General features: G+C 46.1%; 90 protein-coding genes and 1 tRNA gene. 39 read left to right on the top strand and 52 right to left on the bottom strand.

Features of this window, described 5'->3' with window-relative positions:
• Positions 1 to 72: 72 nt before the first annotated feature.
• Positions 73 to 1,071, bottom strand: coding sequence for an acyl-CoA reductase (locus tag J7623_RS25600; protein ID WP_291926060.1), 999 nt, complete (start codon positions 1,069 to 1,071; stop codon positions 73 to 75).
• 95 nt (positions 1,072 to 1,166) lie between these two features.
• Between J7623_RS25600 and J7623_RS25595 the strand changes: the two genes are divergently transcribed.
• The 5 genes from J7623_RS25595 to J7623_RS25575 all read left to right on the top strand — a co-directional run bounded on the left by J7623_RS25595 (position 1,167) and on the right by J7623_RS25575 (position 4,299).
• A complete protein-coding gene (locus tag J7623_RS25595; protein ID WP_291926057.1) occupies positions 1,167 to 1,514 on the top strand; it encodes a 4Fe-4S dicluster domain-containing protein in 348 nt (115 codons plus the stop codon).
• Positions 1,515 to 1,622: 108 nt separating this feature from the next.
• Positions 1,623 to 1,970 carry a 4Fe-4S dicluster domain-containing protein gene (locus tag J7623_RS25590; RefSeq protein WP_291926054.1) on the top strand — a complete coding sequence of 116 codons (348 nt, stop codon included), beginning with the start codon at positions 1,623 to 1,625 and terminating at the stop codon, positions 1,968 to 1,970.
• 147 nt (positions 1,971 to 2,117) lie between these two features.
• Positions 2,118 to 3,104 (top strand): D-alanine--D-alanine ligase, encoded by a 987-nt coding sequence (locus J7623_RS25585; protein ID WP_291926051.1) that lies wholly within the window; start codon positions 2,118 to 2,120, stop codon positions 3,102 to 3,104.
• Positions 3,105 to 3,130: 26 nt separating this feature from the next.
• A complete protein-coding gene (locus J7623_RS25580; RefSeq protein ID WP_291926048.1) occupies positions 3,131 to 3,946 on the top strand; it encodes a PASTA domain-containing protein in 816 nt (271 codons plus the stop codon).
• Between the two features lie 47 nt (positions 3,947 to 3,993).
• Positions 3,994 to 4,299 (top strand): rhodanese-like domain-containing protein, encoded by a 306-nt coding sequence (locus tag J7623_RS25575; protein ID WP_291926045.1) that lies wholly within the window; start codon positions 3,994 to 3,996, stop codon positions 4,297 to 4,299.
• Positions 4,300 to 4,397: 98 nt separating this feature from the next.
• On the opposite strand, the gene J7623_RS25570 is transcribed toward J7623_RS25575, so the two are convergent.
• Positions 4,398 to 4,796 (bottom strand): RidA family protein, encoded by a 399-nt coding sequence (locus J7623_RS25570; RefSeq protein ID WP_291926042.1) that lies wholly within the window; start codon positions 4,794 to 4,796, stop codon positions 4,398 to 4,400.
• Positions 4,797 to 4,866: 70 nt separating this feature from the next.
• Positions 4,867 to 6,027 (bottom strand): hypothetical protein, encoded by a 1,161-nt coding sequence (locus tag J7623_RS25565; protein ID WP_291926039.1) that lies wholly within the window; start codon positions 6,025 to 6,027, stop codon positions 4,867 to 4,869.
• 174 nt (positions 6,028 to 6,201) lie between these two features.
• On the opposite strand from J7623_RS25565, the gene J7623_RS25560 reads away from it, so the two are divergent.
• Positions 6,202 to 6,957, top strand: a complete 756-nt coding sequence (locus tag J7623_RS25560) for a hypothetical protein (protein WP_291926036.1) — start codon at positions 6,202 to 6,204, stop codon at positions 6,955 to 6,957.
• 114 nt (positions 6,958 to 7,071) lie between these two features.
• Here the strand turns inward: J7623_RS25560 and J7623_RS25555 are convergent, their stop codons facing one another.
• The 5 genes from J7623_RS25555 to J7623_RS25535 form a co-directional block, all read right to left on the bottom strand.
• On the bottom strand, positions 7,072 to 8,274 hold the full coding sequence (locus tag J7623_RS25555; RefSeq protein ID WP_291926032.1) for a hypothetical protein: 1,203 nt from the start codon (positions 8,272 to 8,274) through the stop codon (positions 7,072 to 7,074).
• 12 nt (positions 8,275 to 8,286) lie between these two features.
• Positions 8,287 to 9,174, bottom strand: a complete 888-nt coding sequence (locus tag J7623_RS25550) for a GMP synthase (RefSeq protein WP_291926029.1) — start codon at positions 9,172 to 9,174, stop codon at positions 8,287 to 8,289.
• 126 nt (positions 9,175 to 9,300) lie between these two features.
• Positions 9,301 to 10,401 (bottom strand): carboxylate-amine ligase, encoded by a 1,101-nt coding sequence (locus tag J7623_RS25545; protein WP_291926026.1) that lies wholly within the window; start codon positions 10,399 to 10,401, stop codon positions 9,301 to 9,303.
• Positions 10,402 to 10,547: 146 nt separating this feature from the next.
• Positions 10,548 to 11,633, bottom strand: coding sequence for a hypothetical protein (locus J7623_RS25540; protein WP_291926024.1), 1,086 nt, complete (start codon positions 11,631 to 11,633; stop codon positions 10,548 to 10,550).
• Between the two features lie 7 nt (positions 11,634 to 11,640).
• The gene (locus J7623_RS25535) at positions 11,641 to 12,357 is read right to left on the bottom strand and encodes an alpha/beta hydrolase-fold protein (protein ID WP_291926019.1); all 717 of its coding nucleotides are present in this window, start codon (positions 12,355 to 12,357) and stop codon (positions 11,641 to 11,643) included.
• Positions 12,358 to 12,404: 47 nt separating this feature from the next.
• Between J7623_RS25535 and J7623_RS25530 the strand changes: the two genes are divergently transcribed.
• Complete coding sequence (locus J7623_RS25530) at positions 12,405 to 13,148, top strand: alpha/beta hydrolase-fold protein (protein WP_291926016.1); 744 nt, start codon at positions 12,405 to 12,407, stop codon at positions 13,146 to 13,148.
• Here the strand turns inward: J7623_RS25530 and J7623_RS25525 are convergent.
• From J7623_RS25525 to J7623_RS25510, 4 genes are all read right to left on the bottom strand, one after another.
• Entirely contained in the window at positions 13,145 to 15,328 is a 2,184-nt protein-coding gene (locus J7623_RS25525) for a TonB-dependent receptor (protein WP_291926013.1), read from the bottom strand. The genes J7623_RS25530 and J7623_RS25525 overlap by 4 nt on opposite strands.
• Positions 15,329 to 15,515: 187 nt before the next feature.
• The gene (locus J7623_RS25520; RefSeq protein WP_291926010.1) at positions 15,516 to 16,955 is read right to left on the bottom strand and encodes an OmpA family protein; all 1,440 of its coding nucleotides are present in this window, start codon (positions 16,953 to 16,955) and stop codon (positions 15,516 to 15,518) included.
• 138 nt (positions 16,956 to 17,093) lie between these two features.
• Positions 17,094 to 18,455, bottom strand: coding sequence for a M12 family metallopeptidase (locus tag J7623_RS25515; protein WP_291926007.1), 1,362 nt, complete (start codon positions 18,453 to 18,455; stop codon positions 17,094 to 17,096).
• A gap of 284 nt (positions 18,456 to 18,739) precedes the next feature.
• On the bottom strand, positions 18,740 to 21,982 hold the full coding sequence (locus J7623_RS25510) for a carboxypeptidase regulatory-like domain-containing protein (RefSeq protein ID WP_291926004.1): 3,243 nt from the start codon (positions 21,980 to 21,982) through the stop codon (positions 18,740 to 18,742).
• Positions 21,983 to 22,409: 427 nt separating this feature from the next.
• On the opposite strand from J7623_RS25510, the gene J7623_RS25505 reads away from it, so the two are divergent.
• Positions 22,410 to 23,612: a bifunctional 3,4-dihydroxy-2-butanone-4-phosphate synthase/GTP cyclohydrolase II gene (locus J7623_RS25505; RefSeq protein WP_291926002.1), complete on the top strand. Its 1,203-nt coding sequence runs from the start codon at positions 22,410 to 22,412 to the stop codon at positions 23,610 to 23,612.
• A gap of 129 nt (positions 23,613 to 23,741) precedes the next feature.
• On the opposite strand, the gene J7623_RS25500 is transcribed toward J7623_RS25505, so the two are convergent.
• Positions 23,742 to 28,526 carry a translocation/assembly module TamB domain-containing protein gene (locus tag J7623_RS25500; RefSeq protein ID WP_291925998.1) on the bottom strand — a complete coding sequence of 1,595 codons (4,785 nt, stop codon included), beginning with the start codon at positions 28,524 to 28,526 and terminating at the stop codon, positions 23,742 to 23,744.
• A 739-nt stretch (positions 28,527 to 29,265) separates the two neighbouring features.
• Here J7623_RS25500 and J7623_RS25495 point away from each other — a divergent pair.
• From J7623_RS25495 to J7623_RS25475, 5 genes are all read left to right on the top strand, one after another.
• The gene (locus tag J7623_RS25495; RefSeq protein WP_291925995.1) at positions 29,266 to 32,424 is read left to right on the top strand and encodes a SusC/RagA family TonB-linked outer membrane protein; all 3,159 of its coding nucleotides are present in this window, start codon (positions 29,266 to 29,268) and stop codon (positions 32,422 to 32,424) included.
• 18 nt (positions 32,425 to 32,442) lie between these two features.
• The gene (locus J7623_RS25490; RefSeq protein ID WP_291925990.1) at positions 32,443 to 34,002 is read left to right on the top strand and encodes a RagB/SusD family nutrient uptake outer membrane protein; all 1,560 of its coding nucleotides are present in this window, start codon (positions 32,443 to 32,445) and stop codon (positions 34,000 to 34,002) included.
• A gap of 28 nt (positions 34,003 to 34,030) precedes the next feature.
• Positions 34,031 to 34,705, top strand: coding sequence for a fasciclin domain-containing protein (locus tag J7623_RS25485; RefSeq protein ID WP_291925987.1), 675 nt, complete (start codon positions 34,031 to 34,033; stop codon positions 34,703 to 34,705).
• Between the two features lie 23 nt (positions 34,706 to 34,728).
• On the top strand, positions 34,729 to 35,718 hold the full coding sequence (locus tag J7623_RS25480) for a DUF5007 domain-containing protein (RefSeq protein WP_291925984.1): 990 nt from the start codon (positions 34,729 to 34,731) through the stop codon (positions 35,716 to 35,718).
• Between the two features lie 176 nt (positions 35,719 to 35,894).
• Positions 35,895 to 36,164: a hypothetical protein gene (locus J7623_RS25475; RefSeq protein WP_291925982.1), complete on the top strand. Its 270-nt coding sequence runs from the start codon at positions 35,895 to 35,897 to the stop codon at positions 36,162 to 36,164.
• Between the two features lie 544 nt (positions 36,165 to 36,708).
• On the opposite strand, the gene J7623_RS25470 is transcribed toward J7623_RS25475, so the two are convergent.
• The 4 genes from J7623_RS25470 to ggt all read right to left on the bottom strand — a co-directional run bounded on the left by J7623_RS25470 (position 36,709) and on the right by ggt (position 40,501).
• Positions 36,709 to 37,755: a hypothetical protein gene (locus J7623_RS25470; protein ID WP_291925979.1), complete on the bottom strand. Its 1,047-nt coding sequence runs from the start codon at positions 37,753 to 37,755 to the stop codon at positions 36,709 to 36,711.
• Between the two features lie 7 nt (positions 37,756 to 37,762).
• Positions 37,763 to 38,185 (bottom strand): hypothetical protein, encoded by a 423-nt coding sequence (locus tag J7623_RS25465; protein WP_291925976.1) that lies wholly within the window; start codon positions 38,183 to 38,185, stop codon positions 37,763 to 37,765.
• Between the two features lie 3 nt (positions 38,186 to 38,188).
• Positions 38,189 to 38,719 (bottom strand): DUF1572 family protein, encoded by a 531-nt coding sequence (locus J7623_RS25460; RefSeq protein ID WP_291925973.1) that lies wholly within the window; start codon positions 38,717 to 38,719, stop codon positions 38,189 to 38,191.
• A 75-nt stretch (positions 38,720 to 38,794) separates the two neighbouring features.
• Positions 38,795 to 40,501, bottom strand: a complete 1,707-nt coding sequence (gene ggt, locus J7623_RS25455; protein WP_291925970.1) for a gamma-glutamyltransferase — start codon at positions 40,499 to 40,501, stop codon at positions 38,795 to 38,797.
• A 159-nt stretch (positions 40,502 to 40,660) separates the two neighbouring features.
• Here ggt and J7623_RS25450 point away from each other — a divergent pair, with 159 nt between their 5' ends.
• On the top strand, positions 40,661 to 43,189 hold the full coding sequence (locus tag J7623_RS25450; RefSeq protein ID WP_291925968.1) for a M14 family metallopeptidase: 2,529 nt from the start codon (positions 40,661 to 40,663) through the stop codon (positions 43,187 to 43,189).
• A 69-nt stretch (positions 43,190 to 43,258) separates the two neighbouring features.
• Here the strand turns inward: J7623_RS25450 and J7623_RS25445 are convergent, their stop codons facing one another.
• The 11 genes from J7623_RS25445 to J7623_RS25395 all read right to left on the bottom strand — a co-directional run bounded on the left by J7623_RS25445 (position 43,259) and on the right by J7623_RS25395 (position 54,055).
• Positions 43,259 to 43,867 (bottom strand): redoxin domain-containing protein, encoded by a 609-nt coding sequence (locus J7623_RS25445; RefSeq protein ID WP_291925966.1) that lies wholly within the window; start codon positions 43,865 to 43,867, stop codon positions 43,259 to 43,261.
• Between the two features lie 144 nt (positions 43,868 to 44,011).
• A complete protein-coding gene (locus tag J7623_RS25440; protein WP_291925964.1) occupies positions 44,012 to 44,980 on the bottom strand; it encodes a YihY/virulence factor BrkB family protein in 969 nt (322 codons plus the stop codon).
• A 98-nt stretch (positions 44,981 to 45,078) separates the two neighbouring features.
• Positions 45,079 to 46,131: an endolytic transglycosylase MltG gene (gene mltG, locus J7623_RS25435; RefSeq protein ID WP_291925962.1), complete on the bottom strand. Its 1,053-nt coding sequence runs from the start codon at positions 46,129 to 46,131 to the stop codon at positions 45,079 to 45,081.
• A gap of 130 nt (positions 46,132 to 46,261) precedes the next feature.
• On the bottom strand, positions 46,262 to 46,621 hold the full coding sequence (gene secG / locus J7623_RS25430; RefSeq protein ID WP_291925959.1) for a preprotein translocase subunit SecG: 360 nt from the start codon (positions 46,619 to 46,621) through the stop codon (positions 46,262 to 46,264).
• Positions 46,622 to 46,627: 6 nt separating this feature from the next.
• The gene (locus tag J7623_RS25425) at positions 46,628 to 47,905 is read right to left on the bottom strand and encodes a hypothetical protein (RefSeq protein WP_291925957.1); all 1,278 of its coding nucleotides are present in this window, start codon (positions 47,903 to 47,905) and stop codon (positions 46,628 to 46,630) included.
• A 34-nt stretch (positions 47,906 to 47,939) separates the two neighbouring features.
• Positions 47,940 to 48,461 (bottom strand): LptE family protein, encoded by a 522-nt coding sequence (locus tag J7623_RS25420; RefSeq protein WP_291925954.1) that lies wholly within the window; start codon positions 48,459 to 48,461, stop codon positions 47,940 to 47,942.
• A 23-nt stretch (positions 48,462 to 48,484) separates the two neighbouring features.
• The gene (locus tag J7623_RS25415; RefSeq protein WP_291925951.1) at positions 48,485 to 49,723 is read right to left on the bottom strand and encodes a sigma-54 dependent transcriptional regulator; all 1,239 of its coding nucleotides are present in this window, start codon (positions 49,721 to 49,723) and stop codon (positions 48,485 to 48,487) included.
• A gap of 57 nt (positions 49,724 to 49,780) precedes the next feature.
• On the bottom strand, positions 49,781 to 51,193 hold the full coding sequence (gene miaB / locus J7623_RS25410; RefSeq protein ID WP_291925948.1) for a tRNA (N6-isopentenyl adenosine(37)-C2)-methylthiotransferase MiaB: 1,413 nt from the start codon (positions 51,191 to 51,193) through the stop codon (positions 49,781 to 49,783).
• A gap of 127 nt (positions 51,194 to 51,320) precedes the next feature.
• Positions 51,321 to 51,824, bottom strand: coding sequence for a hypothetical protein (locus J7623_RS25405; RefSeq protein WP_291925945.1), 504 nt, complete (start codon positions 51,822 to 51,824; stop codon positions 51,321 to 51,323).
• 92 nt (positions 51,825 to 51,916) lie between these two features.
• Positions 51,917 to 52,696 carry a (Fe-S)-binding protein gene (locus J7623_RS25400; protein ID WP_291925943.1) on the bottom strand — a complete coding sequence of 260 codons (780 nt, stop codon included), beginning with the start codon at positions 52,694 to 52,696 and terminating at the stop codon, positions 51,917 to 51,919.
• Positions 52,697 to 52,741: 45 nt separating this feature from the next.
• The gene (locus J7623_RS25395) at positions 52,742 to 54,055 is read right to left on the bottom strand and encodes a (Fe-S)-binding protein (protein ID WP_291925941.1); all 1,314 of its coding nucleotides are present in this window, start codon (positions 54,053 to 54,055) and stop codon (positions 52,742 to 52,744) included.
• Positions 54,056 to 54,295: 240 nt separating this feature from the next.
• Between J7623_RS25395 and J7623_RS25390 the strand changes: the two genes are divergently transcribed.
• Positions 54,296 to 54,793, top strand: coding sequence for a phosphoribosyltransferase family protein (locus J7623_RS25390; RefSeq protein WP_291925939.1), 498 nt, complete (start codon positions 54,296 to 54,298; stop codon positions 54,791 to 54,793).
• 6 nt (positions 54,794 to 54,799) lie between these two features.
• On the opposite strand, the gene J7623_RS25385 is transcribed toward J7623_RS25390, so the two are convergent.
• Both J7623_RS25385 and J7623_RS25380 read right to left on the bottom strand, forming a co-directional pair.
• Positions 54,800 to 55,738 carry a DUF2279 domain-containing protein gene (locus tag J7623_RS25385; protein ID WP_291925938.1) on the bottom strand — a complete coding sequence of 313 codons (939 nt, stop codon included), beginning with the start codon at positions 55,736 to 55,738 and terminating at the stop codon, positions 54,800 to 54,802.
• A 92-nt stretch (positions 55,739 to 55,830) separates the two neighbouring features.
• Entirely contained in the window at positions 55,831 to 57,555 is a 1,725-nt protein-coding gene (locus tag J7623_RS25380; RefSeq protein ID WP_291925935.1) for a phospho-sugar mutase, read from the bottom strand.
• Between the two features lie 65 nt (positions 57,556 to 57,620).
• On the opposite strand from J7623_RS25380, the gene J7623_RS25375 reads away from it, so the two are divergent.
• Positions 57,621 to 58,334, top strand: coding sequence for a protein-L-isoaspartate(D-aspartate) O-methyltransferase (locus J7623_RS25375; RefSeq protein ID WP_291925932.1), 714 nt, complete (start codon positions 57,621 to 57,623; stop codon positions 58,332 to 58,334).
• Between the two features lie 135 nt (positions 58,335 to 58,469).
• Here J7623_RS25375 and J7623_RS25370 read toward each other — a convergent pair whose 3' ends face one another.
• From J7623_RS25370 to J7623_RS25360, 3 genes are all read right to left on the bottom strand, one after another.
• On the bottom strand, positions 58,470 to 60,944 hold the full coding sequence (locus J7623_RS25370) for an outer membrane beta-barrel protein (protein WP_291925929.1): 2,475 nt from the start codon (positions 60,942 to 60,944) through the stop codon (positions 58,470 to 58,472).
• Positions 60,945 to 61,110: 166 nt separating this feature from the next.
• Complete coding sequence (locus tag J7623_RS25365; protein ID WP_291925927.1) at positions 61,111 to 63,675, bottom strand: TonB-dependent receptor; 2,565 nt, start codon at positions 63,673 to 63,675, stop codon at positions 61,111 to 61,113.
• 192 nt (positions 63,676 to 63,867) lie between these two features.
• Positions 63,868 to 64,419 (bottom strand): hypothetical protein, encoded by a 552-nt coding sequence (locus tag J7623_RS25360; RefSeq protein WP_291925925.1) that lies wholly within the window; start codon positions 64,417 to 64,419, stop codon positions 63,868 to 63,870.
• 67 nt (positions 64,420 to 64,486) lie between these two features.
• Between J7623_RS25360 and J7623_RS25355 the strand changes: the two genes are divergently transcribed.
• On the top strand, positions 64,487 to 65,101 hold the full coding sequence (locus tag J7623_RS25355; RefSeq protein ID WP_291925922.1) for a hypothetical protein: 615 nt from the start codon (positions 64,487 to 64,489) through the stop codon (positions 65,099 to 65,101).
• A gap of 116 nt (positions 65,102 to 65,217) precedes the next feature.
• Here J7623_RS25355 and J7623_RS25350 read toward each other — a convergent pair.
• Positions 65,218 to 65,291: transfer RNA gene (locus tag J7623_RS25350), tRNA-His, on the bottom strand.
• Positions 65,292 to 65,824: 533 nt separating this feature from the next.
• Between J7623_RS25350 and J7623_RS25345 the strand changes: the two genes are divergently transcribed.
• Both J7623_RS25345 and J7623_RS25340 read left to right on the top strand, forming a co-directional pair.
• Entirely contained in the window at positions 65,825 to 67,030 is a 1,206-nt protein-coding gene (locus tag J7623_RS25345) for a hypothetical protein (protein ID WP_291925919.1), read from the top strand.
• A gap of 169 nt (positions 67,031 to 67,199) precedes the next feature.
• A complete protein-coding gene (locus J7623_RS25340; protein WP_291925916.1) occupies positions 67,200 to 67,745 on the top strand; it encodes a hypothetical protein in 546 nt (181 codons plus the stop codon).
• On the opposite strand, the gene J7623_RS25335 is transcribed toward J7623_RS25340, so the two are convergent.
• The gene (locus J7623_RS25335) at positions 67,742 to 68,713 is read right to left on the bottom strand and encodes a lipase family protein (RefSeq protein ID WP_291925913.1); all 972 of its coding nucleotides are present in this window, start codon (positions 68,711 to 68,713) and stop codon (positions 67,742 to 67,744) included. The two genes, J7623_RS25340 and J7623_RS25335, sit on opposite strands and share 4 nt — an antisense overlap.
• Before the next feature lie 266 nt (positions 68,714 to 68,979).
• Between J7623_RS25335 and aspA the strand changes: the two genes are divergently transcribed.
• From aspA to J7623_RS25320, 3 genes are all read left to right on the top strand, one after another.
• Entirely contained in the window at positions 68,980 to 70,383 is a 1,404-nt protein-coding gene (gene aspA, locus J7623_RS25330; RefSeq protein ID WP_291925910.1) for an aspartate ammonia-lyase, read from the top strand.
• Positions 70,384 to 70,502: 119 nt separating this feature from the next.
• Entirely contained in the window at positions 70,503 to 71,843 is a 1,341-nt protein-coding gene (locus tag J7623_RS25325; RefSeq protein WP_291925906.1) for an anaerobic C4-dicarboxylate transporter, read from the top strand.
• A 39-nt stretch (positions 71,844 to 71,882) separates the two neighbouring features.
• Positions 71,883 to 73,046 (top strand): porin, encoded by a 1,164-nt coding sequence (locus J7623_RS25320; RefSeq protein WP_291925903.1) that lies wholly within the window; start codon positions 71,883 to 71,885, stop codon positions 73,044 to 73,046.
• Between the two features lie 126 nt (positions 73,047 to 73,172).
• On the opposite strand, the gene J7623_RS25315 is transcribed toward J7623_RS25320, so the two are convergent.
• Positions 73,173 to 75,632 carry an MG2 domain-containing protein gene (locus J7623_RS25315; protein WP_291925901.1) on the bottom strand — a complete coding sequence of 820 codons (2,460 nt, stop codon included), beginning with the start codon at positions 75,630 to 75,632 and terminating at the stop codon, positions 73,173 to 73,175.
• Between the two features lie 119 nt (positions 75,633 to 75,751).
• Between J7623_RS25315 and J7623_RS25310 the strand changes: the two genes are divergently transcribed.
• Positions 75,752 to 76,987, top strand: coding sequence for an NAD(P)/FAD-dependent oxidoreductase (locus J7623_RS25310; protein ID WP_291925898.1), 1,236 nt, complete (start codon positions 75,752 to 75,754; stop codon positions 76,985 to 76,987).
• A 52-nt stretch (positions 76,988 to 77,039) separates the two neighbouring features.
• Here the strand turns inward: J7623_RS25310 and J7623_RS25305 are convergent, their stop codons facing one another.
• Both J7623_RS25305 and folK read right to left on the bottom strand, forming a co-directional pair.
• Entirely contained in the window at positions 77,040 to 77,669 is a 630-nt protein-coding gene (locus tag J7623_RS25305; protein ID WP_291925895.1) for a deoxynucleoside kinase, read from the bottom strand.
• Between the two features lie 35 nt (positions 77,670 to 77,704).
• Positions 77,705 to 78,193, bottom strand: coding sequence for a 2-amino-4-hydroxy-6-hydroxymethyldihydropteridine diphosphokinase (gene folK / locus J7623_RS25300; RefSeq protein ID WP_291925891.1), 489 nt, complete (start codon positions 78,191 to 78,193; stop codon positions 77,705 to 77,707).
• Between the two features lie 86 nt (positions 78,194 to 78,279).
• On the opposite strand from folK, the gene sppA reads away from it, so the two are divergent.
• The 5 genes from sppA to J7623_RS25275 all read left to right on the top strand — a co-directional run bounded on the left by sppA (position 78,280) and on the right by J7623_RS25275 (position 83,054).
• A complete protein-coding gene (sppA, locus tag J7623_RS25295; RefSeq protein ID WP_291925888.1) occupies positions 78,280 to 80,040 on the top strand; it encodes a signal peptide peptidase SppA in 1,761 nt (586 codons plus the stop codon).
• Between the two features lie 147 nt (positions 80,041 to 80,187).
• On the top strand, positions 80,188 to 81,294 hold the full coding sequence (locus J7623_RS25290; protein WP_291925886.1) for an ABC transporter permease: 1,107 nt from the start codon (positions 80,188 to 80,190) through the stop codon (positions 81,292 to 81,294).
• A 41-nt stretch (positions 81,295 to 81,335) separates the two neighbouring features.
• Positions 81,336 to 81,872 carry an SRPBCC family protein gene (locus tag J7623_RS25285; RefSeq protein ID WP_291925884.1) on the top strand — a complete coding sequence of 179 codons (537 nt, stop codon included), beginning with the start codon at positions 81,336 to 81,338 and terminating at the stop codon, positions 81,870 to 81,872.
• 40 nt (positions 81,873 to 81,912) lie between these two features.
• The gene (locus tag J7623_RS25280) at positions 81,913 to 82,443 is read left to right on the top strand and encodes an SRPBCC family protein (protein WP_291925881.1); all 531 of its coding nucleotides are present in this window, start codon (positions 81,913 to 81,915) and stop codon (positions 82,441 to 82,443) included.
• Positions 82,444 to 82,559: 116 nt separating this feature from the next.
• Positions 82,560 to 83,054, top strand: a complete 495-nt coding sequence (locus J7623_RS25275) for a DUF2911 domain-containing protein (RefSeq protein ID WP_291925877.1) — start codon at positions 82,560 to 82,562, stop codon at positions 83,052 to 83,054.
• Positions 83,055 to 83,169: 115 nt separating this feature from the next.
• Here the strand turns inward: J7623_RS25275 and bioA are convergent, their stop codons facing one another.
• The 6 genes from bioA to J7623_RS25245 form a co-directional block, all read right to left on the bottom strand.
• Positions 83,170 to 84,447 (bottom strand): adenosylmethionine--8-amino-7-oxononanoate transaminase, encoded by a 1,278-nt coding sequence (bioA, locus tag J7623_RS25270; RefSeq protein WP_291925874.1) that lies wholly within the window; start codon positions 84,445 to 84,447, stop codon positions 83,170 to 83,172.
• A gap of 42 nt (positions 84,448 to 84,489) precedes the next feature.
• Positions 84,490 to 86,952, bottom strand: coding sequence for a PAS domain-containing hybrid sensor histidine kinase/response regulator (locus tag J7623_RS25265; RefSeq protein WP_291925870.1), 2,463 nt, complete (start codon positions 86,950 to 86,952; stop codon positions 84,490 to 84,492).
• A 380-nt stretch (positions 86,953 to 87,332) separates the two neighbouring features.
• Entirely contained in the window at positions 87,333 to 89,282 is a 1,950-nt protein-coding gene (locus J7623_RS25260; protein WP_291925867.1) for an LTA synthase family protein, read from the bottom strand.
• Between the two features lie 49 nt (positions 89,283 to 89,331).
• Complete coding sequence (locus J7623_RS25255; RefSeq protein WP_291925864.1) at positions 89,332 to 91,326, bottom strand: TonB-dependent receptor; 1,995 nt, start codon at positions 91,324 to 91,326, stop codon at positions 89,332 to 89,334.
• Positions 91,327 to 91,388: 62 nt separating this feature from the next.
• Positions 91,389 to 92,651: a HAMP domain-containing sensor histidine kinase gene (locus J7623_RS25250; protein WP_291925862.1), complete on the bottom strand. Its 1,263-nt coding sequence runs from the start codon at positions 92,649 to 92,651 to the stop codon at positions 91,389 to 91,391.
• Between the two features lie 34 nt (positions 92,652 to 92,685).
• Positions 92,686 to 93,357, bottom strand: coding sequence for a response regulator transcription factor (locus tag J7623_RS25245; protein ID WP_291925858.1), 672 nt, complete (start codon positions 93,355 to 93,357; stop codon positions 92,686 to 92,688).
• 179 nt (positions 93,358 to 93,536) lie between these two features.
• On the opposite strand from J7623_RS25245, the gene J7623_RS25240 reads away from it, so the two are divergent.
• Positions 93,537 to 93,926 carry a hypothetical protein gene (locus tag J7623_RS25240; protein WP_291925855.1) on the top strand — a complete coding sequence of 130 codons (390 nt, stop codon included), beginning with the start codon at positions 93,537 to 93,539 and terminating at the stop codon, positions 93,924 to 93,926.
• Between the two features lie 270 nt (positions 93,927 to 94,196).
• On the opposite strand, the gene J7623_RS25235 is transcribed toward J7623_RS25240, so the two are convergent.
• The 5 genes from J7623_RS25235 to J7623_RS25215 form a co-directional block, all read right to left on the bottom strand.
• Positions 94,197 to 95,312: a serine hydrolase domain-containing protein gene (locus J7623_RS25235; RefSeq protein WP_291925852.1), complete on the bottom strand. Its 1,116-nt coding sequence runs from the start codon at positions 95,310 to 95,312 to the stop codon at positions 94,197 to 94,199.
• Positions 95,313 to 95,316: 4 nt separating this feature from the next.
• The gene (locus J7623_RS25230; protein ID WP_291925850.1) at positions 95,317 to 96,114 is read right to left on the bottom strand and encodes a PhzF family phenazine biosynthesis protein; all 798 of its coding nucleotides are present in this window, start codon (positions 96,112 to 96,114) and stop codon (positions 95,317 to 95,319) included.
• Positions 96,115 to 96,122: 8 nt separating this feature from the next.
• Complete coding sequence (locus J7623_RS25225) at positions 96,123 to 97,334, bottom strand: MFS transporter (RefSeq protein WP_291925847.1); 1,212 nt, start codon at positions 97,332 to 97,334, stop codon at positions 96,123 to 96,125.
• A gap of 77 nt (positions 97,335 to 97,411) precedes the next feature.
• On the bottom strand, positions 97,412 to 97,996 hold the full coding sequence (locus J7623_RS25220; protein ID WP_291925844.1) for a TetR/AcrR family transcriptional regulator: 585 nt from the start codon (positions 97,994 to 97,996) through the stop codon (positions 97,412 to 97,414).
• A gap of 103 nt (positions 97,997 to 98,099) precedes the next feature.
• Positions 98,100 to 98,312 (bottom strand): hypothetical protein, encoded by a 213-nt coding sequence (locus J7623_RS25215; RefSeq protein WP_291925841.1) that lies wholly within the window; start codon positions 98,310 to 98,312, stop codon positions 98,100 to 98,102.
• 67 nt (positions 98,313 to 98,379) lie between these two features.
• Between J7623_RS25215 and J7623_RS25210 the strand changes: the two genes are divergently transcribed.
• The gene (locus J7623_RS25210) at positions 98,380 to 99,288 is read left to right on the top strand and encodes an ADP-ribosylglycohydrolase family protein (RefSeq protein ID WP_291925839.1); all 909 of its coding nucleotides are present in this window, start codon (positions 98,380 to 98,382) and stop codon (positions 99,286 to 99,288) included.
• Here J7623_RS25210 and J7623_RS25205 read toward each other — a convergent pair.
• The 3 genes from J7623_RS25205 to J7623_RS25195 all read right to left on the bottom strand — a co-directional run bounded on the left by J7623_RS25205 (position 99,285) and on the right by J7623_RS25195 (position 103,523).
• Positions 99,285 to 101,048 (bottom strand): ABC transporter ATP-binding protein, encoded by a 1,764-nt coding sequence (locus J7623_RS25205; protein WP_291925836.1) that lies wholly within the window; start codon positions 101,046 to 101,048, stop codon positions 99,285 to 99,287. The two genes, J7623_RS25210 and J7623_RS25205, sit on opposite strands and share 4 nt — an antisense overlap.
• Positions 101,032 to 102,774, bottom strand: a complete 1,743-nt coding sequence (locus tag J7623_RS25200; RefSeq protein ID WP_291925833.1) for an ABC transporter ATP-binding protein — start codon at positions 102,772 to 102,774, stop codon at positions 101,032 to 101,034. Before J7623_RS25200 ends, J7623_RS25205 begins: the two co-directional genes overlap by 17 nt.
• A gap of 179 nt (positions 102,775 to 102,953) precedes the next feature.
• Positions 102,954 to 103,523: an NAD(P)H-dependent oxidoreductase gene (locus J7623_RS25195; protein ID WP_291925830.1), complete on the bottom strand. Its 570-nt coding sequence runs from the start codon at positions 103,521 to 103,523 to the stop codon at positions 102,954 to 102,956.
• A gap of 264 nt (positions 103,524 to 103,787) precedes the next feature.
• Between J7623_RS25195 and J7623_RS25190 the strand changes: the two genes are divergently transcribed.
• The 9 genes from J7623_RS25190 (at position 103,788) to J7623_RS25150 (ending at position 115,282) form a co-directional block, all read left to right on the top strand.
• On the top strand, positions 103,788 to 104,417 hold the full coding sequence (locus tag J7623_RS25190) for a metalloregulator ArsR/SmtB family transcription factor (protein ID WP_291925827.1): 630 nt from the start codon (positions 103,788 to 103,790) through the stop codon (positions 104,415 to 104,417).
• 79 nt (positions 104,418 to 104,496) lie between these two features.
• The gene (locus J7623_RS25185) at positions 104,497 to 104,943 is read left to right on the top strand and encodes an AAA family ATPase (protein ID WP_291925825.1); all 447 of its coding nucleotides are present in this window, start codon (positions 104,497 to 104,499) and stop codon (positions 104,941 to 104,943) included.
• A complete protein-coding gene (locus J7623_RS25180; protein WP_291925822.1) occupies positions 104,933 to 105,694 on the top strand; it encodes a tRNA(His) guanylyltransferase Thg1 family protein in 762 nt (253 codons plus the stop codon). Before J7623_RS25185 ends, J7623_RS25180 begins: the two co-directional genes overlap by 11 nt.
• A 99-nt stretch (positions 105,695 to 105,793) precedes the next feature.
• Positions 105,794 to 106,414 (top strand): RNA polymerase sigma-70 factor, encoded by a 621-nt coding sequence (locus tag J7623_RS25175; protein WP_291925819.1) that lies wholly within the window; start codon positions 105,794 to 105,796, stop codon positions 106,412 to 106,414.
• 83 nt (positions 106,415 to 106,497) lie between these two features.
• A complete protein-coding gene (locus tag J7623_RS25170; protein ID WP_291925817.1) occupies positions 106,498 to 107,685 on the top strand; it encodes a FecR family protein in 1,188 nt (395 codons plus the stop codon).
• A gap of 261 nt (positions 107,686 to 107,946) precedes the next feature.
• Positions 107,947 to 111,150, top strand: coding sequence for a TonB-dependent receptor (locus J7623_RS25165; RefSeq protein ID WP_291925814.1), 3,204 nt, complete (start codon positions 107,947 to 107,949; stop codon positions 111,148 to 111,150).
• A 36-nt stretch (positions 111,151 to 111,186) separates the two neighbouring features.
• Positions 111,187 to 112,578: a RagB/SusD family nutrient uptake outer membrane protein gene (locus tag J7623_RS25160; RefSeq protein ID WP_291925812.1), complete on the top strand. Its 1,392-nt coding sequence runs from the start codon at positions 111,187 to 111,189 to the stop codon at positions 112,576 to 112,578.
• Positions 112,579 to 112,588: 10 nt separating this feature from the next.
• Positions 112,589 to 114,385 carry a redoxin family protein gene (locus J7623_RS25155; RefSeq protein WP_291925809.1) on the top strand — a complete coding sequence of 599 codons (1,797 nt, stop codon included), beginning with the start codon at positions 112,589 to 112,591 and terminating at the stop codon, positions 114,383 to 114,385.
• 132 nt (positions 114,386 to 114,517) lie between these two features.
• Positions 114,518 to 115,282 (top strand): SDR family oxidoreductase, encoded by a 765-nt coding sequence (locus tag J7623_RS25150; protein ID WP_291925806.1) that lies wholly within the window; start codon positions 114,518 to 114,520, stop codon positions 115,280 to 115,282.
• The last annotated feature ends 61 nt before the right edge of the window (positions 115,283 to 115,343 follow it).

The raw sequence follows: 115,343 nt of genomic DNA, 5'->3' as shown, positions 1-115,343 counted from the left end.
ACAGATTAATACTTGCTCTTTTCATTCGCGGCAATAGCTTTTTGCTTTCTGCCTTTTGCTTTCTGCTCCTGGTTATATTTCCAGGAAAAACTTCATCGTATCAACGCCGTCTGCATAGTCGCTGAGAGAAGGTTGCTGGGCATTGCCAAATGGCGTAAATGCTTGTCCTACGAGGCATTGCAGCGCTTCTTCACCGGAAAGTTCCTGTTGCAGTTGGGCCATGTCTATATAATAACTGTAGTGCAAAACGCTGAGGGGAGAAAACAGGGAGGTATTTTCCTGCAGCAGTAGGGTACCATTGGTCATATATGGGCTGGCATTCAGGAGGAGCAGTGCCAGGTTATAGTCGTAGTTATTTTTGTATTTATGATGATCCGCCAGGTAGCTGTATTTCTCCAAAGCTTTCAGCAGGGGAACAAAATCGTAGTTTACCGGTATGTATATTTTGGTAACATTCCGGCAGCCAAGGCCGAAGTATAACATAATGTCATCTGCCAGGGCTGATAATTCTTCCGGGGTTTCCTTCCCGGTCAGGATGGCGGCAGACGTGCGGTTGTGGCGTATGATGTGAGGATATTTGGCAAAATAGTAATGGAAATACCGGGCAGAATTGTTGCTGCCGGTGGCGATATAAGCATCACAGTTCTTGAGCATATCCTGTATTTCCGTTTGTCCGGCCTGCTCCGGATACCACTCGTTCATCTTTTCCAGGATATGTTTCATCAGGATTTCATCCTTGCCGGAAAGTTTCATTTTTACCTGGTGTCCGCTCACGAAGCCACAGAGCCAGTCGTGGAAGCCCACCAATGGAATATTGCCGGCAGATACGATACCCACAGTTTTTGGGGTACGACTGTTGCCTATGGTAGGATAGCCTGCTAACCACTGCCGTAAGGGAGCAGGGGAGAGGAAATATTGGGAGATATTGTCCAGGGCATTGTCTATAAAGGAAGGGATAAACCAACCATTGGCAATATAAGCGCGCTCTTTCACTGCTTCCAATTCCGGGCTTTTTTCCGCCAGATACTGCCCCAGGCGCACCAATGCGGCTTCTTTTTCTGCTATGTTCATGAAACTATATAAATAATTGACTTGATTAAACCGGGAAAATTTTATTTTTGTCACACAAAATTAATGGCTTACTACTTAACCAAAAAGTTTACACTATGGCAATTAAGATAACAGACGAATGTATAAACTGTGGCGCCTGCGAACCGGAATGCCCGAACAATGCGATATATGAAGGCGGTGTAGAGTGGGCTATGGCCGATGGCACCACTGTAAAAGGCTCCTATACCTTAATGGACGGTAGTGTAATGGATGCTGACCAGCGCAATGCCCCTATCAGCGTAGATACCTACTATATTGTGCCCAACAAATGTACAGAATGCCAGGGATTTCATGAAGAACCACAATGTGCGGCTGTTTGCCCGGTTGACTGCTGTGTTCCGGACGAAATGTACCAGGAAACAGTGGACGAGCTGCTCGGTAAGAAAGAGAAACTGCACCTTTAATATATTCTTAAGGAAGCTTAGCAACCGTTCCCCGCTTCGGCGAGGACGGTTTTTTTATGTAATTTCGCCGCCGACAGTAACCCACACCCTAACCTAAAAGCCTATACTATGGCACTGAAAATAACTGATGAATGTATACAATGCGGCGCCTGCGAACCGGAATGTCCCAATAATGCGATTTATGAAGGTGGTGTAGAATGGGCCATGGCCGATGGCACCAGCTTAAAAGACACTTATACCCTGATGGATGGTAGTTCCATGGATGCCGGTCAGCGCAATTCGCCTTTAAGTGTCACCGATTATTATATTGTGCCTGATAAATGTACCGAGTGCCAGGGCTTTCATGAAGAGCCGCAATGCGCTGCGGCTTGCCCGGTAGATTGCTGTGTACCAGACGAAATGTACCAGGAAACAGTAGATGAGCTGTTGGCTAAGAAAGCAAAACTGCATCTTTAAGAGATTGTAAGAAAGCTTAAAAAACCGCTTCCGCTTTGGCGGAGACGGTTTTTTTTATGTAATTTGAACGACAACAGAAGCGCAGGCGGCGTTTCTTGACAATTAACAAATAACCTTTAACTTTACCCGCTTATTGTAAAATATCTTATGAAGAAGAATATAGCTTTGGTAGCCGGTGGATATTCCGGGGAATATGTGATATCTGTTCAGAGTGCAGTAACAATTGAAAATAACCTGGATAGCAGTAAATATAATGTTTACAAGATTATCATTACCAGGGATAGCTGGAGCTATACCAGCGCCGGCGGGGAAGTGATTGCAGTAGATAAAAATGATTTTTCTTTAACCGTTAATGGTCAGAAAATAACTTTTGATGCGGTATTCATTGGTATTCATGGTACTCCGGGTGAAGATGGCCGTTTGCAGGGATATTTTGAAATGCTCGGCATTCCTTTTACCAGTTGCGGTATGGTGACCTCCGCCCTGACCTTTAATAAAAGCTATTGCAATAAAGTGGTGGATGCCCTGAAAGTAGTGAACGTATCCAAATCAGTGCATATTTTCCGTAATCAGCCTTATAATACTGCCGAAATATTACAGCAGTTGCGTTTACCTGTTTTCGTGAAACCGGCAGAAGGCGGTAGCAGCATTGGCATGTCTAAGGTGAAAACTGCAGAAGAGCTGCAACCAGCCATCGACAAAGCTTTTAACGAGGATAGCCAGATATTGATTGAAGAATTTATCAAAGGCCGTGAGCTGACCATGGGACTGTATCGCTCCAATGGCGCCATTACAACCTTGCCTATCACAGAAGTAGTGAGCAGCAAGGAGTTTTTCGACTATGAAGCGAAGTATACACCGGGCGTATCCAACGAAATTACCCCCGCCCCTGTTTCTGCTGAGATAGCAAAGCAGGTACGGGAAACCGCGACGGTATTGTATAATAAGCTGAACTGTAAAGGCATTGTGCGGGTAGATTTTATCTATGAAGAAGGCAGTGAGAAGTTATTTTTCCTGGAAATAAATACTATGCCCGGACAATCTGAAAATAGCCTGGTGCCACAGCAGGTAAGGGCTGCAGGCAAAACCCTGCAGGAATTTTATGGCTTGCTTTTGGAAGAGAGCATGAAATAAGGATTATCACATTTAATATAATTATCGTGTTCGACTTTATTACCAAACGTTCATTTGTCGTCAACCTGTTAGCTGTTATCGCGATGTTTTTTGCGCTGGCCCTCCTATTCTTTTCTATGCTGGGGGTTATTACCAAACATGGCCAACAGCTCACTGTCCCTGATGTACACGGGAAAAATGTAAAGGAAGCCATTGAACTGCTGGAGAAAGCCGGTTTCGAAGCGGATGTAAGAGATTCCATTTATGTGGATTCTATCCCTGCCCTGGCAGTATATGCACAAACACCAGACAAAGGTGCGCAAGTGAAAGTGGGCAGAACCATTTACCTGACCGTCAATAAAGTGGTTGCGCCAATGGTGAAAATGCCGGATCTGGAAGGTTTGACATTCCGTAGCGCTGAAATGATGCTGAAGAGCATGCGTCTCAATGTGGGAGATACCATCTATCGCCCGGATATTGCTACCAATTCTGTATTGCAACAGTTGCTGAATGGCAAGAAAATAAAGCCTGGTACCCTTGTAGCAGAAGGAAGCAACATTACGCTGATATTGGGTAGTGGCACCGGCAGTGTGGAGAATCCGGTACCAAGTTTCATTGGCCTCACTTATGCAGAAGCCCGTGAAATACTGAGCGCCAGTAACCTGAATGCCGGTACGGTGATCATTGATCCAAGTGTAACGGATACCGCGAACGCCTATATTATTAAGCAGGTACCTACCCGCAAAAATGAAATCGGCGACTTCAATATGCTGAGAGCAGGGGAAAGCGTAGACTTCTGGTTATCAGCTACCAAACCGGTAACGGATAGCACCACCACTGCGAAGCCTTCCAACCAGGAATAACAGAAAATGATGTAATTTGATTTGATTTGATTTTAAATTCCTATAACATGCAAAATATCACCGCAGAAGAGCTGAAACAGCGTATAGATAACGGCGAAGAGCTCTATATATTAGACGTGAGAGAACCTCATGAGCGCGAAGAATTCAATATCGGAGGCAAACATATTCCATTGGGTTTTATTCAACAGATGGATGTGGAAGAAATTGAAGGTTGGAAAGATAAAGAACTGATTGTATACTGCCGCAGTGGTAACCGCAGCGGTCAGGCTTGTATGCTGCTGGATTCCATGGGCTTTACCAACACCAAAAACCTGGTGGGTGGTATGCTTAATTGGACAGAGAAATATAAATAAGCAGAAGGCTAAAAGCTAAAAGCATAAAGCTATTGTAGCGAGTGATTATTGCGTATTGAAAATTCGCTTTGATCACTCGCTACAATAGCTTTATGCTTTTAGCTTTGTGCTTTCTGTTCTATAATGGCTGTTGCCTCAATCTCTACCAGGTACCGGGGATCAATCAGTTTACTGACTTCTACCATGGAGGTAGCTGGCTTAATGCTTTTGAAGAATTCTCCATGGGCGCGGCCATATTCTTCCCAGCGGGATATATCTGTTACAAACATGCGGGTGCGTACTACGTCGTGTAGTGTGGCGCCGGCATTGATGAGGGCAGATTCAATTTTGGCCAGTGCAAATTTTGTTTGTTCATACGCATCACCTTCTGCTACTACTTTATCGTTGTCTGAGGCTACGGTACCAGATACTTCGATAATATTGCCTACTCTTACTGCCCTTGAATAGCCGACTTTACCTTCCCAGATGGCTCCGGAGGAATAATTGGTGCGTTTCATAGTATTGTTTAAAGAAGTGAGGAGATATGCAAAGTTACAACATCTTCTTTAGTGCCGGGTGCAGTGTATGCTAGCGTGTTTTATCGTCTGGCGGTGTGGCGGTTCTGAACTTCACTACTTTTCCCAGCAAATCAAACCAGAAGGGGGCGCCCAAAGAAATGGCAAGGGCGGTGATTCCCCAGCCGGCAAAGATGAGTCCTTTGTTTTGCTGGAAAGGGTGAGTGTAACCGCAACGTATGGTGGCATGTCCGCTGCTGCTGTCGGTGATACAACCGCGACTGATGCCCAGTACATTCCGCGCGTCGCCGGCATCGTTGCGCAGCATGGCATATACGCCTATCAGCGAGGTATCGTTTACGAATACACGCAGGGAAGTATCGTTGCGGTAAAAGGCACTGTCTTTATGCAGTACATTTTTACGCACAAGCGTATCTGTTATAGCTGTATAGGCAGGGGCCCGGCTGGTAGCCAGTTGCACCATTTCGGTACGTACATTTTTATCTTTCATCAGGATACGGGCAATGGCAATGGAGTCTACATTAAATATAGCGGCAATACCAATACCGATGCAGAGTAGCCAGGTTTGTGTTTGCTTACGATACCAGCCACTGGCGCGGGTCATGGTTTCATTGAACCAGCTTTCCATATTCAGGCGAAAAACGGGTATATCATGTTGCGCATCCTCAAACAGTTGCAGCAGGTGATCCTGTACTTCCGGCGCCAGGTGCAGGTAGTTTTGTGTCAGCGCAGATTGAATGGCTGCAGTATCTGTTAACTGCGGTGTGATGGCGGTAGCTGCTGCTGTGGCAGTTAACGGTTTGTTGTCTGCTGTTTTGATGCTACTACGCAACAGGTGCACCATAGCCTGAGAAAAAATCTGCGGGCTGATATAAGCCGGCCGCGCTGCTGAACTGTTTTCCCCGAGATGACGAATAGACGCTGTGTTATAGAACTGCTTCAAAAAAGGGCTGCGGTGGAAAGGATCAAAAAAATACACCACGCTCCAGCCCAGTTCATAGAACCAGTTGAAAAAGGTAAACTGACCGAACCAGCCAAGGTCTTTGCTGTGGTCATCTTCTTCCAACATCCGGCGTAAGCCTTTTGTCAGTACACGGGCTCTTGAATTAAAAATGCGGGCTATTAATTCCTGCACAACGGAGGCCAGCAAACTATAGAGCAGGTAAATAAAAATAAGGCCAAGGGCCACGTCTATGGCCAGGTTACTAAACATAGGAATAGATATTAAGTTGACATATACACATAAAAATATGTTATTATTAGCAAGTTAGGGAGCTACTACGCAATGTATTTGTGAACTCATCGTTATCTTTAATTATGCTGGTATTTACCCGCATGGAGAATAAAAATATTTAATACATTCTATATTTGCGCATATTTTGATCATATGAAATTGAAACATTTATTCCTGTGTTTCGGGATGGCCGCGGCCAGCAGTGCTTCTGCACAAATCAAATACAGGGACACAGAGAAGAAGCCAGCTTTAGTTCCTTACGACAGTAGTATTGCCTTTCAGCATCTTTCGCCCAACATTGCACAGCTCACGCTGATAGGGCAGGATATCACCTTTTTAAAGCTCAACCCCAGACGTGCGGTTAGAAATAAAGAAGATAGTCTCCTGGATAATATCAAGGTAAAAGCAGTGGTAGAAGTACCTTATAAAAGTGTACTTAAAGGAGGTCATTTTTATACGCCCTACAAAGCTGTAGAAAACAAAACGTTTCGCATTGTTGATTACGACCGTAAAAGCCTGGATGGCGGTGTAAACACGCTCATATTTACGCTGCGGGATGAAGACCGTAAGCTCCTGCTTTTCCAGGTACCAGCCGACAACCTGGCCAATACACCGGTTATCATTAATGCCAACTATGAATGGCTGAAACAACGTTATGTGGGCAAGGATTTGCGCCTGAAGAAAGGCAGTCACAAAACGGAAAATGTACTGGACGATAACAAAGAAATATCCCTGCAGCAATCAGACGTTTTTTCCTGCACAGAAGTAGCTGTCCTTTTTTCCGGGAAACAAAAATATGGACAACCATTCCTGATCGTAAAAAACAGTGAGAACCAGGAGCTGGCCATTGGGCTGGGCAGTAGAGCTGAATACAGCCATGGGCCTTTGATAGAGGAGTTTGATCTGTAGAAGCAGAAAGCATAAAGCAGAAAGCAAAAAGCTATTGAAGCGATTGAAAGAAGCGAATAAGTAATTTAAACACTCGCTTCTTTCAATCGCTTCAATAGCTTTTTGCTTTCTGCTTTACGCTTTCTGCTCCTCAAAAAATGCGGTACTGCCACCCACCCAGGTATCTTTACTATTGTAACCTACTCCAATCATTTTGCCTTTGCTGATACGGGCAAGATTGTGCACTAACATGGGACGTGCAGCGCCATCCAGCCAGATGTAAATCATTCTTATTTCACAAATGGCAGGTCCGGTGGGTGTTTCAATAGCAGGGGCATATTTTACTTTATGCTGCAGGATCCAGTTTTCAGGATCTTTTATACTGTCGATATCGGCCTGGGTAACATCTATCAGCACTCCTTGTCCGGCAAAGGAGAAGAGCGGTTTTAATACATAATTTTCCAGGTCGGCCGGAATAACGGGTAATTCATGCAGGAACCAGCTTTTAGGCACAAATTCGCTGTGAATAAAAGGCATCATGTATTTGCTGATTCTATAAAACCAGTTGGGATGTGTGATCCATTCTACATCCAGGTCCTGGAACAGGTTAACATATTCGCCCAGATCAGCCGACTGCCGTTGCAGGTCATCGAAAATGATCCGGTTATAGATGCGCTGAATGGGCATTTTAACGCCATCTTTCAGGTAATATAATTTCTTTCCTTCCTGTATTAAAGCGGTTAAACACACGGTAGGAATACCCAGGTTTTTTTCCGTGCTGGCAAAGTCGATACGGGTCTTTTGTGCTTCGGGCTTCACTTCCAGCAGTATCACTTCTTCCGGCTGATACGGTCCTACAATCATATCGCGTAAGAGTTGATAATAGGCTGTTTCATCCAGTTCATTGAAAAAGTTATTGAAGCCGGCGGGGATATCGAAATGTGTTTTAAACCTGCGGGCCATCACTTCCTGGAAAGCCAGCATAGTAGGGAATCCCTGCAGTTCGATCAGTTGTGGTATTAATTCGCCTTCCGGTGTTTTGCATACGGCAAAGTCGATCACGATGAAGTGAGGATGTTCATTTTCACGCGGCAGTTTCATTGCTGGCGGGATGGCATCCTGGGTGATGGTTTTGAAGTCGGGGCGAAGGATGACATTGACAATTTCTTCGCAGGCCTGTACCAGTTTATTGCCGAGTGTGGCCGGTACAAATACCGGGGTTTCGGCAATCCGGAAAGCAGGAGTTACACCTGTATCTGCTGCAATACCATCTAAAAAGTCCTGGTATTTGGTAGCAGTAAATTGTTCATTATAGGCTGTTCTGATGGCAGGAATCATGATGTCTTTTAATTAAAAGAACGAGTGCTCATTATCTGTATGGGCGGCCACTTGTACCAGGCGTTCAATGGCAGCCAGCCGGTCAGACAGTCCGCCGTAAATCGCATAATCCAGGAACGCGGTAATGAAGCGATCGTGTGTAAGCATAATCTTATCCGGATCAGTGAGCTGGCTGATCATGCTGTTATATTTTTCCAGTCCGTGGTGATTGACCACTTGTTTTTTCTTTTCTTCCTGTTGCAGGTACATGTGCATACCAGCGGCATCTGCTTCCGGGTGGAACTGGGTGCCAATGAAATGCTCATTAAACCGGATGGCCATGGTAGCTCTTTCCAGCGGCACATGCGGCCTTTCTTTTTCGAGCGCCAGTACATGTCCGCCCATGGCCTGCAAGTTTTCGTAGTCCAGTTCTATCACTTGCCAGTCGCGGCTATCTACAATAAAAAAAGGATCGGGGAGTGCGCTGAAAACTTTTTCGCGCATGCCGGCGGCGCTTTTATGCACCGGGAAAACACCGAAGGCAGGGGATTTACGTTTGCATACGTTGCCGAGTTTATAATACCGGCACATGATCTGGTAAGAGTGGCAAATAAAGAAGGCGGGCTTTTTCACGGCCTGCACACGATTCCATTCCAACAAATCATTAATGAGTGCAAAATAGGCGGTTTCCCAGGCACTGCCTTCACTGTCGACCGGGCTGCCGGGGCCACCGGTAGAAATATAGATATCGTAAGAAGTATCGGGTACCTGTATTTGCTGCCGTACTTCAAACTCATCGAATTGGAGATCCAGCGCGTGCATGCTGGCGTATTTCGTCAATATTTCACGTATACAGCGCATCCCTTCATTAGGAACGCCTTCGTACATATCCAGCACAGCAACTTTCCAGGTCTTTTCCATAGGGCAAAATTAAAGCAAAAAGCAGAAAGCATAAAGCAAAAAGCTATCGAAGCGATTGAAAAGAGTGAACAGGTAATTTAAATACCCGCTTCTGTCAATCGCTTCGATAGCTTTTTGCTTTATGCATCAGCAGCCTCGGAGAAACTCCTTATGTATGAAATCGGTGACAGCTACGAGGTCGTTGGTATCGGCAAATACCTGTAGTTGTTTATCTGCGCCGGTGCCTGTTTCCATGATGCGGGTGGTAGCAGCAATTACTTCCCTGCTGCCTAAGTCATCCACTACATCATCAATAAAGTCGAGCAGTTCGAAGATGAGTGAACGGGTATTGACTTCCACTTCTTTCCCAAAATCTATCAGGTAACCATCAATGCCATAGCGGGAAGCCCGCCATTTGTTTTCATTGATCAGCGCACGGTTGTAGATGATAAAGTTGAGGTTCTGCATGCGCAGTTTGTATATTTTGGCGCATACGGCCTGGAAAAGTCCGGCCAGCATGATGGTGTCGTCGATGGTCAGCGGCACATCACAAATGCGGAATTCTACGGTATTGAAGAAGGGATGTACTCTCAGATCCCACCATACTTTTTTGGCGTTGTCTATACAATTGGTTTTTACCAGCAGCTTGATATAGTTATCGTATTCTTCAATGCTGGCAAAGTAGTCCGGGATACCGGTACGCGGAAATTTATCGAATACCTTGGTGCGGAACGATTTAAAACCGGTATTACGGCCTTCCCAGAAAGGGGAGTTGGTACTGAGCGCAAAAATATGCGGGAGGAAGTACCTAACGGAGTTGGCTATATGAATCGCCATTTCGCGGTTTTCCATGCCTACGTGTACATGTAATCCGAAGATAAGATTGGAGCGGGCAGCATCCTGCATTTCGTTGACGATTTCGAAATAGCGGGGATGATCCGTAATGAGTTGTTTTTCCCATTTACTAAAGGGATGGGTACCAGAAGCGCCGATATTAAATCCCAGGTCGCCGGCAATTTGCGCAATGGTACGACGGAGGAGGGCTACATCAGCTCTGGCTTCGTCGACATTCGCACAAACACGGGTACCTACTTCCACTACTGCCTGATGAAATTCGGCCTTTACCTGGTCGCTGATCACTTTATGTGCCTGTTCTACTATTTTTTGTTCATGAGAGCGGAGCTCCCGGGTAACAGGATCAATGACCATGTACTCTTCTTCAATTCCCAGCGTAAAGGCTTTTAACATAGCGGATATTTTAGTAGCTTTTAGCCATTAGCTGTTAGCTTTTAGTGAATGCAGCGAAGATAAATAGATGATAGTCTTTGCTGCATTCACTAAAAGCTAAAAGCTAATGGCTAAAAGCTAAAACAAATTTAGTGCAGTAAACGGTCTCATTTTTCTTTTTGTTGCTTTTTAACAGCGTTTTTTTTATCCGTACTTTTTTTAGCGGGTGTTTTGGATGCCTTTTCCGCTGCGGACTTCTTTGGTTTGGGAGTGGCTGCTTTCTTTTTCTCCCCGGCGGCGGCAGGCTTAGTGGCCTTTGTGGGACTGCGTTGCACAAACTTGCCCCAGGTCAGGTTATCTTTCCCTGGCTTCTGTGCCATCGCTCTTTCAATGGCATAACGGGCGCTGGTTTCCACCACCCATTCAAAATGTTCTGCGCCAATAGAGTGGAGATCTGCATCCGGAGCAGGATTGCAGAAGTCTATAGCATAAGGTACCTCACTGCGTACGGCCATCTCCACGGTATTAAAATCATAACCCAGGTGCTGGTTCAATGCCAATACCTGTTCCGTAATTTGCGCGGCCAGTTCCGGGCTGGGTTCATAACTGGCGTCATAGCGTCGTTCATGCGGTTGTTTAGGATTATAAGGCATGATGCGCACGTGCTTACCACCAATACAGAAGCAGCGGTAATACTGGCTATAATCAATTTCTTCCTGCAACATCATTACCAGTTGCCCGGTTTCGCTGTGTTTATGGAAAAAATCGTCTTTATCTTCTACCCGGTATACATTTTTCCATCCGCCGCCGGCATAGGGTTTCATGTAAGCGGGAAAGCTGACATAGTCGAAAATGGTGTTCCAGTCGAACGGATAAATCAGGTTGCGGAATGATTTATCGGTAGTTTCGTCTGGTAACTTATAGGAGGGGAGCAGTACGGTGTTAGGCACATGGATGCCTATTTTATCTGCCAGCGCATTATTAAAAAATTTATCATCCGCACTCCACCAGAAGGGATTGTTGATAACCGCTGTACCTGCGGCAGCGGCGTTTTTTAAGTAGGCCCGGTAAAAGGGTACATCTTGTGAAATACGGTCCAGTATTACCGCATAACCGCTGTCTGCGCCCTGCATGACCTTATCGATTGTGACAAATTCAGCGAAGATGCCCGGTGGATTAATGCGGTTCACACGGTCTACAAAAGCCTGGGGAAAAGTGTTTTCCTGTCCGAAGAGGATACCAATTTTTTTCATACAGCACTTACTTGATGAGTGATAGATAATGTGGCAGCATTTCCCGCCATACGGGCCAGTCGTGCGTAGTTTGTGGCCGGATATCCAGCCAGTGCGCAATCTTTTTGGTGGCCAGTAATTCCGACAACTGCTCATTTTGTGGCCGGGTAACATCCCGGTCGGCTACGCCGAGCACAATGCCCATGCGCCACAGATCAGCATGCTGGTTGTCGGGCATATAATCTGTTGGATTATTAAAGTAGATGTTATCATTGTAATGGCCGTCTACACGGGGCTTGATGTCGAAAACACCGCTCAGGCTAAACAAATAGGATACCTTTTCCGGATGGCGGAAGGCGAAGTTGGCAGCATGATAGCCCCCAAAGCTGCAGCCGGCAACGCCAATCCGCTGATGCCCGGTTTCTGCTTCCATGCGGGGCAGAATTTCTTCCATGAGCAGCTTGTCATAACAGGTATGATTATACGCTCTTTGTTCAGGCGGGATCTGTTTGTTATACCAGCTTTCAGTGTCTATACTATCGGGGCAATATACCCGGATCCTGCCTTCATCAATAAACCAGCGGATGGCCTCAATAAGGCCAAAGTCTTTGCTTTCATAGTAGCGTCCCATCGAGGTGGGGAAGAGGAGTAACGGATATCCGCTGTCGCCGAATACCAGCATTTCAAATTCCTTTCCCAGGCTGGGAGAATGCCATTTTAAATAGTTTTCGGTCACGGGAAGCATTTAGTTAAATTTAAAGAAGATTATTGGTTTATTGGTAAATTGTTGGGGTGCAAACAAGTCAACATTATATCAATTCTTTTTATCTGCAGCGGGAAGTGGTGCTGGATACCTATTTCAGCGGTGTATCCCCCACGGTGTTATTACTGGTAAACGACGGGCAGGAACTGGCGGGTATGCTGGATAAAATTCCGGCCGGTGTGTTGATAGCAGGCATTCATGCGGGTGTACAGCGCCGTGCGGAATACGGTACGGCAGGCATATTGGATTACCAGGGACAGGGGGCGTTGGCGGAAAATTATACCCGTTTTATCCTCCGGGAGTTACTGCCTTTTCTGCAACAGCAGTATCCCGATATGCCCATCCGGCAACGGGCATTTGCGGGCTTCTCCCTGGGAGGTTTATCTGCATTGGATATTGCCTGGCGTTATCCTGAAATATTCCAGTTAGCCGGTGTATTTTCAGGCGCCTTATGGTGGCGCAGCAGGCCATTGGGAGAGGGATACGATGATAACAAACACCGCATCATGCATCAGTTGATCCGCAATGGCCACCGGCATCCGGGGCAGCAGTTTTTCTTTGAATGTGGTACTGCGGATGAAACGGCCGACAGGAATCAAAATGGCGTGATTGATAGTATAGACGATACCCGGGATTTGATCAAAGAGTTGCTGGGGAAGGGGTATAAGCCGGATAAAGAGGTGTTTTACCTGGAGATTCCAGGTGGGCGGCATGATACCGCCACCTGGAAAATTGCCATGGATCTGTTTTTACAGTTACCTTTCTTTTATTAATAACTAACGATAACGCCTATATTAAATGCGGCGCCCCGTCCTTTGGCATATTGACTAGGAATCATAAACCACTGTGCCCGTGCGGGGAAGTAATCTTCGTTGAAAAGGTTTTCAATGCCTAACGTTAGCATGGTGCGGGGTGTTACTTTGTAGCTGGCGTTGAAGTTAACCAGGTTGTAAGGTTTTACGCGGCCTTCGTTTCCGTTATAAACACCTTTTGCATTTTTCTCAAAACGATCCCTCCCGTTAATGCCCAGGTATTGGAGGCGCAGTTCCAGTGCCTGCAACGGCCGGTAGTTGATGTTGCCGGTTACTTTAGGCGGCGCAATTCTCCTGCCATTGAGGTATACGTTATATTGTCCACCTGTTTTAGCTGTATCTGCTTTTCCTTCCACATAGCTATAACTGGCGCTGATATCCAGGTTGTGCAGGGGTTGATAGGTAATTGCTGCTTCAACGCCGTATATGCGTTCAGGTGTTCTGCTCACATTAAACAAACCGGTATTGGGATCAAAGATCATGTCCGCGCCGAGCTTGGAGGTGCTGAGGAAACCGCTGAGTTCAAAGCGGAATTTTTTATGTTCGCTGACAAAGCCCAGTTCATAGTTATTTACCAACACTGCTTCGGTATTGATCTTTTTCAGATCGTCCACTTTTGCATCACGCAATGCCAGACCCACATCGGCCACTGAGAATCCCTGTGAAAAGCTAACGTAGGGCATGAAAGCGGGTAACCGGTTATAGCGGATCCCTGCATTGAAAAGCGTAGCTGTATAATCCAGGCTGCCACCTTTTACACGAACGCTGGGAGGTACGCTGCCATTGCTGTTGGTGAGCGGCAGCGTGTTATAGTCGTCCACGCTGACGTGTACCTTTTCCACTCTTACTCCTGCTTTTACGATCAGGTTTTGCCATAAGCTCCATTGCGTTTCAGCAAAGGGCGCGTAGTTGAGCATATTCATTTCAGGTACCCAAATACGGCCGTCTACCAGCGGTTGCAAGGTGATGTCATTCAACAGGTCGGCACCATAGGAAAGGTTTCCGGCAAAATCGTATTTATTGGATAACGGCGAGCTTAACATCAGGCGTAGCCCTTTCTTTTTATCCAGTGTATGCGATTGTCCATCGCCTCCTTCAAAGCGGCCAAAGGATACGTAGAAGATATCATCGCGTGAAGTGTAGTAGGCATCGGCATTCAGGGAGGTCCCACCAATGAGGCTGTTGGCCTGGTAGGTGAGGTGCAGGTTATGATTGCCACGGGAACCGGTAGGAACACCGGCAGGTTGACCCAGTACACCTGAGGAAGGAATGCCTTTGGCAATGTCGCCGTTTACTACGGTATAGTTGGAGTTTTGCTGGCTGCGGTAGTAGTTGTACATCAGCTGTAAGCGTTGCCGGCTGTTGACCTGGTAACCGGTTTTAGCGAACACGTTATAGCTGTTGGTTTCTCCGAGGCTGTAGTTAGGGCCTACCAGCTTACCTTTCGCATCTTTGTATTCGCCGGTTTCTTCGGCTACTCCACTTACGATGTAATCAAACTTTTTATATTTCCCCTGCAGTAACTGGCTAACACGGCCGCCTACACTATTTTTCAGGTTGGTAAGGGAACCGGTGGTGTTGAGGCTTGTTCTGCCGGACAGCACTTTATCTTCTTTAGGCGTAGCTGTGATGTAATTGATCAGGCCACCGGTAGCACCGTTGCCGTAGATGGCAGTAGCGCCTTTCAGCACATCTACTCTTTCCAGTACGGCGGGGTCAATGGAGCGCATGTCTACCTCCCCGTTGCGGAGTGGGGTTGATTGCGGAATGCCATCGATCATGATCAGTACGGAGCGGCCACGGAGTGATTGTCCTACGTTGCTGTTGGTTTGTGTGCCGGGTGCCAGCCCGGGTACTTCCTTCGCCAGGATATCTGTTACATCGGTATTGATACGCAGGTCATTTTCCAGTGTTTTGCGGGTAATAACGGTTACGGAAGAAGGAACATTATCGAGAGAAACGGGTTTCCTGCTGGCCGTCACCACAATTTCGCCCAGTACTTTTTGGTCGGTGTTGGCAGCCGGGATGGTATCTTTTTTAGGTTCGTTATGGTGGCGGCGTTGTTGCGCTGCCAATGTAGTGGTAATGCTGCACCCGGAGAGGAGCAGTGCTAATAATTTTGTATTGAATAGATGGTGCATAGCCGTTTAAATAATGTAAATGCCTTCGTGATTTGCCCTTAGTGTATTGATTTCCGGGGGGCAAAATTAGGCAAAAGCATTCCGGCCCGTTTACGCAATCAGGAAAAAGTTAGCGGGGAAATGGCTGGAAAAAATTCCGTTTTCGCGGGGAAACGCTCGTCCCTGTTGATGCAATTAGCTAGTCCTGTTATTCCGTGAGGTAATAAATCACAATTTCCACGCGCCTGTTTTTTCGCCGGCCTGCCGGGGTCCGGTTATCAGCTACGGGCATGGATTCCCCCATTCCATTTACGGCGGAGATATTGCTGCCCGGCTTTTTATTGCGTACGTAATCCGCGACAGTAAAGGCGCGGCGCATGGATAGCTCCTGGTTGTAAATATTCGTACCGGTATTGTCGGTATGGCCGGTAACACTAATGGAGATATGATCTCCGGAAGGAATTTTATCGATGAGGCTATCGAGGGATTGCTGCATTTTATTTTCCAGTTCATGGCTGTTTACCTGGAAGAGGAGATCTGGGATGAGCAGGGTGTCAGTACGTGTAACCGATACCGTTACTTCTTCCGCTGGTTGGCAATTCACCAGTACTACGCGTTCGGTGGAATCGCCGTCGGGAGGTAATTTCCCAACGCCGGTGATAATGAAGTCGTCGAAGCTGAATCCTTTTTTGTACACCAGGAAGCTGGCTACTGCCTGTGCGCGGTCTTGCGCCATCACTTCGTTGTATTTTTCACTGGGATTTTTAAACACATACCCCGTGAGTTTGATTTTACGGCGAAGTACAGTCCCTGTTGGCTTGAGCGCTGTTTCAAGCTGACCGGCATAGCTGGGATTGATATTTTTACTTTTAGGAAGAAAGAAGTCGGTCTTCAGTACCAGGGTATCACAACTGCCAGGGGTATAAAAAACGGTTTGTAGTTTGGGCGTTTCCACGGGTTGCAGGTCGTTGTCCGGAGAAATGAAATGGTGACGGTCGTGCATGGCGTATAGTTTCGCGGCAGTCTCTTTGGTATTTGTGCAGATTCCACCCGATAAAGGGATAAGGGATACACTGTCGATGTTCAGGTAAAATGCTTCATTGCGTGGATAGTTGCTGGTGGTAGAATCGAAGTTGCCGATAATCATGTATCGTGCATCGGCAGGAGCTACGAATGTTTTTTCCAATACTGTCCATTTTTTTTCCGGGTGTTTATCGGTATCTCTTGAAAAGTACAGGGTGGCTGGCATGGCCAAAGGGCGGGGTGTCCAGCGGTGTATGGGGCCGGAGTCGAACAATATCCCGGGAAGCGGGTAGGGGCGGTCTTCTTCCATCAGTGTATATAATTTCAACAGGTACTGTTTCCCTTTCAGCAGAGGACAGAGTAGCTGTGTTTCACTATAGGAGCGGAAGTTGGGGTCAATGCTGCTATAGAGGGTGAGGGTGATGTAGCGGTTACCCCTGTCTTCCGTGTACATGATTTTACTGGTATTAGGAGCTACCGATTCCCAGGCACTAGGGGCACAGGGAAAGTTGTATTCGGTGCAGATATTGACATCTGAAAAGCTTGGATTAGCGACGATATTTTGCGCGTGTAGGCGTTGGAGTGGTAGCAGGAATATGAGTGACAGGATAAGAATACGTATCAAGGGTTAGGATTTGGGGTATAACGGGAATGGGAGTGGGTTTATTATAGGTGGAAGGTTTCCGCAAGACTAATGTTAAAAGGTTACCTTCTACGATGCTGAAGATAACCTTTTAAGCCCTGACAAAATCTATTGTAACTTTTACGGATGAATATAATATGGCAATAAGGTATATCCAACATACTCAGGTAGTTGAATAGCTACTCCACTACTATGTCCTTCGCCACTACTGTCTTCATAGTAGTCTTCCAATCTTAAATTACCAAGGGCGATACTATTAGTTGTGGTAGGAATTTCATATAAAAATGAATAAGAAACCCCATCATTAAGGTAACTCATTGTATAAATTGCCTTGACTACAGGGTTGGCTGGCACTGTGCAATTCGCATCACTATAGAATCTGATATAAGCATCGGAATCTGTGAAAAAACGGGAATTGCTGTACCAGTTATAACTGTAATTTTCATATTCTATACGTGCAAATCTCGTGGGATTATACATAAGGTTATAGGTCGCAATGTCTCCGGCCGATAATCCATCCCTTTGTCCAAAAAAGAAAGTGCCATCAAGACGGGTCATAGTAGCTTGAGTTCCGCTTCGAAAATCAAACGAGCCATAATTCATAATTGAACCAAAGTCATATGTGTCAGTTTCAAATCCCCAGTTTGTTCCATGGTAATCGTTATACTTGGTAAATTGACTGAGAAAATTGGGCTTTATGTTATTGGGATAAACAATGATAAAGTTATCTCTATCAGATCTGATTTGCTCATGTAGGAAACCGAGTGTATGTCCAATTTCATGCATAACATTTCCTGTAGAGCATCCATCACCAACATTCAGTATCTGTCTGCCTCCTATCATACCAAGATCCGAATAACACTCAGCGTCCGTATTAACAAATTCTACATAGTGAGCTTGTGTGGTGCGTAATACAAAATGTATATTGGTGTTGCTTTCCCAATGGGCAATTGCATTGGTAATCCGAGATTGATTTGGGACCGCAGAGTTAATAGTATAGTAAACCGTCCTATTTCGCCAATAATTGGTTGCGTTTGTTATGGCTGTTCTGTAAAGTTCGTTATCTGGTTTCCAATCTGGTAGTTTTCTAGTGTTGGATTTTCTGGTATTGGGTTGTATTCCACTTGGTGTATGAATTGAGTCAGTAGGTTTATATATCGGAATTGGAGGGTTGGCTATTTTTTTCTTGATAGTGTTTACTTGTTCTTCTGTAAGTATTATATCTCCTCCTAAAATATATTTATCTCCTTTTCTGACTAAGGATACCATTTCCTTGTTATTTCTGTCTTTTAGGGAAATTACTTCTCCTTTGATATCAGGAAAGGCAACTTCGTTTTCGCAGTTACAATGAGAAGCAGGAGCTGGTTTCGTTGTTGGCTCGGGTGTAGTTTCTTTCTTTTGACAGGATGTAGTAATAACTATTATAAGCAGCAGCAACCAGTTGGTGCTGTTTGCTTTAAAACTCATTTGTCGAATTTTCATAAGAATTAAATTTTAGGTGTTAAATGGCTTTTAAATTGTGGGTTTGGGCTAAGTACGACAGGGTTTATTTTTGTCAGGGCAATTATAACTTATAGAAAATGTAAAGATCAGAAATATGGGTCTTTGACCGTCTAAATTACAGTTATTTTGATAGGGATAAACAGGATGAGAGTAAGATCAGTGTTATCTTTTGTGCTAGAATATTTGATACTTATAACTTGTTGAAAAAGAGAAGCCTCCGTGATTTCACGGAGGCTTTTTCTTTTATAATAACTATGAGATAATTAGAAGCTGTAACGCAGACCTAACTGACCTCTCCAACGAGCGGTGAAGTTGTTGATGTAGTATGGTTTTACATCACCATATCCGTTCACAATTCTTCTATAGTCATACTGGTAGGTAGATACGCCAGTGGCCGCATTGTAGCCGGAGTAAGTAATTGGAGTAGCTGCGTTATTCGCAATGAAGTAAGTTTTGCCCCAGTTGTTGTTCAGGAGGTTGCCTACGTTCAGAATATCAAAAGTGATCTCTACTTTGTGTGATTTGATGATAGGAAGTACCTGTGCAATTTTTAGGTCGAAAATGTTCTCGAACGGAGTGCGAGAGGCGTTTCTTTTGGCGTTTTCACCACGGTGTTTGCTCAAATAGCTGTCATTGCTGATCAGGCTTTCGAGGTCAGCTCTTTGTTGTGCTTCTGTACGGGTATAACCACCGGAGGAAATAGTTTTGAATGACATATTCTGCAATTCGCTGGCAGTTGGAATGTAGATCAGGTCATTGTTACCATTGGTACCAAGGTCATCACCGGTTGGATCCAGAGAAGGTGCGAAGTATACCCATGAATAAGGCATACCAGACTGCCCATTGTAGAACAAGGTTACCGTGGTGCTGAATTTTTTGTCTTTACCATATCTGAAGGCTTTTGATATCACCGCCAGTACACGGCTGCCCATGCTATAGTTAGCGCGGCCATTTTCCAAGTTATTCAGACCGTTAACGTTTGGCGTAAAACGCCAGTTAGAACTGGCAGTAGAAGAAGTACCATCATTCACGGAGTATGCATCACCATAAGAGTATCCTACTTTAAAGAATAAACCATTGCTGGTAGCTTTTGACAATTCTCCGGAGATGTTATAAGTATAACCTTCGCTGGTATTTTGCATTAACAATACCTGTGTACCAAAATCTTTTGATTTTCTGCTCCAGGTAGGTCTTTTTAAGGCACCACCGAGCGAAATGCTATCATTATTCTGTACTGCATTCAGGTTAGTCCAGATGGCGTTATTGAGCGTTTTAGCGAAGTTACCTTCGATAGCAGCTTTCATACCCCATGGCAGTTGTCTTTCAACAGCCAGGTTGGTTTTAAACACCTGGGGGAATTTGAAGTTTCTATCTGTCAGGTTGATGTTAGATACGCCCGCTTTAACAGTAGCGCCGGCAGCGGCAACGCCAGCAGCAGAATACTGACCGAGGAACGGATCATTTGGATCCCATCTTAATACCAATCCTGGAGGTACAGGTGTGCCACCTGCAGAAGAGTTCAGTGCTATATTTGTATAGATGTTACCGGTAGTGTTATACTGGTTGGAAATCCATACGAAAGGTACACGACCAGTGAAGATACCGGCTCCACCACGAATAATAGTTTTGCCATCATTGGTAACATCCCAGCTGAAACCTACACGTGGAGCAACTAATGGACGCTTTTTAGGCAATGTAGAAGTTGAATATCCGGCAAAGTTGGGATCTTTTTCAAAGGCCACATTGTTAGGAGGGGTAGTTGGGAAGAACGGCATATCTATTCTTACACCATAAGTGAGGGTGAAGTTTTTGCGGATATTCCACTCATCTTGTGCATAGACTCCGATCTGTGAAGATTTGAAACCAACACCATTTCTGTTGGTGGTATCTGCCGTATTGTAGTTAATCTGGTAAGCAACCGGATTACCACCAGTAATAAAGCTATTGATAGAATTAAATGTATACCCCCCATAGGCGTTCTGGATGAAGGTGTTTTTGATTTTGTAAAATTCTGCGTTAGCACCTACAGTGATGGTATGTTTGCCATGGTACATGGTCAGGTTATCAGTGAATGTCCAGATGTCCTGATCTAGTGCGTTTGCGGTAGAAGATGGTTCAGTACCCAGATAGATAGTGCTACCGTTATCATTAATAGTCACACTTGGGAAAGGCTGACCAATAATATTTCTTCTGTCTTTTACTTTATTAAATCCGATTCTTAATTCATTACTTAGTTTATTGGAGAAGTTAGAGTTCAATTCCAATACGCTGGAGTTACTGATAGAAGGGAATTTATAGTTTGCGCTGTTAAAAGTAGCGATGGTTGGAGTACGGCTGGCCACCATATCGCTTGCATTCAGGTAGTTGTGACGCAGTGTCAGCTTGTGTATACTGTTGATGTTCCAGTCGATACGGCCAAATAAAGTAGTAGCTGGTTTTTCGCGTTCCTGATCTGTAAAGCTCCCTGGGTCGTAGGTAGGGAACTTTTGTTTCAGATAATCCGCAATGCTTTGCATTTGCGCAAGAGTTACTTTATTAGTACCCTGAGCAGGATTGTAATCTATAGGGTTATTTCTTTTAGAAGTTTCAGCGTTTACATAGAAAAATAACTTGTTTTTAACGATAGCACCGCTGAAGCTGGCTCCAAATATTTTGTTGCTGAAATTGCCATATTTGGAACGGGTAGAGTCCGGAGATTTACCTACGAGACCCTGGTCCTGGTAGAATACGTACGCCGCACCGTGGAAGTCGTTGGTACCACTTTTAGTGATCGCATTGATACCGCCGCCAGTGAAACCGCTTTGTTTAACATCATATGGATTCAGTACAATTTGCAGCTGATCGATAGTCTCCATAGAGATCGGGTTCGCTCCGGCCTGGCCACCATTGGTACCAGAGGAAGATAAACCAAATACGTCGTTGGTCACTGCGCCATCTACCGCAAACTGGTTATATTTATTACTCATACCGCCAAAAGAGATACCCATAGGGGAGCCATCTTTACCATTGGTAGAAACAGCAGCCTGTGGGCTCAGTCGGGCAAAGTCCTGCACGCTTCTGTTGACAGTAGGAATGTTATCCATTTGTGAACGGGAAATGTTCATAGCGGTACCACCATTGCCTTTTGTCAGGTTTTTTGTACCAGTAATGCTGATTTCCTTCAGGGTAGTAGACCCCTCGGACAGTTTGACATTGATTTTCAACGGCTCACCCAGTTTCAGGAAGATGTCGTTGTAAGTTTCTGTACCGAAGCTGATGAAAGATACTTCAACTTTGTACGGTCCGCCAACACGCATGTTAGGGATGGTGAACTCGCCACCATTGCGGGTGGTAGTTCCATAAATTGTTCCAGTAGGTGTGTGGGTGGCTTTTACAGTGGCCCCAATCAGGCCCTCGCCCTTTGAATCAGTAACTACACCGGTGATGCTGGAGGTGGTAACCTGCGCATAGGTAACAAAAACGGTGAGTAACAATGACAATGTGAAGAGTAACTTTTTTAACCCCATAAAGCAAAGATGTTGTTGTTTCAGCCGCAAAGGTGGGTAATTTTCCTGTTATAATTTTAACTTCAAATTAACAAATTGTTAAGTACACTGTGGATATCTCAACGTGTCAGCAAAAAATTGCATGGCATCTAGCTGAACGCAGATTCATAAGTGAAATTTTCAAGATTTCTCCCAAAAATTATAAATTCTCAAATAGGCGTTATTGTTAATGGGTGAAACCTTTAACCAGAGTGAACTTTATGGGGTTTTAAGTGTATACCGTTATCAAACAGGGGATTAAACTTTTATATGTGAAAGTATGCCTGTATAAATTGCCTGATAACAATGCTCATTTAGTCCCAAAACCCGAACTCCTTCCCTCATTTTTTCACATGTATATGTCGTAACTTTGCGCAATTCAACATTACTGACCCGGAGGGAATTTAATATGTTAGATAAAATAGAAGCAGCAATAGAAGATATAAAAAACGGTAAACTGGTGATCGTAGTAGATGACGAGGACCGTGAAAACGAAGGTGACTTTATAACAGCAGCGCGCAATGTAACACCTGAGATTATCAACTTTATGAGTACCCACGGCCGTGGGCTGATATGCGCTCCCTTAGTAGAAGAACGTTGCGACGAACTGGGACTGGAGCTGATGGTACGTGACAATACCGCCCTGCATCAAACGCCGTTCACCGTATCCGTTGACCTGCTCGGACATGGTTGTACTACCGGTATTTCTGCACATGACAGAGCCAAAACCATCCAGGCCCTGATTGATCCCAATACCAAACCGGAACATCTCGGCAAACCCGGCCATATATTTCCGCTGAAAGCCAAAACCGGTGGCGTGTTACGCCGCTCCGGCCACACAGAAGCCACTATAGACCTGGCGCGACTGGCCGGATTTGAGCCTGCCGGTGTACTGGTGGAAATCATGAATGAAGATGGTTCCATGGCCCGCTTACCGCAATTGCGCGAAATAGCCGACAAATTTGACCTGAAACTCATCTCCATAAAAGACCTGATCGCCTACCTCCTCAGCACCGAAACACTGATAGAAGAAGGCGTGAAAGTGCAAATGCCCACCAAATACGGCAACTTTGAACTTATTGCCTTCAAACAAATCAATTCCGGTGAAATCCACATGGCATTGAAGAAAGGCGACTGGAAAAAAGATGAACCAGTACTGGTGCGGGTACACTCTTCCTGTGTAACCGGAGATATCCTCCATTCCCTGCGTTGCGATTGTGGTGAACAACTGCATGCGGCTATGCAAATGGTAGAAAGAGAAGGGAAAGGCCTTATATTATATATGAACCAGGAAGGAAGAGGTATTGGCCTGATGAACAAACTGAAAGCTTATAAGCTGCAGGAAGAAGGGCTTGATACCGTAGAAGCCAACCTGGAACTGGGCTTTAAAATGGACGAACGCGATTATGGCGTAGGTGCACAAATACTCCGTCAGCTTGGCATCAGCAAACTGCGCCTGATCACTAACAATCCGCGTAAACGCGCCGGATTAAGCGGTTATGGTTTGGAAGTAGTGGAAAATGTGCCCATCGAAATTCATCCAAACCCACACAATGAAACTTACCTGAAAACAAAAAGAGATAAATTAGGACACGAAATCCTGAAAGATTAATTGTGACGATTTCATTGGGGAACGCGTAAAAGGTTGCGGGTTCGAAAGACACTGCAATATCATTTAAACCACACAAAGGAGTAATGCCTGAACAAACCGGCTTTGCTCCTTTGCTGTTTACAGCCCATGCTATTTATTAGGAACGCTATCTGCTTTTACTTTCTCCCTGTCTTCCTGCTCCTGCTTCAACGCCGCTACTTTGCGGAGCGAATCCATCAACGGGGTGCGGGAACGGCGGTTGCCGCCAAATAATTCACTGAAACGGTTGTACTCCCTGATATAGGAAATACCCACACCAGACTTCGTACGGTTGTTGAGGTTATATACATCGTAATCCGTTTTGCTGAACGCATTGATACGGAAGCGGCCATCGGGAGTAAGCAGGTATTCAATACGGAAGTCGCCCGCAAACCGGTTGGTATTGGCAGAAGTCGCCGTTTTACCCCAGTCGTAATCACCACCGGCATATAAGCGGAAGCGGTTATTAAACAGGTTGCTGGTAATACCGGCGCTCACCTGGTTACGATCTACCGAAGAATTATCCAAAGGTCCCCCCACGTTATACGCCCGGTAGTTAACGTTTACACCAATGCCACTGCCTTTGAGCAGGGCCCCGGTGATGTTATTTAAAATAGCCTGCGCCTGTGCGGAAAGTGCTTGCCCCACACTGTTCTTACCGGTAATACCTACATTAGCAGCTGCGGTAGAAGAAGCATCATCCGGCAGGAACTGGTTGGAGAACAGCAGTCCCCATACCTGGAATAAGGCTTTATTCTGGTCGTTATTAATTTCTTTCAGGTGAGCCGCCACACCGCTTTCATAAGCCAGGCTGCCTACTTCCGGCAATTCGATGGAATAGGTAATATCCGGTTTCATCAGGGCTCCACGCAGGTTAATTTCCACATCTACCTTTTCGGTACGGGTAGCCAGCTTGTCCTTGTCCGGGTTGGTACCTTGCCCTACGAGGTTGTACAGGCTTACTTTCGGCAGGGAGTATTTGGCCATAATGTTTACCCTTGCCTCGGACGGATCGCCATTCCAGGTGATGGTACTGTTTTTCTCTATGTCAAACTTCCAACTGGTAAGGCGCTGGAAAGTGAAATTATAAGACCCGTTGTTGATCTCGTAGTTACCAAACATGGTGAAGTCGCCTTCGGTGTTAACGGTGACCTGGAGGTTACCGGTACCATTGGCGGAAATAATATCGCCGGTAGTGGCGTCCAGGATCACATCTATCTGCGCATCGGGGTTGGCGGCGATGTCCAGTTTTACGGTGAGTTTGGTATTATCTTTCTTCTTTTTCTTTTCTGCTATTTCTGTTCCGTAAGTTTTGAAGGTGATATAGTCATATTTGCCTATATCCTTACTGTCGGACATAGGGAGGTAGAAATGGGTGCCTTTGATGGGGCGGGCGAGGATATGCATTTGCATATCATTCAGCGGGCCGGAGAAATATACTTTTCCATCTGCAATTACATCTCCATAAAACAGGTCGTTATCCTTAGAGCTGGTGTTCAGGAACACAAATCCGCGGCCGGTCACATCAAAATCGAAATTGAGTTTGTCGAAGTGATCATGACTGATGTAGCCGCTGGCTTTGCCGACGGTATTGTTTTTATCTACCAGCACGAAGTTGCCGAATTCAATCAGGTTATCGTCCACATTCACGTTGAGTTTCGGAATCCGGTAGTGGGTACCCAGGTAATCTACGGTTACGCCTATGGTATCCAGCGTGAGCGTGCCTTTTACAGAAGGCAGGGCGGTGGTGCCGCTGATATTCAATGTACCCGCTACGGTACCTGTCAACTGCGATACATAGCCCGCCAGGTATTTATTCAACAGGCTAATGGAGGTGCCATTGAGTTTGATGTTGGCATCTATGTCCCGGTTGGCGGCCAGCAAACCTACTTTTCCCTGGGCGAGGAATGCTTTGCCTTCATTGTCTGACTGGATATTAAAGGTAGCGACCCCTGTTTTGTGGTGATAACTACCGTCTACATTTACGATGCCGATGGAGTCATTATCGATACGCAGCTCCCTGGTTCTGAGTGCAGTGTTGATATCCAGGTTTTGGGTGGGATCGGCAATGTTGATGGTACCATCGGTAACACCTTCTATACGGGTAGTGATAAGTTGTGCCGGGATCACGTCGGCGAGGTTCAGGTTTTTGAGCGTAACAATAAATTTCGATTCGTCCGGATTGTACTCATTGGTTTCAATGGTAATGCTCTGGTCGTTGCGGGTAACGCGTAGATTTTTTACGGTGAGAAAATGTTTGCTCCAGTAAATTTCATTGCCCGGTGTTACATTCCATTGCCTTTCATTGACAGTGAAGGCGCTGTTCAGGAAATTAATCTTTACCCCTTCCGGCACCGTAATGATCCGGGCATAGAAGCCGTCGAGGGAAGAAGTGTCTTCCGCGGCCAGGTCTACTTTTACGAAAGAGGTATCATGGCTGGAGCTGGCCAGTATCAGCGGATTTTCGAGGACCACATTTTTGCCTGACAGCACCTTGCCAATACTGGTGCTGATATTGACTTTGTTGAAGTTCCCATCTCCCTTTACCTGTAAATCCTGTACATGATATTGCTGGTAGCCTGCTTCCGGTATATTAATATTAAGTGCCAGGTTGCCGCCATTCATAGTGCTGAGTGCGCCTGTTACTTTACTGTCGTTGAAGCCGGAGAACTGTTGGGTAAAGCCTTTCAGCAATTTGTCTACTTCTCCCAGGTTAAAGGCAAAGGTAAAGTCCTGGTTGTCGATAATATGCTGGGGAGGACTGAAATAGCTGGGATAATATTTATATAGCAACAGGTGAAACGCGTCTGGCAGTTGGAGGAAGCTGTATTGTCCTTTTACGAAGCCAGCGATTTCGCTGCCTGCAAATTCCAGGAGCTTTTGATTATCCACCATATGAGACGACACATTGAGAGAGTCAAACTCCAGGCGGCGTTTATCTTTGAAAACAGATACTTCATACATCCGGGCGATACCATTGAAGTTGTCGATATTGCTACCGGCGAAGTTCAGGTCTACTTTGGCCTGCAGGGTAACGGAATCTTCGGTGATATGTAATGCTTTCAGGTCGCTCTTGCGTACATCTGCATTGAAATTGAATACGGGCAGGGCCTCGTTGAAGTCGATGGTACCGGCAAAGTCCATATCCAGGTTAGGATCATTGGCGGTGAGGGAGCCGTTAAAGAATTTACGGCTCATTTCCCCTTTGGTTTTGATGTTCTGATAATGATATCCGAAGAGGGAAATCTCTTGCACATTGGCGTCAACGCTGGCTTTCAGTGTTTTGAAATTGAACCCGGCCCCATCCACTTTAGCATCCAGGGAAATAGTGGAGAGGTTGGTGTTATCAAAAAGACTACCGATATCAAATTTGCTGGCGGTGAGGCTTCCGGAGTATACGGGTACATCACGGCTGGTTTTGAAGTTCAGATCCGAGTTAAGGTTACCCAGGTTGGTCTGAAACTGGCCATAGGCCACGAAGTCGTTGATAAACCCGGTATAGCTACCCTTGAAGCGGATTGAGGAGAGGCGATCGATGCGAACGGTATTGACAATATCTTTTACGATCGGCATGATTTGCATCACATCTTTCCCGGTGGTGACCAGTTCTTCTGTGTGGAAGTCGATGAAGGTTTCATTGATATCGGGCAGGCCGCGCATTTCAAAGCTTCCTTTCATGCGGGTGGTGTTGCCGGCTTCCAGTTCAATTTCGGATGCTTTCAGGTTACTGACAGGCCCACGGGCCTTTCCGTTGAGGATAATCTCTTTTTTCCAGGTGGAAAGGGGCGGAGCAAAAAATGCAATATCGTCGGAGGAGAGTTTACAGTTTTTAAAATGGGCCTGCATAAATACATCGTCAATATAATTGCTCATATCGTTGATGTCACTGTATTGCATGGTGTAATAGTCGCCGATGTGGCTACGGTTTGTTTCCAGGTCCAGCTGGGAGAACTCCATTTCCACGGGTGACATTTTAAACCGGCTACTGAGTTTTTTCACTTCGAAGCCGCTGCGTTCTTTGGTGGAGAGGGTGAGATCCCCGATGATACTGTCTTTCACCAGGCTGGTATTAGTGAGTGACAGGTTAATATCATTAAAGCGAATATGATGGGGGGCAAAATAGCCGGGTTCTATTTTCGTGGTGTCGTCAGGGTTATCTACCCCGAAGATGCCGTTTTTTATATTAATTTCTTTTACGATAAGTCGCCAGTTAGCGCCATTCCACCGTAACTGGTGGCTGGTATCAGGAACGGCGGGTTCCGGGGCATGATGTCTTTTATGCCGCAGGGGGGAGGACGCATAACTGCTGATGATGAAGTTAGGATCTGTGAGGGTGAGTTCCTGTATATCGATATTATGTTTTTGCAGGTCCAGGTTTTTGGCATCCAGGTAGATGCGTTTGGCGGAGGCCCGCATATCTTCACCTACCCAGGCGTCGACCTGGTTTAGCTGAATGTTTTTAAGATCAATTTTTTTGAGGTCCAGGGAAAGGCCAGGGGAGGGCGTATGACTGGTATCCGGGGTAGATGAGCCGAAGGCAGCTTCGATAAAATGATAATTCCAGATGGAGTCTTTGCGGGACCTTAGCAGGTTGACCTGTGCATTTTCGAGGCCAATATATTTGATGACGGGTTTATCCTGGAAAAAGAACCAGTCGGTAATGCGTACCTGTAATTTGCCGGCGTACAGGAGGGTGTCCTGGTGCTGATCCTCTATGAGTGCGCCTTCCAGTTGCATGCTATTGAACAGGCGGAAGCTGACACGGTCTATCTGTACTTTTGTTTTCAGTTGTGCAGACAGGCGGCTGGTGACCTCTCCCACGAGGAAGTTCTGTACTACAGGTATGTTTACCAGTATTCCAATGAGAATGACGAGGCCTAACAAACATAGTAACACGACAGATAATATTTTCCGTACTTTTTTCAGGCTGCAAAGTTTATCCGGCAAAAATAATTAATAGTTGTCAATCAGGGCCATATTACAGAGGTATCATTAGGAATTAATAATGGTGAGGGAAGCTTGGGGCTATTATTTTCGTATATAGGTAACAGTGAGTACGGCAGGGAGTAAAGAATTATTTATAACATAAAAAGTTAATATCATGGAATTGTCGACCGATTTAAAAAATAATAATACTAATTTGTTATTTAATGATATTATTTTGATTTATAAAAATACTAGAAGATAACTTTATTTTCCTTGTGTATTAATTATCATATATTTACAGCAAGCTGTACTGTAATTTATCATGTAAAAATAATTGTCATGTATTTGTCAGTTGTTGTCGGCCCGTTATTGGGAAAACTTTAACATTTATAATTTCCGTTCAGAACAATGAAGTAAGTGAGCAGTATCGTCATAGTGAACATGTAGTATACAGTCGAAACAAGTAAGATCAACCAAAGTATAATTTATTCATTCATTTTAAATCTAATCAGAGCGTATCAAAAAGCACATCAACTTTTGCTTATCATTTTTTGCTTATCTATTCAATCAGCATTTTTCAATACAAATTTTAATTAATCAAAGTCCAAAAAGCAATTGTTATTAATTCAACAGTGAACGTCACCAGGTATCATTAGCATTAGCGTTAGCCGATCTGATAATTCCAGCGTAATTTATTAAACCAGAATCTATGCACAAAAAGTTGCTACTATTAGCGCTCATGGGATTCCTATGCCTGCAGGTGTGGGCCCAGGAGCGGAAAATTTCGGGAACCGTAACGGATGACAAAGGAGGCGCATTGCCCGGTGTGTCTGTAAAAGAGGTAGGTACTAACAATGGCGTGGCTACCGCCCCGGATGGAAAGTTTACCCTGATCTTAAAAGGTAATTCCAATAAATTGTCTGCTTCATTTATCGGGTTTGAAACACAAACCATAGAAATAGCGGGTAAAACAACTTTTCGTATCAGCCTGAAACCCGATGCTAAAAGTTTGAAAGATGTAGTTGTAATCGGGTACCAGGAAGTAAAGCGTAAAACCGTAACGGCAGCCGTTTCCAGCGTGAAGGGTAAAGAAATTGAGAACTTACCTTCTCCCAGTTTTGATGCGTTATTGCAAGGACGTGCAGCGGGTTTGAACGTACAGAACTTTACCGGTGAACCAGGCGTGCGTGGTTCCTTTGTAGTAAGGGGAAATACGTCTATCAACCGTAGCGCCAATGCAGCACGTACTTTAAGTTCTCCGTTATTTGTAATCGATGATATTCCCATCTCCATGGATGATGCGGCAGCATTCGATAATACCGGAACCAACTACATTGCGGGTATCAACCCTAATGATATTGAATCGATCGACATCCTGAAAGATGCATCTGCGGCTGCTATCTACGGCTCCCGTGGTGCAAACGGGGTAGTGATCGTGAAAACCAAACGTGGTAAACAAGGTAAACCACAGATTAACTTTTCTACCTACGCCGGTTTAATTCAGAAGCCAAAGTTTGAAACCGTATATGGTGGCGCAGAAGAGAGATGGTTTAAACTGGACTATCTGAAAAAGTACCTGACAGATGACCAGATACTCAATGGTACATTACCAAAGCTGTTAACTGATAGCTTGAATCCTGCATTTAATGGTGCAGTTGATTGGCAGGATATGTTTTATCAGAATGCCTTGATTCAAAACTATGATTTGTCTGTGGCTGGTGCTTCTGAAACCATTAACTATCGTGTAAGTGGTAACTACTATAATGAAGAAGGAACGATCAGGGGAACGGGTTTTAAACGTTATACCGTATCTGGTGCTATGGGTGTGAAGTTAACACCGAAGTTAAATGTGTCTTCGCTGTTCCGCTTAAGCCGTGGCGACAGATCCCGTGGTAGAGGCGTGTTTCCCGGTGAAGATATTATTCCATTATTTAGCGGACAATACGCATCTTCTCTCTTTAACCTGTCGGACATAGACCGTAAAAACTTCACCGGCGATTTTACTTCCGGCCGTGATAAGAATCTGAATGATGATATTACTGCCAGTCTTACACTGAACTACGACTTTAATCCGAAACTCCGTTTTTCCTCAGTAGGATCCATTCAATCCAGTGTAAATACACGTGATATATTCCGTCCGGGAGAATTGAATACTGCCGGATTATCTTTTGCACAGAGTAGTAAATCACGTTATGAAAATGTGAACCTGGATAATACATTAAACTACAATACGAATATTATTAACAGAGATCATCACTTTAATGCGTTGTTAGGTAATACCATTAACAATGTAAGAAATGAATATACAGGTATTGGTAGTGGATCGCTGGGTAATGACAACGTAAAAGTGGTGCAGGGATATAACCTGAATTACCTGTTATACAGAGATATTTACGGTGGGCTCGTTTCCGGATCTGATTATCAGTCGGCGGGTATGTTGTCTTTCTTCTCCCGTATCAACTATGATTATAAGGAGAAATACCTGTTATCGTTGGCTTATCGTGCGGATGCTTCTTCCCGCTTTGGTGCAGACAGCAGATGGGGATATTTCCCATCCATGTCCGCTGGTTGGAATATTTCGGAAGAGCCATTCATGGCGCCAACAAAGAAATGGATGGACTTCCTGAAGATTCGTGGAAGCTATGGTGTAACAGGTAGTTTACCTAATGGCTACTATATGCCATTTAACACTTACAGCATTAACCAGGGAACCTACGGTGGATCTACCGGAGGTACTTATAATGGCGTAAATGCGGTAACGCCGAACTTCTCTGATGGGGTGGCACAAAAAGGCTTAACCTGGGAGCAGGCGATACAATCGAATATTGGTGTTGATGCAAGTTTCTTTAATAGCCGTTTAAATATCGTGGTGGATGCGTTTAACCGCGGTACTTCCAAGAAATTATTTGACCTGTTATTACCTTCTACTGCCGGATACAATAAGGTAAATACAAACGCAGTGGATATCCGTAACACAGGGGTGGAGTTTACTATCCAGGGACGTATTATGCCGCCGCAAAGTAAATTCCAATGGAATACCACTTTGATTTTATCCTTTATCAGGAACCAGATTGCCAAGTTGCCAAACGGTAACCGCGACCTGGTGGTGACAGAGGATGCTACCGGCATGACCTATATTCTGACCAAAGGAAGACCAATTAATGAATTTTACATGATAGAGAGTAAGGGAGTATATGCCAATGCAAAGGATATCCCCTTTAATCCTTACACCGGTGAAAAGCTGACTTATTGGAACGGTAATCACACTGTACAACCAGGCGATTTTATTTGGGTAGATCAGAATGGTGATTATGACGTGTGGGATTGGAATGATAAAGTACGCAGTGGTAATCCCAATCCAGGTTGTACCGGCGGCTTTACCAACGCATTTTCTTATGGTCCGTGGACTGCGCAGATATACATGACCTTTACCTTGAAACGTGATATTTATAACAAATTTATGTCCGATCGCCTGGTGGGCTTAACGAATGAATACGCCAAAATTGCCGCTATTGATCCCAATGGTATTGACAGCTGGCGTAAAGAAGGTGATAACAGTAAGTATGCAGAAGTCATCCCTTATAATCAACACTACTATTATCAATTCCTGCCTTTTTCATCCGCTTTCGTAGAGAATGGGTCTTACCTGCGTATCAAGTATCTGAACCTGTCTTACAATTTTATGCCTAAATTTTTGGAACGCAGCAAGCTGAGTAAACTTCAGATATATGGCGTGATTGATAATGTGAAGATGTTCCAGAAATCCAGCGTGCCAGATGCGGAAGCAGTGAATGAAAAAGGTACTTATACTGGTGGTGGTTATCCTATACCACGCAAGTTTACCCTGGGCCTAAATGTTGGTTTTTAATTTTTAAAAGTAGCTGTTATGAATTTTCTTAAAAATATATGTGCAGTAATGGTAACAGGATTGGCATTATCGCCATTTGTATCCTGTAAGAAATTATTGAATCAGGATCCCATTAACTCACCATATAACACGGTTTTCTGGCAAAATCAGCGTGATGCGGAACAAGGTGTGGCTGGTGGATATGCCTTAATACGCAAGGCGTTAACGACGAATACAGATTGGGATCAAAATCTGTCGCATTTTGCCTACGGTTCTATACCGGCATTCGAGTTTACCGACTTCAATTTATATGATGTACGGGCACTGGTAAAAGGTGGTGATGGTTTTAATACAGCAGATTTTATAGGTTCTTACCTGGATCCCTATCACAACTGGTCGCCTTACTATAAAATAGTGACCCAGGCGAATATTATGTTGCATCACATTCCTAATATCCCTGATGCGCAGTTCACAGATAACGCCACCCGTACCCGTAATCGTTTTCTGGGGGAAGCCTATTTTATCCGTGCTTTTGCATACTTCTATATGGTGCGTATATGGGGAGATGTGCCATTGGTAACCAAATATGATGAGGATCCTGCACATGCGGTGAACCTGCCAAGAGTGAATGAAAAGGCTGTATTGGATACCGTTATTGCTGACTTGCGCAATGCTGTTCGTTTATTGCCAATGGCTTACCAGTCGGGTAGTGAAAGGGCCGTAAGAGCAAATAAGGGCGCTGCACTGGGGTTACTGGCACATGCATATATGTGGAGGAATTTTCTGAATAAGGGCCAGGTAGCGTCAGATTTAACGAATGCTATTGCTGCAATAGATTCTGTTTCGAACAGTGGACAATATGATTTGCCACCGGCTGCGGAATATTCAAAAATTTTCCATGGGAAGTCAACAGAAGGGGTATTTGAAATCAATATGCAGGTAGGAAATGGTGAACAGCAAATAGGGAAAGGCTTCTACTATTTTATGCTAAAAACACCATTTATCCACGATAAGCTCAATAAATCAGATGCACCTAACATTGATCTGATCAGTGAATTATATGATGGAGATACTGCCGATGTTCGCCCTAAATACTACTTTTCCAGTCTTAATGCAGATAACCAATACAATGTGGTGATTTGCAAATTTGCAGGACCTAATGGAGAGAATATTAACTACAAAAATCCGGGCAACTTTACCGATCCTGCTGTAGATGCCAATATCATTATTATGCGTTATGCCGATTTGCTGCTGCTGCGTGCGGAAGCATATGCGGATCTTGGAAACGAAGCAGCTGCACTGCAGGATATTAACAAAGTAAGAGACCGTGCACATGCTACCGCATTAACACCAGATGATATTGATGATATTAAAAAAGAAGTATTCCGCGAACGCTCCCGGGAATTATATGCAGAAGGACAACGTTGGTATGACCTGGTTCGTACAGGCTTCCTGACAGACCAGAATATGAATGCAGGAGGAAGTTTTCCCAAAAGCCGCTATGATGCCGGTGGTTGGAAATGGCCGGTAGGACGCGCCCTGTTTCTTAATAACAGCGTCATTACTCAAAATGATTTCTGGTTGGGTAAAGTGAATTAACATTTTGACATCTTTTAAAAGCATCGACATGAAAAAAATGACAATATGGGGTAAGTCTGCAGGATGGGCGATAGTGCTGATGGCGCTCCTGTTCACCGCCTGCAAAAAAGATAACCATTTCATTGGTGGTAGTCCCACTAATGATCATACGGATCTGACTACTTACGATTATTTGAAAAAGAATCCGCTTTTTGATACGCTCATATTACTGATTGATAAAGCAGGGTTAAAAGAAACCATCAACAGTAATGTCACCTTTGTTGCGCCAACCGATTATGCGATTAAGGCATTATTGGCTATACGGACAACCAAGTTACAAAAGGAAACCAATGATGAAAATGTTAAGTACACGCTGGATAGCCTGAAAGCGCCGGAATTAAGAGATTCATTGCTGGCATATGTTTTTGATGGGCCTATTGTAAGAGCAGATCTTTCCCTGGATATTACGCAATATAAAAACAAGGTAGGCGAGCCGTTTTACTTCAGGCTCGTGAAGTCTACCGATTTTTCTGATATTTTATCTGCAGGGGTACGCTATATGAGTGTGGCAAAAATTATCAATGGTCTTGATCCGGATCCGCTGCCGGAAAAATACCCGGATGATGACAAGGATAAGATCAGTGTGTTGCAAACCACTGGTATCATCACGAAAACAGGTGTATTGCATGTACTGGAAAACCGTCACGTGTTTTACTGGAAATAATTATCATCAAAAAACTTAAAAGTATGTTTGACAAATATAATTTGAAAAAATTGCTGGGATCAGCGGCATTACTGGGTGTGCTGGTGATAGGATGTAAGAAAATAGATGAGGGTTTTTTGAGTGACGAGTTGTATGTACCAGATTCACCAATTAAAGTAGAACGTGGTATCCCTTTCCAGAAAACTGCTGCTATTTTGCCAGATGGTAGTACCCGCCCAATGAGTGTAAAACTGTTGGATGTCCGCAGGGCAGATACCAAAAAACACGCGGATGAATTTTTTAAGCAATATCCCGTGTGGGTATATAATGCAGCAGTTGATCCTGCTGTAGATACTACGATTGAGCAGGTGAATAAAAAGCGTGAGAAAAAAGTAATGCCACCATTTACATTTCTATCAAGCGGTCAATTTGTATTTAATGGCGCTACTGATAGTTTACCCGTGGATGTGAATTATGAGTATGATGTGGAAGTATCTAACGTTACCGGATCAAAAGTGTACAAGAACATTGGTAAAATGTTCACCGTTGATGGACCATTGTTGACTGATACGTCCACTGGTTGTAATTTGTTCCCGGACGACGGTTCTAAAACCGTGCCCATGCCCAAACCTAGTATGACCATCACACGCGTAAGCGAAAGTGGTAATTCTGTTATCCTGAAATTAGCAGACAAGGATGGTAATGCATTTAATCCAAAGAAGGGAGAGATTATTAAACGTGGTGATCGTCCTATTTTTGAGAATTATGCACGGTTCCATCCAATTGAGTATACGGATACCGCCATGATCTGTAATTTTGAGATAGCGCCTTTCCCGCTTAGCAGATACTACGCTAATGGAACTCAATGGAACTACCTGATGTATTATCGCCTCCCTTCCACTTTCTTATCAGTAGATAAGAGTCTGACGCCTAAGATAGGCAGTGTGAATCCTATCATCTCATTCCGTTTGATGAAAGCAGGAACTTATTTGGTGGAGATCAGAATGCAGAAGACGACGAAAACGAGTAAATAATTTTTGTCTAAAAAAACTTGGGAAAAGCCGTTTCATACTAATATGAAGCGGCTTTTCTCCTTCTTACAGCTATGTGTAAGAAATTATATAATTGTAAATGGAGGAACTATATACCATTGTTTTATTGACGGAGACTACCAGCATTTGATGGTATGAGGAAGTAAAATACTACGGTTGTGTTATGTGTCTTTGGTATTGGAGAACTGAAGCAATTGTACCGTGCGCTCAATGAGGGAAATACAATAGGCGGAATATTTAGCGGAGATATAATTGCGGGAGGGCTTGGACACGGAAAATTTGATTTTGCTGACGATGTGTATTGGATTGCTAAAGAGGGCGGAAATTCTAATAGTTCGCCAGGACCATTTCCCAGTGATGGAACGAATGGATTTATTAAATTTGAGGATGATCAATCATTAATATGGAAAAGTTGGATAAAGAAATAATAGGTTCATGAATGAAAAGAATTTATATCACAAAGCATTATTTTCTTTTTTTTGTTTTATTATCGTTGTTACTAAGGATATACTTGTTGCCGACTTTCATTTACTTCATGAGAGAAGTCCTATTAATGGATTGATTAACTGGTTGGTTATACTTCCACTTTCGATAATAGGAATCATTTTATCTCTTATAGTTGGTAGGTACTACCTACGCTCATGGATTGCCAAAGGTAAGATAATTGTTAATATACCTTTGTTGCTAATTCTGCCTTTCTTCTTGTATGTATCGTATTACGGATTATTCATTATTATCGATATTTGTAGATTTATCTACGCTAATTTGAAATAGAAACTCATGAGACTGCAGCTTACTGCTTTTCTGCATTGCAATTGATATGCTTTATGATGGAGGGGCGTATTATCAATCGTTCTGTTATCAGTGATTTTTGATTTGCCCCATCTTGACAACTTACAGGAAGGAAGTTTCTGTAAATAGGAGGAAAATTGAAAGCGGAATTGTGCGTGATTCATAAACTGGTGAAGTTTGCTACATAGCGCCATATTCTTTCATAAACCTATGCAACGTCACCATATCCTCCTGCAAATGCAACGCTGACACCACCGCCCTGTTCACCACCGGGCTATGCGGCTGCGGATAAGGGAAACTCGAAATTATCACATCACGCTCCAATAGATAACGAACAAGTGCATCTCCTTCAGGTAAAATAAACATAGGTAACCCATGCGGATTATGCACCGCCGACCCTGCCGTCAGGTGCAGCAGATAAGCAATGTTTTGCTGCAGCGACCTGCGCATTTTTTGTACCAGCTCTCCTGCCTGCAGCCAGGCGTAAGCATTGGCGGGCATCATGGGCGTACTACCTACATGCAAAGGCTGTTTTTTTAAAGCCATGATATCTGCCGCATGCCCTGCTACTACGCCGCCTTGTACGCTAAAAGCCTTGGCCAGCGAGGCGCTGAGCAGGTAGCGCACCTGCGGGAATACCGGTAAAAAATGAATACTGCCTTCTCCAACGGGACCCAGTATGCCAATACCATGAGAATCATCTGCGATCACCAGCACTTTGCGTTGTATGGCTTCCAGCCAATGAAACGAATGAATGGTACTGGTGAGCGGATTTACAGTATCTGTAACAATCACGAAATGATTGTCGGGATGGGAGTTTATTTGTTCGATGGTTTGCATGATCCAGTCTTCCCGGCTTAAAGAGGGTAGCGCTGGTGTTTGGTACCAGAGCGACGGATGCGTGCCGGGAGCATATAACAACTCGCCGCGACTGGCGCCATACTGCACTGCAGCCTGTGAAGCCAGGTAACCGGAGGAGAACACGGTAGCTGCCTGTTGGTGCAACAGGCTACACAATGCATGTTCTATTTCTTCGTATATCGATAAACGTAAGTTGCCTGCCCTGGAAGAAGGGAATACCGTACCATACTGCTCTATGCCCTGTACCAGCAACGTTTTGAATGCCGGTAACTGATGCAGGCCGAGGTAAGCGAAACCGGAAAAGAAAAGACAGGTACGGCCTCCCTGTACTACTGTTCTGCCCGGAGTATGGTCTGTTGACAACATAGGCGGTTTACTCTTTTTTAGTGCATAAGATAAACTGGAAATCAGTGGAAGTTACCTGCATGTCGAAATAGTCTTCCGTCAGTTTGGTAATGGTAACGAGATTTTCTACTTTACGGTCGCCATTTTTTGCTGTTACAGAAATCATGGCGCCATTGCTAAGAATAAAGTATTTACCTGTATCTGATTTGTTGGCGATAGTAGCTACAAAAACATTATTGTCGAGGAACTGGTAATAGGCGTCGCGATAGTAGCCTTTTTTCAGATCTTCGGCCTGTATATACTGGGTATTGCTGATAGGTGATTCCGGCGGTATTTTCACATCATATACCCGCCACTTTTTGTTCATCAGCAGTTCGTTGACTTTTTTACCCTTACAGGCAGAAAATGCCAATAGGGTAGTAATAACGGTAACGGCGATACGTATTTTCATGAATTATTTGTTCCCTGTTTTTGCTTTGTTATAGGCTTCAGATCCTCCCCTGGGGATGGATAAGCTCTCCCACTGATCTTTCAGGATCATTTTACCAATGTACACGATTTGTCCGACATGATATGGTACATGCGCCAGTTGCCGGTTAATGGCATCTATCACGATATGTGGTTCATTACGGATAAAAACGGTTCTGTCGAGGTCTGTTTCCTGCAGGCTGCGGATGGCATTCATCATACAATCCCAACCTGTGTTCCATAACTGCAGCAGTTCTTCCGCTGATTGGTCACTGTTTTCAAACTCAAGGTCCCGCTGCCGGTTGGGCTTTTCACCATCAGTGGTGAGAAAGTCGGTCCAGCGTGATAACATGTTGCCATGCAGGTGCTTGATGATGTGGGCAATGCTGTTAGGTTGTCCTTCAGGCTGCCATTGCAGTTGTTCGGTGTTGAGTCTTTCAATGGTTTTAAGACCCAGTTGCCGGTGTATTTCCAGCCTTTGTAATGCGCTGTGTAAATAAATAGATTGGATAGACATAGTCCGATTTTGTTGCGGGACGCAGTGCGTCCCAAAAGTAAAAGTAATCAAAAAGCCAGGTTGCTGCCTGTTATATCAATATCCTGCCGCGCCGTCGTCGCCACGTTTGTCCGCCGCAGCTTCCAGGTAGCGGCTTTCGGGCGCCCGTTTGATAATTTCCGTACGACCAATAGGACCGCGTTTTACCACTTTATACCCCATGTTTTGCATGGCTTCAATGGTGCTGTCGGGGAAGCCGGGTTCCACGGTGATAACATCCGGCAGCCATTGGTGATGGAATTTGGGTTTATTGATGGCCTCTGATGGTGATAGTCCAAATTCCAGTGTATTCATTAACGTTTGAAATACGGAGGTGATGATAGTAGATCCGCCGGGAGTGCCCAGTGAGTACAATACTTCGTTTCCCTGGAGTACCAGGGTAGGCGTCATGGAGCTGAGCATGCGTTTGGCGGGTGCAATGGAATTGGCTTCGGTGCCCACCAGGCCGTACATATTGGGTACGCCGGGTTTTACGCTGAAGTCGTCCATTTCATTGTTAAGCAGGAAGCCGGATTTACCTACCACTGTTCTGCTGCCGTAATGGCCATTGAGCGTGGTGGTTACAGCAATGGCGTTGCCTGCCTCGTCGATGATACTAAGATGGGTGGTTTCTTCGCTTTCTGGAAAAACGCCTGCCTTGGTTTGCTCACTGGAGCCGGCTTTGCCTGGGGTGAAATCCTGCATGCGCGCTGCCAGGTATTTTTTGTCGGTGAGCTTTGCTACCGGCACTTTTACAAAGTCGGGGTCACCGAGGAATTGTGCCCGGTCAGCGTATGCCCGTCTTTCTGCTTCTACCATGAGTTGTATGGATTGGGGCGATTGGAATCCCCATTGCGATAACGGGTAATTTTCTACCATACCCATCAGTTGCTGTAAGCAAATGCCGCCACTGGAAGGAAGTGGCATGGTAACAATCGTATAGCCTTTATAGTTAAAAGCAACGGCTTCGCGTTCTTTGGCTTTGTAGCCTTTCAGGTCCTGTAGGGTAATGATACCGTGGCCGCGTTTCATTTCGGTAACGATGTTGTTGGCAGTTTCGCCTTCATAGAATCCCGCAATGCCTTTATTTCGTATAAGCGTGAGCGTATGTGCCAGTTCTTTCTGTATTAAGGTATCGCCGGCTTTCCAGGGAACATCTTTTACAAAGGCGGTTTTAGTAGTGTTGAGTCTTTCGAAATCCGCTTTCGTTTCGTTCAGGCCTGCGGCTTCTGCAGCTGTGATGACAAATCCTTTTTCTGCCAGGCGGATAGCGGGAGCAATCAGTTTGGAGAAAGGCAGTTTGGCATATTTCATGGATGCAAACAGGCCGGCTACTGTACCCGGAATACCTGCGGCCAGGTGGCCATCCAGGCTGAGTTGGGTGATTGGCTGGCCCAGTGAGTCGAGGTACATGTCGCGGTGGGCTTTCGCAGGGGCTGTTTCCCTGAAGTCGATGGCAATATTGCGTCCATTTTTCAGGTGGCCTACCAGGAACCCGCCACCACCGATATTACCTGCGCCAGGATAAACTACGGCCAGCGCCAGTTGCGTGGCAATGGCAGCATCCACTGCATTACCACCCTGCTGCAATATGATGGCACCCACCCGGCTGGCCAGCGGATGAGCCGACACCACTGCACCATGTAACACCTTGATATCTTTCTCCGTAGTGTAGTCGTATGGATGTAAATCGTCTATCGGTTGTTGGGCGCAGGCAGTATGAAGCATACATACCGACATCCCGAGCAGGATCAGGAAACGCATGGGTTATTGTGTTTGGATCGAAATTAACACATGCCCGCAACTATAGAAAATTAAAATATTTTAAGCCCCCGGCAGTAGCGGGAAGCCAGTTTAACTATTTACGAACCTGTCATAACCGGAAAACAATTCCTAACTTACAGGATCTAATCGCGGGCTTTTATGCGCAAATATTTATTATTGGCTGTGGCTATGCTGGGCTTTATGATTACTTCCGCCCAGGTGCCAACGCCTGATCAATTCCTCGGCTATCCCCTGGGGACCCAGTTTACTCCACATTATAGAGTGGTGGACTATTTTAAACAGGTAGCCGCTACGGCTAAAAACGTGAAATTCGAGCAATACGGTACTACCTACGAAGGGCGGCCATTGGTAATGGCCATCGTGGCTTCCCCGGAAAATTTTTCCCGGCTGGACGAGATCCGTCAGCATAGCCTGGATATGTCTAATGCCCGTGGCAAAGCTACCGGCAATCAGCCGGTGATTGTGTGGTTAAGCTATAACGTACATGGAAATGAAGCGGTATCTACTGAAGCCGCCATGAAAACGCTGTACGAACTGGTGAATAACGGGAATGCACAAACGCAGGAATGGTTAAAAAATACCGTCGTGGTCATTGACCCCTGCCTCAACCCGGATGGACGTGAAAGATATGTGAACTTCTATAATGCCACACGTGCCGTGAAACCCAATGTGAACCCTTATTCCAGGGAACACAACGAACCCTGGCCGGGCGGAAGACCCAATCACTATTATTTTGACCTGAACCGCGACTGGGCCTGGCAAACCCAGAAGGAATCGCAACAGCGGGTGGCAAAGTATAACGAATGGATGCCGCAGGTACATGTGGATTTCCACGAGCAGGACATAGAGTCGCCCTATTACTTTGCGCCGGCAGCAGAACCTTTTCATGATGCGGTAACGCCCTGGCAACGGCAGTTGCAGGTGATGATCGGGAAAAATAATGCGAAGTATTTTGATCAGCAAGGCTGGTTATACTTTACAAAGGAACGCTTCGATTTGTTTTATCCCAGCTACGGCGATACTTATCCCATGTACAATGGTTCCCTGGGTATGACCTACGAACAGGGTGGTAGCGGTCATGCCGGTGTAGCGGTATTGAAGAAAGATGGAGATACCCTGACCCTGACAGACAGGATTGCGCATCATTTTACCACCGGCATGTCTACCATAGAAGTAGCTTCACAAAATGCCGCAAAAATTATCACGGAGTATGACAACTATTTTGTAGCAGCTGAAAAAGCGCCACAAGGTGGATATAAAGCCTATGTAGTAAAGGCGGGTGGTAATACCGAAAAGCTGAATACCCTGGCAGAACTGCTGCGTAAAAACAATATTGCTTTCGGGTATGGCGCCAATACCGGTAGCGCAGCCGGGTTTAATTATTTCACGGGCAAAACAGAAACGTTTACCATTGATAAAGAAGATATGGTGATTAGTATGTATCAGCCGCATTCTAATATGCTGCGGGTATTGTTTGAACCGGTCTCCCATCTTTCCGATTCTGTTACTTACGATATTACCGCCTGGGCGTTGCCGTACGCGTATGGATTAACTTCCTATGCAGTAAAACAGTCCCTGACGCCGGCAGCAGGTGCTCCCGCAATGCGTAATAATACTGCCTTGATAGCGCAGAAGCCTTATGCCTACCTGGCGCAATGGAATAGTTTGAGAGATGTGAAATTTTTATCAGCATTATTGCAGAACGATATTAAAGTGCGGTTTACCGAAGCGCCGTTTACCGTAAGTGGTAAGGACTTCCCGGCCGGTACCCTGATCATCACCCGTTCCGGTAATGCCAACAGAGGCGATCAGTTCGACCAGTACATTACCAGCCAGGCCAATCGTTTTAAGATCACCCTGGATGCGGTAAGCAGTGGCTTTGTAGATAAAGGAACTGATTTTGGTTCCGATAAAATCAGGTTTATAAAAAAGCCAAATGTTGTGCTGCTGGCGGGCGAAGGTATTGGTTCACTGGGAGTAGGAGAAGTATGGCATTTCTTTGAACAGCAACTGGATTTCCCACTAACGGTGGTGAATGCACGTAATATGAACGATATCAACTGGGAGCAAACAGATGTGCTGATATTAACCAATGGCGATTATAAAGTATTTGGAGATAAACCAGCCACAGAGCGGTTGAAAGATTGGGTGAACAATGGTGGTAAGCTGATTGCAGTAGAAGACGCAGCCGCAGCGATTGCCGGCATCGATTGGGGGATTAAGCTGAAGAAGGAAGAAGAGAAGGATAAAGAAGGTAAAGACAAGGGCAAAGCTACTACTTATGATGCGCTGAAACCTTATGCCAATCGCGAAAGAGAGAGCATTAAACAGTTTATTCCCGGTGCTATTTACAAAGTACAGTTGGATACAACGCATCCATTAGCGTTTGGTTATAACGGTTTCTACTATACGTTGAAGCAGGATGCACACTTGTATGAGTTTATTGAAAATGGTGGCTGGAATGTAGGCGTGTTGAAGAAAGACAGCTACCTGAGTGGCTTTGTGGGCGCAGATACCCGTCAGCAGTTGAAAGATGGATTGTTGTTTGGGGTGAAGGAGATGGGTAGCGGATCTGTAGTGATCCTTGCAGATAACCCGTTGTTCAGAAGCTTCTGGGAAAATGGTAAGCTGTTGTTTAGCAACGCCGTATTCTTGGTGGGGCAATAGGAAAAAGATTTTTTACCAGGTAGTGGATGGCGGTATTTATCTCTCGATATCCACTACCTGTTCAATCACCTACAGGTTTCTTTTGATATTACAGCCTAAACTACTGGTACTGTTTACCGTAACGGCTTTCCCGGCCAGTACTTCCTGGATGGCATTTTGCAATAAAGGTACTTTCACTTTGTCCGCGTTTCCGGGGCTGTCATCAATACCTCCTTTATATGCCAGCCGGCTGTTTTTATCAAAGAGGTAGCATTCCGGGGTATGGTTCGCATCGAAAGCATTGGCCAGTACCGCATTCATATCCACTACATAATACCAGGCAAAATTTTGTTCGGCGCCATACTTTTGCATGGCTGCCAATGATTCTCTGTCGTGCCGCTCTGCTTCATTGGAATTGACGATCACCACGCCAATATTATTTTTGCGGGCCAGGTGGCAAACCGTTTGAATCCTGCCTTCATTGCGTAGCATATAAGGACAGATATTGCTGCCAAAGATGACCAGCAGCCCATTACTGCCTTTGGCGCCTGCCAGCGTGATTTTTTTTCCGGAGATATCTGCCAGGCTTACATCTGATTTTGGCAGCAGTGCGCCTGGTTCCAATGGTGTTTCTATGTTGGGCTCAAAGGCACACAGGGAAATGGCAATACAGGATAAATAAAAGCTGGCCTTGATCATAACAAATGTTTTTCAGGTCCTGATTAAATATAGTAAAACGCGACAGCATCGTTTTGCTTTTCTACAAGCAAATAATCAAGTAAAATATAATAAAAAATTATAAAATAAAAATATCGCGCAGGTATCGGACCAGTGGGGAATTGCTTAGGATTGATTAGCAGCCAGTTGCCTCTTTTTTTCTTCTTGTCTTGCATCACTGACGGTTCTGATACTGGCATTCAGTTCAAACCCGATCAGCAGGATAAGGGAGTTGAGGAAAATCCAAAGCATCAGTACCAGGATGGTGCCGATAGAGCCATAGATTTTATTGTAGTTACCGAAATTATTGACGAACCAGGAGAAGCCAACCGTTACCACGATCATGAAAACAGTGGCCACGGTGGCGCCGGCCGTGATGAATTTCCATCTACGGGTAGTAGCGGCGCCGATGCGGTACAGGAAACCGTTTACAGAATAAAACAGCATTACTATCACTACCCAGCGGCCTATATCAATCAGGTTTCTGAGCCAGTTACTTTTAATACCAATATGGTTAAATACCCAGCGCAGGGTAGCTCCCTGGGCGATAATTAGTGTAACAGTAATCAGGAGTAATATCACCAGTATAGCGGTTAATTGCAGCGCAATCAGGCGATTTTGCCACCATTTTCTTTTCCGGAAGCCTGCGCCCTGAATTTTACTAAAGGAGCGAAGTATCCCCATTACGCCGTTGGAAGAATAGAAAAACCCCATCAGGAAGGCGATAGAGAGCAATCCATTACGATGGGTGTACAGGAAATCGTGGATCATTCCCCTGACAATCATATAGGTGTTGTAGTTAGGGGTGAGATCTTCCGCGAGGTCGTACAGTGTAGGTTCTATGTTTTTTACAGGCACATAGGGTACGAGGGTAAAGAGGAAGATGAAAAAGGGTGGAATGGCCAACAGGAAATTGAATGAGATGGCCCTGGCGCGGTCGCCCAGCCCCCTGTTTTTGGTTTCCTGTCCGAAATGTTTCAGTACATCATACAACGGTAACCCTTCAAATCCGGGAAGGATAAGGGTTTTGGTCCGCTCTACCAGTCGGCGGTAGGGGCGGGAACGGAAGATGATGTTTTCGGGTTTGAAAGCCAATTAGCTGTTAGCTTTTAGCGATTAGCTGTTAGAAAATGCAGCGAAGAACTCCTCACTGTATTTTCTAACGGCTAATGGCCGGGTTATGGGAATATATTTTAGAATCCTCTTTTATTCAATTCTGCCTGGTACTTCCTGGCATTTACCAGGTGCTCTGCGTAGGTGGCAGCAAAAGCATGATATCCGGAGAAGTCGGATCTGGCACAAAAATAAAGGTAATCTGTTTCCGGAGTATTTAAAACTGCATTCAGTGTTTTTTCAGATGGGGTGCAGATGGGGCCGGGAGGGAAACCTTCATAACGGTAAGTGTTATACGGAGAATCGTACAGGGTATGATTTTCCCGTATTCTTTTCAAACCGAAATCCTGTAAAGCAAATTTCACAGTAGGATCTGCCTGCAGGCGCATGCCTTTACGGAAGCGGTTGAGATATACGCTGGCAATGAGTGGTTTCTCATCGTTTTTGTTACTTTCTTCTTCCACAATAGAGGCCAGTATGGTTACCTGGTTTTCGGTGAGGTGTAGTTTATCTGCTTTTTCCTTTCTCTCTTGTGTCCAGAATTCTTCTCTTTCTTTTTCCAGTTTTTTGAAGACGGCTTCCGCACCGGTGTTCCAGTAAAATTCGTATGTATTGGGGACTACTACGCACATCACGGTGTTGGTATCCAGGCCGAACTGGCGGAGGTATACGGCATCGCGCATGAGGGAACGGAGTATGCCCGAATCAGCTTCCAGGTTGGTACTTACCTTTCTGACAAAATCATCTTTGGTGCGTAATTTATTGATCACGAGTACAACCGGCGATTGTTTACCTGAGCGCAGCAGGCGGGCAATATCAAAGTTGCTCATGCCTCTTGTGATTTTGTAGCGGCCGGCTTTTACGCGGGAGGGATAATCCAGTTTTTGGGCTACCCAGTTAAAGCTGCTGCGGTTGCGTATAATACCTTGTTCTTCCAGGCCATCCAGCACATTGTTATAGGTGCTGTTGGTGTGTATATAGAAGTATTTATTATCGCCAAATGCTTTGGTGTTGGGACCAAATACGCGGTAAGAAATGTATACCAGGGCTCCGGCGGCCAGGCAGCCGGCCATCACCAGTATCCGTCTTATCCAGATGGATTTTGCGCTGGATGCTTTGCTTTTTTTAGCCATAGATAGTATTGGTCGTTACGAATGAGCGAATGCCGTTATGTGTCAGGTTTTTCATTTACTCGTCAGTCGCCATTAAAAAAAACCTCGCTTTTAACGGCGAGGTTTCAAGTATTATTATTCAATAAATCGCTTATTTGCCGGGAGTCGGAGCTGGAGCCGGTGCCGGAGTGTTTGGTAACTGAGCAGGAGGAGCCGACGGTGTAATGGGCGCGCCTGCACCAGCTTTTTCTATTGCACTAGGTGCCAGTGTTTGAGTTTTAGCGCTTTTACCAATGAAAAACGGAGCAGTGAGGCACAATACAGCAATCAGTATAGCCAGGATCCAGGTACCTTTTTCCAACACGTCAGTAGTCTGACGCACCCCAATCACCTGATTACCAACACCACCAAGGTTGCCGGAGAGTCCGCCACCTTTGGGGTTCTGGATCAGCACGAAGAAGCCTAACAAAACACAGGCTAATATGATCAGGATACCAAAAATTATCAACATAGTAAATTACTGTTTATTTTTTTTGTCTGTTTGTGACTTGAGTTCTAATATCTTTTGCGCAAAATAAGCGTTTTTGTCGGGATTAAGCAAACTTAATTTTTGATATATCTTAATCGCGTTGCCATATTGCTGCTGCCGTACCCAGATTTCCGCCAGGGTTTCCGACACGATATCGTTGTTGAATACAATGGAGTCCATGGCCATTTTCTCAACTGTTTCAGAAACCTCGGGTTCATCGTCTTCTTCATAAATCCGGTGTAACTGCTGGTGATACCAGTCTTTGCTGGTTTTACCCACAAAGTTATCCTTCATTTGCCGCAGCCAGGAGGTAAAGCTCTTCATTTCAGCGGCGCCCTTTGCATTCAGCTCGTCTGCTTCTTCCGGATTTTTCAATCTTTTATAAGCAAAATAATCATCTGTATAGAGTGGCTGGAAAATCAGTTCTGTTTCTTCTGTAGCAGTGGTTAAAGGGAAAATTTTAATGGGCAACGCTTCTTCCGGCGCTGGCGCAGGAGCGGGCGTTTCCGGTAGTGCTGTGATCACGGCCGCCGCAGGAGCAGTGGCATTTTCTGTCACATCTTCCGTAGCAGCAGCAAAATGTGGTATTTCCTCATCCGCAATGGAAACGGTAGGAGTAGATTCCGTGTGATGGCTTTCTGGCAGGGCATCTTCAGGGATGACAACCGGAATGCGGTCTTCTACTACCGGTAAAGCAGTGGTAGCAGCTATTTCTTCTACCACATTGGCCGACATATCAACAGGCACCACTTCATCATGAATGGTGACCGGGATAGGGCTGTCTGCCACCGTTAAAACCGGAGCCGCTGCTTCAACAGCCGTTACTTCGGATAATGGCGCTGCGGGCAGGGCATCTTCAGGGATGGCTATCGGAATACGGTCTTCCACTACCGGTAAACTGATGGTAGCGGCTATTTCTTCCACAACGGATGTAGTATCATCGGCTACTGCATCGGGAGCAGTGATCGTTTCAACGGGCAATGTATCTTCCGGAAGGGCCGGGCTAACCCGGTTCACTACTTCCTGTAATATCTGTTCTTCTGAAATCACCTGGTACGCGTAATGATGCTGGTTGGTATAAAGCAAGGCCTTTTTCACAGCGGGACTTTGAAGGTCGCCGGTTTTCTGGAACACTTTTCTGGCCAGCAACAGGCGGGCAGCAGAAAAATACGGGTGATCCGCTACCAACTGTTCCATCGCTTCTTCATTTACCAAATGAAGAGAGGGTTGAAGAAACACATGCGCTATAATCCTGTTTGCCGTCATAGGTTGCTAATGTAATAAAAAAAACGACTAGACCTTACCAGTTGGCAAAAGCCCTGTTAAAGATATCATCAGTAATACCCGGAATAATATTGTTTTCCAGCAGGTTATTTTCTACAGTGCTGGGCAACTGGCTGGCGGGGAATTCGGCAGAACGGGAGAACGATTGGGTAAATCCTTTTTTATCGCCTACCCGTTTGATAAACGTAACATTTACAGTGACATTCAAACGGGAGGTAGCTGCCTGGTCTACATTTGTTACTGCCGCATTGGAGAACGAGTAGCCGGTGATGGTAGATTTAAATTCGTAGTCTGCTCTTGGTTCCGTTTCATTTACCTGTGTTAAACGGGTTTGCCCTGTTACCTTATCGCGCAGTTTCTGTGTCAGTTTCTGGCTTAAAGTAGGGTTGTTGATAGGGGCCCTGTTCTCAATAAAGCGGATGTTCACCGTTTTGGCTTCCTGGTCTATACTGGCGCCGGTGGTGGAATATTTTACGCTGCAACCGGCTAAAACCGAGAGCAGTGCGATGGATATAAATGCTTTGATGCTGGTTATCATTGTGATGCTGCTATTAAATTCGTTTATTCGGCGATGTTATATTCTTTCAATTTACGATAAAGTGTTCTTTCGGAAATCCCCAGGTCGAGCGCTGCATCCTTACGTTTGCCTTTGTGTTTTTTCAGCGCTTTCACAATGAGTTCTTTTTCTTTGTCGGCAATAGACAAGGTTTCTTCTACTTCTTCGTGATGATCAATTTTATTATCTGCCAGGATAATGGGTTGGGTACTGCTGATGCCTGGGCCCGGAGCGGGCGTCATTTCAGCAGGTGATGCATAACTGTGTATCACGTGGTTGTCCACTGCATATTCCGAAGGATGTGGCATATTCGGATTCTGGAGAATATCGAAGAACATTTTCTTTACTTCGGTGACATCTTTTTTCATGTCGAAGAAAAGCTTGTAGAGGATATCTCTTTCGCTGTTGAAATCGTTGTTGGCCGGTTGTGGTGCCGCCAGCATCGGCAGGCGGTTTACCTCCGGTTGGTCTGGCAGGAAGCGTTTCAGGTCGTTGGCAGTCACCAGTTTATCGGACGACAGCACCGAAATTTGTTCCGCAATATTTTTCAGTTCGCGGATATTACCTCTCCAGGGATAGTTCACGAGAATGTTACGTGCTTCTTCATCCAGTTGAATAGAGGGTGTTTTATATTTTTCGGAGAAGTCTACCGAGAATTTCCTGAACAGCAGGGGAATATCTTCTTTGCGGTCGCGCAGGGCGGGAACGCGGATAGGTACGGTATTGAGACGGTAGTAGAGGTCTTCGCGGAACTTACCCTGTTGCGTGCGTTCCAGCAAATCGCGGTTGGTGGCGGCTACTACGCGTACATCTGTTTTCTGTACTTTGGATGAACCTACACGGATATACTCCCCGGTTTCCAGTACGCGCAACAGGCGGGCCTGTGTACCCATGGGCATTTCACCAATTTCATCGAGGAAAATGGTACCGCCGTTTACGGTTTCGAAGTATCCTTTACGGCTGTCGACCGCACCGGTGAAGGATCCTTTCTCATGGCCAAACAGCTCTGAGTCGATGGTTCCTTCCGGAATGGCGCCGCAGTTAACGGCTATAAAAGGATTATGTTTACGTGCGCTGAGGGCATGAATGATTTGTGAAAAAACCTCTTTACCAACCCCGCTTTCTCCATTGATTAATACAGTAAGATCAGTATTGGCTACCTGAACAGCCACCTGCAATGCATAGTTGAGTGCCGGACTACTGCCGATAATGCCAAACCTGTTTTTTATAGCCTGAATGTCCATAAGCGGTTGTTCATGTGTTTGATGGTTAAAAATATCATCTCTGTTACCAGAGTACTGTTATTGTACGGCTTTTCCAATCAGTGTACCGGAAGTACAGCTTTCTACCTTTACCAGCACATAATCGCCCTTTTTAAAGTTTTCTTTAGGGAATACGATTACTTTATTCTGATCATTACGGCCAAAAAGTTGTTCATCGGAACGTTTGGAGGTACCTTCTACCAGTACCCTGAAAGTTTTGCCGACTTCTTTTTCCATAGTAGCCTGCGAATGGCCACGATATAATTCTACTACTTCTGCCAGTCTTCTTTTCTTTACGTCTTCCGGTACATCGTCTTTATAGCGGCGTTCTGCCAGGGTGCCCGGGCGTTCGGAATAGAAGTACATGTAGGCCAGGTCATATTTCGCAAACTCCATGAGGCTGAGGGTATCCTGGTGGTCTTCTTCTGTTTCTGTGCAGAAGCCAGTGATGATATCGGTAGAAAGGCCACAGTCGGGGATCAGCTCACGGATGCGGGTTACTTTTTTCATGTACCATTCACGGGTATACGTGCGGTTCATGAGTTGTAATATGCGGGTGCTACCGCTTTGTACCGGCAGGTGAATATAGTTGCAGATGTTATCGTACTTCATCATGGTGAAGAGTACTTCGTCTGTAATGTCTTTAGGATGGGAGGTGCTGAAACGTACGCGCAGCAAAGGATTGATGAGCGCTACTTTTTCCAGCAGCATGGCAAAGGTCACGGTTTCCTGTCCGTCGCTGCTGTTCCAGTAGTAGGAGTCTACGTTCTGGCCCAGGAGGGTTACTTCACGGTAGCCGTTGGCAAACAGCTCTTCGGCTTCCCTGACAATGGAATGTGCGTCGCGGCTGCGTTCCCGGCCACGGGTAAAAGGTACCACGCAGAAGGTGCACATGTTATTACAGCCACGCATAATGGATACAAAGGAGGTAACCCCGTTGTTATCCAGTCGCACAGGGCTGATATCACCATAAGTTTCTTCCCGGCTTAATAGCACGTTCACAGACTTCTGACCGGCATCCGCTTCTGCAATCAGTGCAGGCAGGCTGCGGTAAGCATCGGGCCCTACTACCAGGTCTACCAGTTTTTCCTCTTCCAACAGTTTGCCTTTGATACGTTCGGCCATACATCCTAACACGCCTACCAGCATGCCGGGTGTTTGCTGTTTTAATTTTTTGAATTCGGTCAAACGTTTACGCACGGTCTGTTCCGCTTTTTCGCGGATAGAGCAGGTATTGAGCAGGATCAGGTTGGCTTCCTCCGTGTTACGGGTAGGGCCATAACCTTCTGCTCCGAGTATAGACGCAACAATTTCACTATCATTGAAGTTCATCGCGCAGCCATAGCTCTCGATGTAGAATTTTTTAGTATATGTTTGGGTGCCTGTCGTTGCCGGAGAAAAGGCTTCTCCCTGGCGACTTTCATCATGCACTTTGGTATCCAGATCCAGCATCCTGACAAAAATTTAGGAAGGCAAAAATAGGTAATAAAAATAACAAAATGACAGAATGTCAGCAATCGGTTTAAAAATAAAAGCCCTGTAACAGGGGCTGTTACAGGGCCGGGAAATGATATCCGGATTACGCTTTCGCCGCCAGTTTTTTGGCTATCCAGCTGTCTTTCAATGGTTGCAGCCAGTGGGTATCCAATTCCTGCCGGGTTAGTACGGTATTATTCAGGTAAATGGTGTTTTCATCTATATAGCCTTTTTCCAACGCATAGGCCACCTGGGCCATTGGAAGGAGCTGTACCTTATCTTTTACAATAAAGCCCAGCAGCAGGCGATCAAACATATTTACTTCGTACTGTTTTTCAATGCTTTTAATGATCCGAACGGAACTATCGGTACTGCAACCGCTTACAGCTGTTTCCGTTTCATCTGCTATCAATATGATCAACTGGTTCAATACTACCTGTCCCCAGCCTTTTACAGGCGCTCCGTGTGCATTCCACTGTGCGGTGAACTGGGCCAGTTGTTCGTTGATTTCGAGTATCTCCTGTTCATTAAACGGTCTGTTGCTCTGGTATATCCACACCCTGGAGGCTGGAGAAAAGCCTGCAGGGAAGATGTTGTTAGTATTCATACTGCAAATTTAAAGAATTAGCGGTTAGCGATTACATTTAGTCCCGGTGATTATCTATCACGGCAGACTAAGAGGTTAATGGCTGGCTGCTGTTATTTCATGCTTTGCGCGATCAATTCCGCTATATCCAGCACTTTTACATCGTCTTCTTTACCGGCTTCTTTTACGCCGTCGGTGAGCATGGTCATACAGAAAGGGCAATTGGCAGCAATAACGGACGCACCGGTCGCTACGGCTTCATGTCCGCGTTCGAAGTTGATGCGGGTGCTACCTTTCTCTTCTTCTTTAAACATTTGTGCGCCGCCGGCACCACAGCATAAGCCTTTGCTGCGGCAGCGTTTCATTTCAACCAGCTCTGCATCCAGTGTTTCCAGCACTTTCCGTGGTGCTTCATAGATGTTATTGGCGCGACCGAGATAGCAGGAGTCGTGATAAGTGATTTTTTTGCCTTTAAAAGTGCCGCCTTCCTGCATCTTTATTTTCCCTTCATCGATCAGCGATTGCAGGAAAGTGGTGTGGTGAATCACTTCATAGTTGCCACCCAGCGCGGGATATTCGTTTTTCAGTGTATTAAAGCAATGTGGGCAGGCGGTGACTATTTTTTTCACACCATACATATTCAGGAGCTGAATATTATTCTGGGCCATCATCTGGAAAATAAATTCATTACCTGCTCTTCTTGCAGGATCCCCGGTGCAGCTTTCTTCTTTTCCTAAAATGGCAAATTGAATTCCTACTTTATCAAGGATAGTGGCAAATGCTTTGGTGATTTTTTGGGCGCGCTGATCAAAACTACCTGCACAACCCACCCAGAAAAGGACTTCAGGGGTTTCTCCATTTGCGGCATATTCTGCCATTGTTTTAATATGCATGCTGATTTTTTTAAAGTAATAGTGAAAAATGAGGACGGAGTCTATTTATTCCGTGGCCCATTTATCTCTGTCGTCCATGCTGAATTTCCATGGCGCCATGTTATTTTCAATGTTGCTGAACATACCGGTCCATTCTGCCGGTGCGCTGGATTCTTCCATCACCAGGTGACGGCGCAGTTGCAGGATGATGTCCAGCGGGTTAATGCTCACCGGGCATTCCTGCACACAGGCGTTACAGGTGGTGCAGGCACGGAGTTCTTCTTCAGAAATATAATCGCGCAGCAGGGTTTTGTTATCATCTGTAAAGGTGCCATTGGCTTTGATATTACGGCCTACTTCTTCCAGGCGGTCGCGTGTATCCATCATGATTTTCCGTGGCGACAACAGCTTACCGGTGATGTTGGCCGGACAGGCAGCACTGCAACGGCCGCATTCTGTACAGCTATATGCATCCAGTAAGTTTTTCCAGGTGAGGTCCATAACGTCTTTGGCGCCAAACTTAGGCATGGTATCGGAAGCAGGGGCGTTGGCCGCCAGCTCCGGCTGCAGCATTAATTGTACTTCCTGTTGTACGGCAGGCATATTTTCCATTTCACCTTTAGGCTCCAGGCTGGCGTAGTAAGCGTTAGGAAAGGCCAGGATAATATGCAGGTGTTTGGAATAGGGGAGGTAGTTGAGGAAGGCCAGCACACCAGTGATATGCAGCCACCAGCAGCCACGCTCTATCGCCTCCAGCGTACCGTCAGATAAGCCGCTGAACAGTGGGGTCAACATACCGGAGATCCAGAAGGAACCGGTAGGAATATAATGTGCTACCCCCCTGGCCTGCAGCGTTTGGTCAGCTGTATCCATTGTCAGAAACAGGGCCATTAACACGATTTCTGTGATCAGGATGTAGTTGGCATCGGAACGCGGCCATCCATCCAGGTCTTTGCTGATAAAGCGTTTAAGCTTCAAAATGTTTCTGCGGACCAGGAAAATGGCGCAGCCTGTGAGTACCAGTACCGCCAGTACTTCAAAAAGACTGATTAACACAGGGTATAAACTGCCTAATACGGGAACGAATAAACGATGAGTGCCTAATATCCCGTCCAGGATAATTTCCAGTATTTCAAGGTTGATAATCAGGAAGCCGGCATACACGAAAAAGTGGAGTACGGCGACCAGCGGATTACGGAACATTTTTTTCTGTCCGAAAGCCAGCAGGAAAAGATTTTTCCATCGGAGATCAGGGTGATCGCTCAGGTCTTTATCTCTTCCCAGCAATATGTTTTTCCTTATCTGTCCTGCTTTCCGGGCAAAAAGATACACTGCTGCCCCGAAGAGGATTACAAATAATAATTCTTGTACAATTCGCATTATCTCAGATTTGACTCCCTAATTTAGGGGATTTTTAGCTATTAGCTGTTAGCATCTAGGTTTTAATATATTGTATTTTAGCTGTTAGCTGTTAGCATCTAGCTTTTAGTATATTGTATTTTTATCGATGATTGATTTAGCGGTTAGCTATTAGCATCATTGTTTTATTGATGGCTGGTTTAGCTAAGAGCTAAGAGTTAAAAGCTAATTGCTAATAGTGAATTACTTATTTTTGCAACTATGGAAAACAGGAATATCATTCTAACGCAGGATATCATTCAAAAGAAAATTGAACGTATCGCTTACGAAATTTATGAATTGAACAGCGATGGTACAGATATCATCCTTGCCGGCATCTGGGACCGCGGTGTGATCGTTGCCCATAAAATAGCCGCCATACTGGAACAGATATCTCCCCTGAAAACCCATATTATAGAACTGCGCCTGGATAAACAAAACCCGGGAGAAGTAGTAGTATCTGAAGACATTGATTTTAATGATAAAGTAGTAGTGGTGGTAGATGATGTGGCTAACTCCGGCCGCACGATGTTGTATGCATTGAAACCATTATTGAAATTCTTACCTAAAAAAATCCAGACGGCCGTGCTGGTAGACCGCAAGCACAAGTCGTTTCCACTCTCGGTCGATTTCGTAGGCTATTCCCTGGCCACCACCTTACAGGATATGGTATTAGTGGAAATGAATGGGGAGGAAATTGTTTCCGCCTATTTTGAATAATCCGGACTAAAAATAGACCGCGTGTAGTTTTGCGTGTCCCTGCGAATTAATTTCCAGTGTTGGTGCAGGGAATTTGACCATGTTTAATACCTGGAACAGTACTTTCATGCCTTTTTTGCGGGTGGGAATTTTGGTAAAGTCTACATCAGGGGAAAGGTAGAATTGCCGGGTGCGCACCTGGTTGCTATAGTCGTAGTAATGGCCATTGTTATCCATCCAGGTATTATCCCGCCCGCCAATCATGCCCTGGGCGCCGTATCCTACGGCGATATTCAACCATTTGGGAAGGTGACTGCCTTTATTAAAAGAATATAGGTTGACAGATAACCAATAAGTTTGGGCGTTATAGTTTTTCAGTGTTCTTTCCCAGTAGGACTGGCCGAAAAGCTGATCTGCTTTTTCTCTTAATACCGGGTCGTCATAGCGTTGCGGGTGCGAAGAGAACTTCAGTTGAATACGTTGCTCATCCCAGGCCAGTTCCTGGCTGATCAGCAGGGCAGAGCCAACGGCGTTGGAGCCCATATCGCCCCAGGAAAATCCCCATTCAGACGAATAGCCATCCAATACTTCAATCACGGATTGAAAAGCCAGGCCACTAAGACCGCCGATCCAGATTTGCTTTTTCCTTGGAAGCCCCGACCAACGCCACATTTCACGGCTATATTTCCCGATAAAATAAGCGCTGAAAATATGCCCGGCTTTGTCCATCTGGTTCCATTCGTCCATATCATTGAAAAAATGAAATCCGGATCTGGGATAACCTTTATACCAGGCAGTGTTGAGTGCAGCCAGGCTGGCGCCATATAATGCAACAGTAGTGCCACTAAGCAGCCATACGTGGGAGTTAACAGTAGTATCCGGAATGGTAAAAAAGGGCACTTTTTTTTGTGCCGTGCTGCACAGGAACGACAGCGCCAGGATCAGGATAAGGCTTATTTTTTTCATGTGGGTAGCTAAACAATACCGGGAATATTGAAAGTGAGCATTACTTTCTTTCAACATTCCCGGTTTATATCCTCCTTTCCAGGTGGCAGGTATTATTTCAGGTCCATGTCCTGGATAATGCCATTTATTTTCTGATCCAGTTCAACGGTTACTTTATCATAGTCTGCCGCACTGTTCAGTGGTGCATTTACGCTGAAATAGAATTTAATTTTAGGTTCAGTACCGGAAGGACGGGCAGAAATCTTGCTGCCGTCTGCCAGTACAAACTGCAATACGTTGGATTTAGGCAGGTCCAGTGGTTTGATATCGCCGGTTTTGATATCCCTGATTTGCTGCAACTGGTAGTCGTAGAGTGTTACTACTGGTGAGCCATTGATAGTTACCGGTGGATTTTCGCGGTATCCGCGCATCATTTCGGCAATTTCTTCGGCGCCTCTCATTCCTTTTTTAGTAATTGAGATCAGGCTTTCTTTGTAGTAACCGTAACGTACGTAGATGTCGATCAGCTCTTCAAACAACGTTTTGCCATGGCTGCGTGCAACAGCGGCCATTTCGCAAATCATGGCAACAGAAGAGATGGCATCTTTATCACGGATATTGTTACCAATCATATAACCATATGATTCCTCTCCGCCACAGATGAAGTTTTCCTGTGGTTCTTTCCGGCGGATCAGGTCAGCGATCCATTTAAAGCCGGTGAGTACATTATAGCAGGTGATATTGTTTTTAGCGGCAAATACATCGATCAGGTCGGAGGTTACCACTGTTTTAGCGATATAGTCGTTCGGTTTAGCCAGGCCTTTACGCTTGCGGGCTTCTACGATGTAGTTGAACAGCAGCACACCGGTTTGGTTACCGTTGAGCAGGATCCATTCCCCTTTCAGGTCTTTCACGGCGATGCCTACACGATCCGCGTCGGGGTCGGTACCCAGGAGGATATCAGCATCAAGCTCCTTCGCCTTTTTCACGCCGAGGCTCATGGCTTCTGATTCTTCGGGGTTAGGATATACCACGGTAGGGAAGTTACCATCCGGGGTAGCCTGTTCCTGTACAATGTTTACGTTGGTAAAGCCATATTGCTGCAGTACGGCAGGTACCTGGGTAATGCCCGTGCCATGAATAGGCGTATATACTATTTTCAGGTCGTGTTGTTCTTTGATGATATCCGGGTTGATGGACAGGCTCACCAGTTCTTTCTGGTAGGCTGCATCTACGTCTTTACCGATCAGGGTAATATTGGATTCACCGCCGGTCCATTTCACCTCATCCGGGGAAGCGATGCTTTCCACTTCGCGGATTACGTTGCTGTCGTGTGGTGGTACCAGCTGTGCGCCGTCATTCCAGTAGGCTTTGTAGCCGTTGTATTCCTTTGGATTGTGGGAGGCGGTCAATACCACGCCGCCATGGCATTGCAGGTGGCGTATGGTGAAAGACAGTTCTGGCGTAGGCCGCAGGCTTTCGAACAGAAATACTTTGATATCGTTGGCAGCGAACACGTTGGCAACGGTTTCTGCAAAAAAGCGGGCATTATTGCGGCTGTCATGTGCAATGGCTATCTTAATTTCACCGATAAAGGTTTTTTTAAGGTAGTTGGCAAAGCCCTGGGTCGCCATCCCGAGGGTATATTTATTCATGCGGTTGGTACCTACACCCATGATACCGCGCAGGCCACCGGTACCGAATTCGAGGTTACGATAAAAGGCGTCATTTAATTCATCGGGGTTGCCTTCCTGCATTTTCTTCAATGTGGCAACGGTTTCAGCGTCGTAATTTCCGTTGAGCCATTGCGACACTTTGTTTTGAATATTGATATCCATGGTTCTTATTTTGTAAGCCGTAAGTGCTAAAATGGATTGTAAAATAAAAATAAAAAACGGAATGTGTGAAATTACAGATTTCAAAATACATTGAAAATCGTCCCGTAATGGTTAATTTTGCGGCCATGAGGCGGTATGAAGATACTTATAAACAAAAAGGATTACGCAAACAGTTAGTTGATAGTATTCGTCAGAAAGGTATTACAGATGAAAGCGTATTGGCGGCTATCGGCAATATTCCCAGGCATTTTTTCCTTGATACGGCTTTTGAAAGTATAGCTTATGACGACAGGGCTTTCCCTATCGGGGAGGGCCAAACTATTTCACAGCCATATACGGTGGCTTACCAGACCCAGTTGCTGGAAGTAAAACCTTATGAGAAAGTGCTGGAAATCGGTACCGGCAGCGCCTACCAGGCCTGTGTGCTGGCAGAGCTGAAAGCCAATGTTTTTAGCATAGAGCGGCAACGTAAGCTGTTTGACCAGGTAAAGTCATTTCCTTTTAAGTCGCAGTACCCCAACCTCCGCCTGTTTTATGGAGACGGTTACGAGGGGCTGTCTACTTATGCACCCTTTGATAAAGTGCTGGTGACCGCGGCCGCACCGCATATCCCCGAAAAGCTGCTGCAGCAGATGAAAGTGGGTGGTAAAATGGTGATCCCCGTAGGCGGGCAGGAAATCCAGCGTATGCTGCGGATCACTAAAATCAGCGAAACAGAGAATGAACAGGAACTGTTCGATAACTTTTCTTTTGTGCCCATGCTGGCCGGAAAGAAATAGTTTGGAGAGCAGAAAGCATAAAGCAAAAAGCTATTAAAGCGAATGACCAAAGTGGATATTAAGTTAATCATCCGCATTTGTCATTCGCTTTAATAGCTTTTTGCTTTCTGCTTTATGCTTTCTGCTTTCTGCTCTTTATAATCTCCCTGTTCCTTCCTTCGGTTTCTCCTCTTCTTTCTTCTCTTCTTCTTCGGGTTGTGGTTTCTTTTTCTTGAACAGGTTAGGATCCATTTTGCCAAACCGGTACCGGACGTTCAGCCGGATGAAGCGGGTGGCCCTTTTACGGTCATAGTCCTGTATAAAAGTAGCCGTTTCGTAATGTGAGCTGAATTGTTGTGTATTCAGGATGTCGGAAATATTCAGGGCTACCACGAGGCCTTTGTTTTTCAGGAACTCTTTACGAACGCCCAGGTCCATGCCATTCATGGCTTTAAATGTACCCTGGGGCTGTATTCTTGGAGAGCGGAAGTGACCGCCCAGCTCGATACTCACCCTGCCGGGTAAACGAAATTGGGTATTACCGTTTAGTCCGTAGCTGAAGTTTTCGTTATTGACGGTAATGCTGGTGAGCTTATTATATTCCAGGTTCAGGTTTGCCCATATCTTCCACCATTTGCTGAGGTTTAGGCTATAAGATACGTTTCCGCCTATATTTTGCTGGGTGGCCAGGTTCATGGGTTTGGTGGTGGTAACACCGGAAATGGTGTCCAGGGTACTGATGCGGTCAATGTTATCATTGGTTTGCGCATAGTAGGTACTGGTACTCAGGTAATTATTGGTTTTTGGATAATATACGGAGTAGCTCACTTCAAATTTATGCGACAAAGCCGGCTGCAGCTCCGGGTTACCGGTCCGGATGTTTTGCGGATCGGAGTTGTTGATATAAGGCAGTAACTGGTCGAAGTTGGGCCGGTCAATGCGGGTAGAGTAGTTGAATACCAGGCTCTGGTTCTGATTTTTCGGCAGGTTATATTTCAGGAATACGCTGGGAAACAGGTTAAAGAACCGGTTGTTGACAGTGGTGTCCCTGGTCACCGAGTAGCCCTTCAGGAATGATTGCTCTGCCCGTACGCCCACTTGGTAGCCGAGATTGCCGATGGCATTGGCGAAATTGAGGTAGCCGCCATAAATATCTTCTTCATAATTGTATTGGTTAGATAAACCGGAACTTACCAGGTAATCTTTGGCGGACCAGTCGTACAGGGAAGCAATGTAGTTATTATCGATATGCCGCATCGTGGCTTTCACGCCTGCTTCCAGCTTGCCTTTTTTGCCCATGGGCGATGTATAATCTGATTGTATATTCCAGAAGCGGTTGCCGTTGTTGCTGTTGTTTCGTTGTTTGTCAGCATTGGGCAGGGTATCTGTGTCTTTGTAGTGATACTGGGTGTTGTAGCCGCTGTTACCATTGCTTTTATTACCGCTGTAGCTGATGTAGGCTGTTAGCTCCTGGTTTTCTTTAGCAAAGGTGTGTTTGTAGTTCAGGTTGGTATTATTGTTACTGCTGTAATTATTACTGTTGTTATTACGGTTGCCGTAGCGCAGCGTTTCTTTTTTTTCATCCATGTAGTTGAGGTAGATATTGTCCTCATTATCGCTTCTGCTGCGGTTGATACCTTGTGAGATGGTGAAGGTATTATGGTCATCTAAAAAATAGTCAAATCCAAATCGGCCGCCATTGTTGCTGTTGGTGTTTTCGTTTTTACTGGATTGGGTGAAGAAAGACGTATGGCTGCTGTCGGCTACCAGGTTCTGCCGGGAGCTAAATCCGCTGCCATTTACGTTTTCGTAGCGGCCGTTGTAGTTGCCGAAGAAGTTAAAGCGTCTCATCCGCAGGCTGGCATTTACGCTACCATTGGCTTCGCCGCGGGTGGCGCCGCCGGCGTTGAACATCACGTTATATCCAAAGGCTTTATCTTTTTTTAGTACGATGTTGATAATACCACCGCTGCCGTTCGCTTCAAATTTCGCCGAAGGGTTATTGATCACTTCCACGCGATCAATGCTTTCTGCGGGAATCATTTGCAGCGCTGTTTTAGCGTCACCGAAAGGAGAAGGCTTGCCATCCACATAGATGGTTACACTTTTTCCCCGGAGGGTAATGTTATCGTCGATGTCTACGTCTACGCTGGGAATATTTTTTAGTATATCCGTTCCCGTTCCTCCTTCTGCATTGATCATGTTGCCGGCATCAAATACCTGGCGATCTATCTGCATAGAGAAGGCGGGCTTTTCTGCTTTAATTTCCACGGCATTTAACACCTTCCCGGCAGATTGCAGGCGCAGGGTGCCGGCCAGTGTATTTTTCCCTTCTGTTACACGAATCGCTTTCTCCAGTTTTTCGTATCCCATAAAGGTGATGCGTAAAATATAGATGCCGGGAGCAATATTATTGAGTGTAAAGGTGCCGGCAGGAGTGGTGTACGCACCAGTTACCATGCTGGAGTCAGCTTGTTTAAGTAATACAACAGAAGCGTATTCGATGGGTTTTGCGGTGACAATATCCGCTACTTTTCCCGTGACTTTTAATGCAACCGGAGCAGTCGTTTGGGCGTTGACGTTATAAGACATAACTGTCAGCACGAACATGAGGAATAGAAAATTTCGCATGCGTGGATTTAGCAACTTTATAAGTGATACAACAACATCATAAAAGTAACAGGCGAAAGCGTAAACGTTGACGAAATATGATGAGTGGTAGCTAAAAAAACATGGCCGGCAGCCACGCTGTAGCGCGACTTGCCGGCCTGTGGTTTGCATTCACCATCTTTATCTTTTAGAAGCTCTGCATGGGATCGCCCATCTGCGTGTCGCTTCCCTGATCTCTCTTTTTCTTTTTAAACAGCGAAGCATCGAATTTACCGAAGCGGTAGCTGAAATTCAGTTTAAGTATACGTGATTCACGTTTGCGGATATAATCCTGTGCAAACTCCGGCGACACCTGGTTGAGTTCGTACTGGCGGGTGTTGAATACATCGGACAAACTCAGCGTTACAGAGGCAGCTTTGTTTTTCAGGAAGTCTTTTTTTAAGGCTACATCTACGGTGCTGAAGCCTTTGATGGTACCCTGTGCAGAAGAGGGGATCTGGTTGAATCCACCACCACCGCCGCCACCACGGCCACCACCACCACCGCCGCCGGAAGACGGCAATGCAATAGTAGGTGCCTGGTACGTTGCATTTACCTGGAAGGTAAAGTTAGCTGGCAGCCTGGTTTCTGAATTTATTTTAGCAAACCAGCTAAAGCCATTGTTATTAAAGTTATGTCCATTGGTATTTACCTTCATGTCTGTTTGATACAGGTTTACATTGCTGGTAACGTCCCAACCTTTAATGATCTGGTTCTTCATCGTTAATTCCGCACCGTAGGAGTTACTCCGGTTGGCGTTGATATACTGCGTCAGCAGGGTATCTGCGCCGATAGGGGTGCTGATGGTGGAAATCATATTGTTAGTATTCCTGAAATAAATGCTACCGAGGAAATTGCTATTGCCCCAGTTTTTTACATAGGAAAATTCAAAGCTGTTGGTATACTCCGGTTTCAGGTTGGGATTTCCTTCGCGTTGATTTTGCGGATCGCTGTAATCGCGATAGGGAATCAGTTGAAAGAAATTCGGCCTGTTTACGCGGCGGGAGTAGTTGAGCTGCAGTTCCTGGTCGTGTTTTAACTTTTCAGAGAGGAACAGGCTGGGATACAAACCGGGTACGGCTTTGGTGGGTTTGTATTTAGTGCCTTCGTTTTCTCCGGCGTATACATATTGTTCTACGCGTAAACCTGCCTGGTAGCCGAAGTTGCCGATGGTATTGGCAAAGTTGGCGTAGCCGGCATATATTTCCTCGTTGTATTTGTAATGATTAGATAGCAGCGGGTTAGGCACAAATGTGCCGGTGATGGTGTCTTTGTCAAATACATTATAAGCGCTGGTGTAGTCACGTATGGTAGCTTTGGCGCCTACTTCCAGCTTACCATTTTTCCCAACGGGATTGGTATAATCCGTTTGGAAGGTCATGAAAGTGGTTTTACCATCGCTGGTATTATTTTGCAGCATGGCCTGTCCGAGTGGCGTGCCCATTGGGTTTTGCGCCTGTGTCAGGTAGTCGCCATTGCGGCTGTTGGAGCTTTTATTATAGTTGATATCTGCGGTCCATTCTTTATTGGGTTGCGCAAAAGTATGTTTGAAACTCAGGGTAGTAGTGTAGTTCCGGAAACTGAATTTGTTATTGTTCAGGCGATCGCTCTTACCGGTGATGGTATGTGTTTTATCAGAGAAGGTGCTGAGCAGATCTTCTGTATTTTTAAAATCGCCGGCAACAATGTTTTGTGCTACGGAGATGGTGTTGCGGTTGTCGAGCATATAGTCTACGCCGAATCTTCCGAACTGGAACATGGGTTTGCTGGTGCTGTTACTGTTCTGGAACAGGTAGTTGGTATCTGCTGCCGCGTTGTTGCGATAGTTACTACGATCAGTAGTACCGTCGGCCCAGTTACGGTTGGCGTTGATGTTATAGTTGGCAAACACATTGAATTTTCCCTGGCGGATATTGATATTTCCGCCGCCGTTGTATTTGTTGCCGGTGCCTATTCCTGCGTTGACAGCGCCGTTGAAGCCGGCTTTACGGTTTTTCTTCAACACAATATTCAGGATACCTGACATACCTTCCGCATCATATTTTGCAGATGGATTGGTCACCAGTTCCACGCTTTCGATGGCATCTGCGGGGATTTGATCCAGGGTGAGGGTAGAGGGTTTCCCATCTACAAAAATGGTAGGTGCCGCATTCCGTACGGTCACATTACCATCCAGGTCTATATTTACAGACGGAACGTTTTTCAGTACATCCTGTGCGGTGCCGCCCACGCTGCTGAGATTACGGTCTACGTTAAACACTTTTTTATCGATGCCCATGGTGAACGCGCTTTTTTGCCCGGTTACCTCTACGCTTTGCAGTGTTTTTACGTTTTGTGTCAGCTTTATATTGCCGAGGTCTTGCTCAGTTGTTTGAGGAGTGATCTGTACTTTCTTCTGCAGGTTCGTATATCCCATGAAGTTAACCCGTAGTATCATGGGGCCGAAGGGCAGGTTTTCGAGACTGAAATCGCCGTTGGGCTTGGTGAGCATGCCGGTGATCAGTGAGGAATCCCGTTGTTTGAGTAGCGTAACGGAAGCATATTCGATGGGCTTTCCAGTTTTAGCGTCTACCAGTTTGCCATATAAATGGCCGATTTGTGGCATGTTGGGTCGTCCTTGTCCCTGCTGTGTGCCTGCTGGTTTAGGCGCTTGTGCAAAGGCGCCTGTTTGCCACAGCAGTATCGCCGCCAGCATGATATAGCATTTTTTCATCCCTTTCTTTTTTTATCCAACTTTTTGCTCAGATAAGGACAAATGTATCGGGGTGCTGGTATGAATGGTTTGAGATTGTGATGAGCGGAATGATTGTCCGCAGGAAATTGCAAAAACGGCCGCTAAGAGGTCTTAACAGTAGTTAACAGATTAAGCGATTTAACAGTAGTTAACAGAGTTATTTTAAATTAGTTATAGCAGGGAGATACCTACGCAGATTAAGCCGGTAATCAATCCGCTGATGGCGCCCAGGAGTTTAAAGCTTTGCAGCTCATTTTTCAGGAGGTTGTTGGCGGTTGTTTCAAATTGTTGCGCAGAGATACCGGCAATTTTCTGTGAAACAATTTTTTCCAGGTCCAGTTCCTGTTGTACGTTATCGAGGTATTGACCGATCATTAAAGGGAACAGGGTATCCAGTTCTGCTACCAGGTGGGTTTTAATCTGGTTCACGATACTGTCGCCGATGAACATGGAGAGCACAGGCATTGCTTTTGGTAACTTCTCCCGTAAAAAAGTATCCAGGTGAGCTTCTACCAGTGGAATAATTTTTTTGATCTTTTCCGGATCGGTGAGTTTGGTTTTGATATCATTAAAAGAAAACAATTGTTTACCTACAATGGAACCAATACTGTTGGCTAGTTGAGCTTGTCTTTTAGGGAAAACACGGCGGAAAAACAGGGTAAGCGCAAGACTATTGAGGAGCCAGCCAATGATTGCAGCGAGGAGAGGAAGGAGAAAGATCATTATGAGTGATTAAGTTTCATGTTTGCACAAATGTAGGTATTGCGATGCAAAACAAGTATTTGAAAGAATGGAAACTGTTTTAAATTTAGGAAATTATCCTTTGCCTATGGAGTACTATTTCACCAAAAGAATGATTGTAGCTGGTTATCACAATGGGTTTGCCAATACAGGAAAGCATCAGCTTTTTAGTGTTTACACAATGGAAGAGCAGTTGGTGGGAGAGGTTTACTACCATCCATCACAAGGTTTTTTTTATATCGGTGAAATGCGGATGAACATAAAGCGCGCCGGAGAATCGTTTTTTCAGCGCATGTGTATCGTAGATGCCTATACGGATAAAATTATGGGTGAATTCAGACATGATGGATGGAGGGCTCTGGAAAATGGCAGCAGTATACTATTAAATGACCAGCGATATACTTTTCGGAAAATTAAGTTGAAATCTTCCCTGTTTGATAGAGATACATGGGGATATTACAAGTATCAGATAAGAAAGGACCGGGTGGAATTCACATATTCTTTTCATATCGGTGAACGTACTTCCTGGAAGGAGCCTATTACTGACAGAGCGTTTGAAGGTGTTGTTGAAACAACAGGAGTGTTGGAAGGAGATGATTTGATAGCACTGTTTGCAGGCTTTTATTCTTTGGGTAATGCAATGGAGGATGGGTTTTCCTCGTAAGCAGGCGTGGCAATGTACAGCGGAGAAGGCCAGCGCTTCAGTGTATTCAAGGCTATTATTAAATTAATTCCTTAAAATAAAAAGGCTTCTTTTTACAGAAGCCTTTTTACATTTTGGGTGATTGAAGGGTTTCGAACCCTCGACCCTCAGAACCACAATCTGATGCTCTAACCAACTGAGCTACAACCACCGTATTTCCGTTGTTGGGAGTGCAAAGATAAGCGAAACTATTTTTAAATTCCAAATACTTTGAATAAAAAATTTTCAGCCTATTATACATGTGAATAATTTTTCAAGTGAAAAACGTACCAGGCGGAGAGTTAAGAGGGACTTGCGGAAGCAGGGTTGTGGCTGGTCAATTCCCTTTGCAGGCTTATGTTTACTGTGTTTTGTGCTACAAATCTGCCTGGTTATATATGATAGCAAAAAACAGCTATTTATACACGCTTATCATTCGCAATAGCCGCTGCTCCCTTTATCCCTCCGGCTTTTTGCTCCTTCAAAAAATATTGTATCTTTGCGCACTTTCCCATTCCATTCCCATTTTTATAAGTTGTTGGTAATCAACTGTGTGTTGTTTTCAAAGCATCCGCGCGCCCGTGTTTTCGGCAATTTGCGGCCTGTTTAGGCTGGATATGTTAACCAGCGCGAAAATTTTTTTAAAAATTGCGATGCGCTAATAGAGTTTAAAATAAGTATTTAATATTTAATTGTATATACATTATGGATCAGCTTAAACTGAAGTTGCAGGAGTACTATCAGCGTTACCAGCAAATGGATCAACGGGTGAAGCCTGGAAAGGAGGAGCCTGGTTTTGAGGACGTGCTGGACATGGAAAACGATATTCTTTCACAATTTGGATTGCCTGCATCACGGCGCTTTGTGCAAATCCTGCACGACTTTGTGCATCATGGACACGTAAGTGATCAATTAGTGGATTATGTGAGTAAGAAACTGCGTGCGGCAGCACGTAAGTACCTTTTGGCACCGGTTATGTCAGATATTGATCTTTTAGAAAGTGGACGCGACCAAAAACGCAGTCCCTATGATGTATTGCCTGAACTGGGATACCCGGCCCAGGAATACGCTTTGTTTCTCATTGGAGAACTCTTCTATCGCCGTAACATGGCAGCGGGAGATATCCTGGATGAATTGAAAAAAATGCAGCATTTCGACAGTTGGAATGACCTGATGCTGTTGAGTAAAATACACAATCATACTACGCATGAGCTGTATGCCAAACTGAAAAAGCATGAGCTGCGTTTTATTGATGAATTCATACAATTCACCCGCCGCCAGGAACCTTCCCGCCTGGTGAACAAGCGCGCCACACCACTGGAAGAAGGCTATACACCGAATTATAAAACCATTACCAAAGTACAGGTAGAAGACATCATCTTTGATGAACAAACCACTCCCAGTTTATTTGGTAAGATAAAAAGTGGCAGAGGCTACGCCCGCATCACCATCAGCCTGGAGTTTTCAGAACTGAACCAGATCCTGATGAGCAGCGATGAACTGGGTGTTACCATCAGTAACCATATTAAAAAACGGTTGGCTAATCCCGCCGCTGAAAAACCAACGGTGATAGATATACGCGCAGAATTTGGAGATGTATTAAAACTCGACAACTGCTACCTCGAAGTGTATAAACCGCAGCACAGAGAAGGTAAAAAGTGGGTAGAAGATAAAGATAACTTCTACTTTGTAGATAAAATTCTTACTAAAAAAGAATTCGAAAAACGCTCCAAAGAAGCAGAGGTAAAAACTAAAATAACAGAATGCCTGGAACTCATTGGTGGCTCTTATGTATACTACCAGCGCTTGCGCCGCTTAGGCATCACTGATGAGGAAGCCAAGCTACGCGCAGGTTTGCAGGATGAACTGTTGTTTAAGTTATCCTACTTCCTGAATAAGGTAAAAGAGTAGCGGAAAGCAGAAGGCCGAAAGCATAAAGCAAAAAGCCATTGTAGCGAATGATCAGAGCGGATATTTATAAATTCTACGCTTTAATCATTCGCTACAATGGCTTTTTGCTTTATGCTTTCGGCTTTATGCTATTTAGTTGCTTTTCTTTATTTTGGGAAAAAATCAAGCAATGGAAGAAGAACTCACACTTGGCGTTGGCTCCAGGGTACAGCATGCACATTATGGCCCTGGTGTAGTTGTAGCAGTAAAATACGCACAGTACCGCGTTACGTTTATGGACCATGGCATTAAGATGATCGATAAAACAGATCCACTCTTTGAGGTGCTGGTGGCGGAAAATACCACCCCTGAAGTGGAAACAGCTTCAGAGGTGGAAACATCGTTGCTGAAAATTCTGCGCTTATGGGGAGGCATTACCGAAGTAGTGCCATTGGGTGATCGCTGGAAAGGGGGGAACCTCATCCTTCAGCCCGGTGATCCATCGCTGAAAGCGAAAGAACTGCCCATTGACACCTTCTTCCATAAAATAGTGATGCTGCGGGACCGCCTTCGTGTGCTGGAGCAAAACATCAACAGCCACAAAATACTCACCGACGAAGAGAAGGTAAATCTGCAGCAATATATTACCCGTATCTATGGCTCACTCACTACTTTCAACGTATTGTTCAGGGATAAGGAACATTGGTTTACCGGGGAGAAAAGCGGTAATGATTAATGGGTATCTACATGATAGATCTGTTCCAGTTCCCAGCGGTACGGATCTAACATATGATGCCTGAAAATGTTTTTGCCGTCAAACGGAAACTTTTCATCATATCCCTGTACCGGGTATAAAATAACGGGCGTGCCTGCCGGCGTATAATTGTGACTGGTAACAAAATCCGGGCGCTGATACTCCGGCAGTATCTTTTTTACACGGGTATAGGCAAACTTCCCTAAGATCCGCTGCATACGCCTGGAGGCGCGTTTTGCAGGACGATCCAGCCGCCCGTACATATAATTGAGCACCCAGCGGATGGCCCATTTCTGATCCTTCATTGACGCTTTTATATTAGAGAAGGGATTTACGGCGGTGAAGTCACGGGTGGTTTGCAGTGAAAACGGTGTTTCCGGTACCCAGTCGCGCGCATTTACTACGCGTAGTCCCCAGCCATCCCTGGTGATATAATCATAGTCGTAAGCGTAGTTAAGGTTGCCCGGCTTTGGTGCTGCACTGGCATATGTTTTAAATACTACATCTTTTGGCAGGCCGTCGGCATAGGCAAAGTAAGAACGCATCAGGAAAGAGATGGCGCCACCCTGGCTATGACCGAAAATGATAAATTCGTGTATGCCTTGCTGATAGTATTCATTTATTTTACGGATCATATCCGGCCCCATTGCTGCTACGGCCAGCATCCAGCCTGCATGTACATAAGCCTTGGGATCTTCCGCTACTTTATAGGGAATGATGGTACTATCGTTGAGCTTTATGGTGCCCTTTGCCGGAATCATACCTGCATAAAAGTTTTCCAGCCACGATGTACTGGTGCCTACGGTACCACGGATAACAATGATGCCCACACCGTCTTTTCGTTTCCACAGGTCCCAGCGATTCTCCAACCCTGATATGGCGGCACGGTATACCATTTCACAATCGCGGGGAGGATTACTTTTTACTTTCGTCCAAGGGGTATCAACCATCCGGTCAGCCATTTTCAATAGTTCCGCATATTCAGATGCATTAAAATGAGGTTGGAGGTGTTGGGCAACAGCAACATTTCTCCCGAAAAATAAAAATAGAAAACAAACCAGTGAAAGGCGGTAGATCATGGAAAATTATGAATTACTAATCATGAACAATAGGTGAACAACTAACAAAAGCGCATCTCTTTAAGATAAAATAAAACAATTCGCATTGTTTCATTGTTCTAAATGCGTTTAACTTTCAAGCCTAAATTACTTTAAATATGGCAAAGAGAATTGAGCACGATTTCCTTGGTGAAAAAGAAATACCACAAAACGTCTATTACGGTATTCAAACCCTGCGTGCAATTGAGAATTTTCATATTACGGGAATTCCGCTCAAGGTAGAACCTATTTTCGTACAGGCGTTAGGCTATGTAAAGAAAGGCGCAGCGATGGCCAACCGTGACCTTGGTGTACTGGATAAAAATATTGCGGAATATATTATTAAGGCCAGTGATCGCGTGATTGCCGGTGAATTTGATGACCAGTTCCTGAGTGATCTGATACAGGGCGGTGCCGGTACTTCCGTGAATATGAATGCTAATGAAGTGATCGCTAACGTGGCGCTTGAAATGATGGGCAAAGAAAAGGGACAATATGAATTTTGTCACCCCAACAACCACGTCAACTGCTCACAATCCACTAACGACGCATATCCTACCGCTTTTCGTATAGCCCTTATCAATAAGCTTAACGGGTACAAAGCTACCCTCGGACAACTGGCAGACGCCTTTGCCGCTAAGGGAGATGAATTTAAGAATGTGCTGAAAATGGGTCGTACCCAATTGCAGGACGCCGTTCCGATGAGCATGGGCGACGAATTCAAAGCCTTTGCTACTAACATCAATGAAGAGCTGGCACGTGTAGAAGAAAGCAAACGCCTGATCTCTGAAATCAATATGGGCGCCACAGCAATTGGCACCGGCGTAAATGCACCGAAAGGATATGCCGAACTGGTGACCAAACACCTGGCGGCTATCACCGGCCTGGACCTCATCCTGGCGGGCGACCTCATTGAAGCTACCTATGATACCGGTGCTTATGTACAATTATCCGGTGTGCTAAAGCGCACAGCTGTGAAGATTTCCAAGATATGTAATGATCTCCGCTTATTATCTTCCGGCCCACGTACAGGCTTAAACGAAATTAACCTGCCGCCTATGCAGCCGGGATCTTCTATCATGCCGGGTAAAGTAAACCCCGTGATACCGGAAGTAGTGAACCAAACGGCGTTTTATGTGATTGGCGCTGATCTGATGGTCACTATGGCTGCAGAAGCAGGACAACTGCAACTCAATGTGATGGAGCCTACCATTGCCTTTGCATTGTTTACCGCCATCACGTATATGAATAATGCCTGTCAAACGCTGAAAGATAAATGTGTGGTGGGTATTACCGCCAATGCGGACCGCACCAAAGAGATGGTGATGCATAGCATTGGTATTGTAACGCAGCTGAACCCTATTATCGGTTATGAAAAATGCTCTGCTATTGCAAGGGAAGCGCTGGAAACAGGCAAGTCGGTGCATGACCTCGCAGTAAAGGAAAAGAAGTGGGTAACACAAGAAAAATGGGATGAGATCTTCACTTTTGACAACCTGATCAGACCCCAATTTATACAATAAAAACAGGAAGGCAGTCACCCGGTTATGCCGGCTGGCTGCCTGTTTTGTCCCGGCATCATCCTTTGCCGTAGCCGCTCTGCAGTATAAGAACAGCTAATCATCATATATACACGCTTCATATGATCTGGTTACAATTTGCAATTTTGTTGGGGGCTATCCTGGTAGGTGCCCGTATGAAAGGCATTGGCCTCGGAGTGATGGGTATGGTGGCATTGGCCATTTATATATTCCTGTTCCGCATGCGGCCTGCCGATCCACCGATTGATGTGATGCTGATTATACTGGCGGTAGTAACTACTGCCGCTACTTTGCAGGCAGCCGGTGGAATGGATTACCTGGTACGACTGGCCGAAAAAATATTGCGTAGCAAGCCATCACTGATTGTACTGCTGGGACCATTGGTCACGTATATGTTTACACTGTTTGCGGGTACTGCGCATATTACGTATTCGCTGTTGCCCATTATTTCAGAAGTATCTACCAAAAAAAGAATCCGTCCGGAGAGAGCCCTGAGCATCTCTGTGATTTCTTCTCACCTGGCGATTACCGCCAGCCCTATATCTGCGGCTACTGCGGCGTTGTTGACTATTCTCAGTGGTAAAGTGGAGCTGCTGGAAATTTTGAAAGTATGTATTCCTGCAACGTTGGCTGGTACCCTGGCCGGTGTGGTGGTTTGCTGGAAGATGGGGAAGGAGCTGGACAAAGATCCGTTGTTTCTCGAAAAAATGAAGGACCCTGAATTTGCAGCCAGTATTAATGCTGATAAGGAATCTGCGGAGGCGCCGTTGCTGCCGGGCGCAAAACTATCCGTGTTAATTTTTGGATTGGCGGTTTTGTTAATTGTATTGGTAGGCGCTTTTCCTGCGATGCTGCCTTCTTTCGGCCCCGGCGTCAGCAACCTGGCGGTAGATGGCGTGGGTAATGTGAAGATGGCAGCAGTGATAGAATTAGTGATGCTGGCAGCAGCTGCCGCAATTATGCTGCTGTGCAAAACTTCCGCGGCATCAGTGGCGAAGGCTAGTTTGTTTAATTCCGGTGCACAGGCGGTGGTCTCTATTTTTGGTGTGGTGTGGATGAGTGCTACGTTCATGCAAACGAATACGGAGGTGATAGAACATACGTTGGGAGACATGGTACGTTCTGCTCCCTGGACTTTCGCCATTGCTTTATTTCTCCTGAGCATCCTGCTCTTTAGCCAGGCCGCTACTACCAAGGCGTTGATGCCATTGGGGCTGTCGCTTGGCATTATTCCTCCTCACCTGGTAGCCATGTTCCCCGCGGTGAATGGGGATTTCGTTTTACCCGGCTATCCTACGCTGCTGGCGGCGATTAACTTTGACCGCACCGGCAGTACACACATAGGCAAGTTTCTCGTGAACCATAGTTTTATGATACCGGGTATTGTGAGCGTAGCGGTTTCCGTGGCAGTAGGCTTCCTCCTGGCTGGAATATTGTGGTAGCGCTGCATACCCTTCAGTTACTTCCGAAATCTAATAATTATGCATATCCGTAAATGGTGGATGGCAGGCATGCTGTTGTATGCTGTTACCGCATCCGCACAGCAGCAGGAAGCAAAAAATGATACCCTGCATACCCCGTTGATCCCCGTCAGCAAGCAATCTTTACTCAATAATGTAGATGTGCTGGCCAATATGCGCGTTGCATTCCGCAATGATTTTCAGAATGGAACGTATACGGGTTCCCGTTTTGTGAATGAACAGTTCCGGCTGGAAATTAAAGGCAAGGTATCCGATAAGCTATACTTTCGCTTTCGCGATCGCTACACCCGCGATCCTGCTACACAATCGGTCGATAACCTCAGCAGATCCACTGACCTGGCATATGTACGTTTTGATCCGAATGAGAAATGGAAGATTTATGCCGGTAAGTTATGCGCCGATTGGGGTGGTTATGAATTTGATTTAAATCCTATTGATATCTATGAATACTCCGATATCATTGAGTATGCTGATAATTTCCTGACAGGCGCAGGACTAGGCTTCCTGCCGGATAAAAATAATGAATTTACTTTCCAGATTTTAAACAGCCGCACCAAAACATTCAAAGAATTATATGATACCATCCCAGGTATCAATGAAAGTAAATTTCCTTTTGCTGCCGTGATTAACTGGCGGGGTAATTTGTTTGATGGTAAATTCAGTACGATCTGGTCTTACAGCATCTTTAAAGAGGCTACCCATCAGTACATGAATTATTTTGCTTTCGGTAACCAGTTGTCGTTGCACAATTTCCGGCTGCAATATGATTTTAAGTTAAGCCTGGAGAACCTGGATCGTAAGATGCTGGTCAGTAGTTTTACGCCCGATAAAAAAGCGGTGCAGGGTGTCCGGTATATGAGTCACTGGTTGAGCGCCGATGTCAAAATAAGCCGTATTGTGCACCTGGCCTTCACCGGCATGGTGGATTTTGCCTATTGGGATGGCAACCCGGATCCGGATAAAGATAAGAAACTGCGTACTGCCTGGGGGTATATACCAGGTGTAGAAGTATATCCGTTTAAACAGGTGAACTTAAAAGTGTATGCCAATATGGTTGGAAGGGTATACCGGTATAGCAACTACGCACAAACGAAATTGGGAATGGTGAACAATGATAACTTCCGTTTCTCTGTTGGGATAGTGGCTCCTTTGTTGATTTTATAGGAGCAGAAAGCATAAAGCAGAAAGCATAAAGCTATTATAGCGAATGACTAAAGCGGATATTTGAATTTCTTCGCTATGATCATTCGCTATAATAGCTTTATGCTTTCTGCTTTATGCTTTCTGCTCCTATAATTCCTGTTCCAGTCTACCTACGCTACCATCATCTCCAATACCTTCCACTACTAAGCGGAAACGTTTGGTGAAATCATTGTTGTAGAACTGTACTCTCGCGGTGTGTGTGAGGGTATCTACGGCTACATTAGGATTCCAGTAGAGGGTCAGGCGTTTATCAGGTAACGCATGTACTTCTTTTTTCACGGAGTAGTCCGGAGAATAGAATTGTTTTACGACGGTATATCCTGCCTTTTTATAGAGTTTGAACCCACGGATGCTCGGATCGTTTTTAGGGGCGTTATCGCCACCTTTCTTGGTGTATACCGCGATAGCACCGTTGGCGCCGCCAAAGCCGCCCATAAACGGAGGACGGAATACTTTCACGAGGGCGATGTCCTGCATGGAGAGTGTACTCAGCATGCTTACATCTGTTTGCATTTCATTCAGGTATAAGCCTGGTTTGCCACCCCTCCAGGAGAGGGAAGGATTATTGAGGTCTCCTGTAATCTGCAGCCCTGCTACTTTTGATTGCAGGTATTGGAATACGTTGAGTGAAATCGGATTTTCTTTGGTGAGGTCAAAGGTGTATCCATCGCCGCCGGAGAACATACCGGAGGTATAGCGTTTCTCGGTAGTTTCTTCTGGTTTTACTTTGGCCGCGTTTACGTTTACCTCTTTCAGGTATACTGTTTTATTGTTGATAGAACGGTTTACCTTATTGCCTTCTGAAGCGTTGGCGAGGAATTGTTTTAATGCGTTATTATCTACTGTTGGTGGTATACGCAGCGGATAAGGTATTTTAACCTGTGTAGGGCGTTCGAAGAAGTGGTTATCGAATTTCACGTTTACGTCTACACCTTTTTTCACGAGGTCATTGCCCTGGTAGTAGATGTAGGCAGTATCCGGGAATACCATGTTGGCTACTTCGAATTCTCCTTTTTCATTGATAGGTGCGGAGGCAAACATAGAAGAGCTGTCTATCGGCAGGCGGATGATCATATCCAGTTTACCGGTAGGCATTGGGCGGCCATTCAGCATGGTAGCTACTCCTTTCATGAGCAGGCCCTGTTCGTAAGGGAACCTGATATCCGGGAATTCGTTGTTTTCAATTTTTTTCCAGTCGAAACGTGTCCAGCCATGGGTCAGCATTACGAGGTCGAGGCCACGGAGGGTGGAATCGGCTTCGTTACGGAAGTACCAGGAAGGGTTATATATGTAGCCTTTCAGATCGGAGGTGAGTAAGAAGGTAGATACGATGTTATTGGAATTCTTATCTACCGGTACGGCATCTGCGTCAGTGATGGACATGGATATATTGGTGGTCATAGAATCCGGCAGGCGTATTTCGATGGCATTTTTGGCTCTGGGCTCTTTGTGGGTGTCGGCATCCAGTACATCCATTTGCAGGAGGTCATTTTTGCGGACAAAAGAAAGTCTTTCAGAGAGTGGCAGGCCGGATTTGGCGAAAAGGGTAATATGTAAGATACCAGATGGCAGGTGGTCTGCCGGGATAAAGCCACTGATCCGACCTTCGCCGATATCGAGGTTGGCTTTGTATACCAGTTGGGATCCCATCTGGGCAATGATAACGAGGTCATTGAAGGCGGTATCGCCTACATTGGCAGGAACGGCCTGGTAAAAAATGCGGCTGCCTTTATTGAATACTTTCAGGGAAACGCCGCTGGTAACAGGTGCGGGGAGGGCAAAGGTTTTGGTTTGTCCTTTCGCATTTTTTATCGTTGCCTGGAAAATATCCTGTCCGTTAGCGGGAGTGATGTCGAAGGTACCCATTCCATCGTGCACGGATTTGAGCGCTACGGGGTTACCGCCTTTGGCATCTTTCACGGTACCGGTTACTTCGATAGGATAGCCGTTATTATCGATGGCTTTGAAAGCTACCACGTTAGGCTGACCGGCAATGAGGTTACCTCCTTCCGGGAAAAACTGCACGGCAAAGTCGGGCGTGGTGACGCTATCGGCGGGTGCGGCTGTTTTTTGGGAAGGATCAAATATCTGTATGGTCCTGGTGTAGCTGAAAGCGGGATCGAAGTTGAGCATCCAGGCAGTATAGGCGCGGAGCTGATATACGCCGGGTTTCTGTGTTTCCGGCAGGTCGAAGTTGCCTGGTGAACCGGCATTGCCGGCTGCAAACAGTTTCTTTTGTACAATGTTATTATTCTTATCCAGCAGCTCTACATAAAGGTTGGTAGCGGTGGTGGAAGGCATTCCCTGCAGGGTGATATAGCCTTTAAACCAGATGGTTTCACCAGCAGCGTAATAATCTTTATCCAGGTGGAGATATACTTTCTCGGCAGGGTAGCGGGAGCCGAATGTTTGTAATGCCTTTACTATGCGATCGGACCAATCGTTGGGCGAAGGTAGTATAGCCAGTGCACTCATTGCGCCGGTCAACAGAACGGCTGGGATCATCCATTTCAGGTGATGTCGCTTTTTCTTCAGGTGCGGTTGCATGCAATATATTTTGAGCCAGTATAATATATGTAAAAATATAAACTTCGGAAGATTAATCGGTAATTAATCGCAGGTTTGTTATTATTGCGTGTTCAAGCCATGGTTTTAACAAGATTTTAATGAGTTCAGAACAGAAACGTTTAGTGGTGGCAGGCGGTGGAGCTGCCGGATTTTTTTGTGCGGTAAATGCAGCCCGACTTTGCCCGCAGCTGGAAGTAGTGCTGCTGGAGAAAACAGGCAAGCTACTATCGAAAGTGAAGGTAAGTGGAGGCGGCAGGTGTAATGTGACCCACAACGCACCGGATATTACGTATATGGCTAAACGTTATCCAAGGGGGCAAAATTTTGTCAAAAAATCCTTTTCCCGCTTTTTTGTGACGGATACCATCAACTGGTTTGCGGAAAGAGGTGTGAAACTGAAGGCAGAAGATGATGGCCGTATGTTCCCGGTAACAGATAGTTCCCAGACAATTATTGACTGCCTGCTGCGGGAAGCAGACAAATATCGTTTAAGTATCCGCACCAATACCGAAGTTACTTCTTTTAAAAAGGATGCTGGTGGCCGCTGGCAACTGCAACTGCAGAACGGCAACACCCTTGCGGCGGATTACCTGTGTATTGCTGCTGGCGGCTATGCGCAGGCCGATAAATTTGCGTGGTTGGTGCAGAGCGGGCATAGTGTAGTATCTCCGGCCCCCTCCCTGTTTACGTTCAATATGCCGGGGAATCCTATCACCAGCCTGATGGGCGTAGCACATACGGCACATGTTAAAATAGCCGGTACCAAACTACAGGAGCAAGGTCCTTTGCTGATCACCCATTGGGGGATGAGTGGCCCGGCAGTACTCCGGCTCTCGGCCTGGGGCGCCCGCGAGCTGCAACAGTTGCAATATACCTTTACCGCTATCGTGAACTGGCTGCCGGATTATAATGAGAACAGCCTGCGGGAAGACTGGCAACACCTGCGTTTTGAGTTAGGCAAACAGAAACTGCATCATAAAAATCCCTTCGGCTTACCACAACGGCTATGGCAGTTTTTGCTACAGCAGGTGGGCATCCCTGAAGAGATGCGCTGGGCTGACCTTCCGGCAAAAGACCAGAATCGTTTCATGAAGTTACTGGTAAGCATGGAATTTCCGGTAAAAGGCAAAACTACTTTCAAGGAGGAGTTTGTGACCTGTGGTGGTATTACCCTCAGCGAAATAGATCCTGCTACCATGGAAAGCAAGCTGGTGCCCAATTTATATTTCGCGGGAGAGGTGATGGATGTAGATGGTATTACCGGTGGCTTCAACTTTCAACACGCATGGACCAGCGGTTTTGTAGCCGCAAGTGCAATTGCGCAGAAGGTGTAGGAGCTACCCCCGTTTCACATCTCACAAAATCGTAAAAAAAATAACAGGGACGCTACAACTTCAGGTAATGTACTCCCGGCGCATACTCTTGTTCCAAAGCTGCCAGCAGGTTTTTAAAGTCGTCCGGCTGACGGATAAAATCCACTTTAGTGGTATCTACCATAAGCGTGCGTATAGGATGCTGTTTGATGTACTGCATATAAGTATCATGTACATTCATCAGGTATTCATCCGGAATTTGTTGTTCGTAGGTGCGATTGCGCTGCTTGATATTTTCCTGCAGCTTGGTTACCGGAGCATTCAGGAAAATCAGTAAGTCGGGTTGTACCAGTTGGGGATTGATGATATCGAATAATTTCTGGTACAGGGCATATTCTTCTTCCGGCAGATTCACTTTCGCAAACAGCAGGCTTTTGATAAAGAGGTAATCGGAGATGATGATATCGCTGAAAAGATCCTTTGATTGCAGCATTTCCTTGAGTTGCTTGTAACGTTCCGCCATAAAAAACAGTTCCAGCGGGAAAGCGTACTGCTGTGGGCGTTCGTAGAATAGTGGCAGAAAGGGGTTGTCTGCAAATTCTTCCAGGATTAGTTTGGCGGAAAAATGAGCAGAGAGCATATTGGCCAAAGTAGTTTTGCCGGCGCCAATGTTTCCTTCTACCGTAATAAATTTATAGTGCATGAATATGTTGTTTAGTGTGTAGGCTCAGCAGGCGTTTAAGACTGCTGGTAGCGGGTTACGGGTAATGTATCCGGGCAGATATCGGCCAGCTCCTGTACGGTTTTATGCAGTACGGGATGTACATAGTCCGGCACAATTTCGCGTAAAGGTATCAATACAAATTGCCGTAACTGCATTCGTGGATGCGGTATCTTTAACTCCGGTTGCGACAGGATACTATCGTTAAAGAAGATGAGGTCGATGTCAATCACCCTGGAACCCCATTTCTCCTGGCGGATCCGGCCTATCTTTCTTTCTATCTCCAATAGTGTATGCAGTAACGTTAGTGCATCCATCGTGGTGTGGATTTCTACCGCCTGATTCAGGTAGTCAGGTTGATCCACAGCTCCCCAGGGAGCGGTCTGGTATAAGGAGGAGATCTTTACGACCTTACCGGCTGTTTCGTTGATCAGCTGTACGGCCTTTTCGAGGTTCCCGGTACGATCGCCTAAATTGCCACCTATAAGTAATATTGCTGTATTCATGTATATTTCGAATCCCAAAAGTAGCCATATTCCTTATTTTTGAAAAAATGTATCTTTTCACCTCAGTTTTATCTTAACAAAAAAGTATGCGTTTCTTCAAAGTTTTTCTGGCCGCCCTGCTTGCATTCGTTGTATTTGCAGGTATATGCGTCATCATTTTGCTGGTGATGTTAGGCAAGGCGTTAGCCCCCAACGAGATTACTATTAGCCCGAATTCGGTATTGGTGCTGGAAACCGGCCAATCCTATAAAGAACAAACCGTATCCAACCCGTTGGGTTCCTTCCTGCAGGATGAAGAGGGAGAAACGCCAGGTTTGTTTCAGGCTGTACGATTAATCGAAAATGCCGCCCATGACGATAATATCAAAGGGATTTATCTGAAAGTAAATGGTAACCCAAGCGGCTTTGCTACTACCGAAGAGCTGCGTAACGCCTTGCTGCGCTTCCGCAGATCCGGCAAGTTTGTATATGCATACGGAGAAGTAATAGGCCAGGGCGCTTATTACCTGGTATCTGCTGCCGATAAAGTATACCTGAATCCCAAAGGGGGACTGGATTTCACGGGCTTCTCCTCTCAAATGCCCTTTGTAAAAGGTGCGTTGGAAAAGTTGGAGATCAAACCGGAAATTTTCTATTGCGGTAAATTTAAAAGTGCCACAGAGCCTTTACGCGAAACGCAGATGACCGAGGCTAACCGTATTCAAACCAGCCAGTTCCTGGGTGAGTTATACGGCCACTTCCTGGCTGGCATCGGCAAAGCGCGTAACATAGATACAGCGGCGTTACATGGCTATGCCAACGAAAATATGATCCAGGAACCGAATGATGCGCTGAAATATAAGTTGGTAGATGGCTTGAAGTATGATGATGAAATCACGGCAGAATTGAAGAACAAAACGGCTACCAAAGCAGATGATGCCATCAATTTTGTATCTCTGGGAAAATACAATGTGGCGGCTGATTTACCGATCAGCACCGCGGAAGGAAAAATTGCCCTGATTTATGCAGAAGGTGATATCATAGATGGGGAATCCGAAAGAGGCACCAACATTGCCAGTGCCGACTATATCAGCGAAATCCGTAAGGTAAGGGAAGATAAAAACGTGAAGGCCATCGTGTTCCGCGTGAACTCCGGTGGCGGTAGTGCATTGGCGTCTGAAGTGATCTGGCGGGAGCTGTCGCTGGCAAAGAAAGTAAAACCTGTGGTGGTATCTATGGGTGATTATGCAGCTTCCGGCGGTTATTATATCTCCTGTATGGCGGACAGTATTTTCGCGGAACCCAATACCTTAACCGGTTCTATCGGCGTATTCGGGGTTATGTTTAATATGCAGGACTTCTTCAAAAATAAGCTGGGAGTTACTTTCGACGGCGTAAAAACTGCGCAGTATGCTGACCTGGGCAGTGTGGGCCGTCCGTTAACGGATGCAGAAAAACGTTTTATCCAGAATGGGGTAGACAGCACTTATGCTTCTTTCAAGTCGCGTGTAGTAGCGGGCAGAAAGCTGGATGCCGCGGTGGTAGACAGCATTGCCCAGGGACGTGTATGGAGCGGCCTGGAGGCAAAAGAACTGGGACTGGTAGACCGTATTGGCGGTGTAAAAGAGGCCCTGGCTTGCGCCGCGCACCTGGCCAAACTGTCTGATTATCGCTTAAGAGAATACCCGGAAAGCAAAAAGAACAAAATAGGCCGGTTCCTGAGAGGATTAGGCGCGGAAACCCGCACAGATATGGTGAAGAAGGAATTAGGCCCTAATTACGAATTGTACCAGGAGCTGAAAGAAGTGCAGCAGTTGCATGGCCGGATACAGGCCAGGATGTTGCCGTTTAAGTATAGCAGCTTCTAGAAGGAGCTGAAAGCATAAGGCAGAAAGCAAAAAGCTATTGTCGCGAATGATTAAAGCGTATTGGTCATTCGCGACAATAGCTTTTTGCTTTCTGCTTTATGCTTTCTCCTTTTTTATTGTAGTTTTGCCTGCAACTTTAGAAAAAGGATGAAAGGAGCTAAGTACAATCAGTTGAGGGCCATGTTGGCTATTACGAAAGGAAGTTTAAGGGGTATATTCCGCAGTCCTTCCGCCGTGGTGTTTAGTTTGGGGTTCCCACTGGTATTTATCCTGGTGTTTGGGTTTATTGGAGGAGGTTCTGTTTCTGTAAAAGTGGGGATAGATCGTCAAACGGATATCAACACTGGCTTTTACCAGGCTTTGTCGCATGTATCAACCCTGAAGCTGGTGACCACCCAGCCAGCTGCCGAAATGGAGGATGATCTGAAGAAAGGCAGACTGGTAGCCATTTTGAATATAGTACCAGTGCCGGGTGCCGACTCCATACAACATTACGAAATCAATGTCCGTACTTCTACTGCTTCCGATGCCGGCAAGAAAATGATCCTGATGGGGATATTGAAAAGTGTGACCACCCAGCTGGATGATGTAAGTTATAAACGTCCCTCTGTGGCTGTTTTCAAGCAAACAGAGATCCCCGGACGTGAATTTAAGACTATCGACTTTATTTTACCGGGACAACTGGGCTTTGCCCTTATGAGTGCTGCCGTATTTGGCACTGCCTTCCTGTTTTATAATATGCGTCAAACGCTGGTACTCAAGCGTTTCTTTGCTACGCCGATCAAACGTACCTACATTGTACTGGCAGAGGCGTTGAGCCGGATGATTTTCCAGTTGATCAGCTCTGTTGTGATTATTGCGCTGGGGCATTTTGCCTTTGGCTTTACACTGGTACATGGTTTCGCTACTTTCTTGGAAATGCTGGTGTTGTCTGTATTTGGCTTGCTGGTATTTATGGGCTTCGGCTTCGTGGTGAGTAGTTTGGCGAAGAATGAAAGCACCATTCCACCGTTGGCCAATATTGTTACTTTACCACAGTTCCTGCTGGCGGGTACTTTCTTTCCAATTGATTCTTTCCCGGGCTGGTTGCAGCCTATCTGTAAAATAATGCCGCTCACTTACCTGATAGATGCGTTACGTAAAGTGGCCTTTGAAGGGCAGCATTTGTGGCATGTGGGCTGGGATATTGCTATTTTGACCTTATGGGGCATAGTCGTGTATGCGGTAGCCGTGAAAGTATTCAAATGGGAGTAGCCTGATTTTATTTAGCTTTGTGCTATCTAAAATCCAGTCAGATGCAAGCCTTTTTTATTATTCTGGGTGCATTTATCGTCCTTGTGCTGGGGCTTTTCATTTTCAGTTTTTTCCTGTCGCCCACTGTTAAAGTGGAGCGTTCCCTGGTAATGCCGGCGGCTGCCGGGGTTATTTTCCCGTTGGTGAATGTAATCCGTAACTGGGAGTTATGGTCGCCCTGGAAAGAGCTGGACCCTGCCACCCGTATTACGTATGGTGAGAAGGAGAGCGGGGTAGGTGCGGGATATAGTTGGGAAAGCAACAGCCGCAACGTAGGCCGGGGGCATATGGCGATCACAGAATCGAGGGAAGACCAATATATTGCTACTGACAATGATTTTATGGCTATGGGCGTTGCCAAAGGCTATTTTCGCTTTGATGCCGTTCCCAATGGCACCCTGGTTACCTGGGGAATGGTATGTAATACCGGGCAGCATCCGCTGCGCAAGGTGATGGGGCTGATGATGGATAAGTGGATTGGGAAAGATTTTGAAAAAGGATTGGAGAATATAAAGCGGTTATCATCCGCTAAATCTTAAGCATGTCGGAGCATGCATTTGTGGGCTGTAATTTCTGTTTATGCGTTTTATTAAGCTGTTGGTGCTCAGTGTGGTTATTCTGGGTAGTATGATTTTTTTGTTGTCATTATTGTTTCCTTCTACCGGTGTAGTGGAACGCACCGGTGTGATCCGGGCGCCTATCAGTGTGGTATATGCCCATGTGGGTGATCTGAAAGCCTGGGAATCCTGGAATCCCTGGACCCGGCCTGATACTACCGCCAACCTGGTATTTTCTTCACCGGCAACCGGCACCGGCGCCTGGTACAGTTGGGATGGTAAAGAAAGCAGTGGCAAGGTGACCATCCTGGATAGCGATTCCGCCAAAGGCATACATTACCTGCTGGACATTAAAAACGCCAGGCCGGTACATGGCGGAATAGAGCTGAAACCTACTGCTGACGGCACCGGTACGGCGATATTCTGGCATATGGAAATTAAACTGGGTATGCTGCCCTGGTGGAAGTTAAGAGGCTTTGTGACCGACCGGATTTATGGCCCCGCCATGGAAAGCGGGTTGACGAAGCTCAGCGATATCTGTGAGAAGAAATAATATGGAGTTATTTTACCATTGGTCCCAATGTTTTTGTTTACAACGGATTTAAAGACTTAATTTAAAGGATAAAGCTTTCTTGAAAAATTCTTCTTATTCCAGAAAAAACTAACAAAATGAAACACTTCTTTTTGGCAACCTTATTTTTGGCCGTTACCAGCCTCGTTTTTGCACAGGAAAAACCGCGTAAAAGCCCCCACGTTACAACAGAAGCCAACGGTATTAAAGTTGTTTACGGACAACCCTCTAAAAATGGCCGTGTAATTTTTGGTACCCTGGAGCCATTTGGTAAGGTATGGCGCACCGGTGCTGATGAAGCTACCCAAATCACTTTTAGCAAGGATGTGATTTTTGGTGGTAAACCTGTAAAAGCTGGTACTTACACCCTGTTCTCTATTCCGGACCCTAAAATCTGGACCGTAATCCTCAATGGTAAACTGGGACAGTGGGGCGCTTATGATTACGAAAAAAATAAAGGGGAAGACGTGGTAGCGGTGAAAGTAAAACGCGAGCCATTGGCTACACCTACAGAAAAACTCACCTTTACATTACCAGGTAATGCCGTAGTGTTTGAGTGGGATGATACTAAAATTTCTGTACCGGTGAAGTAAAGCATAAAGCATAAAGCATAAAGCAAAAAGCTATTGAAGCGAGTGAACTTTGCGAATATCCGCATTGATCACTCGCTTCAATAGCTTTTTGCTTTATGCTTTATGCTTTCAGCTTTTACAATGTGGGTATCAGTTCCCGGATACTGTTGTATACCTGGTCCAGCTGTTCGTTGGTGATGCAGTAGGGTGGCAGTATATAAAGGGTGTTGCCCAGTGGGCGCAGCATAATTCTTTTTTCCCGGAAGAAGCGGTGCAGGTGATCTGCCAACGCATTCGTGTAGCCATCAGCGTTATCAGTGACAATTTCAAACGCAAGAATGGTACCGAGCAGTCGCGGGTTTTTGATAACAGTGACCTGTTGCAGTTCCTGCAGGAAAGCAGCGTGCTTTTCGTGTATGCGTTCCCGGTTGGCCGCACAGGCCGGATCTGTAAAGAGATCCAGGCTGGCCAGTGCAGCAGTACAGGCCAATGGATTTGCGGTGAAGGAGTGACCGTGGAATAAAGTTTTTAGTTTGTCGTTGGAAAGAAAGGCTTCATATACCGCAGCCGTACTAGTGGTAACGCCCAGCGCCATACTGCCGCCGGTGAGTCCTTTGGACAAACAAATCATATCCGGCTGTGTGTGCACATATTCCATGGCGAAGTTTTTCCCGGTTCTGCCAAAGCCGGTCATTACTTCATCTGCAATGAGCAGTATTTGCTGGCCTGCACAATATTGTAGTAGTTGTTCAAATGCAAGTGCCTCATACATGATCATGCCACCGGAACCCTGCAGCAGTGGTTCAAAAACAAATGCTGCGATATCTTCCGGTTGTAGCGTTGCAATGGTGTTAATAATTTGGGAGATGTTGTCCGCGGTGGGGACATCAATGAAATGCACATCAAACAAAAGGTCGTCGAATACGCGGGTGAACACACTTCTGCCGCTCACGCTCATGGCCCCAAAGGTATCGCCGTGGTAGGCGTTTTTAAACGCCAGTATTTTCTGTTTGCGGATCCCTTTATTATCCCAGTATTGTATCGCCATTTTCAGCGCTACTTCAATGGCAGTAGATCCGTTGTCGGAATAGAAAACGCGGCGTTGATTATCCGGCAGTATTTTAAGTAAACGTTCTGCGAGGTTGACTGCCGGCGGATGTGTGTATCCGGCAAAGATGCAATGTTCCAGTTGCAGCGCCTGGGCGGCCAGTTGCTGTGCAATATGCGGATGTGCATGACCGTGTATATTTACCCACCAGCTGGAAGTAGCATCCAGGTATGCATTGTTTTGTTCATCAAAAAGAAGTGCGCCCTGTCCGCGGACAATGCCGATAGGAGCAGGCGCTGTTTGCATTTGTGTATATGGATGCCAGATCACGTCGAGGTCGCGGGCCGACAAAGAAGATGTTTGCATATTGTTGGCTTTTGTGCAGCCGCGAAGGTACTACAAAAGACGTCATTCTTTGCGGTATTGCGCCAGCATCCGCAGCAGATCTTCCGCTGCATATGGCTTTGGCAGCATATCTTTTACCTGCAATAGGGCGAGGCGTTCTTTTACTTCGGGCATTACGTCGGCGGTTAGCACAATAATGAACGCCTGGGGTTGCAGGTGTTGGATATGTGGAATGGTGGCATAGCCATTCATTTCCGGCATATGCAGATCGAGTACCACACCATCGAAAGATTGCTCCTGCATTTTTTCCAGGGCCTGCCGGCCATTGCTGGCATTCACGATAGTAACGCCCGATTTTTTCAGTTGCAGGCCAATGATGCGGATATTGATGGCATTATCTTCCACTACGAGCAGGCGCATTCCTTCGAGGAAGCCGGGGGCATGTATTGCTTGTTGGTGGCTCTGATTAGCATCCGTTTCCGGCACGGGGAACTCTACTTCAAAGCGGAAGGACGTGCCTTCATTTTTTTTGCTATCCAATGTAATGTCGCTGTTGTGCAAGGTGACCAGTTTTTTAGTGATGGCAAGTCCCAGCCCTGTTCCGCCATGGTGGCGGGTAGTAGCGGAATCTTCCTGTACAAAGGTTTCAAATATTTTGTCGTGCATTTCCGGAACGATACCGATGCCGGTATCTTTTACCTGGAATGAAATCCGGCAGTTGTTATGGGTAATGGCTTCCTGGTGCACGGATATGGTGACGCTGCCTTCTTTGGTAAATTTGATGGCGTTGCTGAGCAGGTTATTAAGGATCTGCGACAACCGGACAGGATCGCCTGTAACCTGGGCTGGCAGCCGTTTATCGATGTGGGTGTAAAAGGCAATGCCTTTATTTTTTGTTAATGGCAGATAATTGTTGCTAATGCCTTGCACCAACCTGGTGAGATCGAAATGAATTTTCTCCAACTCAATTTTTCCGGATTCCATTTTGCTGAAATCGAGAATATCATTGATCAGGCCCAACAGGTGGTTGGCGGAGAATTGCAAACTCGGTATGATATCCGCGCCTTCCGGTACGGTGCTACCTTCGAGGATATTGGCGATGCCAATAATCGCATTCAGCGGTGTGCGGATTTCGTGGCTCATCACCGATAAAAATTCACTTCTCGCCTGTGCGGCTTTTTGTGCATTATCCCTGGCGTTGGTGAGCGCCAGTTCGTTATCTTTCTTATCAGTGATATCCATGATAATGCCCCGGAAATGGGTCAGTTGGCCGTTGCTATTGAATACCGGTTTGCCTACTGAGCGTACCCATGTTTCTTTACCTTTGGCTGAAATCTGCCGTATTTCCAGGTCGAAAGGAATTTGTTCGTTGAAGAGGCGTTCTTTGGCGGCATTGAACATGGGTTGATCATCGGGATGATAGAAACTGGCAGCCCCCTGCAACGTAATAGGATAACCGGGAGGGACTTCTCTCAAGGCATATATTTCCTTGGTCCAGTATATTTCCCCGGTAACTACATTGAATTCCCAGCCGCCCATTTTTCCCATTTGCTGACAAATACCCAATAACTGGTTACTCCGTTTGAGCTCCGATTGTGCCTGCTGGTAGCCAATGTGCTGTCTTTCCCTGGCAGAAATATTCCGGATCAGGATGAAGATGCGTTTCGGGCCAGGGCTTTTGATCAGCGCCATTTTTATTTCATACCAATGTTCGAGGCCCTGCCGGATATCGGGATAAATATATTGCTGTGTTTCTCCTGTCCGGAGAATTTTATCCGCCAGGCGATTAAAAGCCATGGCGTGGTGACCGAGCACTTCGGAAATGGTTTTACCTATTACTTCTTCCCTTGGGCGAAACAGCAGGCTTTCCTGGCTACACCATACTTTGGTAAAGGTTTTCTGGTCGTCCATCTCAAACACAATATCATCGAGCGTCAGCATCAATGCTTCCCATTCTGATTGTTGGATAGCATGTTGTTGTTTCAGTTGCTGATAGTGGCGAACGGCTTGTGCATTCACGTGTTGAAATCCCAGTACCTGCAGGAGTGGCTGCAGGAAATGAATGGTATCTTTCGTATAAACAGTGGTTGTACTCACCACCCCGATCACTACCAGTATTTCCTGCTGGAAGATTACCGGCAGGCCGATAAAAGTTGTGGTATTGTTGATTTTGCTGATTTGTGATTGGCCGGTATGCGCCACTTCCTGCAGGGCCGTTACCACGCTCCATTCGCTTTCGGGCAGGGAATTACTGATGGCGAGTGGCTGTAATCGGATGCCGCCGTCCCTGCTTTTGCTGACTTCTCCTATAAAGCCATGTGTGCCCTGCAATAGTGAAAGTAAAGCGGGCAGCAGGCGTTCATATGCTTCGGACACGTGATGACAAGCGGGAAAATCAACATGTATACGACCAATGATGTCCAGTAGCGACTGTTGTATATTTTGTTCATCTCCTTGCCCACTGTTTTTCAGTTCCCCGTTGGCAGGATCATCACGAAAGGGATCTGTAAAAGCGGTAGCCAGCATGAATAATATCAATTTTATTGTTCCGGTTGCAGTTTCAATAAGGTATAGCTATCAACAAGTGACAGGGTTGCTATACATCGCTTGAATGCAACTTAAAAGAGGCCAGATTATGCGTGCCCGGTGGGTAGTAAGCAGTCCTTAAGAATACCGGAAAAATAAATTTAGGGAATAATGTGCAGAAATAAGCTGAAATTTTAAAGTATATTTTCACGCAAAGGGGCAAAGGAGCAAAGAAGATCAGCGCGAATTTTAAGCCCGCAAAGTGAGTAGATTATATTATACCCACAAACCGGGATAAATGATATAATCTACTCACTTTGCGGGCTTAAAATTCGCGCTGATCTTCTTTGCTCCTTCGCGTGACATATACGCCGCTGTATTTATTTTTTCATGCCTCCGTTTTTAAACAGGAAGTAAGCCGTTTGATAGTTGGCGATACTGTTTTTGAGCAGGACACTGTCCATGGGGGCAGGGTGCTGTTCATTGCGGGCCTCATTCCAGTTGAAGCATTGTGCTTTTTGTTGTGGGCTGAGGATAAGCAGTTTGCCTGGTTCCAGGTAGCCCAGCTTCTGATATGTGCTGATCATGGCACGTGGCTGATAACCCGGTTCCAGTACATTTTTACCATAGAGCTTGCTATTGTAGCTCCAATGCAGTAAGCCCAGCAGGGTTGGGTAAATATCGATCTGGGAGCACATGGCGCTGATTTCCTGTGGTGCTGTACCTGGTGCATTGTACACAATGCAGGGGATATGATATTTACTGATTTCAATTTCATTTTTGCCGGCGCTGCTGGCACAATGGTCGGCCACAAAGATGACGATGGTATTTTTAAACCAGGGCCTGGTGCGGATGTTTTTCAGGAACTCGCCGATGGCGTAGTCGGTGTATTTCACGGCGCCTTCACGGCTGGTACCGGATGGGATATCAATTTTACCGGAAGGGTAAGTGTAAGGGCGGTGGTTGGAAGTGGTCATGATGAAGTCGTAGAACGGCTTTCCGGCGGCATATTTGGCGTCTGCGCTTTTGATGGCAGCGTTATAAATATCCTCGTCGCAGATGCCCCAGGCGTTTTCAAAATGCACTTCACTGTCTGGTATGTTGGTACGTGTAGTGGTAATTTCGTCGTGTACAAACTTATTGCGCAGGCGATCAGTGATGTCGTAGCCGTTGTTGCCAAAAAATTTGTTCATGTTATCGAAGTACCCGTCGCCGCCATAGAAGAAGGTACTTTCATAGCCGGCCTGTTCAAAGATTTGTCCAATCGAAAACAGTCCTTCGTTGTTTTTGCGGCGTACAATACTTTGCCCCGGTGTAGGTGGAACGGCCAGGGAAAGGGCTTCCATGCCTCTCACGGTACGGGTCCCGGTGGCGTACATATTGGTAAACAGGATTCCTTCTTTGGCGATGCTGTCGAGTATGGGCGTGATATGTTGTGTATTACCGAAGCGTGTCATGAAGTCAGCGCTGAAGCTTTCAATAGTCACCATGATTACGTTGGGTGTTACATGTGCTGTTGTATCTGTAATGCTTCTGAGTATACTATTACCGTTTTCCAGGTAGTGGCTATCCGGCGATTGCAGCAGGGTGCGCATGCGGTCAAAGGCCCGGCTGTTATCTTCCAGTAAATAGTATTTATCGTATGCCAGTTCATTGTTCAGGTAGGCAGATACAAAAGAGTATACGCCTGCTTTCGAGAGTTCCTGTGCATAGCGGTTTTTACTTTGTTCCGCCCAGGTATTGCTGATCAGAAAGGTATGCAGCAACAATAACCCGAGGAGTATAGCAAAGGTGACGAGTCTTTTTCCGAAAGAAGTATTGGATTGAAAGCTCCGGCGGAAGTTGCCGCGCCGGGCCAGGCCCCAGGTGAGCAGTAAGGTAAACAGCAATACACCACCTATCAGCAGGGGCAGTGGATACGATTCGTTGATATTGCTGATGACTTCATACGTGTAGATGAGATAATCTACTGCTATAAAGTCGAAGCGGCCTGCATATTCTCCCCAGAAAGTGAATTCTGCAAAGAAGGAAAATATAAGGATCATCAGTGCCAGGAAGGAGCCGATGTAGGTGAATAGCCGGTTGAATAAGGTGTTGTTGAGTCGCTGTGGTAATATCAGCAGATAAAAAGCGTAAGCGATGGTAAAGAATAATGCCACGCCGATATCGTATACCAGGCCTTTGGCATAAATAACCGGGATATCAGAAAAATGGAGGCCGGATTGCGGGTAAGTCCAGATCAGCAGTGCAGTTCTTACGAGGAAAGACAGTATAAGGAGCAAGGCGCCGAAGCCAAATAAAACGGCGTACCTGTTTTTTGCGAATTTCATTTTTATACAGAAAATTAGGATCGCAAAGGTACGCCGTTCTCTATATTATCTATAAATTAAATTTTACGGACAGGTTGATGGTACGTCCATCTATGGGTCCCCAGAGGTTGGCAAAGTTTGGATTACTTACCGGACCGGTGAAGAGTGGGGTATTTTTGCCCTGGCGTGCATCAAAGATGTTTTCTCCATTCAGTACCACGGTGATATGCTCACCAAACTGACGGGAAATCATGGCCGCCCAGAACCAGTAGTTCGGCGTTTTCTGGTTGTTGTAATCGTATTGGTTACCTATCCAGCTGTTTTCGATGCCAAAGCGCCATTTCCCTTCTATTTCGTAGGCCAGGGTGCTGGCGAATTTATCCTGTGGTGCATAAGGAATATTCACAGATCCGGTGTTGTTATAGCGGGAAACGGTGTGGTTGTAGCCTAGGTATAATTCCAGGTGATCCAGGGCAAAACGCAGGTAGGTATCTGTACCCAGGCTATTTACTGCGTAAGGCATATTTTCCAGCATCAGCATACCGGCGTGGGAAGTGCTGGCTACTGGTAATATCGGATCTTTGATGTGAGTGTAGTAGAAAGCCTGGTTGAGCGTCATTTCTACTTTGCCAAGGGAAGTACGGTAGTTGCCATCGAAGTTGATGCCCTGACTTCTTTCAGACCTGATACCAGCGCTGAGGGGAAGCAGGTTGCGGTAGCCGATGGTTTGCGTTTGTGAGGTAAAGATAGCGGGCGATTTATACCCGGTACCGGCGCTCAGGCGTATGGAAAGATCTTCAATAGGTTTGTACATAAAGGCCAGGCGAGGTAATACATACCAGCCGAAAACGTTGTGGTAGTCGGCGCGTAAGCCGGCTTCCGCCAGGAGTTGATCAGTGATGTGGTAGCCATCCTGTATAAAGGCGCCCATAGTATTGTAAGTGTAGTTGCCCAGCAGGGTGCTGTCGCCGGTAGCACGGCGATAAATTTCGCCGGTGTTGTTGAGTCCTGCTACCCAGTCGTGTTTGCCGCTTTTTTTGTTATAAGATGCTTCTGCATAAGTGCTGGTTTGATTACCCAGCAATGCGAAGGTGCCCTGATCGTTTTGCAGGTGGAAGAAGCTTCCTACGGCTTTGACGGCGAGGGTACCGCCGCCCAGGTTTTTGCGGGTAAACTGCAGGTCTACGCTGTGGCGATCAGTGTTGTTTACTTCCGTGTATTGGTGAATATTATCGGCCTGATGTTCCAGCACCTGCATATCGCCGCCTTCTCTTTTTTCGATGGTGCCGGTGTAGCCTGCTACCAGGGTGGTGAGTGGATTGATATACCAGAAGAAGCGGGGATGCAGCAGGTATTGGCGCAGGCGGGGTACATCGCTGAAGCCGTCTTTATTGACGTCTACCGGGTTCTGCGTGGTTACGCCGGCAAAAAGGGTGAGTCCTGTTTTACCGTAGCGTTCAGAATAGAAAGCGTTTACATTGGTTTCTTTCAGGGTGGTCTGGTTGGCGAGGATGGTGAGTTCCGGTTTACTGCCGGGTGTTTTGGCCACGAAGTTGATGATGCCGGCAATAGCGCCACCACCGTATAAGGTGGACACAGATCCCTTGATGATTTCTATTTGTTTGAGATCCAGTGGCGGAATGGCAAGTACGCCGAAATTGCCACTGAGACCTTCATATACGGGTACTCCATCGCGGAGCAGTTGGGTGTATTTACCATCCAGTCCCTGCATGCGGATGGCGTTGTTGCCACTCACCGCAGAAGTGTTTTGAATATGTATGACGGATAAGTCGCCGAGAATACTTGCCACGTTGCCGGGTTTGATCCCGCTTTCTTCTATCATTTCCTCTTTACCCATTACTTCCACTTTCATGGGAAGGTCTTCGATGCGGCTGTTATTACGGGTAGAGGTAATAATGACTTCATTCAGATCCGATACTTTGCTGATGGTATCTGCCGGAGCAGGTTTCGCAGTAGTATCTTTAACGGGAACGGCCACACGATTTTGAGCAGCCAATGGAAGGGCTGTGCTGAGTACAACGATGGCCAGTAGCATTTGTTTCATATAACGGTGCTTATGGTTTACCGCACAAAATAAAGAAGGGAATCTGGAGTAAATCTGAGGAATCAAAAGGTAACAGAAAAAATATGTTGTCCGTTGTGATAATCATACCGGATTTGGAGGTGATAAGAGTCTGCTATTTTTTTCACGATAGCGAGTCCCAGGCCATTGGTATTGGTGTAGCCGGTATGGTTTTTTTTGAAACGTTGAAACAACATGCTGGCAGGGATTTCCGGCAATTCGCTGGTATTGCTGATGATGAAACTGTTGGCGGTGATGCGGATATCAATATTCCCTTTGGGATAATTGTATTTGATGGCATTGCCCAGCAGATTACTGACGAGGATATCTGTGAGCGCCGGGTGCAGGGGCCATGGGGCGTGATCTGTCATTTCTTTATGGATGCTGATATCCTTCTCCCGTATTAATTCTTCAAAAAGCAGTAAATACTTTTCTATAACGGTACAGAGGTCCGGTTGTTCGGTAACAGGGTATTGCTGATTTTCTATTTTGGCTAATAGCAGCAGGTTGTGATTGAGCCTGGACAAGCGTTGCAGCTCTTCATAACTCAGGAGGATGCCATTGAGTTGTGTTTCAGACAGGGTATCATCCTGCAGCAATAATTCCAGTTTACTTTGTGCAATGGCCAAGGGGGTCTGCATTTCATGGGCTGCATCTTCTGTGAGTTCTTTGATGCTGGTATAGTCCTGGTGAATGCGGTTGGTCATGTTGTTGAGCGCACCGTTGAGCTGGTTGAATTCGTGTGTATTGGTGCGGTCAAACACGGTGTTTTCCAGCTTATTCAGTTGCAGGCGTTGTATCTTATCGAGCGAGCGATAGAAGGGGCGCCAGATGCTTCTGCTGATCAGCCAGTTGATGATCAGTACAAACAGGAGTAATCCGCCGAAGGCGGTGAGCATCACGTAAGCTACGTTTTTAATCAGGTCATCTTTTTCGATGAGTGATTTACGCAGGGTGAGTTCGTAGTTCCGGTTGTGCAATGTGATCACCTGCGACAGTTGCCGGAAGGGCGCATAGGTATTTTCCGGTTCCTGGTAAATATTGATGCCTTTTAGTTTGTGTTTATCCTGTGTGGTTTTATCTGTTGGCTGTAAATTAAACTCCGGTGTATGGATGTTGAAAACGGGGTTGTTAACGCTGGCAGTATCCAGGTAACGCATCCACTGTAGTTTATCGTTGATCAGTTCTTCATCTGTTTCATGTTTTATCTCTTTATTAAATTTAGTATAGAAGAAGAAAGTGCCTGCAGTAAAAACAGGTAACATGATCAGCAAAAAGTACACGGTTGTTTTGGTCAGCAACTTCATGATAGCGGTAAATATTTATGTGTGAGGGCGGGGTTTATCCGAAGCGGTAACCGGTGCCATAAACCGTTTTGATATAATCTTCTCCGCCAGCTTCCAGCATCTTTTTACGGAGGTTTTTGATGTGTGTATAAATGAAGTCGTAGGAGCCGGCCTGGTCGTATTCATCACCCCATAGATGTCCGGCCAGTGCGGATTTGGTCACTACCCGGTGTTGGTTGGCAATGAAATAGAGCAGCAACTGGTATTCTTTGCCGGTGAGGGTAAGGGATTTATTGTGTACCAGCACTGTTTTAGAAGCTGGTTTGATCACAATTTCCGCGAAGGTGATGGTGGTATTTCCATCAAAGTTTTTGCGCCGTAAAATGGCATTTACGCGGGCATTTAATTCGGATAGATGGAAAGGCTTGGTGAGATAGTCATCCGCGCCGAGTTCCAGGCCACGGAGTTTATCTTCCAGTGAATCTTTGGCAGAGATAATGATGATGCCAGCTTTGGATTCCAGCATTTTCAGCTCTTTCACCACATCCAGTCCGTTTCCGAAAGGAAGGCCGATATCCGCTACAATACAATCGTAGTCAAATTCATTGACTTTATCGATGGCCTGTTTAAAATCAGCTGCCAGTTCACAGATATAGCCCTGGTGTTCCAGGTATTCCTGTATACTGGTTCTGAGCGCGGGTTCGTCTTCTATAATCAGCACTTTCATGGGCTAAAAATAGGGATAATTCCTAAAGGAATTCTGTAGTGGCGGGGTTGGGCGTGTACAAACGCCGAAACGGTGCCTGCCGTTGCTAAAAGGTTTTCTCGTTAAAATGAAAACTATGCATGCCCGCCCTTCGTACATACATACATTACGGAGATCAATTTAATCATGCAGGCATTATTATGAATTCTTATTTTAAAATGATTGCAGATAGTATATGGTTAAAGCAGTTGCCGGAAAAGCCAACAGTAACCCGGCGCGTAACAGATGAAGAAACTAAAGAGCTGATTGCTTTAATGGACAATATACCTAATGCCAAATTAGTTGCTGCTGTTTATCAGAAAATGATGAAGTCAGGTGCACTGGATCAGCGTTTCAAAAGTGCCGATCCCGGGAGACGCTGGCTGGAACTGGAGCAGATGGTGTTGAACAGAGATGAAAGACGCAGGGGCAACCGGCGTAAAATTATCTGGATGTTGGCGGTGTTTACGCTGATGGGTATTGCATCTTATCTAGGTGGTGTATACTTGTTAACGAAGGCTAAGTACCTGGGGGTACAGGTAGTCAGGTAAGTGTGCATAATAGGTTTGTTTCATAATGATAGATAGTAACCAGGCTGATTAAAAATAATACTTTAATCAGCCTTTTTTATGCCCTTATTTTCGTTTCGAAATGGCTACACTCAGTGTATTCATTACGGTAAAGCGGATAGCCTTCATGGAAGCGTTAACAAAGCATTAACAGGAATATTTTTTTCAGATAGCCGAACAAGGGGGACTGGTATGGTGGCAGATAATTATCCGCCATACAGAACTATACAACCAGCTTGTGGTGAAATGATATTATTTATTGGTAAAAAGATCCACACCAGGCCATGGTGTAGTTGGATCGTTAACTGCTCCCCATAGTAACCCATCGAGGTCATTAAAGAAACTATCGTCTGTGCGGGTATTACAAAGCATTACCCAGGTAAAGCCGTGATGAGAGCGGATAATTTCGCTGGCGGTGCCGGGAAGAGAACCGGAATGCCACCAGTTGTGATAAGGATTTACGGCCCAGCCCAGGGCGTAGCCGGTGTTCGCCTTAGAGCCGGTAGTCATAGCGGTAATGGCGGTATCAGAGAGTATATCTTCAGGCGCAGGAAATCCATCTACATGTACCAGCAGGCGTGCCAGGTCAGCAGCCGAGGCAATCCATCCGCCATGTGCATCCATGCGGGTGATGTTGTAGATATAAGGCTGTTCGCCATGTTGACCGTAATAGGTGACTTCATTCGCTTTTTGTTGGGCGAGTGTGTTACCGCCAATCTGCATATCAGTGATACCGCTGGGTTGCAGGATGGCTTTCTTCACATAAGCATCATAGGGCATGCCGGATACCTTTTCGATGATCCGGCCCAATATGCAGTAACCGAAGTTAGAGTAAGCGTATACCTCTCCGGGTGTATTTTCCAGCGGTTGGTGGGTGATGGTCCATGAAATCAGTTCAGCAGCGGATAAGCCAGGATGACTGAACATCGGATCTGTGCTGTTGTTAGTCCAGCCGCCGGCGGTATGCTGCAGCAACTGGCGTACGGTGATCTTCCGCAGATTTTCCGGGTAAGGAGGCTGTCCATATGCAGTCCCGAGGATGCCTTTTTTCCCAAACACGGTGGCGTCGAGCGAGAGTTTCCCTGCATCTGCAAGTTTTAGTATAGCCGTTGCCGTTATACATTTCGACACGCTGGCAATTCGAAAAAGGCTATTGGGCGTAACGCCTGTTTGGCGCAACGTATCCGCATAGCCGTATCCTTTGGCGTATACCAGCTTACCGTGATGGGTAACAGCGATGGCCATGCCAGGTACATGGTATTTGGTCATGAAGGCATTGACGGTGTTATCTATGACTGGTAAGCTTTGAGCGGTGGCGGATACTGTGTAGCAAAGTAATGTCCAGAGCGGTATAAGGAAGCGTGTCATTCGTTTAAGGTACAAAAATATTTCCTTCGAGATAGGTTTTGCAATGGCCACCAATGAGTACACGATCGCCGGCATCCACGCAATATAACTTCCCGGTTCTGGGAGATACCTGCAGGGCAATCATTTCTTTTTTATCCAGCTGTGCACTCCAGAAAGGAATGAGGGAACAGTGGGCGGATCCGGTAACGGGATCTTCCAGGATGCTGGCCTGTGGTGTAAAGTAGCGGGACACGAAATCTACGTCTTTTCCTTTTGCAGTAACGATAATGCCGCCAGGGTCCAGGTTAATCTGGTCCAGGATAGATTTATCCGGTTGCAGTTGACGTATAATGTTTTCATCGTGGTATACGAGGATATAGTCGCGTGCTTTCAGTACTTCCATGGGATATACACCGATACCCTTGAGTATTTCCGGTGGCAGAGATGCGGCTGTAGCAGGTCTTGCAGGGAAATTAAGGGTGAGCAGCTGGTTGTTTTTGCTGACGGTCAACGGACCGCTTTGCGTATGAAACGTGATCTGGTGGAAATCCCATCCCAGGTGATTGAACAGCACATGTGCGGTGGCGAGGGTGGCATGTCCGCAGAGATCCATTTCTATTTCAGGCGTAAACCAGCGGAGTTCATAATGCCCGGATTGTGCAGCCGGTATGAAAAAGGCGGTTTCCGGCAAGAAGTTTTCGGCGGCAATTTTTTGCAGGATATCGGTGGGTAGCCAGGTTTCCAGTTGACATACCGCGGCCGGATTGCCGTGGAATAATTCGTCTGTGAAGGCGTCTACCTGGTAAATGGGTATATGTGGCATGACATGGGTTATTTATCGTATCCCAAAGTTATTGCTTTTTTATGCGTGTGGGTGCAGGGCAGGGTGATGGCCCAGAAAGCAAGTCCCATGGCGCTGATGGCAGCACCGAGTATGCATACGCCTGTCCAGCCGGTATGAGCGTACGTGGTGGTGGCAGCAATGCTGCCGCTGCCGCTGCCGATGGAGTAGAAGAGCATGTACCCGGCTACCAGGCGGTTCCTGGATTCCGGGCGGATTTGATAAATAAGGCTTTGGTTGGTAACATGTACTGCTTGTACAGCCAGGTCCAGCAGGATAATGCCGGCAATGAGTGCCGGAAGGTAAGAGGTGGTAAAACCGAGAGGTATCCAGGAGAGCAGGAGTAGGGTGAGTGCAATGCCGGTAGTCCGTTGGCTGTGGCCCTGATCGGCCAGTTGCCCGGCTTTGGTGGCGCCAAGTGCACCGGCTACACCTATGAGTCCAAACAGGCCGGTGACAGTATGGCTGAATTCATAGGGCGGTGCGCTGAGCGGGAGTACCAATGAGGTCCATAATACGCTGAAGGCCGCGAAGATAAACCCTGCCAGGATAGCACGGGTGCGAAGTATCGGCTCCTGTAGGAGCAATTGAAAAACGGAGGCCAGCAGTTGGGGATAGGTGGTCACTGTTTTATTGGGATCTTCCCGTGGAAGTACCCGGAACAGGGCGATGGCGGTGAGCAGCATCAGCGTGGCAGAAAAAAGATACACAGCTCTCCATCCGGCCATATCCGCCAGCGTGCCGGAAATAGTACGCGCCAGCAGGATGCCGAGTACCACGCCGCTGGTGACCAGTCCTACCATACGGCCACGTGCCGATGGCGCCGCCAGCGTTGCGGCATATGCCACCAATGTTTGGGTGACCACTGCCAGCATCCCTATGGCGGCTATACCGGCAAAAAAGAGCCCGCGGCTGGGCGCCCAGGCTACCAGTGCAAGCGCCGCCATGGCGAGCAATAATTGTGTTACAATTAACTTCCGACGATTAAACAGATCGCCCAGTGGGAGTAGCAGCAACAGCCCGGCTGCGTAACCACTTTGCGTAATGGTAATGATGATACCTGTATCGGCGGCAGGAATATGGAGATCCTGGCTCATGGTGTTGAGCAGGGGCTGGGCGTAGTATACGTTGGCAACGGCGCATCCGCTGGCGATCGCAAATAATACGGCGGTGGCGGTGGTGAGCGAAGTGTTTTTTTCCATGCTGATAAATTTATATTGTACCAAATGGTACAAAATTGAATATACGTTTACCGGGTGCTATTAAAACAAGTGGTTGATTAATCCAGGATTTTTAACTGCATTTCTATGAGTTCCCCGAGGGCTTCATTGTCGGGATAGATGCGGCGGGTAATACCGAGGCCGTTCCAGTTGTTGAGCAGTAAACGGGCCAGTAGCGCCGGGTCTTGTTTTGTGTGCAGTTTGCCCAATTCTTTTCCGCGGAGCAATGCTTCATGGAAAAGTCCTTCCAGTGCCTGCAGGTGATGAGCAGCTTTTTTCATCAAAGCGGGGTCGGTATGTGATAATTCGGCTACCGTATTTCCCATAATACAGCCGCGTTGGTGTAATTTTTTGGGGCTGGCGGTGATGCCGCGAAAGAATTGGCGGATATATTCCACCGGGTCAGTGGCTTCGGCTATTTCTTTTTTTAGCCTGGTGAGGGCTCTTTCACTGTTCTGAGCCAGGGCTTTTTCGAACAGCTCCTTCTTCCCTCCTTTGAAAGCGAGGTAAAAGCTGCCTTTGCCGATGCCCATCTCTGTCAGCAGGTCTTCTGTAGACGTGGCTTCGTATCCCTGCCGCCAGAAAAGATCCGCTGCTTTACCGATCACTTCCTGCTCATCAAATATCTTAGGTCTGCCTGACATGGAGGTATGATTTTGGGGTAAAGGTATATTCTTTACCAAATAGTACAAAATTTTTCAACAAAGAGAAAACCTGCGCAGGCATCTTTCATAAATCAATAAAAAACTAGTGATGCGGGGTTTGTGGGTGGAGGAGCTGGAACAACGTTTTTTGCAGATCTTCATTGTGGAGGTTGTTCAGCGCTTCACTGGCGATTTCATAGAAGGCAGTTTTTTTGCCTAGTACGCCAATCACAAACGTGTGCCCGGCCTGTACCGGCTCACTGGTTTGAGGATGCTTTTTGGATAGTGTTACCACTACATCTTTGAATTTTGACATGTGGTGAATATACCGAAAAAAGGTGGGATTAGTGGGGGAGGAATGGGGAATATCTGTATTTTACCGTATGACATTAAGCAAGCGCGTGCGATTTGAGGGTTGTATTTTAGCTGGCGCCATTGGCGACGCCTGGGGAAGCTGCTTTGAAAATACGCCGCCTCCGTCCGATTCACGCACGTTCTACCTGGGAAGAATAACCCCACCACCGCCCCGCTGGACGTTGACCGATGACACCTGGCTCACGCTGGCTACCTGTGAAGTATTATCTCTCAATAAAAATACAGACGCACTGGCCGCACAATTCCTGCAGTACTTTAAAACTGGTAGTATAGTAGGCATTGGCGCCAGCACATTGAAAGCCATGCGGGATTTGGAGGCAGGTATAAATTGGCGTTATGCCGGCAGCAAGGGAGAATATAGTGCTGGCAACGGCGCAGCGATGCGGATAGCTCCTTTTGCATTTTGGGATAGCCGTTCCCGTGAGGATATCCGGGATGCCTGCCGGATCACTCATCAGCACGAAGAGGCTTATGTAGGAGCACTGGCCGTGGTATTGGCGATACGGGCCGCGTTGGAAGGCACCTGGACTCCCACCACCCAATTATTTGATGTGCTTATCCCGCAATTACCGGACACGCGTGTACGGGACCGGCTGATTGGCATACAGCAGCTGGGCAATACAGCAGGAATAAAGGAAGTAGCGGCTTTAGGCAATAACGGTTATGTGGTAAACTCCGTTCCGCTGGCGTTGTTTGCCGCATCGAAAGTAGGGCAGACAGGCATGCAGGAAATGTTTGAAGTACTGATAGCAGCAGGTGGCGACACCGATACCAACGCTTCCATCGCCGGACAGGTAGCGGGGGCGCTACTAGGGCCAACAAAAATTCCGGCTGCCTTGTTACAAAAGTTACAATCGCTGCCGGAATATGTATATATAGATCGGGTACTACAACGTAGTTACCCTAAGGAATGTTAGCTGACTCTTACACCGTGTAATAATTTCTCCATCGCATTTTGCAGCGATCCTGCACGGGTTACTTCTCCCGAATTCACAAAATATATTTCATCTGCATTCTCAATGGTATTCAGTCGGTGGGCAATAATAACACGGGTAGTAGTATCGGGCAATTTCTCCAGGATTTCGCCCAGTAATTGTTCGGTTACCGTATCAATATTGGCGGTGGCTTCATCCAGGATCAACAGGTCGGGCTTGCGGAGCACCGCGCGCATAAAGGCGATCAGCTGTTTTTGTCCAAGGCTCACGCCATCGCCGCTGGCGGCTACTTTTGTTTCCAGTCCTTCTTCAAAGATAGCCAGCAGTTTTTCGAGGTTCGCTTCTTTGATGACTTCCGTGAGCTGCTCATTCGTATAGTCTTTATAGTGAGGATTGCCATAGAGGATATTTTCTTTCACAGTGCCTGTGAATAGAAATGGTTCCTGTAAAATGAATCCTATTTTTTGAGAACGGTCATTGGCATCGTAACTGCGAATGTCTTTGCCATTCAGCAATACCGTGCCCTGTGTGGGATCATACAGGCGTGCCATCAAAGAGGCTGTGGTGGTTTTGCCGCCACCAGTAGGGCCTACCAGCGCATACGTTTTTCCTTTTTCCAGGGTAAGACTAATGTTATGCAATATTTCCCTGCCTTCAGGATAGCCGAAGTGTACATGTTTGAATTCCAGCAAAGGGGCATTAGGAGCGGGAGTACCGGAAGCCGGAACGGTCACCAGGTCTGTTTCCAGCGCCAGTATTTCAGAAATGCGGTCCCATCCTGCCATGGCCACCTGGAAGTTAGCCCAGAGGGTGGCGAGTTGCCTCAGTGGATTGTAGAAATAGTTGGCATAAGCAAGATAGCTCACTAAGAGGCCGATCGTGAATTCGCCTGATGCAATCAGGTAGATGCCTCCCGTGAGTACCAGCAGTTGGGCTACGCTGGCGCACATGGCGTAGAAAGGTAAAAAGACGTTGTTCGCTAAACCCGCACCAATTGCGGTTTCATAATTTTTAATGTTGGCTTCATTAAAGCGTTTTCTAAAATAATCGCGGCGGTTGAAAGCGACGATCACTTTAAAGTTACTCAGGCTTTCCTGGATTTCCGCGCTCATGCCACCTACGGTTTTCATGCTGGCGGCGTTCTTTCTTTTGATCCAGGGAGATAATACCCGTGTAAAAATAAGAATGAGCAAAGCCGGTGCCAGCGCGGCAATACCGATTTTTAAATTGATGATTAACAGGAAAACACCGGCGCCTATCATCATCATAATGTTACCCACAAACTGCATCAGCGACTGGGAAAAAAACTGGTTGAGTTTATCGGTGTCGTTGTTGACGCGGGAAATGAGATCACCTGCTTTGTTTTGATTAAAGAAGGCTACCGGCAACTGTTGTATTTTACTGAAGATGGTATTGCGCAGGGTAAAGAGGGTACGCTGACCTACCCCTCCCATTAGTTTGGTTTGGAAGTAGCTGGTGAAAAATGCCAGCACATACATACACAGCAGGATGCCGGAGAACACCAGTACGCCGTGATATTGTTTATGCACTACGTAATGATCCACCGTGTAACCAATCAACAGGGGGCCGGCGAGGTTAAGCGTAGCATTCACGATAATAGCCAGCAACGCAATAAGCAGGTTCTTTTTTTCATGCGTAATGAGTTGCAGCAGGTTTCTGAATGCTGTATAGTTCGACGTTTTATGCTCTTTCCCGCTATATTTATTAAGATTGTAATTCATAGTTGCTGGTACTTTGTTGGGAATTAAAAATCTGGATGTACTCAGGGCTGGAATTGATCAGTTCATGATGCGTACCACTGGCAATAATTTCGCCTTGCATAAGCAGGATGATCTGGTCGTAATGTGTTACGGAGGCAATTTTCTGCGTTACGGACAGCAGGGTAATGCCCGGGTAGGCCGATTGTACATTATCCAGTATTTTCTTTTCCGTATTGGTATCTACCCTCGCGGTGAAATCATCCAGCAGGAGAATGGTAGGATTCATAGCCAGTGCACGTGCCAGCATGAGGCGTTGTTTTTGTCCGCCGGAAAGACTGGTCCCTCTTTCTGATACGATGGTATCCAGTTTTTCGGGGAGTGTTTCCGTGAATTCCCGCAGCGCGGCGGCATCCAGTGCTTTTTCCATGGCCGCATCGGTCACGGTATCATTGAAGGCGATGTTTTCGCGGATACTCATGTTAAAGATGATGCTGTCCTGGAATACGAAGCCAATTTGTTTGTGAATGGCTTCGGAGTCGTATGCTGTCACAGGTTGACCGTCTATCAGCACTTCGCCGACATCTGGTTTTATGAGGCCGGTGAGCAGGTAGAGCAGTTGGGTTTTACCTGCGGCAGTAGGGCCTATCACGGCTACTTTCGATCCTGCTTTTACGGAAAAGGAAATATTTTTCAGCACTGGTTTCTGACCGTAGTTGACAGATACATTATTGAAGTGGATATCTCCCTTAACAGGATTAGTAATGGTACCTGCCGGCATTATGTCGGGCATATTGAGCACGTTGCTGATTCTTTGGTAAGAAGCTGATGCCTGGGCGATTACGTTACTCATAAACCCGATCACCAGGATGGGGAAGATAAGCATGGCGAGGTAGCTGTTGAACGCTGCAAAATCACCGAGACTCATTGTATTCGTGATCACGAAATGTCCGCCGAGAGCGAGGATGATGAGCCCGGCAATGCCGGCAGTAAAGGTGATTACAGGAATTAGTCCGGCGAAGAGGCGGATAATGGTCAAACCAAAGTTCATAGCTTTGGTATTGGCGTCGAGGAATTTTTCATATTCCAGCTGCTGGGAGTTGACGACACGGATAAGGGCGGCGCCCAATATACTTTCGTTGATCACTTTATTGAGCCAGTCCATTACTTCCCTGCTTTTGATAAACACGGCTCTTACTTTGCGCAGTACCAGGAAAAAGGTGATACCAATTACGGGGAGCGTGGCAATAACAGCCAGTGCCAGTTTCCAGTTGATGGTGATCAAAAGGATGCTGGCGCCGATGATGACGAACAGGGAGGATACCAGCGACACGATGGCCTGGGACACAAATAATTTGATGGAGTCTACATCCGCGATCAGGTTGGTGAGTAAGCGGGAAGGGTTGGCTTGTTCCACCCAGGCGTAGCTTTGGCCGGATATCTTGTTGGATATCTGGGTGCGGAGATTCCGGGCTACTTTTTCAGATACATAGGTTTGTATGATATTCTGAAGGTAGGTGAACACCAGGATAATGATAATGGCGACGCTGAATTTTATCAGCAGCGGGTTCAACTGAAATGTGCCATGTTCATAAGCATCGATGCCGTTTCCGATAATTTTAGGGAGCCATAAATTGAGACCATTACTCAACAGCGTAAACAGTATCAGCAAACCGACCATTCCCATGTATGGCCGTAGCAGACTGAATATGCCGGCTTCTTTCTTTTTAGTACCAGCTTCTTGTTTCATCTTACCAGATATATGTTTTGCAGGGTGTGGCTAAAAAACAGGATTTCCTTTTTTGAAGACGATTGCGTTCTGCAAATATTGTAGAAATATTTAGCAAGATATCACATTTTTTTAGCTGTGCATATCATAAAATGAATACAGCGGAGAATGCCCGTATTCTCCGCTGTAGTGTTGTTGTGTTAGATCCCGGTAACTGCCTGTTGTTTCTTTTCCGTGATGGCGGTTGCCAGCCACTGGAATTCGTCTATAAATCGTTGTGCCGATCGGGTGGTGATGTCGCTGGTGAGTTCCTGTGCCTCGTTGAATGCGCCATATACTTCAGGCACCAGTAGTTTGGTAGGAAGCGGAAATGCGCCAAGGCTGAGGATCACATGTTGCAGTTGAGTAGCTGCATTGATGCCGCCGAGTTTGCCCGCACTGACGGTGACAATGCCCACTACTTTTCTCGAGAATTCGCTGTAAAAATAATCGAGTGCATTTTTCAATACCCCGGAGAAGCTGCCATGATATTCCGGGGTGACCATGATGACCGCGTCGGCGGCATGCAGGCGGTTACTTAAATCCTGTACCACGGCTGGTAGCTGTGGATGTTTGCCTACCCGCTCTTCCAGCATGGGGAGCGGTGTGGCGGCCAGGTCTACCAGGTCAATATGGTGACCCTGGCCCGTTAAGTTATGTTGCAGATAATGGGCGATCTTCTGGGATTGACGCCCCTGGCGGATACTGCCGATTATGATAGCTATTTTCATTGGAAGTAAAGTTTAGTGTTAGTATGCACATGCCGGCCTGGTACTGCAGAAAAGGCTGCAGCAGCAAGCGTTGATTCGTCTGTTATGTTTAATCTATCCTTCGGAGGGCCCTCCCGGAAGCGTGATGCCGGAGTACCCCGCATACAGCCACTGCGCACGGTATACACGCGGCAGTACCGGTATGGCGGTACGGAACTATTCATCGTACTTCTGAAACAAAGATAGTATCTTTGCTGAATAAACCAAATAAACACTTTGTTTATTATGAATAATAATTTTGCCGATAATGAGCGGGCGATATGGATACTTAAAACCAGGGGACCACAACCACTGCAGACATTAGCAGATGAATTGAAGGTAACCATGGAAGGCGCACGTTTTCAATTGCTCAAACTGGCAAATGAAGGACTGGTTACTGCCACCACCGTATCAGAAGGCAGGGGCCGGCCTAAACAGATATGGGGACTAACAGAAGCCGGCAATGCCCGTTTCCCGGATCGTCACCAGGACCTGGCATTGAAATTACTCTGCAACATGAATAAAACACTGACGCCGGAAATGATGGGGGAAGTGTTGAAAGCCACCGCACAAAGCACGCTGGAGAAATACCAGGAAGAGCTGAAAGGCAGCAGGGATCTCGAAAGTAAAGTGATCTTACTGGCTGACCTCCGCAAGCGCGAAGGCTATATGGCAGAATTTAAAAAAGAAGGCAACACGTTTTTCCTGATAGAAAATCATTGTCCCATTCACGCAGCAGCGAAATGCTGTAGCCATTTTTGCCAGATGGAACAGGAGATTTTCAGTACGGTACTCGGAAAGCAGGCCACTATTGTTCGAACAGAACATATCACCACCGGGCAACGCCGCTGTGTATACGAAATTACTGCCAGGTAATTTTTAAGGAGATGAATACCGGGAATGTTGTTTTTTTGATACGGTCTGCTGTAGCGATGACCCCTGAAAAGATATACCTATGGAAGCAGTTATTTTTTGTGGCATCCAGGCCACTGGTAAATCCACTTTTTACAAGCAGCATTTTTTTGATACCCATTTACGGATCTCGATGGACCAGTTGCATACGCGAAACAAAGAAGGGAAGCTACTGGATTATTGCTTTTCCGTTCAGCAGGCATTTGTAGTAGATAATACCAATCCTGCCAGGGCAGACCGGGAAAAATATATTACCCTGGCAAAGCAGTATAAATTTAAAGTGACGGGATACTACTTTCAATCGGCCATAGCAGATGCGCTGGAACGCAATAACCGTAGATCCGGTAAAGCATTGGTCCCGGAAGTGGGCGTCCGTGGTACTTATAAGCGCCTAGAATTGCCTGTTCTGCAGGAAGGATTTGACGAATTATATATGGTGACCATTGTGAACGATACTTTTGTTATTAAACCCTGGACCAATGAAATTTGATGAATTAGATGCCCGGATGCGTATATACGAAACGGCCCATGACGCGCATGTAGTACCTGGTATGTACATGGTGGCCAGGATTGACGGGCGCGGCTTTACACGTCTCACCAAAGAAACACATTCTTTTGACGCTCCCTTTGATACCCGTTTCCGTGATTATATGATTGCTACTACGGAACACCTGATGAACTGTGGATTTAAAGTGATTTACGGCTACACGCAAAGTGATGAGATCTCGTTGTTATTTGATTTGAATGAAACCGCTTTTTCCCGCAAGCGCCGTAAGCTGATTTCTATCCTGGCAGGCGAAGCCAGTGCAAAATTCTCGGTACTACTGGGAGATGTGGCGGCTTTTGATTGCCGTATTTCCGAATTGCCTAACGCGAACCTCGTTGTTGATTATTTCCGCTGGCGCAATGAAGATGCCCACCGTAACTCATTGAACGCACATTGCTATTGGCGTTTGCGCCAGGATGGCGCTGACAAGGCAGCTGCAACCCGGCGGATAGAAAAACTGAGCACTGCGGAGAAAAATGAGCTGTTGTTCTCATTGGGGGTTAACTTCAATGAGTTGCCGCTGTGGCAGAAGAGAGGGAGTGGTATCTATTGGATGGAAGTGGAAAAAGAAGGGTTTGATGTAAAGGCACAGGTGCCGGTAATCGTGAAAAGGCGGCAATTGCAATGCAATATGGAGTTGCCGATGCGGGATGAGTACAATGCGTTTATCAGCAATATCATCACATCGGTCTGACAGTAATCGCTTTTTGTTTGTCCGCTAGTTATGAATACTCAGCTTTTATCGGTATTTTTATTCCGATAAATCATCGTTTTATATTGTCAGGGAAGGGGGATGATAGCCGAGTATACCAGGAATGAGCAGCTGTTACTGCAAAAGTTTGCCGGAGGAGAGCCATCTGCATTCCAATACATATTTAACCAACATTACCGGGCGCTCTGTTATTTTGCTTTTACAATTGTAGATAACGAACAGGAGGCTGAAGACCTCGTGCAGGAAAGCTTTTCTAAGCTATGGCATAAAAGGGCGGATTTTACAACGGCCACCAACATCAAAGCTTTTCTCTTTATTGCTACCAAAAATGCAGGTCTTAATTTTCTGAAGGCCCGCCAGCGGCTTTCTGTCAGGGAACAGGAGTTTTCCTATCTGCAGGAAGAGGAGGTCAGTGCAGAAATGGAGGGCTTTGACCCGGTGCTCACTGAAACAGAAATTATACAACAATTGTATGAGGAAATAGAAGCGTTACCCACCCAGTGCCGGCGTATTTTTAAGATGAGTTATCTCGAAGGACAAAAAAATGAAGATATCGCTAATGCCCTGCAAATCTCATATAATACCGTGCGGGCGCAGAAATTAAGGGCGCTTAAACTCATCCGGAGCAGCCTCATTAAAAAGAACATATTACCGTTATTGGGCGTATACATAGCCCTGATGAAATATTATCATAATTATTAACGGATCTGTTGCCCTGAAAAATATTTTTTCCAAAGCCTTTAATCGAAAATAAACTTTCGTTGTTTCTATATTAAAGGAACGAATTGGCAACAGATCAAAACAGTGAAACCAACCCAATATTGCAACGAATCGCATACCTGGTATCCCGGTATCACCGGGACTTGTTGACTGCTGTAGAGGAAGAGGAGCTGCGGACCTGGATCACTGCGTCTGCCGACAATCAGCGTTTGTTTGAGCAACTAACGGATCCGGATATACTCCGCAGTAAGCTGTCGCAGTACGAAAAATTTGATATGACCGCGGCCTGGGCCACCTTTAGTGCGCAGCATTTTCCTGCCGCCAAAGTAGTAAGGGCTTCCCGTACGTATTGGTGGTGGAGCGCTGCAGCGGCCGTGTTGCTGTTGTTGGGCAGCACTATATATTGGTATCGACAGGCAGCTCCGGCGACAACGGGACCCGCCATCCCCGTTGCCCGGATAATGCCAGGATCCACCAAAGCCACGTTGACGCTGGCTGATGGGACCGTGGTACCACTGGATAGCAACGGTCAACAGGTGATTACACAACAGGGCGCCCTGATTAATTTACAAAACGGGCAGTTGCAATACCATACGCAGGATTATTCCGCGCAGGCAAGTCTCAATACACTTACCACGCCCAGGGGAGGGCAGTTCCGGCTTACACTGCCGGATGGTACGCAGGTATGGTTGAATGCGGCTTCTGCGATTACCTATCCGACGGTATTTTCCGAAGGAAAAAGAGAAGTAACCATCAAGGGAGAAGTATATTTTGAAGTAGCTGCAAAAGCAAAAATGCCTTTCGTTGTGAAGGCGGGCCGCGATGCCAGTATAGAAGTGCTGGGCACCAGTTTTAACGTGAACGCCTACACGGATGAGCCGGGCGTTCAAACCACCCTGGTACAGGGAGCCGTGAAAGTAAATGCCGGGAATGTTTCCAGGGTACTATCACCCGGTCAGCAGGCCCTGATCACCGGGCCCGATCAGCTGAACCTGGTCGCCAAAGCCGATACGGCCGCCATCCTGGCCTGGAAGAAGAATGAGTTTTACTTCCATGACGCAGACATCCCCACTATTATGCGGCAACTGTCGCGGTGGTATGATGTATCCATTGTTTATGCAGGCAATATCCCTGTACGCCGGTTCCAGGGAGAAATTCAACGCAACCTTCCACTGTCGGATGTCCTGGAAGGATTAGAAAATACCGGTATCCATTTCCGCGTCCAGGGACGCAGTATTATCGTGGAACCGTAGCTATAGGGGATTTTATTATAACTGATGTCAACTGATATTATGCACCACCAACTTTAGCCTTTATAAGCGGCGGTCCGGGCAAAAAAAAGCCGGAGGTGATTGGACCCACCCCCGGAAAAATGTCCGGACGATAGCCGCATTAAGCGTGTACATACTCGAATACTGATTATCCATCCTAACAAATGCAAATTTATGCAATTGACTTATCATGGAAAAGTCCTTTCTATGCCCGGACTTTTCCCAACCAAAATTGCACTTACTATGAGATTGACGATTGTTCTCATGATGGTGGCGACCTTGAAAGTATCAGCAGGTGCTTTTGCGCAAACAGTGACCTTGTCGGTGAGGAACGCACCGATGGAGGACGTTTTTTCTTCCGTAAAACAACAAACCGGCTATTTCTTCTTCTATGACAGAGATCTGCTGAAGGCGGCTAAACCGGTAACAGTAAAAGCGAGTAACAAACCGCTGGCCGACTTTCTCAACGAAGTGTTTAAAGAACAGCCGTTGGATTATACGCTTAAAGACAAAACGATTTTCATCAGGAAAAGAGCGCCTGCTCCGGCTACCCACCTGGCAGACGAGGTACAGCAGCAGCACACCATTACTGGTGTAGCCAAAGATGAAGCCGGCAATGCCCTCATAGGGGTGACTATCAAAGTGAAAGGTACCCGTATGGGCACTGTAACCGATGAGCAGGGCCGTTTTTCTATTGCAGCTACACTGGGCGATGAACTGGAAGTGTCTTATGTAGGATATCAATCCATGACATTTCGTGTTGCGCATTACAACCCCTATACGTTGTTTTTGAAACGACAAACCAGCAGCCTGGATGAAACCGTGGTGATAGGTTATGGTACTACCAGCAAGCGCTATAACACCGGTTCTGTAGCCAGCATTAAAGCCGGCGATATTGCATCGCAGCCGGTGGTGGACGCAATAGGGGCTATGCAGGGAAGGGTATCCGGTGTATTCATTACGTCGTCCAGCGGTTTGCCCGGTTCCAATTTTAAAGTGTTGATCAGGGGACAAAGCTCTATCCTGCATCCCAACGATCCGCTGTACGTAATAGATGGAGTGCCTTTTTATGCAGATCCCATCAACCAGTTTACTTCTGCCAACGGCAAGCAAAGCCCGCTGGCCGCTATTAACCCGGCAGATATCGAGCGGATAGATATTCTGAAAGATGCCGATGCAACCTCTATCTATGGCTCCAGGGGCGCTAACGGCGTTATCCTCGTTACCACGAAGAAAGGGAAAGCCGGCAAAACGCAAACTAACTTCAACGTATATACGGGATTAGGAAACCCGGTGAATAGGATGAAAATGCTGAGCACACCGGAATACGTGGCCATGCGTAAAGAAGCGTTTAAAAACGACAATAAATCTTATGACGCGGAAACCGCACCAGATCTTACTATATGGGACCAGCAACAAACCACCGACTGGCAGAAATATTTAATGGGCAATAACGCGCACATTACCGAAGCACAAGGATCTGTATCCGGGGGAAATGAACAAACACAATTCCTGTTAAGCGGTACCTGGCATAAGGAAACAACAGTAATGCCCGGCAGCCTCGGGTTTCAGCGTGGCGCAGGCCACATGAATGTGAACCACACCAGTGCTAACGGTAAGTTCAGCATCATGGCTTCAGTAAACTATTCCGCCAGCCTGGACAATTCCCTGCCTACAGACCTCGCAACGTTTTATAGACTGGCACCTAATTATCCATTGTATGACTCCACTGGTAAACTGTACTGGTTTTCCAACGAACAGAACCCAGCGGCTTACCTGTTGCGCAAATCAGAAGTACGTACCAATAACCTGGTCACCAACAGTGTGATCCGGTATACCTTATTACCCGGTTTGAATTTGAAAGCCAACCTGGGATATACCCGCACAGATATGAAGCAGATGCGGATTCTCCCTAACGCCAGCTTTAATCCTAAAGATGCTGTCGGCAGCCAGTCTTACTTTGGGAATTCCAGCTTTGGATCCTATATCATAGAGCCGCAGGTAGATTATAATAAAACCATTGCCAAAGGCAATTTGCAGGTATTACTCGGAAGCAGTTGGCAGCAGAGCATTACACAGGGGCAATCAGTAATAGCAGATGGCTTTTCCAGTGACGCCCTCCTGGAAGACCAGCAAGCAGCCGGCCTGATCACGCCGCGTCCATCGCAATATGCGTTTTACCGCTATACCTCTGTATTTGGCCGGGTGAATTATAACTGGGAAGAAAAGTACATTGTAAATGCCTCTTTCCGCCGCGATGGTTCTACAAGGTTTGGTCCGGGTAACCGCTTCGGTAACTTCGGTGCAGTAGGTGCGGCCTGGATATTCAGCAAGGAAGACTTTATGAAAGACCTGCATTTCCTGAGCTTTGGTAAGCTCCGTGGCAGCATGGGTAACTCTGGTAATGATAAAGTGGGCGACTATCAATACCTCGATAGCTGGAGCTCTACTAATTTTCCCTATAACGGCGTACCCGGACTGGTGCCATCCCGCCTGCCTAATTCGCTGTATCGCTGGGAAGAAAGCCATAAGAAGGAAATCGGTTTAGAGCTGGGATTCCTGAACGATCGCATCTTCTTTAATACCAACTATTATTACAATATTTCCAATAATCAATTGGTCGATCTGCAACTGAGTCCACAGGTGGGCTTCCCTTCTATCACTGCTAACCTGCCGGCCAGCGTGAAGAACCACGGCTGGGAGTTTGAAGTAAATACTTCCAATATCGTACGCACACATTTCTCGTGGAAAACATCTGTTAACCTGACGGTGAGTAAAAATGAACTTAAATCATTCCCGGACATCGAAGCCTCTGCTTACAAAGATGTATATGTAGTAGGACAGCCGCTATCGGTAGTAAAAGGTTACCAGTTCCTGGGCATTAACCCCGAAACCGGCCGTCCTTCGTTTTTCAGCAACGCAGGCAATCCTGCACCTTCTGAATTTGTTGACTACGTGATACTGGGCAATCGGGATCCACGGTTCTATGGTGGTATAGCGAATACTTTTACCTGGAAGGAATTCAGCCTGGATTTCCTGTTCCAGTTTGTGAAACAGGAAGGACCTGGCATTAACTATGGGTATAATGTTTCTCCTATCGGCAACTTCGCTAACCAGGATCTGAGAGCACTGGACCGCTGGAAGCAGAAAGGAGATATCACTACCGTACCCGGAGCTACCACGGTATCGGGGATTACAGACTATCGCAATTACAGTCTTTCTACCGCCAACTGGGGCGATGCATCCTATATCCGTTTGAAAAATATTTCCCTGAAATATGATTTTTCAAAGTTTGTGAAGAAGTGGAAGATCAGCAGCCTGAGTGCCTATGCGCTGGGATATAACCTGCTCACTTTTACCAACTATAAAGGAATGGATCCTGAAACGCAAGGTATGGTAATGCCACCGCTGAAATCTTATGTAATCGGATTACAGTTGGGTTTATAAAATATTATTTCTGTTTAGCAGATAAAAAGATATAGCATGAAACGTATTCATATATTTTTAGCTGGTTTAATCATCACAGGTATGGCTGCCTGCAGCAAGTACGTAGATACGCCTTTACCAAAAAATGAGCTGGTATCCGGGTTGGTATTTACAGATGATAAAACCGCCACTGCGGCTGTTACCGGGTTGTATAGCACGATGAATGCCTACAACTACCAGTTTGCCAATGTACTGATGAGTTATTTACCGGCGATGCAGTCGGATGAGATGTACTATTATTCCAGTTACGCCGACTATGACGTATTCCGTGAAACGAGGCTGATACCCAGCAGTACATTTACAACGCGCATGTTTGCAGACGTGTACAGTTATATTTACCAGATGAATGCCTGCATAGAAGGCATTTCTACCTCCAATACTTTATCGCCGGCGGTAAAAAAACAGTTATTGGGAGAATCTTACTTTACACGTTCTTTCTTATATTTTTACCTGGTAAATATGTATGGTGATGTGCCGATGATAACCAGCACAGACTACAAAGAAAATGGGATCAAGCCCCGTGCACCCAGGGCCGCTGTATATGATACCATTATCAGTAATTTAAAATCAGCGGTGGCGCTGATGGGAGACGATTATCCTACGGGTACGCGGGTACGTCCTAATAAAGCTGCTGCCAACGCTTTGCTGGCAAGGGTTTACCTGTATAATCAGCAATGGGCACAGGCAGAAGCAACGGCCTCACTGGTGATTGGTAATAGTCGCTATAACCTGTTAAAAGATTTGAATAGCGTATTCCTCGCTAACAGTGGAGAGGCGATCTGGCAACTGCAACCTGTAAACGTAAGCGGGGGGCGCAATACCTGGGAAGGATTTACCTCTACACCTCCCAATGCTACAGCCAGTGCGTTATTCCGGCTGGATACCCTGCAGTTGATCCGTAAATTTGAACCCGGCGATCAGCGCCTGGCCAACTGGACTGGCTTCCGGAAAACGGCTGCCGGGGCTACTTACTATTTTCCTTACAAGTATAAAGTAAGATTGGGGACTGTTGGAAGTATTACCGAATATTCAATGGTAATGCGGGTGGCAGAGCAATACCTGATTCGTGCGGAAGCGCGTATACAACAGGGTAAATTGACCGAAGGCCGCGATGACCTGGACGCAATTCGCGAACGTGCCGGCTTACCAGATCTGCCTGCTTCACTTACACAACCGGCCTTACTACTGGCCGTAGAGCAGGAGCGTAAAGTAGAGCTTTTTGCAGAATGGGGCCATCGCTGGTTTGACCTGAAGCGTACCAAAAGATCTGATGCGATACTGGGTCCATTGAAAGGCACTAACTGGCAATCTACAGATACGCTGTATCCGATTCCTTCTGATGCTATCAGAACTAATGTGAACCTGACCCAAAACGAAGGGTACAAATAATCGCGATAAGATGAAATACTTTGTCTTCCTGCTTTTGCAGGCCTTGCTGACCATGCATATTGTTGTAGCACAACAGCGGGTAGTGATTACGCCGGCTTACCCGGAACATGGCCAACAGGTTACCATCACATATGATCCAACTATTGCAGGAGCCGGTATTCCGGCGGCTGATAGTCCCGTTACCGTAGTGTTCTCCTATTCCAATTTTTATAATCAACCTTGGAGAATGCCCATGCAACGGAGTGGTCATAAGTGGACTACGTCCTTTGTATTGGCCAATTACAGTACGTTTGCCACGTTTTACCTGGAAAGCGGCACCGCAACAGATAAGCCGGCTAAAGACCGGCATTATGAAATAGCCGTGTATAATAATAAAGTGCCTGTACGGGATGTATCCCTTTATAAGGGATATAGTATGAGTGCTCAAATGGGAAAATCGCCTTTGCTGGCGGCCAAACAAGCCGCGCTCTACAAAGCAGAACTGCGGCGGTACCCTGATAACTACGAAGCGAAGCTGCGCCTGCTAGCGTATGAGATCAGCAATGCGCCGACGGAAAAAGCCAAAGCCGCATTCCGCGCACAGGCGCACCAGGTGATTGCTGATAGGTTTAATGCGGCACCCACCAACAGCGGGAACCTTAACAAGGTGACCATGGGCTACCTGATTATCGGTGAAAAAAGCCGGCTGGATTCTATCCGCCAGGTGGTCAGGGAGCGCTATCCCGACTCTGCACCGGGGCGGGAGCTGGTAACGGAAGCAATGGCAAAAGGAAAAGATACCGCCCGGCAAATTGCTTTTTTTGAACAGGAATTAAAAAAGGAAACAGCGGACAATACCGGTTCTTTTACTGGGATGCATGAAGTGTTGTTCCGATATTATGCCACTGCAAAAGATAGTAATAAAGCGTTGTACCATGCCCGTTTCCTGACCGGCGAAAAGGAAGATCCTTACCGGGGGCCTACGTGGCAGCGGGTCGCACAAACGCTGCTGGACAACAACCTGGCATTGGACACGGCACGCTATTATGCTCAAAAAGCATTGGATAGTGTAACGAATTTCCCGGTAGGCGTGATCCGCTATTTCCCGGAAACAGGATATATCTATCCTGCCGTAGATGATAGCACACGACAAGCGGTCATTCGCAAAAACAGTCAACACCTGGCGTCGGTATTAGGCTGGATCGCGATGAAGCAGGGACATATACCGGAGGCGAATAGGTACATGGAAGCGGCAACCGGCGCAGAAGCAGGGAAAGAAACATTAGACAACGTGGCGGCTTATTATCAGCAAACCAATAACAAGGTAGGGCAAACTGCATTGGCTGCATTCCGGCAAAAACACCTGCTGGAAAAAGTAGCCCGGCAACGGATCAACAGGCCGGCGCCATCACTGGCTAGCTTCGTGGATATGCAGGGTAAGCCGGTATCCGCGGCATTGCTCAAAGGTAAAATTGTGCTGATAGACTTCTGGGCCACCTGGTGTGTGCCCTGTATGCAGGAGATGCCCTATCTTCAGAAATTATATGAGCAGTACCAACATCACCCGGATGTGGTGTTTATGATTACCAACAGCGGTGCAAAAAATACATTGGCGGATGCACAGGGCTGGAGCGGGCATAAAAAGTATACCTTCCCGGTGTACTACAATACAGATCCTGCTGTAGGAGACGCATTCGGTTTTAATATTATTCCGGCTTCCTACCTTATCAACAAGGCCGGCAATATTCAGTTTAGTAACATTGGATTTGAAGGCCCCGAGCTGGCCGATAAATTAAAGCAACAAATAGACCTGTTGCTGGCAGAGTAATACCTGCTGATGATATAGCCGGCCATTTGATGATCATCAAATGGCCGGCTTCGTTATAAATACTTAAACTATCACCATAACCCGTCCAACTGAATGCCTGAAATTTGTGTGATCAAAAAAATAGCACAACAGATGACAGCAAAAAACAAAGTAGCCCTGGTAACGGGCGGCAGTCGTGGTTTAGGCAGGAATATGTCTTTACAACTTGCTAAAAACGGACACGATATCATTATCACTTATAAAAGCAACCAGGCGGAAGCTGAAAAAGTAGTAGCGGAAATACAGGCGCAAGGTGTTAAGGCAGCCGCCTTTCAACTGGATACGGCAAATACCGGTACCTTTGATGCTTTCTTCGACACTGTATCCGGTTACCTGCAAACCGCTGCCGGCAGCGGTACTTTCGACTTCCTCATTAATAACGCCGGTATCGATCGTGGTTCCCTGATTCCTCAAACCACGGAAGCGGATTTCGACGAGCTCTATCACGTACATTTAAAAGGCGTATACTTCCTTACGCAGAAAGCCTTGCCTTTTATTGCAGATAATGGCCGTATTATTAACCTGTCTACCGGACTGGCGCGTTTTGTAACACCGGGTTATGCAGCCTATGCATCCATGAAGGGCGCTATTGAAGTATTTACCCGCTACCTCGCAAAAGAAGTGGGTGTGCGTGGTATCACTGCCAATGTAGTAGCACCGGGCATTATTGAAACCGACTTTACGAAAGCCGTATTTGAACATGCACCACAGGCTATTGCGCACATCTCTGCTCAAACAGCGCTGGGACGTACAGGTGTACCGGATGATATTGGGGGTATCGTGGCATTTCTGTGTAGCAACGAAGCCCGCTGGATTACTGCACAACGTATAGAAGCCTCCGGGGGAATGTTTTTATAGCGAAAGTTATTTTTAGAGCAGAAAGCTGAAAGCAGAAAGCAAAAAGCTATTTTAGCGAATG

The organism is Chitinophaga sp., assembly GCF_017745275.1.
GTDB lineage: Bacteria > Bacteroidota > Bacteroidia > Chitinophagales > Chitinophagaceae > Chitinophaga.
Note: the sequence above shows the minus strand (reverse complement) of the source record. Positions and strands in the feature narration are given on the sequence as shown.

Coding starts and splice junctions, on each gene's coding strand:
- J7623_RS25600 (WP_291926060.1), bottom strand. CDS start 1,071: ATGAACATAGCAGAAAAAGAAGCCGCATTGGTGCGCCTGGGGCAGTAT.
- J7623_RS25595 (WP_291926057.1), top strand. CDS start 1,167: ATGGCAATTAAGATAACAGACGAATGTATAAACTGTGGCGCCTGCGAA.
- J7623_RS25590 (WP_291926054.1), top strand. CDS start 1,623: ATGGCACTGAAAATAACTGATGAATGTATACAATGCGGCGCCTGCGAA.
- J7623_RS25585 (WP_291926051.1), top strand. CDS start 2,118: ATGAAGAAGAATATAGCTTTGGTAGCCGGTGGATATTCCGGGGAATAT.
- J7623_RS25575 (WP_291926045.1), top strand. CDS start 3,994: ATGCAAAATATCACCGCAGAAGAGCTGAAACAGCGTATAGATAACGGC.
- J7623_RS25570 (WP_291926042.1), bottom strand. CDS start 4,796: ATGAAACGCACCAATTATTCCTCCGGAGCCATCTGGGAAGGTAAAGTC.
- J7623_RS25565 (WP_291926039.1), bottom strand. CDS start 6,027: ATGTTTAGTAACCTGGCCATAGACGTGGCCCTTGGCCTTATTTTTATT.
- J7623_RS25560 (WP_291926036.1), top strand. CDS start 6,202: ATGAAATTGAAACATTTATTCCTGTGTTTCGGGATGGCCGCGGCCAGC.
- J7623_RS25555 (WP_291926032.1), bottom strand. CDS start 8,274: ATGATTCCTGCCATCAGAACAGCCTATAATGAACAATTTACTGCTACC.
- J7623_RS25550 (WP_291926029.1), bottom strand. CDS start 9,174: ATGGAAAAGACCTGGAAAGTTGCTGTGCTGGATATGTACGAAGGCGTT.
- J7623_RS25545 (WP_291926026.1), bottom strand. CDS start 10,401: ATGTTAAAAGCCTTTACGCTGGGAATTGAAGAAGAGTACATGGTCATT.
- J7623_RS25540 (WP_291926024.1), bottom strand. CDS start 11,633: ATGAAAAAAATTGGTATCCTCTTCGGACAGGAAAACACTTTTCCCCAG.
- J7623_RS25535 (WP_291926019.1), bottom strand. CDS start 12,357: ATGCTTCCCGTGACCGAAAACTATTTAAAATGGCATTCTCCCAGCCTG.
- J7623_RS25525 (WP_291926013.1), bottom strand. CDS start 15,328: ATGCACCATCTATTCAATACAAAATTATTAGCACTGCTCCTCTCCGGG.
- J7623_RS25515 (WP_291926007.1), bottom strand. CDS start 18,455: ATGAAAATTCGACAAATGAGTTTTAAAGCAAACAGCACCAACTGGTTG.
- J7623_RS25510 (WP_291926004.1), bottom strand. CDS start 21,982: ATGGGGTTAAAAAAGTTACTCTTCACATTGTCATTGTTACTCACCGTT.
- J7623_RS25505 (WP_291926002.1), top strand. CDS start 22,410: ATGTTAGATAAAATAGAAGCAGCAATAGAAGATATAAAAAACGGTAAA.
- J7623_RS25495 (WP_291925995.1), top strand. CDS start 29,266: ATGCACAAAAAGTTGCTACTATTAGCGCTCATGGGATTCCTATGCCTG.
- J7623_RS25490 (WP_291925990.1), top strand. CDS start 32,443: ATGAATTTTCTTAAAAATATATGTGCAGTAATGGTAACAGGATTGGCA.
- J7623_RS25485 (WP_291925987.1), top strand. CDS start 34,031: ATGAAAAAAATGACAATATGGGGTAAGTCTGCAGGATGGGCGATAGTG.
- J7623_RS25480 (WP_291925984.1), top strand. CDS start 34,729: ATGTTTGACAAATATAATTTGAAAAAATTGCTGGGATCAGCGGCATTA.
- J7623_RS25470 (WP_291925979.1), bottom strand. CDS start 37,755: ATGTTGTCAACAGACCATACTCCGGGCAGAACAGTAGTACAGGGAGGC.
- J7623_RS25465 (WP_291925976.1), bottom strand. CDS start 38,185: ATGAAAATACGTATCGCCGTTACCGTTATTACTACCCTATTGGCATTT.
- J7623_RS25460 (WP_291925973.1), bottom strand. CDS start 38,719: ATGTCTATCCAATCTATTTATTTACACAGCGCATTACAAAGGCTGGAA.
- ggt (WP_291925970.1), bottom strand. CDS start 40,501: ATGCGTTTCCTGATCCTGCTCGGGATGTCGGTATGTATGCTTCATACT.
- J7623_RS25450 (WP_291925968.1), top strand. CDS start 40,661: ATGCGCAAATATTTATTATTGGCTGTGGCTATGCTGGGCTTTATGATT.
- J7623_RS25445 (WP_291925966.1), bottom strand. CDS start 43,867: ATGATCAAGGCCAGCTTTTATTTATCCTGTATTGCCATTTCCCTGTGT.
- mltG (WP_291925962.1), bottom strand. CDS start 46,131: ATGGCTAAAAAAAGCAAAGCATCCAGCGCAAAATCCATCTGGATAAGA.
- secG (WP_291925959.1), bottom strand. CDS start 46,621: ATGTTGATAATTTTTGGTATCCTGATCATATTAGCCTGTGTTTTGTTA.
- J7623_RS25425 (WP_291925957.1), bottom strand. CDS start 47,905: ATGACGGCAAACAGGATTATAGCGCATGTGTTTCTTCAACCCTCTCTT.
- J7623_RS25420 (WP_291925954.1), bottom strand. CDS start 48,461: ATGATAACCAGCATCAAAGCATTTATATCCATCGCACTGCTCTCGGTT.
- J7623_RS25415 (WP_291925951.1), bottom strand. CDS start 49,723: ATGGACATTCAGGCTATAAAAAACAGGTTTGGCATTATCGGCAGTAGT.
- miaB (WP_291925948.1), bottom strand. CDS start 51,193: ATGCTGGATCTGGATACCAAAGTGCATGATGAAAGTCGCCAGGGAGAA.
- J7623_RS25405 (WP_291925945.1), bottom strand. CDS start 51,824: ATGAATACTAACAACATCTTCCCTGCAGGCTTTTCTCCAGCCTCCAGG.
- J7623_RS25400 (WP_291925943.1), bottom strand. CDS start 52,696: ATGCATATTAAAACAATGGCAGAATATGCCGCAAATGGAGAAACCCCT.
- J7623_RS25395 (WP_291925941.1), bottom strand. CDS start 54,055: ATGCGAATTGTACAAGAATTATTATTTGTAATCCTCTTCGGGGCAGCA.
- J7623_RS25390 (WP_291925939.1), top strand. CDS start 54,296: ATGGAAAACAGGAATATCATTCTAACGCAGGATATCATTCAAAAGAAA.
- J7623_RS25385 (WP_291925938.1), bottom strand. CDS start 55,738: ATGAAAAAAATAAGCCTTATCCTGATCCTGGCGCTGTCGTTCCTGTGC.
- J7623_RS25380 (WP_291925935.1), bottom strand. CDS start 57,555: ATGGATATCAATATTCAAAACAAAGTGTCGCAATGGCTCAACGGAAAT.
- J7623_RS25370 (WP_291925929.1), bottom strand. CDS start 60,944: ATGCGAAATTTTCTATTCCTCATGTTCGTGCTGACAGTTATGTCTTAT.
- J7623_RS25365 (WP_291925927.1), bottom strand. CDS start 63,675: ATGAAAAAATGCTATATCATGCTGGCGGCGATACTGCTGTGGCAAACA.
- J7623_RS25360 (WP_291925925.1), bottom strand. CDS start 64,419: ATGATCTTTCTCCTTCCTCTCCTCGCTGCAATCATTGGCTGGCTCCTC.
- J7623_RS25355 (WP_291925922.1), top strand. CDS start 64,487: ATGGAAACTGTTTTAAATTTAGGAAATTATCCTTTGCCTATGGAGTAC.
- J7623_RS25345 (WP_291925919.1), top strand. CDS start 65,825: ATGGATCAGCTTAAACTGAAGTTGCAGGAGTACTATCAGCGTTACCAG.
- J7623_RS25340 (WP_291925916.1), top strand. CDS start 67,200: ATGGAAGAAGAACTCACACTTGGCGTTGGCTCCAGGGTACAGCATGCA.
- J7623_RS25335 (WP_291925913.1), bottom strand. CDS start 68,713: ATGGTTGATACCCCTTGGACGAAAGTAAAAAGTAATCCTCCCCGCGAT.
- aspA (WP_291925910.1), top strand. CDS start 68,980: ATGGCAAAGAGAATTGAGCACGATTTCCTTGGTGAAAAAGAAATACCA.
- J7623_RS25325 (WP_291925906.1), top strand. CDS start 70,503: ATGATCTGGTTACAATTTGCAATTTTGTTGGGGGCTATCCTGGTAGGT.
- J7623_RS25320 (WP_291925903.1), top strand. CDS start 71,883: ATGCATATCCGTAAATGGTGGATGGCAGGCATGCTGTTGTATGCTGTT.
- J7623_RS25315 (WP_291925901.1), bottom strand. CDS start 75,632: ATGCAACCGCACCTGAAGAAAAAGCGACATCACCTGAAATGGATGATC.
- J7623_RS25310 (WP_291925898.1), top strand. CDS start 75,752: ATGAGTTCAGAACAGAAACGTTTAGTGGTGGCAGGCGGTGGAGCTGCC.
- J7623_RS25305 (WP_291925895.1), bottom strand. CDS start 77,669: ATGCACTATAAATTTATTACGGTAGAAGGAAACATTGGCGCCGGCAAA.
- folK (WP_291925891.1), bottom strand. CDS start 78,193: ATGAATACAGCAATATTACTTATAGGTGGCAATTTAGGCGATCGTACC.
- sppA (WP_291925888.1), top strand. CDS start 78,280: ATGCGTTTCTTCAAAGTTTTTCTGGCCGCCCTGCTTGCATTCGTTGTA.
- J7623_RS25290 (WP_291925886.1), top strand. CDS start 80,188: ATGAAAGGAGCTAAGTACAATCAGTTGAGGGCCATGTTGGCTATTACG.
- J7623_RS25285 (WP_291925884.1), top strand. CDS start 81,336: ATGCAAGCCTTTTTTATTATTCTGGGTGCATTTATCGTCCTTGTGCTG.
- J7623_RS25280 (WP_291925881.1), top strand. CDS start 81,913: ATGCGTTTTATTAAGCTGTTGGTGCTCAGTGTGGTTATTCTGGGTAGT.
- J7623_RS25275 (WP_291925877.1), top strand. CDS start 82,560: ATGAAACACTTCTTTTTGGCAACCTTATTTTTGGCCGTTACCAGCCTC.
- bioA (WP_291925874.1), bottom strand. CDS start 84,447: ATGCAAACATCTTCTTTGTCGGCCCGCGACCTCGACGTGATCTGGCAT.
- J7623_RS25265 (WP_291925870.1), bottom strand. CDS start 86,952: ATGCTGGCTACCGCTTTTACAGATCCCTTTCGTGATGATCCTGCCAAC.
- J7623_RS25260 (WP_291925867.1), bottom strand. CDS start 89,282: ATGAAATTCGCAAAAAACAGGTACGCCGTTTTATTTGGCTTCGGCGCC.
- J7623_RS25255 (WP_291925864.1), bottom strand. CDS start 91,326: ATGAAACAAATGCTACTGGCCATCGTTGTACTCAGCACAGCCCTTCCA.
- J7623_RS25250 (WP_291925862.1), bottom strand. CDS start 92,651: ATGAAGTTGCTGACCAAAACAACCGTGTACTTTTTGCTGATCATGTTA.
- J7623_RS25245 (WP_291925858.1), bottom strand. CDS start 93,357: ATGAAAGTGCTGATTATAGAAGACGAACCCGCGCTCAGAACCAGTATA.
- J7623_RS25240 (WP_291925855.1), top strand. CDS start 93,537: ATGAATTCTTATTTTAAAATGATTGCAGATAGTATATGGTTAAAGCAG.
- J7623_RS25235 (WP_291925852.1), bottom strand. CDS start 95,312: ATGACACGCTTCCTTATACCGCTCTGGACATTACTTTGCTACACAGTA.
- J7623_RS25230 (WP_291925850.1), bottom strand. CDS start 96,114: ATGCCACATATACCCATTTACCAGGTAGACGCCTTCACAGACGAATTA.
- J7623_RS25225 (WP_291925847.1), bottom strand. CDS start 97,334: ATGGAAAAAAACACTTCGCTCACCACCGCCACCGCCGTATTATTTGCG.
- J7623_RS25220 (WP_291925844.1), bottom strand. CDS start 97,996: ATGTCAGGCAGACCTAAGATATTTGATGAGCAGGAAGTGATCGGTAAA.
- J7623_RS25215 (WP_291925841.1), bottom strand. CDS start 98,312: ATGTCAAAATTCAAAGATGTAGTGGTAACACTATCCAAAAAGCATCCT.
- J7623_RS25210 (WP_291925839.1), top strand. CDS start 98,380: ATGACATTAAGCAAGCGCGTGCGATTTGAGGGTTGTATTTTAGCTGGC.
- J7623_RS25205 (WP_291925836.1), bottom strand. CDS start 101,048: ATGAATTACAATCTTAATAAATATAGCGGGAAAGAGCATAAAACGTCG.
- J7623_RS25200 (WP_291925833.1), bottom strand. CDS start 102,774: ATGAAACAAGAAGCTGGTACTAAAAAGAAAGAAGCCGGCATATTCAGT.
- J7623_RS25195 (WP_291925830.1), bottom strand. CDS start 103,523: ATGAAAATAGCTATCATAATCGGCAGTATCCGCCAGGGGCGTCAATCC.
- J7623_RS25190 (WP_291925827.1), top strand. CDS start 103,788: ATGAATAATAATTTTGCCGATAATGAGCGGGCGATATGGATACTTAAA.
- J7623_RS25185 (WP_291925825.1), top strand. CDS start 104,497: ATGGAAGCAGTTATTTTTTGTGGCATCCAGGCCACTGGTAAATCCACT.
- J7623_RS25180 (WP_291925822.1), top strand. CDS start 104,933: ATGAAATTTGATGAATTAGATGCCCGGATGCGTATATACGAAACGGCC.
- J7623_RS25175 (WP_291925819.1), top strand. CDS start 105,794: ATGATAGCCGAGTATACCAGGAATGAGCAGCTGTTACTGCAAAAGTTT.
- J7623_RS25165 (WP_291925814.1), top strand. CDS start 107,947: ATGAGATTGACGATTGTTCTCATGATGGTGGCGACCTTGAAAGTATCA.
- J7623_RS25160 (WP_291925812.1), top strand. CDS start 111,187: ATGAAACGTATTCATATATTTTTAGCTGGTTTAATCATCACAGGTATG.
- J7623_RS25155 (WP_291925809.1), top strand. CDS start 112,589: ATGAAATACTTTGTCTTCCTGCTTTTGCAGGCCTTGCTGACCATGCAT.
- J7623_RS25150 (WP_291925806.1), top strand. CDS start 114,518: ATGACAGCAAAAAACAAAGTAGCCCTGGTAACGGGCGGCAGTCGTGGT.